The 102083-nt window shown below is 48.8% G+C and carries 95 protein-coding genes and 1 tRNA gene; 62 read left to right on the top strand and 34 right to left on the bottom strand.

The features are described from left to right. Positions 1-33: 33 nt before the first annotated feature. From GX659_02295 to GX659_02285, 3 genes are all read left to right on the top strand, one after another. Positions 34-2439, top strand: a complete 2406-nt coding sequence (locus GX659_02295) for an MMPL family transporter (GenBank protein NLD27622.1) — start codon at positions 34-36, stop codon at positions 2437-2439. An 80-nt stretch (positions 2440-2519) separates the two neighbouring features. After that, positions 2520-4058: a glycosyltransferase family 39 protein gene (locus tag GX659_02290; GenBank protein NLD27621.1), complete on the top strand. Its 1539-nt coding sequence runs from the start codon at positions 2520-2522 to the stop codon at positions 4056-4058. Between the two features lie 30 nt (positions 4059-4088). Next, positions 4089-5060, top strand: coding sequence for a glycosyltransferase family 2 protein (locus GX659_02285; protein ID NLD27620.1), 972 nt, complete (start codon positions 4089-4091; stop codon positions 5058-5060). 2 nt (positions 5061-5062) lie between these two features. Here the strand turns inward: GX659_02285 and GX659_02280 are convergent, their stop codons facing one another. Continuing rightward, the gene (locus GX659_02280) at positions 5063-5911 is read right to left on the bottom strand and encodes a ChbG/HpnK family deacetylase (protein ID NLD27619.1); all 849 of its coding nucleotides are present in this window, start codon (positions 5909-5911) and stop codon (positions 5063-5065) included. Positions 5912-6144: 233 nt separating this feature from the next. Here GX659_02280 and GX659_02275 point away from each other — a divergent pair, with 233 nt between their 5' ends. From GX659_02275 to GX659_02255, 5 genes are all read left to right on the top strand, one after another. Continuing rightward, a complete protein-coding gene (locus tag GX659_02275; protein NLD27618.1) occupies positions 6145-6384 on the top strand; it encodes a hypothetical protein in 240 nt (79 codons plus the stop codon). Continuing rightward, positions 6362-6763 carry a hypothetical protein gene (locus tag GX659_02270; GenBank protein ID NLD27617.1) on the top strand — a complete coding sequence of 134 codons (402 nt, stop codon included), beginning with the start codon at positions 6362-6364 and terminating at the stop codon, positions 6761-6763. The genes GX659_02275 and GX659_02270 overlap by 23 nt, the downstream gene beginning before the upstream one ends. Before the next feature lie 416 nt (positions 6764-7179). Next, a complete protein-coding gene (locus tag GX659_02265; protein ID NLD27616.1) occupies positions 7180-8448 on the top strand; it encodes a TolC family protein in 1269 nt (422 codons plus the stop codon). Next, positions 8438-9391: an HlyD family efflux transporter periplasmic adaptor subunit gene (locus GX659_02260; GenBank protein NLD27615.1), complete on the top strand. Its 954-nt coding sequence runs from the start codon at positions 8438-8440 to the stop codon at positions 9389-9391. Before GX659_02265 ends, GX659_02260 begins: the two co-directional genes overlap by 11 nt. A gap of 11 nt (positions 9392-9402) precedes the next feature. Next, on the top strand, positions 9403-11361 hold the full coding sequence (locus GX659_02255) for an ATP-binding cassette domain-containing protein (GenBank protein NLD27614.1): 1959 nt from the start codon (positions 9403-9405) through the stop codon (positions 11359-11361). Between the two features lie 29 nt (positions 11362-11390). On the opposite strand, the gene GX659_02250 is transcribed toward GX659_02255, so the two are convergent. From GX659_02250 to GX659_02215, 8 genes are all read right to left on the bottom strand, one after another. Next, positions 11391-12743, bottom strand: a complete 1353-nt coding sequence (locus GX659_02250; protein ID NLD27613.1) for a purine permease — start codon at positions 12741-12743, stop codon at positions 11391-11393. Positions 12744-12757: 14 nt separating this feature from the next. Continuing rightward, positions 12758-13702, bottom strand: a complete 945-nt coding sequence (locus GX659_02245; protein NLD27612.1) for a HipA domain-containing protein — start codon at positions 13700-13702, stop codon at positions 12758-12760. Next, positions 13695-14018 (bottom strand): phosphatidylinositol kinase, encoded by a 324-nt coding sequence (locus GX659_02240; GenBank protein ID NLD27611.1) that lies wholly within the window; start codon positions 14016-14018, stop codon positions 13695-13697. Before GX659_02240 ends, GX659_02245 begins: the two co-directional genes overlap by 8 nt. Continuing rightward, the gene (locus GX659_02235) at positions 14015-14230 is read right to left on the bottom strand and encodes a helix-turn-helix transcriptional regulator (GenBank protein NLD27610.1); all 216 of its coding nucleotides are present in this window, start codon (positions 14228-14230) and stop codon (positions 14015-14017) included. Before GX659_02235 ends, GX659_02240 begins: the two co-directional genes overlap by 4 nt. Before the next feature lie 120 nt (positions 14231-14350). Beyond that, entirely contained in the window at positions 14351-15247 is an 897-nt protein-coding gene (locus GX659_02230) for a radical SAM protein (GenBank protein ID NLD27609.1), read from the bottom strand. After that, positions 15231-16064 carry an NAD(P)/FAD-dependent oxidoreductase gene (locus GX659_02225; GenBank protein ID NLD27608.1) on the bottom strand — a complete coding sequence of 278 codons (834 nt, stop codon included), beginning with the start codon at positions 16062-16064 and terminating at the stop codon, positions 15231-15233. The genes GX659_02230 and GX659_02225 overlap by 17 nt, the downstream gene beginning before the upstream one ends. Then, entirely contained in the window at positions 16055-16624 is a 570-nt protein-coding gene (locus GX659_02220; GenBank protein NLD27607.1) for a cysteine hydrolase, read from the bottom strand. Before GX659_02220 ends, GX659_02225 begins: the two co-directional genes overlap by 10 nt. Before the next feature lie 228 nt (positions 16625-16852). Beyond that, the gene (locus tag GX659_02215) at positions 16853-17188 is read right to left on the bottom strand and encodes a four helix bundle protein (protein ID NLD27606.1); all 336 of its coding nucleotides are present in this window, start codon (positions 17186-17188) and stop codon (positions 16853-16855) included. 86 nt (positions 17189-17274) lie between these two features. Here GX659_02215 and GX659_02210 point away from each other — a divergent pair, with 86 nt between their 5' ends. The 10 genes from GX659_02210 (at position 17275) to GX659_02165 (ending at position 32565) form a co-directional block, all read left to right on the top strand. Further along, a complete protein-coding gene (locus GX659_02210) occupies positions 17275-17625 on the top strand; it encodes a four helix bundle protein (protein ID NLD27605.1) in 351 nt (116 codons plus the stop codon). 106 nt (positions 17626-17731) lie between these two features. After that, entirely contained in the window at positions 17732-19273 is a 1542-nt protein-coding gene (locus GX659_02205; GenBank protein NLD27604.1) for an AAA family ATPase, read from the top strand. 161 nt (positions 19274-19434) lie between these two features. Beyond that, complete coding sequence (locus GX659_02200; protein ID NLD27603.1) at positions 19435-22230, top strand: DEAD/DEAH box helicase family protein; 2796 nt, start codon at positions 19435-19437, stop codon at positions 22228-22230. An 89-nt stretch (positions 22231-22319) separates the two neighbouring features. Continuing rightward, a complete protein-coding gene (locus GX659_02195; GenBank protein ID NLD27602.1) occupies positions 22320-23372 on the top strand; it encodes a Fic family protein in 1053 nt (350 codons plus the stop codon). 1 nt (position 23373) lies between these two features. Continuing rightward, entirely contained in the window at positions 23374-24930 is a 1557-nt protein-coding gene (locus GX659_02190; GenBank protein ID NLD27601.1) for an N-6 DNA methylase, read from the top strand. Beyond that, entirely contained in the window at positions 24927-26093 is a 1167-nt protein-coding gene (locus tag GX659_02185) for a restriction endonuclease subunit S (protein ID NLD27600.1), read from the top strand. The genes GX659_02190 and GX659_02185 overlap by 4 nt, the downstream gene beginning before the upstream one ends. 7 nt (positions 26094-26100) lie before the next feature. Continuing rightward, entirely contained in the window at positions 26101-27138 is a 1038-nt protein-coding gene (locus tag GX659_02180; protein NLD27599.1) for a hypothetical protein, read from the top strand. Positions 27139-27501: 363 nt separating this feature from the next. Next, positions 27502-29433, top strand: a complete 1932-nt coding sequence (locus tag GX659_02175) for an aconitate hydratase (protein NLD27598.1) — start codon at positions 27502-27504, stop codon at positions 29431-29433. A gap of 28 nt (positions 29434-29461) precedes the next feature. Further along, positions 29462-30733: an ATPase gene (locus GX659_02170; protein ID NLD27597.1), complete on the top strand. Its 1272-nt coding sequence runs from the start codon at positions 29462-29464 to the stop codon at positions 30731-30733. Next, positions 30730-32565 carry an ATP citrate synthase gene (locus GX659_02165; GenBank protein ID NLD27596.1) on the top strand — a complete coding sequence of 612 codons (1836 nt, stop codon included), beginning with the start codon at positions 30730-30732 and terminating at the stop codon, positions 32563-32565. The genes GX659_02170 and GX659_02165 overlap by 4 nt, the downstream gene beginning before the upstream one ends. A gap of 10 nt (positions 32566-32575) precedes the next feature. Here GX659_02165 and GX659_02160 read toward each other — a convergent pair whose 3' ends face one another. Further along, positions 32576-32950 carry a hypothetical protein gene (locus tag GX659_02160; protein NLD27595.1) on the bottom strand — a complete coding sequence of 125 codons (375 nt, stop codon included), beginning with the start codon at positions 32948-32950 and terminating at the stop codon, positions 32576-32578. Positions 32951-33053: 103 nt separating this feature from the next. Further along, a complete protein-coding gene (locus GX659_02155) occupies positions 33054-33737 on the bottom strand; it encodes a YggS family pyridoxal phosphate-dependent enzyme (protein ID NLD27594.1) in 684 nt (227 codons plus the stop codon). A gap of 65 nt (positions 33738-33802) precedes the next feature. Between GX659_02155 and GX659_02150 the strand changes: the two genes are divergently transcribed. The 7 genes from GX659_02150 to GX659_02120 all read left to right on the top strand — a co-directional run bounded on the left by GX659_02150 (position 33803) and on the right by GX659_02120 (position 41703). Continuing rightward, on the top strand, positions 33803-34339 hold the full coding sequence (locus GX659_02150) for a hypothetical protein (GenBank protein ID NLD27593.1): 537 nt from the start codon (positions 33803-33805) through the stop codon (positions 34337-34339). Between the two features lie 74 nt (positions 34340-34413). Continuing rightward, positions 34414-35181 carry an ABC transporter permease gene (locus tag GX659_02145; GenBank protein NLD27592.1) on the top strand — a complete coding sequence of 256 codons (768 nt, stop codon included), beginning with the start codon at positions 34414-34416 and terminating at the stop codon, positions 35179-35181. A gap of 1 nt (position 35182) precedes the next feature. Continuing rightward, complete coding sequence (locus GX659_02140) at positions 35183-35932, top strand: ABC transporter ATP-binding protein (GenBank protein ID NLD27591.1); 750 nt, start codon at positions 35183-35185, stop codon at positions 35930-35932. 24 nt (positions 35933-35956) lie between these two features. After that, positions 35957-36880, top strand: a complete 924-nt coding sequence (locus GX659_02135) for an MCE family protein (protein NLD27590.1) — start codon at positions 35957-35959, stop codon at positions 36878-36880. Positions 36881-36965: 85 nt separating this feature from the next. Then, positions 36966-39059 (top strand): serine protein kinase, encoded by a 2094-nt coding sequence (locus tag GX659_02130; protein NLD27589.1) that lies wholly within the window; start codon positions 36966-36968, stop codon positions 39057-39059. A gap of 9 nt (positions 39060-39068) precedes the next feature. Further along, the gene (locus GX659_02125) at positions 39069-40172 is read left to right on the top strand and encodes a DUF444 family protein (protein NLD27588.1); all 1104 of its coding nucleotides are present in this window, start codon (positions 39069-39071) and stop codon (positions 40170-40172) included. A gap of 13 nt (positions 40173-40185) precedes the next feature. Continuing rightward, positions 40186-41703, top strand: coding sequence for a SpoVR family protein (locus tag GX659_02120; protein NLD27587.1), 1518 nt, complete (start codon positions 40186-40188; stop codon positions 41701-41703). Here GX659_02120 and GX659_02115 read toward each other — a convergent pair. Genes GX659_02115 through GX659_02105 form a run of 3 tightly spaced genes read right to left on the bottom strand, consistent with a single transcriptional unit; the run spans position 41684 to position 44373 of the window. Next, the gene (locus GX659_02115; protein NLD27586.1) at positions 41684-42418 is read right to left on the bottom strand and encodes a carotenoid biosynthesis protein; all 735 of its coding nucleotides are present in this window, start codon (positions 42416-42418) and stop codon (positions 41684-41686) included. The two genes, GX659_02120 and GX659_02115, sit on opposite strands and share 20 nt — an antisense overlap. Next, positions 42415-43413 (bottom strand): NAD-dependent epimerase/dehydratase family protein, encoded by a 999-nt coding sequence (locus tag GX659_02110; protein ID NLD27585.1) that lies wholly within the window; start codon positions 43411-43413, stop codon positions 42415-42417. Before GX659_02110 ends, GX659_02115 begins: the two co-directional genes overlap by 4 nt. Positions 43414-43419: 6 nt before the next feature. Continuing rightward, entirely contained in the window at positions 43420-44373 is a 954-nt protein-coding gene (locus tag GX659_02105) for a response regulator (GenBank protein ID NLD27584.1), read from the bottom strand. A gap of 177 nt (positions 44374-44550) precedes the next feature. Between GX659_02105 and GX659_02100 the strand changes: the two genes are divergently transcribed. The 3 genes from GX659_02100 (at position 44551) to GX659_02090 (ending at position 45918) form a co-directional block, all read left to right on the top strand. Next, positions 44551-44892: a hypothetical protein gene (locus tag GX659_02100; GenBank protein ID NLD27583.1), complete on the top strand. Its 342-nt coding sequence runs from the start codon at positions 44551-44553 to the stop codon at positions 44890-44892. A gap of 15 nt (positions 44893-44907) precedes the next feature. Next, positions 44908-45186 (top strand): hypothetical protein, encoded by a 279-nt coding sequence (locus tag GX659_02095; protein NLD27582.1) that lies wholly within the window; start codon positions 44908-44910, stop codon positions 45184-45186. 84 nt (positions 45187-45270) lie between these two features. After that, positions 45271-45918 carry an endonuclease III domain-containing protein gene (locus GX659_02090; protein NLD27581.1) on the top strand — a complete coding sequence of 216 codons (648 nt, stop codon included), beginning with the start codon at positions 45271-45273 and terminating at the stop codon, positions 45916-45918. A gap of 198 nt (positions 45919-46116) precedes the next feature. Here GX659_02090 and GX659_02085 read toward each other — a convergent pair whose 3' ends face one another. Then, the gene (locus tag GX659_02085; protein ID NLD27580.1) at positions 46117-48663 is read right to left on the bottom strand and encodes an insulinase family protein; all 2547 of its coding nucleotides are present in this window, start codon (positions 48661-48663) and stop codon (positions 46117-46119) included. A gap of 95 nt (positions 48664-48758) precedes the next feature. Here GX659_02085 and GX659_02080 point away from each other — a divergent pair, with 95 nt between their 5' ends. The 4 genes from GX659_02080 to GX659_02065 all read left to right on the top strand — a co-directional run bounded on the left by GX659_02080 (position 48759) and on the right by GX659_02065 (position 53581). Further along, a complete protein-coding gene (locus GX659_02080) occupies positions 48759-49397 on the top strand; it encodes a histidine phosphatase family protein (protein ID NLD27579.1) in 639 nt (212 codons plus the stop codon). A gap of 1 nt (position 49398) precedes the next feature. Beyond that, positions 49399-51306: an NAD-dependent DNA ligase LigA gene (ligA, locus tag GX659_02075; GenBank protein ID NLD27578.1), complete on the top strand. Its 1908-nt coding sequence runs from the start codon at positions 49399-49401 to the stop codon at positions 51304-51306. 136 nt (positions 51307-51442) lie between these two features. Then, a complete protein-coding gene (nadA, locus tag GX659_02070; GenBank protein NLD27577.1) occupies positions 51443-52495 on the top strand; it encodes a quinolinate synthase NadA in 1053 nt (350 codons plus the stop codon). 105 nt (positions 52496-52600) lie between these two features. Continuing rightward, positions 52601-53581: a hypothetical protein gene (locus GX659_02065; protein ID NLD27576.1), complete on the top strand. Its 981-nt coding sequence runs from the start codon at positions 52601-52603 to the stop codon at positions 53579-53581. Positions 53582-53669: 88 nt separating this feature from the next. Here GX659_02065 and GX659_02060 read toward each other — a convergent pair whose 3' ends face one another. From GX659_02060 to GX659_02050, 3 genes are read right to left on the bottom strand one after another with little or no spacing between them, the layout of a single operon-like run. Next, positions 53670-54266 (bottom strand): hypothetical protein, encoded by a 597-nt coding sequence (locus GX659_02060; GenBank protein ID NLD27575.1) that lies wholly within the window; start codon positions 54264-54266, stop codon positions 53670-53672. 9 nt (positions 54267-54275) lie between these two features. Then, a complete protein-coding gene (amrS, locus tag GX659_02055; protein NLD27574.1) occupies positions 54276-55304 on the bottom strand; it encodes an AmmeMemoRadiSam system radical SAM enzyme in 1029 nt (342 codons plus the stop codon). A 57-nt stretch (positions 55305-55361) separates the two neighbouring features. Further along, positions 55362-56915 (bottom strand): sigma 54-interacting transcriptional regulator, encoded by a 1554-nt coding sequence (locus tag GX659_02050; protein NLD27573.1) that lies wholly within the window; start codon positions 56913-56915, stop codon positions 55362-55364. Between the two features lie 206 nt (positions 56916-57121). On the opposite strand from GX659_02050, the gene GX659_02045 reads away from it, so the two are divergent. Together GX659_02045 and GX659_02040 are read left to right on the top strand one after the other, a co-directional pair. Beyond that, complete coding sequence (locus GX659_02045; protein ID NLD27572.1) at positions 57122-57676, top strand: M23 family metallopeptidase; 555 nt, start codon at positions 57122-57124, stop codon at positions 57674-57676. Positions 57677-57741: 65 nt separating this feature from the next. After that, a complete protein-coding gene (locus GX659_02040) occupies positions 57742-59064 on the top strand; it encodes a malate dehydrogenase (protein ID NLD27571.1) in 1323 nt (440 codons plus the stop codon). A gap of 16 nt (positions 59065-59080) precedes the next feature. Here the strand turns inward: GX659_02040 and nadC are convergent, their stop codons facing one another. The 7 genes from nadC to GX659_02005 all read right to left on the bottom strand — a co-directional run bounded on the left by nadC (position 59081) and on the right by GX659_02005 (position 67493). After that, positions 59081-59911: a carboxylating nicotinate-nucleotide diphosphorylase gene (gene nadC, locus GX659_02035; GenBank protein ID NLD27570.1), complete on the bottom strand. Its 831-nt coding sequence runs from the start codon at positions 59909-59911 to the stop codon at positions 59081-59083. Between the two features lie 15 nt (positions 59912-59926). Then, a complete protein-coding gene (locus GX659_02030; protein NLD27569.1) occupies positions 59927-62575 on the bottom strand; it encodes a valine--tRNA ligase in 2649 nt (882 codons plus the stop codon). Positions 62576-62697: 122 nt separating this feature from the next. Continuing rightward, positions 62698-63204 (bottom strand): NUDIX hydrolase, encoded by a 507-nt coding sequence (locus GX659_02025; protein NLD27568.1) that lies wholly within the window; start codon positions 63202-63204, stop codon positions 62698-62700. Then, complete coding sequence (gene rocD, locus GX659_02020) at positions 63201-64406, bottom strand: ornithine--oxo-acid transaminase (GenBank protein NLD27567.1); 1206 nt, start codon at positions 64404-64406, stop codon at positions 63201-63203. The genes GX659_02025 and rocD overlap by 4 nt, the downstream gene beginning before the upstream one ends. 21 nt (positions 64407-64427) lie before the next feature. Beyond that, positions 64428-65315 (bottom strand): proline dehydrogenase, encoded by an 888-nt coding sequence (locus GX659_02015; GenBank protein NLD27566.1) that lies wholly within the window; start codon positions 65313-65315, stop codon positions 64428-64430. After that, positions 65312-66862 carry an L-glutamate gamma-semialdehyde dehydrogenase gene (pruA, locus tag GX659_02010; protein ID NLD27565.1) on the bottom strand — a complete coding sequence of 517 codons (1551 nt, stop codon included), beginning with the start codon at positions 66860-66862 and terminating at the stop codon, positions 65312-65314. Before pruA ends, GX659_02015 begins: the two co-directional genes overlap by 4 nt. A gap of 130 nt (positions 66863-66992) precedes the next feature. Continuing rightward, positions 66993-67493 carry a septal ring lytic transglycosylase RlpA family protein gene (locus GX659_02005; GenBank protein NLD27564.1) on the bottom strand — a complete coding sequence of 167 codons (501 nt, stop codon included), beginning with the start codon at positions 67491-67493 and terminating at the stop codon, positions 66993-66995. Positions 67494-67605: 112 nt separating this feature from the next. Between GX659_02005 and GX659_02000 the strand changes: the two genes are divergently transcribed. Beyond that, positions 67606-68730, top strand: a complete 1125-nt coding sequence (locus GX659_02000; protein ID NLD27563.1) for an aminopeptidase P family protein — start codon at positions 67606-67608, stop codon at positions 68728-68730. Positions 68731-68812: 82 nt separating this feature from the next. On the opposite strand, the gene GX659_01995 is transcribed toward GX659_02000, so the two are convergent. Together GX659_01995 and GX659_01990 are read right to left on the bottom strand one after the other, a co-directional pair. After that, positions 68813-70747: an adenylate/guanylate cyclase domain-containing protein gene (locus GX659_01995; GenBank protein ID NLD27562.1), complete on the bottom strand. Its 1935-nt coding sequence runs from the start codon at positions 70745-70747 to the stop codon at positions 68813-68815. A gap of 192 nt (positions 70748-70939) precedes the next feature. Next, positions 70940-71464, bottom strand: a complete 525-nt coding sequence (locus tag GX659_01990; GenBank protein ID NLD27561.1) for a lytic transglycosylase domain-containing protein — start codon at positions 71462-71464, stop codon at positions 70940-70942. 344 nt (positions 71465-71808) lie between these two features. On the opposite strand from GX659_01990, the gene GX659_01985 reads away from it, so the two are divergent. Further along, positions 71809-71952 (top strand): hypothetical protein, encoded by a 144-nt coding sequence (locus tag GX659_01985; GenBank protein NLD27560.1) that lies wholly within the window; start codon positions 71809-71811, stop codon positions 71950-71952. A gap of 17 nt (positions 71953-71969) precedes the next feature. Here the strand turns inward: GX659_01985 and udk are convergent, their stop codons facing one another. Then, positions 71970-72653, bottom strand: a complete 684-nt coding sequence (gene udk / locus GX659_01980) for a uridine kinase (GenBank protein ID NLD27559.1) — start codon at positions 72651-72653, stop codon at positions 71970-71972. A gap of 480 nt (positions 72654-73133) precedes the next feature. On the opposite strand from udk, the gene GX659_01975 reads away from it, so the two are divergent. From GX659_01975 to GX659_01965, 3 genes are all read left to right on the top strand, one after another. Further along, positions 73134-74486, top strand: coding sequence for a trypsin-like serine protease (locus GX659_01975; GenBank protein NLD27558.1), 1353 nt, complete (start codon positions 73134-73136; stop codon positions 74484-74486). Between the two features lie 289 nt (positions 74487-74775). Beyond that, on the top strand, positions 74776-76197 hold the full coding sequence (gene pyk, locus GX659_01970) for a pyruvate kinase (GenBank protein NLD27557.1): 1422 nt from the start codon (positions 74776-74778) through the stop codon (positions 76195-76197). A 157-nt stretch (positions 76198-76354) separates the two neighbouring features. Then, entirely contained in the window at positions 76355-77428 is a 1074-nt protein-coding gene (locus GX659_01965) for an ATP-dependent 6-phosphofructokinase (GenBank protein ID NLD27556.1), read from the top strand. A gap of 11 nt (positions 77429-77439) precedes the next feature. Here the strand turns inward: GX659_01965 and GX659_01960 are convergent, their stop codons facing one another. Then, a complete protein-coding gene (locus GX659_01960) occupies positions 77440-78180 on the bottom strand; it encodes a DUF364 domain-containing protein (protein NLD27555.1) in 741 nt (246 codons plus the stop codon). Between the two features lie 120 nt (positions 78181-78300). Here GX659_01960 and GX659_01955 point away from each other — a divergent pair, with 120 nt between their 5' ends. From GX659_01955 to tkt, 12 genes are all read left to right on the top strand, one after another. Further along, positions 78301-79509, top strand: coding sequence for an FprA family A-type flavoprotein (locus GX659_01955; GenBank protein ID NLD27554.1), 1209 nt, complete (start codon positions 78301-78303; stop codon positions 79507-79509). Between the two features lie 74 nt (positions 79510-79583). Beyond that, positions 79584-80012 carry a transcriptional repressor gene (locus tag GX659_01950; protein NLD27553.1) on the top strand — a complete coding sequence of 143 codons (429 nt, stop codon included), beginning with the start codon at positions 79584-79586 and terminating at the stop codon, positions 80010-80012. A gap of 1 nt (position 80013) precedes the next feature. Beyond that, the gene (locus GX659_01945; GenBank protein ID NLD27552.1) at positions 80014-80586 is read left to right on the top strand and encodes a rubrerythrin family protein; all 573 of its coding nucleotides are present in this window, start codon (positions 80014-80016) and stop codon (positions 80584-80586) included. 9 nt (positions 80587-80595) lie between these two features. Further along, entirely contained in the window at positions 80596-81111 is a 516-nt protein-coding gene (tpx, locus tag GX659_01940; GenBank protein NLD27551.1) for a thiol peroxidase, read from the top strand. 18 nt (positions 81112-81129) lie between these two features. After that, positions 81130-81510, top strand: coding sequence for a desulfoferrodoxin (locus GX659_01935; GenBank protein NLD27550.1), 381 nt, complete (start codon positions 81130-81132; stop codon positions 81508-81510). 2 nt (positions 81511-81512) lie between these two features. Beyond that, complete coding sequence (locus GX659_01930; GenBank protein ID NLD27549.1) at positions 81513-82031, top strand: ferritin; 519 nt, start codon at positions 81513-81515, stop codon at positions 82029-82031. 81 nt (positions 82032-82112) lie between these two features. Next, a complete protein-coding gene (locus tag GX659_01925) occupies positions 82113-82604 on the top strand; it encodes a ferritin family protein (protein NLD27548.1) in 492 nt (163 codons plus the stop codon). Between the two features lie 10 nt (positions 82605-82614). Further along, positions 82615-83139 (top strand): flavin reductase, encoded by a 525-nt coding sequence (locus GX659_01920; GenBank protein NLD27547.1) that lies wholly within the window; start codon positions 82615-82617, stop codon positions 83137-83139. Then, entirely contained in the window at positions 83132-83290 is a 159-nt protein-coding gene (locus GX659_01915; GenBank protein NLD27546.1) for a rubredoxin, read from the top strand. Before GX659_01920 ends, GX659_01915 begins: the two co-directional genes overlap by 8 nt. Positions 83291-83518: 228 nt before the next feature. Beyond that, positions 83519-84178, top strand: coding sequence for a fumarylacetoacetate hydrolase family protein (locus GX659_01910; GenBank protein NLD27545.1), 660 nt, complete (start codon positions 83519-83521; stop codon positions 84176-84178). A gap of 9 nt (positions 84179-84187) precedes the next feature. Then, positions 84188-85267, top strand: coding sequence for an SO_0444 family Cu/Zn efflux transporter (locus GX659_01905; GenBank protein ID NLD27544.1), 1080 nt, complete (start codon positions 84188-84190; stop codon positions 85265-85267). A gap of 387 nt (positions 85268-85654) precedes the next feature. Continuing rightward, positions 85655-87652: a transketolase gene (gene tkt / locus GX659_01900; GenBank protein ID NLD27543.1), complete on the top strand. Its 1998-nt coding sequence runs from the start codon at positions 85655-85657 to the stop codon at positions 87650-87652. Positions 87653-87654: 2 nt separating this feature from the next. On the opposite strand, the gene GX659_01895 is transcribed toward tkt, so the two are convergent. Together GX659_01895 and GX659_01890 are read right to left on the bottom strand one after the other, a co-directional pair. Continuing rightward, entirely contained in the window at positions 87655-88581 is a 927-nt protein-coding gene (locus GX659_01895; GenBank protein ID NLD27542.1) for a DUF2156 domain-containing protein, read from the bottom strand. Next, positions 88578-89015 (bottom strand): GNAT family N-acetyltransferase, encoded by a 438-nt coding sequence (locus GX659_01890; GenBank protein NLD27541.1) that lies wholly within the window; start codon positions 89013-89015, stop codon positions 88578-88580. Before GX659_01890 ends, GX659_01895 begins: the two co-directional genes overlap by 4 nt. Before the next feature lie 118 nt (positions 89016-89133). Between GX659_01890 and GX659_01885 the strand changes: the two genes are divergently transcribed. From GX659_01885 to hcp, 4 genes are all read left to right on the top strand, one after another. Next, positions 89134-89922, top strand: coding sequence for a TSUP family transporter (locus GX659_01885; protein NLD27540.1), 789 nt, complete (start codon positions 89134-89136; stop codon positions 89920-89922). Continuing rightward, complete coding sequence (locus GX659_01880) at positions 89919-90611, top strand: Crp/Fnr family transcriptional regulator (GenBank protein ID NLD27539.1); 693 nt, start codon at positions 89919-89921, stop codon at positions 90609-90611. The genes GX659_01885 and GX659_01880 overlap by 4 nt, the downstream gene beginning before the upstream one ends. A 65-nt stretch (positions 90612-90676) precedes the next feature. Further along, on the top strand, positions 90677-91483 hold the full coding sequence (locus tag GX659_01875) for a 4Fe-4S binding protein (protein ID NLD27538.1): 807 nt from the start codon (positions 90677-90679) through the stop codon (positions 91481-91483). 103 nt (positions 91484-91586) lie between these two features. Then, positions 91587-93197, top strand: a complete 1611-nt coding sequence (gene hcp / locus GX659_01870) for a hydroxylamine reductase (GenBank protein NLD27537.1) — start codon at positions 91587-91589, stop codon at positions 93195-93197. Between the two features lie 51 nt (positions 93198-93248). Here hcp and GX659_01865 read toward each other — a convergent pair whose 3' ends face one another. Beyond that, entirely contained in the window at positions 93249-93458 is a 210-nt protein-coding gene (locus GX659_01865; GenBank protein NLD27536.1) for a hypothetical protein, read from the bottom strand. 136 nt (positions 93459-93594) lie between these two features. On the opposite strand from GX659_01865, the gene GX659_01860 reads away from it, so the two are divergent. Further along, complete coding sequence (locus GX659_01860) at positions 93595-94479, top strand: DUF89 family protein (GenBank protein ID NLD27535.1); 885 nt, start codon at positions 93595-93597, stop codon at positions 94477-94479. A 43-nt stretch (positions 94480-94522) separates the two neighbouring features. Here the strand turns inward: GX659_01860 and GX659_01855 are convergent. Together GX659_01855 and GX659_01850 are read right to left on the bottom strand one after the other, a co-directional pair. Then, positions 94523-94595: transfer RNA gene (locus GX659_01855), tRNA-Lys, on the bottom strand. A gap of 153 nt (positions 94596-94748) precedes the next feature. Continuing rightward, a complete protein-coding gene (locus GX659_01850) occupies positions 94749-95651 on the bottom strand; it encodes a DMT family transporter (protein NLD27534.1) in 903 nt (300 codons plus the stop codon). A gap of 752 nt (positions 95652-96403) precedes the next feature. On the opposite strand from GX659_01850, the gene GX659_01845 reads away from it, so the two are divergent. The 6 genes from GX659_01845 to GX659_01820 all read left to right on the top strand — a co-directional run. Then, positions 96404-96901: a hypothetical protein gene (locus GX659_01845; protein ID NLD27533.1), complete on the top strand. Its 498-nt coding sequence runs from the start codon at positions 96404-96406 to the stop codon at positions 96899-96901. Between the two features lie 954 nt (positions 96902-97855). Continuing rightward, entirely contained in the window at positions 97856-98233 is a 378-nt protein-coding gene (locus GX659_01840; protein NLD27532.1) for a four helix bundle protein, read from the top strand. A gap of 44 nt (positions 98234-98277) precedes the next feature. Continuing rightward, the gene (locus GX659_01835) at positions 98278-98841 is read left to right on the top strand and encodes a winged helix-turn-helix transcriptional regulator (GenBank protein NLD27531.1); all 564 of its coding nucleotides are present in this window, start codon (positions 98278-98280) and stop codon (positions 98839-98841) included. Then, positions 98838-99959, top strand: coding sequence for an NAD-dependent epimerase (locus GX659_01830; protein NLD27530.1), 1122 nt, complete (start codon positions 98838-98840; stop codon positions 99957-99959). The genes GX659_01835 and GX659_01830 overlap by 4 nt, the downstream gene beginning before the upstream one ends. Before the next feature lie 287 nt (positions 99960-100246). Next, positions 100247-101536: an ATP-binding protein gene (locus GX659_01825; GenBank protein NLD27529.1), complete on the top strand. Its 1290-nt coding sequence runs from the start codon at positions 100247-100249 to the stop codon at positions 101534-101536. Between the two features lie 86 nt (positions 101537-101622). Continuing rightward, the coding region (locus GX659_01820; GenBank protein ID NLD27528.1) for an AAA family ATPase at positions 101623-102083 on the top strand (461 nt) is incomplete at its 3' end.

Below are 102083 nucleotides of genomic sequence, written 5' to 3'. Positions count from 1 at the left end.
TTATTTTTGAACGTAGTTTCTTCGAGGTAGATAATGTTTAAATCCTTTGAATCCGTCGTTGGTTTGTATGTCGCGTTTTTAAAAAAAATATATCATGTTTTTCTTTTGCTAGTAGTTTTTTTGTCAGTATGGTCAGCGGTTCCAACGATCCACTTATTTCGAAATATAGACACAGATCTCAAAGCTTTACTCCCTGAAGATTATCCGTCAGTTTTAGCTGCTGAGAAAGTGGAGAAAAAAGTAGATCAGCATGTATGGGCTGTCAGTGTAGTGTTTGAATTTAATGAACCTAAGGTTGGAGCTGAATATCTTTCAGGTATTGCTGATTATATATCACAGAGTCCTTATGTTACTGACGTGGACTTTGAAAGGGAAGGTTATGATTTTTTCGAAAAGAACGGGATGATGTTTCTTTCTTTAGAAAAAATTGAGGACCTAGATAATCGCATCGATAGAGAAATTCAAAAAAGGAAACTCGGTGGGCTGTATATAGATTTCGATGACGATGCAAATGATAAAGAGACTTTTGATTTTAGTAGCTTTCGTGACAAGTATGCGAGCGAGACTTCAAGTTTTCCCACTAGATATTATGTAAATGAAAAGGGTACTGTATATTCAGTTCTCTTGTATGCCAGTGACCCTTATCCTACATTTGCCTACATGCAAGATATGCTAGATGATGTGAAGACAAGGGTAAATGTAATGGAGATAGTAAAAAACGGAGTTGCCAGTGTTTACTATGCAGGTGGATTTGTTACGCGTATTAACGAGTACAATATTCTTACACAAGATCTGCGTATTGCCGGTATTGTAGCATTGCTAGGAATAAGCTTTTTTTTGATATGGCGATTTCGTAGGTTTCAGGCGCTGGTATTTATATTCGTGCCGTTTGGATTTGCCCTTTTGTGGAATTTTGCAATAGCGGCGAAAGTCGTTGGCAAACTAAATGTTGTTACCGCCTTTCTTTTTTCCATACTATTCGGAATGGGGGTCGATTTCGGCATACATATGCTCGCCCGCTACTGGGAGGAGAGACATAAAGGGCTTGATCTTCCTCCTGCTATTGCCAGAACAATATCGACCACAGGCCGGTCTTGTGTCACGGCCGGCCTTACGACCGCCCCTGCGTTTTATTTATTGATGATAAATACATTTAAGGGATTTTCAGAATTTGGTTTTATTGCTGGTACTGGACTTATTCTTTCTGTTGCAAGCTTTCTAACAATATTCCCCTGTTTATTAATACTTGCAGATAGGCTTGGTTTTTCTCCTCCCCTTACTGTTGCTGAACCTGTTATAAGCGTATTCAATGTTGGTTGGCGTCATCCGAGAGCGACTATCATTGTCGTTGTTATCTTGTTTGTGACTACTGCTGCCGCGATTGTGCCTAGACTTCATTTTGAGTATGACTTCAAGAAGTTGAAAGCTAGAATTGAGGGCGCCGATGTCGCTAAAGACAAGATGCGCGAAAGCGTGCGTGGCGGTGGAGCTGCGGCTGTTGTATTGGTTGATGAGGAAAATGATATTTTTGAAATTCGAAGGCAAGTTGAGAAAATAGCAGCATCAGAGGGGTCAATAGCAGATAAATTCTATTCTTTTGATCGTTTCGTTCCTGATAAACAAGAGGAAAAAAAGAAAGTTTTGGCAAGAATAGACAAGAGATTTGATGGTGAAGCTTTAAAACTGCTCAAGGATGATGAAAAAGAAAAAATAGACGATTTCAGAAGTATGTTGAAGCCCGATGAGGTCACTGCTGAAAGCCTGCCCCCTTCCGTTCGTAAATCATTTTTTGGGAAGGAAGATGTCCCTGGTCAGCTTGTTATTATTTCTCCTAGAAAAGGTGTTGAGTTGGACGATGGCCGCAATGCTATGAAATTTGCCGACGAAGTGAGGGAAATCAGGGTCGGTGATAGAGTGTATCATGCCACATCGGCGAATCTTATCTTTGCGGATGTCTTGGATACCATGCTTCGCGATTCGAAACGGGCGATACCCCTTGTCCTTTTAGCGGTTGTAGTTGTTTTGTGGATAGATTTTAGATCGTGGAAACGCGTTGCTATAGTTTCTTTTCCGCTGGCTGTCGGCGTGATGATGATGTTCGGCATTATGTGCATCTTCGGTTTGAAGCTCAATTTCTACAATATGATAGTGCTTCCAACCCTTCTAGGTCTTGGCGTAGATTATGGAGTGTACTTCTATCATCGTTATCTAGAGGATGGCCCAGGCAGCGTGCCGGAGGCTATGCGTCATACAGGCAGTGCGATTTTTATAACGGCAACTACTACGATGCTTGGTTTTGCCGGGCTGATTCTTGCCAATCACATGGGGCTTTCATCCCTTGGAACTCTTGCGGTTATCGGTATAGCAACCTGTCTTTTTGCCGCCGTCATCTCGTTTCCTGCGTTGCTTAGATTAATGGAAAATATAAAAAGTAAGTAGCTCAGCTTTTGTGTGGAGAGGAATTTTTAGATGTTAACCTATTGACATTTAAGCGTAAAACCAGACATATACCCCGTCTTATGTGTTCAAAGAGAACTACATTTGGAGTGCTTGTTATCATTGCGATTCTGTTCCTTCTCCGTCTGCCGGCCTTTTGGACGCCTATACTTGACGTGGATGAGGCCCAGTTTGCCGGATTTGCCGATTGGCTGCTTCATGGCGGTCTTCCGTATGTCAGTTCGCTAGATACCAAGCCGCTTGGCATATATTGGTTTTTTGCCGCTATATTCGCTGTTTTTGGGCGCAACAATATGATAGCTGTGCACCTTGTTACCGCACTTTGGGTCGGGGTCACGGCTCTTTTCTGTTATTTTTCAGCTCGTAATGTCTATTCGAAAAGGGCCGGGTTTTTAGCCGCATTATTTTATGTCGTTTTCAGCACCGTCTATATACCCAAATTTATATCGACCTCAATTGTCGTTATTATGATGCTACCACTTACAGCCAGCATATATGCTGCCATTGTGTGGGATCGTTCTGAGAAAATGCGATGGATCTGTCTTTCCGGTGTTTTTTGGGGAATTGCATCCCTGTTTAAGTATCAGGCCGGAATAAATCTCGTTGTGATGGCCGTGTATTTGTTGGTGCTCAGACCTTTTTTTTACGATCGAAAAATCAGATGGATAGAGTTTTCGTTTTTCTGTTTGGGTGGATCTTTGGTTGGGGCTGCCTTTGCCGGTTATCTCTTTTACGCTGGAGTCTGGGGTGAGTTTGTTAGATGGAGTCTGTCTGGTAGTGGCGCTTACATAGGTGCTGCATCCATGCTCACAGATTTTTGGCACAATCTTATTTTGCGTGGCGGAACATTTATCGCTTCCAGCCTTCTTATATGGGTTTTGACCTCCATCGCAGCAGTTCGAATAGTTCGAGGGCTTCTGAAGCTTTCCCCTAGGGGCGAATCATCGGAAGTGCTTTTGCTTCTATGGTTCTTACTTTCCATGGTTGCCGTCTCTGCGGGGGGTAAATTTTATGGACATTATTTTATACAGCTCCTTCCGGGCATGTGCATCCTTGCCGGAGGCGTAGGCAGCAGGTTTTCAAAAAAGTTTTTGCCCTTGCTCGTGGCCTGCATCTTGATACCAGCGACAGGTTTTTTCATAGCCAGGCTATATGCGGGTAAAATATATGCTGCAGTTGGTGAAGAGGACCCCTCCGTGTACGAATCGATAGCGGAGTATATTAGTTCAAATACAAAAGAGGATGACAAAATATTTGTCTGGGGGTTTGCCACTCCGATATACACGCTTTCAAACAGGCTTGGGGCCTCGCGGTTTCTATGGTGTGACTGGCTCACTGGCCGGGTTTCTGGGACTCAGTCTGCAAAAGATCCCGATTTCAGAACTGACTCTTTCATAGCGGCAGACAGTTGGGGCCTCTTCTTTGAGGATATGCGTGTAAATAAACCCGTTTATTTCATAGATACATCTCCAGGAAACCATCACGACTATGGGAAGTATCCGATTAATAAATTTCCCAATCTTTTGAATTATGTTAACGAAAACTATCTTTTCGAAATAACGATCGCAGGAGCTGACATATACAGGCGCAGGATGCCTTAGTGATAATTGGAGGTAGGTATGCGGGGAAATATGAATGACTGTGAGATCTCTATAGTTGTTCCGCTGTATAATGAGGAAGAAAATGTTAGCGAGCTTCACTCGCGCCTTGGAAAGGTCCTCAAGGGAATAGGTAGAAGCTATGAAATTATTTTTGTCGATGACGGCAGCAAAGACCGAACCTTCGCCATTGCAAGGGAGCTTCAGTTGTCGGATTCGCATCTGTCGCTTCTAAGGCTTCGCAGGAATTTCGGTCAGACTGCGGGGCTGGCAGCTGGCATAGATCACGCTTCGGGGAAGATAGTTATAACCATGGATGGTGACCTTCAGCATTTCCCGGAAGATATTCCCCTTTTGCTGGCAAAAATAGACGAGGGCTTTGATGTAGCGAGCAGCTGGCGCAAACACAGGGTTGACAATTTTTTTCTGCGGAGGCTGCCTTCGCTAATTGCAAACAAACTCATGGCCTGCCTTTCCGGTGTTCGCTTACACGACTTCGGCAGTGTTTTTAAGGCCTATCGCAGGGAAGTTATCGAAGATCTTAATTTGTACGGTGAGTTGCATAGATTCATTCCAGCCCTTGCGAGCTGGAAGGGGATATCCATAGCCGAGGTGCCAGTCCAAAATATTGTGAGGCAGAAGGGTAAATCGAACTATGGCCTTTCGAGAAGTTTTCGAGTTTTGATGGACCTGTTGACGGTTAAATTCCTGATTAGTTACATAACCCGTCCTCTTCATTTTTTTGGTGCTGGAGGTTTGTTGTTGTTTTCAGCCGGCTTTGGTGTGGCCTCAATTATAACTCTTATGTATTATTTCAGCGACCTTGCGATAAATGACCATCTTGGGAATCTTATTTTTTCTCTTCTTTGTATGGTTTTGGGCATTCAGCTTATAGCGTTGGGTCTGTCCCTTGAGGTTTCTGTAAGAACGTATCATGCAACCCATGAGCGCACCATATATGCCATCAAAGAGGCCTTTTTAAGGGGCGATGGCCCTGCAGTATAGAATTATTTATTCTGCTTTTTCTGGATCAGTTCTCTAAAAGATGAGATTTCAACTTGGTGTTCTTCCATTATCTTTTTTAGCCATGTGTCTGAAAGAATTGGGACTTCATCTTCTCTCATAGCTCCATAGCCGTCTAATTTTTCGGGACAATATCCTGGATGAACCATGATTTCAGTTGTTCCCTCCTGAATTCTTTTAGCTGCTTTCAGCCACCTCTCTTTTATTTTTGGTCCTGATCCAAGGTTAAAACCTCCGAAATTATCGGAGGTGACAAAACTCCTGTTTCTCCAGTATTTGGGTCTGGATGCCGGCATCAGTAGAATTGCAAAACGCCTCAGGGCTGCCTTGTGAAGGGAATACCATTTTCCTTCAAATGAAGACCTGACATATGAAATGCCAAACTCACGCGAGACTCTTTCCGCCGCTTCGGTTATCTTGGGAAATGCCTGTATATGATGATGGCCATCGAGATGGGTTATGTTGATCCCCTGCGAAGCAAGTTTTTCTGCCTGTGCGTACAGTTCCTTATAGGCATGATCACTGTTTATGAGACCCATGAAACATTTCACAAGCAGTTTGGATCTGGATAAAAAACGGCCTTGGTCATCGACTAGTGATGGTATCTCCGAGGGATTCGTCAATGGTCTTCCCCATGTGAGGTTTATATGCAATCCGATATCGAGATTGGGTTCTGATTTATTTAATAGTGCGATCGATTCCTGAAATTCGGTACAGTTCGTCATTACGCTCGTTGCCCTTACGGAGCCCCCTTCAGCAGCCTTTAAAATGCCTTTACTGACATCTGTCGTTATTCCAAAATCATCTGCGTTTATAATTACAGTCTTGTTCATAAGGCCTTTCAAAGTTTTGTTTGAGTGTAATTTGAACTATACAATCTACGTCTTGAAATCAATCCAAACTCCTCGCATTTTTACACCGAGTTTCCACTTTGTCGCCATATATCCGGATAATCAACAATATAATTGCTAATTATTCGCATTAAGGGCTCCAAAAAATCAATATTCCCCTTGAAAAGTGGACTGGCGCTAGCGTAGGATTTGTTTCAGATGGAAGGAGGTTTGTCATGGCGCAAAAAATGACGTGGGAAGAAATGAAGAAGGCTTATCCGAATGAGTGGCTGTTGGTTACAGATTATGAGCGAGACCGGTACGGTAACCTCTCAGTAGGTGTTGTGGAAAGACATTCGACGGACAAGGACGAGGTTTATCGTTTGCCATCCCTGAATAAGGACTGTGCGTTCGAGTACACCGGTGAGTCGACGTTCAGGGGGTTCCGTGACCATGCCGAACATCACTGTTTTTGACCCTAGTGAATACCATGTCAGGTTAGTTGGGCGCATGAGAACTGCCGCAGGTCTTGATTACGAGTATCGCGCCATTCTTGATACAGGCGCTCCATTTACTGAGTTTTCCGATCAATTTCTTCATGCAGCAGGAGTCCTTCCCGGAATTGCTTCATCTGTTTCAACCAAACATGGATTGCAGACGCAGAAATACAGGAGGCTCAAACTGCTTAGAATAGATATATGTGGCCACGTCATCGAAGATATGCAAGTCTATGTATCGCACTTCGAAAAGCACTGGGGCGTCGATGCCCTGATCGGTCTCGATTTTTTCAGGCAGTTTTGCGTTACCATTAATTACAACGCCGGGCAGATCATCACTGAGCCTTATGAGGTCTAGATTTTCAAACTATCCTTACTTAAAAATTTTTCCGGTGCGGCATTGTATGCGCGGTTTTTAGGTGGTGTTCTTCTTATTTGAATTGAGCCGACTTTTATTCCCTTTCCCAAATTTTCGTGTAAAAAACTCCGCCGTTTTTATCGATCATTTTGAAGAGGAAAGAATCTTGTTTTGCCTGGAACCAGCCGAAGCCGCTAAATGCCCCGCTTTTTATCGCTATTATAAATAAAACAAAACTCCATTCTGGAGAGTAGATAGATGATGAGTTATATTCAGAACATTATCTCTATCTCTATCTCTATCTCTATCTCTATCTCTATCTTATTAGATCCTTATTTTAAAGCGATTTGCCGCTGCCTTCGTCTTTTCTGGACTCGCGGTCTTCTAGTTGATACATATCCCCAATGTTTTCAAAGATGATAGGAATTTTCCTTACCTTTCTATGCATTCTCCTTATTTCGCAAGGTGCATCGGCAGCAGCCCCTGTTGAGATGAAATGGAGCGACTGCGTTGCCGAGGCGGCAAAAAATAATCCCGATCTCGCCGGATCTTCTCAGGCTGTCAGTCAGTCGAAGGCTGAACAGTGGATTTCCGCGAGCCCTACCTTGCCGCAGATAAGTGCGACTGCAAGCCTTGGGCGCTCCGATGATTTCTCAGGAAATGCCTCTCGCGATGAAAATCAGTACAAGGTTCGTGGTGAACAGCTCGTATTCGACGGATTTAAGACCTTCAGCAAAATAAAGTCTTCGAAACAGGGGGTAAAGGCTTCACAGTACGGTTATACCGTCACTTCCGCCTCCGTTCGCTACGAGTTAAGGAGCGCCTTTGTGGGACTCCTTCGTGCGCAGAGCCTAGTGCCGATAATGAAAGGGATAATAGAACGCAGAAAACAGAACCTTTCAATGATCAGGCTCAAATACGAATCCGGCCGTGAGCACGAGGGGTCGCTGCTTTTGGCAGAGGCCGATCTCGCGCAGGCCCAGTACGATCTGAAAAGGGCGGAGCGCGATATCTCGATCGCACAGTATGCGTTGAACAAGGCTCTAGGTCGGGACGAGGGGATTCCCGTTCGCGTAACAGGAGATTTTAAAGTCGGCTCCGATGCTAAGGGTGCCCCCGATTTAGCATCCATCGCCGAGGTTCATCCTGCAGTGGATAAGGTTCGCTCTGAATCTAGGGCGGCACAGTACGATCTCGATTCCGCAAAGGCGGAGTTTTCTCCTGTGGTAAAGTTAAGTGCTGAGGCTGGAAAAATAAAACCGATAAGCTTGAGCAGTCAGGAACATGGCTGGTCCGCTGGAATCGATTTCACGCTGCCTATATTCAATGGGGGCGAGAACATAGCGAATCTCAAAAAGAGCAGGGCAGCCTACATGCAGTCCCAGTTCGAATCGCAGAGCAAGTATGAAGGCGTCCTTTCGGATCTGCAAAAAAGCTGGCAGGAATTTCAGGATTCGATTGAAAACGTGAGCGTTCAGGAAAAGTACCTAAAGGCCTCAGAGGTGCGTGCCAAGATTTCGCGCGCGGAGTATGCCAACGGGCTTCAAATATTCGATAACTGGATCATCATCGAGGATAACTATATCAAGGCTCAGAAAAGCTACGTCAATGCGCAGGCGGAGATGCTGATCGCGGAGGCGGCGTGGGTGATGGCCCGCGGAGGGGATCTCGGATATGAACAATAGAAAGAAGATTGTAATTTTGGTTGCTATGGCTGCAGCCTTACTCGCATCACTGTGGCTTTTTTTCGGCCTTGGCGGTTCGCCGGAGAAATTTGAAGAGGTGAAAGCTGAAGTGGGGCGAATAGGGCATGTCATTTCAACTGTGGGAACGGTCAACCCGCAGAATCGGTTGGAGATCAAACCCCCGATACAGGGGCGGATCGAAAGGATCCTCGTGAGGGAAGGGGATGAGGTGAAGTCGGGGGATATCCTCGCCTTCATGAGTTCCACCGACAGGGCGACTCTGGTCGATGCGGCGAGGATCAAGGGTGGAGAAGAGCTAAGATACTGGCAGAACGCATACAAGGAGACCCCTTTGGTGGCGCCAATCGACGGCACGATAATAGTCAGAAATGTCGAGCCGGGGCAGACGGTTTCCCCCAGCGATGCGGTGCTCGTCATATCGGACCGGCTGATCGTTCAGGCAGATGTCGATGAGACCGATATCGGCGATGTCTCGGTAGGGCAGAATGCGGTGGTAGGCCTCGATGCCTATCCCGATGTGAAGGTTAAGGCCATAGTCGATCACATCTCCTACGAGTCTCAGATCTTGAATAACGTTACTATATACAAGGTCGATATCCTTCCCGAGGAGGTTCCGGAAATTTTCCGTTCCGGCATGAGCGCGAATGTTGAAATCATAGTGAGCAACAAAGAAGGCGCGCTAACCGTTCCATCGAGGGCGATCTCACAGGACGATGAAGGCGCGACCGTCCTTCTCAAAGATTCCTCCGGAAAGGGGGAAAAGACCTCCATAGAGATCGGCCTTCAGAGCAACGGCCTTACGGAGATAGTTTCGGGTTTGGAAAAGGGTGCGGTCCTTCTGATACCGATAGATACCGGCATCCATTCAAAAAAGAGCCCAAGTGGTAGCCCTTTTATGCCGACTCGCAGAGGGGCCCGATGACGGGCAAGGCCATCATAGAACTTCGCGATGTCTCGAAGACCTACCGAATGGGGGATGTCGAGGTCAGAGCTCTTGACCGCGTCTCCCTCTCCGTCATGCCCGGTGAATTCGTTGCGATCATGGGGCCCTCCGGTTCCGGGAAATCAACATTGCTTCACGTACTCGGATGTCTCGACCGCCCGGATGGCGGAGAATATTCCATATGTTCTAGAAAGGTAGGCTCGCTATCCGATAATGAGCTCGCAAGCTTGAGAAATCTTTCATTCGGATTTGTCTTTCAGCAGTTTCATCTCCTGCGAAGGATGAACGCTCTCGAAAATGTTCATCTTCCCCTTATCTATAGCAGTTCGGCTCCGGCTTCCCATGAACGCGCGATGGAAAAACTAGCTGGCGTCGCGCTGGAGGATAGGGCTTTACATCGCCCCGGAGAGCTTTCCGGCGGACAGCAGCAGCGCGTGGCAATTGCCAGGGCCCTCATCAACGATCCGATGATCATCTTTGCCGATGAGCCGACAGGCAACCTCGATTCCAAGAGCGAACAGGATATCATGCGCATTTTGCAGCAGCTAAATGCCGAGGGTAAAACCATAATCATGGTGACCCATGAGCCTGAGATAGCCTCGTACGCCAGCAGGATAATAAAGATGAGGGACGGGGCGATAGTTTCCGACGAGCAAAATCATATCCCCGGCCGCGAAAGCGCGAACGATAAAATCCCATGTGAAGTTTTCACCGCGAAGAGGTCTTCTCTAAATCGCGATGAGCTTTTTGGATATTTCAAACAGGCGATTCAGACCATCGTATCCAATCGCGTTCGTTCCTTTCTTTCTATGCTCGGAATCCTGGTAGGTGTCGCCGCAGTGATAGCTATGCTCGCGATAGGTTCCGGCGCGAAGATGTCTATAGAGGAAAACTTAAAGTCATTGGGTTCGAACCTGTTGGTTGTGCGGGGTGGCTCATCAAGGCATAGAGGGGTATCCATCGGCAGCGGAGCGGTGACTCGTTTCACCTTTCAGGACGTGGATGCTATAAGAGAGCTCGGCGAGATGGTAAATCGCGTTTCGGGAACGGTAAGCGGCAGCGCGCAGGTCGTTTACCGAAACGAAAACTGGAATACTTACGTAGAAGGGGTCGGCATCGATTTTGCCGATATGAGAGCGGCGCGCCCCGATGTCGGCAGATGGTTCGATGATGACGATATGAAAAAGCGTCGCAGGGTTGCGATAATAGGCAGAACGGTCATCGCTAAACTCTTTGGTGATGTAAGTCCGATTGGCAGGACTATCAAGATAAACAGAATCAATTACGACATTATCGGTATCGCACCGGAGAAGGGTTCGATGGGTCCTCGCGATCAGGACGATGTCATCTATCTACCATTGACGACTGCGATGTACAGGCTGCTCGGCAAGAATTATCTCGATGCGATGTATGTGGAAGTCGCTGATGGGCATTCCACGCGATACGTGCAAGGTCTCATCGAGGATATAATAAGGAAACGCCACAGACTTTATAACACTGAGGATACCTTCGATATAAGGGACATGAGCGAGATTCAGCAGATGCTCACCACGACGATGAATACGATGAGCATGCTCCTCGGCTCCATCGCCGCTATATCCCTTGTAGTCGGTGGAATCGGCATCATGAATATCATGCTGGTTTCGGTTACGGAGCGCACGCGCGAGATTGGACTTCGGCTCGCGATCGGCGCTAGACGCATAGATATCATGGCGCAGTTTTTGATAGAGTCTGTCGTCATGACCCTTTCCGGAGGATGTCTTGGCGTTGCGATAGGATGGCTCGCTGCTTTTACACTTTCTTATTTTGCTGGTTGGACAACTAATGTGACTATCTTCGCAATTTTTCTCGGGACCACATTCTCCGGAGCCGTTGGACTATTCTTCGGGATGTGGCCTGCAAAACGCGCCTCGCAGCTAGATCCTGTCGAGGCCCTGAGGTACGAATAACTTCGAATATAATTGGCTTGGGGACGTTTTCACGCGGAGTGAGTACGCGTCCCCCGACGAGGCAGAACTAAATTCGCTACGATCGCGGCGATTCCCCCCGATGCTATTCCAGATGAAAACATTTCTGCTATGAATGGAGGCAGTGCGGAAAGCCCCTCTGGGTGCATGACAACCCCGATCCCGCATCCGAAGGATATCGCCATGATCATCGTCGATCGCGCATCGATTTTGGTGAGCGAGATGATTCTTATTCCCACGGCTGCCACCGTTCCGAACATGAGAAGCGTCGCTCCACCAAGAACCGGGGCCGGCATTGCCGAAAATATCGCCGAGGTAAATGGGCAGAGGCCGAGAAGTGCCAGCATCCCCGCTATGAAATAGCCCACCTTTCTGCTCGCGATTCCGGTTAGCTGTATGATTCCGTTATTCTGCGAAAATGTCGTATTGGGCATCGATCCGAAAAGGCCTGCGATGAGGGAATTTATTCCATCGCCGAGAACTCCGCCGGATATGCGCTTGTAGTAGAGGTCTCCCTCCACCGGCTCGCCAGATACGACGGAGGTGGCGGTCAGGTCTCCGATCGTTTCCATGACCGTGATAACGTATATGAGAGCCACCGGGACAAATAGCGAGATGTCAAAAGAAAGGCCGAATTTCAGCGGCAATGGAGCTATTATTGAGCCCGCGTCGGTGCCTGAAGAGAAGTCGACCGTTCCAAACGCGAATGAAACGATGTATCCAACGACGAGCCCAAATGTTATCGCCCCCATCCTCAGGTAGATATTTTTGAAATTGTTGAAGATGATTATCGTCAGAATCACAGATGCGGCAACTGTGAGATTTGTCGGGCTGCCGAATTCCCCTAGGGCCTTTGCTTGCGCTCCTCCCGCGCACTGCTCGACGGCGACGCCGATGAGGGTGAGGCCTATTAGCGTTACCACTATCCCGCTTACGAGTGGCGAAATCGCCCTGCGTATCGCGCCGTGAAATCTGCTTATAAAAATTTCTATGAATGATCCGGCTATCGTGAGGCCGAATACCATCGGTAGTCCGCCGGCCTTTCCCGCTGCGATAAGCGGCGGTACGAAGGAGAAACTCGTTCCCTGTATGCTTAGGATTCCAGAACCTATCGGTCCGACTTTTCTGACCTGTATGAATGTGGCTACCCCCGAAACGAGGAGTGAGGCCCCGATGAGATATTGAGTCGTTTTGGGGTCGAGCCCCATGGCCAGCGCAAGCAGAAGGGGCGGCGTTATTATCGGAAGATATATTGCGAGCAGATGCTGCAGCGCCGCAAATAGCGACTGGCGAAGGTTTGGCCGGTCGTTAAGCCCGAATATCAACCCTTCATTGTTGCCTGAATTTGAGCTGTCCGTTGACATTGTGTCCTCTGTTATTAAGAGTGTCGCAACCTTAGAGCTCTGGATTTAATAAGCCCCTTAAATTCATTTTTCATATCGTCGGTGAGAAATGATTTATCTATGATTTCGTAGAATATCTCCAGTCTGTCCAAAAAAAGATTAATCGCATTTTTGATCTGGATTTTGTTGAGATTTATGTTTTCGCCGAAAATATAAAAATCATTACCGCTGAGTTTTTTCTTTTTTCCGCATATGGGAAGCGCCATTTCCTCCGAATCTACTGACTCGGGGATCAAGAGCCTAGTTGATAGCAGATCGTATGCGGGGGAGAGGAAGAATTTCTCGGGATCTTTCATGATAAGTGAAAAATTTTTAAGATGCATGTCGGCGTTGCCTATCAAGAAAGAATGGATGGCTAGTTCAAAAAATCTAACAATGTCCAGCATCGGCGCGGAAGAATATTGTCTAATTGCCTTTGCAATATTTTCCATAGAGCCCTTGTACTTGTCTTCCGTCAATCGTTCGGTCAATTGACACATATCTTCCATGTGAAGCTTTCCGCCGTCTTTGGGTCTGTCTATTCGTCTTGAAATATACGCGAGTTCTCCTGAAGCCAGCCTTATGAGTGCGTAGGGGACAACTTGTATGTTTGCAGCCTCGGCAAGCATCATCGAGAGGTGCTCAACTTGGGGCATTTCGGGATATCTGTCGGCAGGAGGTTTTAAAATGAAACGTCCCCAGACGTTCGTAAAGGTCAAACGTCTCTCTTTTTTACTTTTCCTCACGCCCAACGAAATCTTTTTCTGAACTCCGGTGATATTTGCACAGCTTTCCCTTATTTCATTTTTTGCAATTTCTTTCAGCTCTTCAATTTTATAGGGGAGCAGTGGAACGGAATGCGTTTGAAAAAAACGCTTTGCGCATTTTTCATGGTAATCGGCGTTCTTCACGTCTTCGTAGCATATAAGGCACTTACTCATTTGCCGCCTCCAGCGATACAGCTCCGATGCAGTCTTTGCAACAAGCAAGGAGAAGTCCCATTCTGTCCCTCGGGTCGAGTTTCCAGAGATCGACCGATATTTCTAGCAGCCACCCCTCCGGAATCAGACCGTCGAAAAAGGGGAAGAGAGTTTTCGAATTGTAGATCCCTTCCGATATAGGAAGAGTGAGGCTGACCGCCTTTGCGTCGATTTCCGAGATATATTTTTTGTCATAGAAAAATTTATATCCCTCTGAATCCTCTACGAGGTATCCTGCTAGAATATCTGAATAGAATACATTTGCTTTTCTGGTCATTCCGCCTCCACAGATTTGCTGTCGATCGGCGCCATTTCACAACCGAAAAGGGAAAGTACTTGATTGACCTTATCCATGCGGAGGGATTTTTTCCCTTGCTCCATGCTGCGGACAAAACAGAGACCTACTCCGGCCTTTAGGGCCAGCTCCTCCTGTGTGAGATTCATTACCTTCCTTTGTTTTTTTAGAAAACTTTTTAAGTTGAGCTGCATAGCTTCTCCACGGCAGTTTATATTAGATAGTATATAAAAAATACACCATAGATTCTTTTATATTATATCGAATATAAAAATCCAGTCAATAATATTTTTTATATATTATCGTATATAATTTTATATGGATTTATGAAGCCTGCGCACCGATTGGCCGCAGTTCGAGCCGATCTCGTTTTCCTTGAGATCTCCGATGCTAAGTATGACATCGAATCCGTGCCCTGTGAGCTTCTCCGCGAAAGGCTCGGCTATCTCTTCGAAAGAAGATCTAAGCCCTGCCTCATCGGCCGATTCGGTAGGGTTTAGCGGCGTCATCTTTACGCAGAAGTGTTCAGGGGAGAAATGTCTGGCTATGACATCGGCGTCATAATCGAGTCCCTTTACCGTGGTGAAGTTGAGCGCTGCCTTTCTTTCTCCCCTTCTTACGAACCGCTTACCGAATTTCGATATTTCGTCGAAAGACATCTTGGCTATCGGCATCATATGGTCCCTTTGCGCGGGATCGGTTGAATTTATCGAGAACTGTATTTGGAAGAGATGTTCTGAATAAAGCTCATTTTTTATTTCCAGCAATTCTTCGAACCACCTCTTCGACGCGGCGGGGGCGGTCGTGGCGACGCACGGGATCATCAACTTCGGCGCAACAAGGGAGGGGAGTGCTCGCAGCGCTTCTAGCACGGAGTTGTTTAGCGCCGGTTCCCCCATTCTAGCGAACTGTATTTTGAGCTTTTCGCAAGAATTTGCGAACTCATCCGGGTATCTCGACAGGATGTGGCGAACCTGGGAGAGAATTTCATCGGCGGAGAGATCCCCATGATAATTTCCGCCGGAATCGCACATAGGGCATTTCACCGGACAGCCGAACTGTGTCGATAATATCATGACCCATTTTTTGTTGCGCGGCATCGTCGGGTCCTTGGCGTCCACGAACTCCGCGAGAAATTTTTCATCCCCCCTAAATTTGGCTACGAACACCTCGGCGAGATTCTTGTCGCCGCTTTCACTTATTATTTTCATCTTTTTTAAGCCTTTCATATGCGGACTGTGCCGCAGCTATCCCATCCCCTGCTGCGATTGCGATGTGCCTCAGCCTGCCCCGGCAGATATCCCCGGCGAAGAAAAGCCCTTTTGGGGCCTTTGCCTCTCCGGGCGATATTGTAAGGCCTGCGAAATTTTTGATGATATTTTGAACGAAGGGGACCTCAGAGTTTTTACCTATGCAGCTTATGAGGATGTCGTACGGTATTTTCGTTGGATCGGAATTCTTTATTATCCGCACGCCGCGCTTTTTTGCTCGTTCTGCCACCCTGTGGATCGCCGATATTTTTTCGCCGCGCATGGAGATAGTGACGCTTTTCGCGTTGAGTGCGAACTCTGCAGCGAGGTCGAAGGCGCAGTCTCCACCTCCCGCGATGAGAACATCTTTGCCGTCGTGAGGGGTCTTCGCCGGATCGGCATAGGGGATTTCATTTTTTATCCCGATCGTTTTCGGGGACATGCCGGTGGCTACTATGATATTTAGAGCTAGAATATTCCCGGCGCTCGTTTTTAATACGAAGACATTTTCGTCCAAGTTAAGTGATACCGCCTCGGCTGAAATTACTTTCACCTTCCATCTTGCGAGTTGATCCTTGAAGTTGGAAATTAGATCTCTACCCCGTATCCCATCCGGGAATCCCGGATAATTCTCTATCCAGGGGGCGATGTTTGCCTGACCGCCGAGTTCGTTTTTTTCGACTAGTGCAGTTGTAAGCCCCAGTCTTGAAGCGTGTATCGCTGCGGCAATCCCAGCTGGCCCCCCTCCGACTATTGCAAGTCCGTAATTTAGAACCATTTCAGGAGCTCTCCGGTAGTAGGGGTCGGTGAGAATCCATAACTCAAGTTCAAAAGGGCCGCTTCATGGTGCTGCATATTCTTCGCGGCGCATGCATCGGAAACCACGATCGGCTGATAGCCAAGCATGAAGGCGTGTCTCGCTGTAGTCTCAACGCAAAGGTTTGTCATGACGCCGCAGATGACGAGGGCCTCGGTGTCGTTTTTCTTGAGAATTGTATCTAGCTCAGTACCGTGAAAGGCGCTGTAGCTCTTCTTTATGATGATGAGGTCGGCAGGGGCGGGATTCATTTCTTCAATTAGATGCGATTCATCGTCTTCCAACATGGGGAGCTTTTCCTCCCACCATTTTCCCATCATTCCTGTATCCTCATTCATCTCATAACCATGTCTGGTGAAGATGATGGGTTTTGATCGGATATGAAACTCATTCATAAGAGACGCGATATTGGGAATGATTTTTTTTGCCCCCTCTATGCATGCTCGTTCCCCCGGTTCGAGAAAATAGCGCTGCATGTCTATTGCGATTAGGGCGGCCTTTTTAAGACTTACATTTTTCATCTCTCCTCCAAAAAAAAACACCCGGGCCCTTCGGCCTGGGTGGTTTCGTGGAACCTGTCATAACCGTCGAAGCGGGAGTATAGGTAAAAGAGACGACAAGGCAAGTAAAACATATGAATGTCTCGTGAACAAAAATCTTATTCTTTGAGATAGCTCAATTTTGTAGAATATTAATAAGGTTAGACAAAATCGGATTAAAGATCAGAGATTAGCGACCACGACCGACGATCACTTCAGTTTGTAGAGCATCCTCACCGCCTGAAGCAGCGCCGATTGAAGCTCCTCGTAGATAGGCTTGCTGATATATCCATAAGCGATAGCGACATCGAAGATAGAGGATACTTCGGTAGCAGATCCTATCGCGATATCGAAAAACCTCCTTCTCTCCTTGATCGACCTCCTGCCGTTCCCCTCCGCGATATTTAGTATAACGCTCGAAAGTGCCCTTTTAAGCTGATCCACTAGATAGCCCGATCCCGAGGGCCAAGAGTCGATTAGCTCTGGCATCCTTTTTGCCACCCCAAGGCAAAGATTGTAGCAGTAAAGCCGCTGATGTCCGAACATAACGCCTCCCTTTGTGATTTTAATTTCAAAACCTCCCGACCGAAGTGAGAGGTTTTGAAATTAAAATCACAAGGAGGGGGTTTTAAATGAATCATCAGCGGCTTCACTGCTACGGACTTTTGCTTTCGGTCGCAAAAAAGATGCCAGAGCTAATCGGATCCCTTCCAAGGGGGAATTACTATCTGGAGGATCAGCTTAAACGGGCGCTTTCTAGCACGCTACTTAACTTGGCGGAGGGAAACGGCAGGAGGTTGCAGAGAGACAGAAATCGGTTTTTCGATATTTCGCTAGGGTCAATAGCCGAGGTCGCCTCGATTATCGATATCTTGTCGGTTTATGGATATATATCGGCAGGCTATCAGGAGGAGCTGAAAACGCTGCTTCGCAGGGCGTACGCGATGATCATCAATCTGAAGAAGTTTAATCCGGCATCTTAAGTCTTCAGCTTCATCGTCATTTTAAAGCGATCTTTTTTACAACTTATTAATCTGGATTTTATGTAGTCTTGACATGTGAACGATTGACGTGGTTTTACCTCAGCCGATGAAGATAGAGATAAACGAACAATTTGCGAAGGCATTGCAGCTGATGGAGGAGGGGAAACGTAATGCCTTTATCACTGGCAAGGCTGGAACCGGCAAGTCCACCCTGCTGTCGCATTTTCGCCAGTCGACCAGCCGCGAGGTAGTCGTTGTCGCCCCCACCGGCGTTGCCGCTGTCAACGTCGGCGCACAGACGATGCATTCATTTTTCGGCTTTAGGCCGGATGTCACAGTCGAAAAGGCCAGGTATTTGGCCAAAAAAGCATCCGAGGATGGGAAAGCAAAACTCTATCGCAGGATGGAGACCCTGATCATCGACGAGATATCGATGGTGCGCGCCGATCTCTTCGACTGTGCGGACCAGTTCCTGCGTACCGTCCGCGAGGTGAAATCCGAACCGTTCGGCGGTGTTCAGGTGATCATGATAGGCGATCTCTACCAGCTTCCGCCTGTGGTAACGTCGAGAGAGCGGGAGATATTCTCTAAGCATTACAAGAGCCCGTTTTTCTTCGATTCGAACGTATATCCGGAGATGGATGTGTCTGTTCTCGAACTTGAGAAGATATATCGGCAGCACGACGACCTCTTTATCGATCTTCTCGGCGCGGTCAGAAATAACACCATCGATCATTCGGGCCTTTCAATTTTAAACGCGAGGGTCGCTGTCGATGCCGTCGATATCGATGATGGAGCTATCTATCTCACCGCCCTTAACCGCGAGGCCGATGCGGTTAACGAGGCGAAGCTCGCCAAACTTAAAGGCAAGAGCCGCAGGTATAAAGCGGAGCTTCAAGGTGATTTTGATGAAAAAGCCTTTCCTGCCGACCCGCATATTTCTCTGAAAGTTGGCGCGCAGGTGATGATGCTAAACAACGATCAGTTCGGTAGGTGGGTCAACGGCACGATAGGGCGCGTCGTCGCGATGAGGTCCGATTCGATAGATGTCGAACTCCAAGATGGCAGCGTCGAAGAGGTCGAACCGCACAGCTGGCAGATGTTTAGCTACGAATTCAACGAGCACGCGCGTCATATCGTTTCCGAACCGGTCGGGAATTTCACCCAGCTTCCTGTGATGCTCGCATGGGCGGTTACAATTCACAAGTCGCAGGGAAAGACTTTCGATAACGCCGTTATAGATGCAGGAAGGGCCTTTGCCCCGGGGCAGGTCTACGTCGCGCTGAGCAGGCTCAGAACTCTGGAAGGGATCCGCCTCGCGCACCCGTTGAAAAAATCTCATGTCCGCGTCGACTGGAGGGTCGTTCGCTTTCTCACCTCTCATCGTTACGCTATTTCAGAAGACAAACTCCCACTCGACAAGAAGATTGCGATTATAGAGAAGGCTATAAATGAGAGACAGAAGCTTGAAATCCTCTATCTAAAGGCTAATGACACGAGGTCGAAACGCGTTATTCGTCCTCTCGAAGTTGGCGAAATGTACTATGACGAGTGGAGCTTTATTGGCCTGCGCGGCATCTGCGAGCTTCGCCGCGAAGAGCGCAGCTTCCGCGTCGACAGGATCCTAGAGATGAGGGTTGTGGAATAATAGCACAAAGGTTCAAATGAAAAGTTGTTTCATTTCAATTTTCTGACGTTAGTTGCTCCCGATATCCCCTAGACTTCATAAAACATTTGATTTATGCGGTGCAGAAGTGTAACTGGTTAATATCTAACGACCTTTGTAGGGTCGTTTAAAAAAGGCCGGTTATGGATAGAACAGAAGCGCAAACACGCAGAGAGATTATCGATAAAAAGCTTATTTCAGCTGGTTGGTATGTCGATAATCCCCTTAGAGTTACGCAGGAACTTGATATCTGGGCAGGTCTTCCGGAAGAAGCGATAGATCCAACATCACCCTATCAGGGCCATTTATTTGCTGATTATGCGTTGCTTGGTGATGACGGCAAGCCCATTGCCGTTGTCGAAGCGAAAAGAACTTCTGTCAATGCGGAGGTCGGCAAAGAGCAGGCCAGAAACTATGCTGAAAAGATCAAAAACAAATGGGAATGCCCCATGCCGTTTGTCTTTTATACAAACGGCTACGATATTTTCTTCTGGGATACGGAGCGCTATCCTCCACGCAGGGTTTACGGCTTTCCCTCTCCTGAAGATCTCGAAAGAATGCAGTTTTTACGAAATAACAGCAGGCAGCTTTCAAGCGAACTTATCAACACAGGTATTGCTGGCAGGCCGTATCAGATCGAGTCGATTCGGGCCGTTCTGGAACAGGTTGCTAAGAAACACCGAAGATTTTTAATGGTCATGGCGACTGGTACGGGCAAGACACGAACAGCCATGGCTTTTATCGATGTTTTGATGCGCACCAATTGGGCGCAGAGGATTCTCTTCCTCGTAGATAGAATTGCCCTTCGCGAGCAAGCTATGGAGGCCTTTAAAGAATTCCTTCCCAATGCACCTGTCTGGCCTAAACAAGGTGAAACGTCATTCGTCAAAGATAGGCGTGTATACGTGGCAACCTATCCGACAATGCTCAACATCATCGAGCAGGATGAATGCCCCTTAACACCTCATTTTTTTGATCTTGTCATAGCTGATGAAAGCCATCGCTCGATCTACAATGTTTATGGAAACATATTTAAATATTTTGATTCCATCCAGCTCGGCCTTACCGCAACACCGAAGGATCATGTAGATCATAACACATTCAAGCTCTTTGAGTGTGAAGACGGTTATCCTACCTATGCATACTCCTATGAAGAAGCCGTCAACAATGAGCCCCCATACCTATGTGATTATGAGGTTTTAAAAATACGAACGAAATTCCAGCAAGAAGGCATCAACAGCCAGACCATAGCGGATATAGACAGGAAACGATTGCTGGCTGAAGGCAAAGACCCAGATCAATACGACTTCGAGGGCACGGAGCTTGAAAAAAGGGTTTCAAACAAGGGCACGAATACGCTGATCGTTCGAAAGTTTATGGAGGAGTGTATTAAAGATCCAAACGGTGTCTTGCCCGGAAAGAGCGTGTTCTTCGCAATCTCAAAGAAACACGCCTATAGACTGTGCGAAGTGTTTAATTCGTTATATCCTGAATATAAGGGCCAGCTTGCGGAAGTTATTATCTCCGACGTTAAGGGTGTTCATGGCAAGGGTGGCATATTAGACCGTTTCAAAACCGAAGACATGCCCCGCATAGCAATAAGCGTCGATATGCTCGATACAGGCATCGATGTTCTTGAAATCGTCAACCTCGTTTTTGCAAAGCCCGTCTTCTCTTACACGAAATTCTGGCAGATGATCGGTAGGGGCACGAGAATACTGAGTCCAGAAAAGATTAAACCGTGGTGTCCCCACAAAGATAAGTTTCTGATAATGGATTGCTGGGAGAATTTTGAATATTTCAAGATGAAACCCAAGGGCAAGGAACCGAGCCCGACAAGGCCTCTTCCCGTAAGATTATTTGAAGCAAGAATCGAAAAACTCATTGCCGCAAACGAGGCTTCGAAGACAGAAATTGTCGATAAGGTAAAGATTGAGCTCAGGAAAGATATCAAATCACTGCCTGTAAATAGCGTAACGGTCATCGACAACAAAAAGTATCTCGACAGGGTTTCAGATGAGGCGTTCTGGAAAAACGTTAAAGATGAATCAGTCGATTATTTGAGGCAATACATTGCTCCAGTCATGCGAGCTAAGTCGGATGCTGATTTCAAGGCAATGCACTTTGAGCTCGATGTCGTAGAGCTTGCAACGGCTCGCCTCAATAATGACCTCGAAAAATTTGATACTCTCAAAGAAGGCGTTATCGAAACCATCGAAGAACTTCCACTCACGGTCAATGTCGTTGCAAAAGAAAAGGATTATATCGAAAAGGTAACGAGCAATCATTTCTGGGCTTCCTTTACAGACGACGACCTCGACGAAATGATTGAGAGGCTTGCTCCACTTATGAAATACAGGGATCGTGGAGGCTTAGAACAGGTCAAAACGGATCTGATAGATCTCTTGACGGTTACGGAATATATCGAATTCGGCCCGGAGCATGAAAGGTTATCTGTCGACAACTATCGAAAGAAGATCGAGGAAGCCATCCACAGCCTTGTACAATCGAACAAGGTTCTTCAAAAACTCATCGCAGGAGATGATTTGACGAGCGATGAAATTGAGGAAATCGCCCTCATCCTGAAAGAAAAATGCCCGAATGCCACAGAAGAAAACCTTCAAAAGATATATGACAATCGCAGTGCGAAATTTGCTCAGATCATCAAACACATATTGGGTTTGGAACCACTGGCTACATTCACGGAAGAGGTCTCCTTCCTCTTTGATGGTTTTATCAGGGCTCACAACAACTACAGCCAGCGGCAGATTCAGTTTTTGCTCGTGCTCAAATCCTTCATCCTGCAGCGGGGTAGAGTTGATAAACGCGACCTCGTGAGCGCGCCATTCACCCAGATTCATCCTGAGGGGATCAGGGGGATCTTCACAAAGACCGAAATCGATGAAATCCTTGGTTTGGTGGGAAAAATAGCCGCCTAAACAAGGTAATACCCACAATAAACAGGGTAATATGCGCTTGACATTACCCTATTTATGCAATATTTTATCCAATAAATAAGGGATAAGATATGCCTTCGTTATCAGATAAATACTTAGAATCTTTAAGTTTTACAGAATCAAATACCTCTACCCTCCAAAAAATAGGGGAATATAAGGGCAAACAGGCCCTTTTTTTTCAGCAAACCCCGGAAATACTTGAATCTCTCAAACAGGTGGCCATCATTGAATCCAGCGAGTCTTCTAACAGGCTCGAGGGAATAACAGCTCCGCATGAAAGAATCGAAAATATCGTCCTTAAAAAGACAGATCTCAAGAACAGATCGGAACAGGAAATCGCAGGCTATCGTGATGCGCTGAACCTCATCCACGAGTCAGCAATGCATATGGATTTGAGCAATAACATTATTTTGCAGCTCCACGCTCTTATTCACAGATATATGCCCGCTACTGCAGGCCAATGGAAAATGACCGAGAATGACATCGTCGAAAAGAATCCTGATGGTACTATCATAAGGGTGCGTTTCAAACCCGTATCCGCAGTTGCCACGCCCGGATTCATGGATGAGCTTATACATAACTATAAGCAGGCCATCCATCAGGATGGCAGGGAGCCCCTCGTCATCCTGCCTTTGGTGATTCTTGATTTCCTCTGTGTACATCCATTTTCAGATGGAAATGGTCGCGTGGCAAGGCTTCTTACCCTGATGCTTCTCTATCAATTCGGTTACGAGGTCGGTCGTTTTATCAGCCTCGAGCGCATCTTCGAAGAATCGAAGGAAACCTATTACGAAAGTTTGGAAAAAAGCTCGCAGGGTTGGCATGAATCGAAACATGACCCGCTTTCATGGATGACCTATTTCTGGGGAGCATTGCTTCGGGCTTATCGCGAATTTGAGCAGCGGGTTGGCAATGTCAAAATTGGCAAGGGCTCCAAAACCGATCAGATACGACAAACCGTAGGCAGAAAAATAGGGCCATTTTCAATCTCAGATATTGAAAGAGAGTGTTTCAATACCAGCAGGGATATGGTGCGAAACGTATTGAGACAATTAAAAAGCGAAGGAAAGATCGTCCTGCAAGGCAAAGGCAGAAATGCCAAATGGATCAACAAAGGGGAATGAAATGCTATCAGCAATATTTAAAGCTAAAATAAATAAGCTCTGGGATAAGTTTTGGAGCGGGGGAATATCCAACCCACTGACAGCGATGGAACAGATATCCTATCTTCTCTTCATGCGCCGACTGGATGAAATCGACACAAAGAAAGTCAAGGATGCGGAGTTTACCGGCGAGAAATACGAATCCGTTTTCAAGGGCACCTTTCAAATTCCCAACACAAACGACAAGGTCGACAAGGCGACGCTTAAATGGAGCCATTTCAAACAGATGGAAGGCGGCGAGATGCTCAAACACGTGCAGCTTCGCGTCTTTCCCTTCATAAAGAATCTAAACGGCCTTGGTTCCAGATTTGCAAAGTTTATGGAAGATGCCGTCTTTATCATTCCAAAGCCTTCGCTCCTTGTTGAGGCCGTGGGTATCATCGATGAGCTTTACAACGATATCGACAAGGAAATCCAGTCGGGTCAGACCTTCAACGACACACAGGGCGACATGTATGAATATCTTCTTTCGGAGATTTCACAGTCGGGAAAGAACGGCCAGTTCAGAACGCCAAGGCATATCATCCAGCTCATGTGCGAGCTATTGGATCCCAAGCTTCCTGAAAGCATCTGCGATCCAGCCTGTGGAACAGGTGGTTTTCTTCTAGGGGCCTATCAGCATATTTTGACGACCCATACGAGTAAGGAGCATCAGTTTAAAGATGAAAATGGTTTTACCAAGGGCCTCCTTGCCGACAAAATATCAGATGATCGTCTCTGGAAGCAGCTCAAGGAAAACACCCTATTCGGATATGACTTTGATTCAACCATGGTAAGAATCGGTCTCATGAATCTGCTTTTGCATGGAATTCCAAACCCATCGGTGGATCGAAAGGATACGCTTTCGAAAAAATACAATGAAGATAATAAATATGATGTCATTCTGGCAAATCCGCCATTCAAGGGAAGTATCGACAAGGGCGATATCAATGAAACATTGAAGGTTTCAACAACAAAGACTGAGCTTCTCTTCGTCAATCGAATCATCAATTCATTGAGAATAGGCGGACGTGCCGCCGTGATCGTTCCAGACGGTGTTCTCTTCGGGTCGAGCAATGCGCATAAACAGCTTCGAGAAATGCTCATCAAGTCCTGCGAGCTGCAAGGCGTGGTTTCTATGCCCTCCGGTGTTTTTAAGCCCTATGCCGGAGTGAGCACGGCAATCATCATCTTCGTCAAGGGCGGCCAAACGGAAAAGGTCTGGTTCTACGACATGCAGGCAGACGGATATTCACTCGATGATAAGCGCGAAAAGATCGATCAAAGCGACCTTCTCGATATCGTCGCCAAGTGGAAGACGCGCACAAAAGAAAAGATGCAGGATCGAAAGGCAAAGTGCTTCTTCGTCCCAGTGCGCGATATCGTAGAGAACAATTACGATTTAAGCATAAATAGATACAAGGAAGTTACGTATGAAAGAGTGGAATATAAAAGGCCGGAAGTGATTTTATCACGACTTAACGACATGGAAGAAGATATCCAAAAGAAATTGAATACACTCGAGGGAATGATTAAGTGACTAATAATTCAATAATACTTACAGAAATTGCAGATGTCTTTAATGGCAAAACACCTTCCAAAATGGAGCAAAGGGAGTCTGGCCATCCTGTGCTAAAAATCAAGGATATATCCGCTGATGGAGTGTTTTCTGGTAATTTTACATCATTTGTAGACAAAGAATTTTTTGATAAATATTCACTAAAGACAATAGAAGCGAATGACACCTTAATTTTAAATGCTGCTCACAATGCTAATTATGTAGGATCAAAACAATACAAAGCTACAGAGGAAGTAACTGGATCTATTGCAACAGGTGAGTGGCTCATAGTTAGAGCAAAAAAAGGAAAGGTAAGCCCTGATTATTTGCACTTTTTTTTCAGGGCAAACAAAACAATTCATGCCATCAAGGGACTTGTAAAAGGAATTCACCTATACCCAAAAGATGTCTGCAGACTAAAAATACCTTTTCATTCCCTTCCCGAACAAGCTCGAATTGCTTCTGTCCTCGAAGAGACGGACATGGTGCGGCACACACGCAAACAATCCATAAAACTCCTCGACGATTTTCTTCGCTCCACCTTCCTCGAAATGTTCGGTGATCCGGAATTAAATGACAGATTATGGGATGCAAAAATGTTTTCAGAACTAGGAAACCTAGACAGAGGAAAATCCAAACACAGACCAAGAAATGCCCCCGAATTACTTGGTGGCCCATATCCTCTGGTTCAAACAGGCGATGTTGCAAATTCGAATGGCTATATAAAATCATACAACCAAACCTATTCGGAGATAGGTTTAAAACAAAGCAAATTGTGGCCTGTCGGAACATTATGCATAACCATCGCGGCAAATATTGCAAAAACTGGCATTCTTACGTTCGAAGCTTGTTTTCCGGACAGTGTGGTGGGATTTTCACCTAGCTCCAGCGTTCGCACCGAGTATATTCAAATGTGGTTATCATTTCTTCAGAAATCTATTGAAGATAAAGCTCCAGAGTCGGCACAGAAAAACATAAACTTAAAAATATTGCGCGAACTCCGTGTTCCGACACCCCCCATCGACCTCCAAAACAAATTCGCAGCAATTGTCGGACAAGTCGAATCAACAAAACAAAAAATGAAGGAAAGCCTTGAGCAAATGAACAACTGCTTCAACGCCCTCATGCAGAGGTATTTTGGATGACCCGCCTATGAAAAGAGAGTGCCCCACTTTGCCCTTCGTGAAATCCACATACACAGCCGCTCTGTTTCTTTTTCTTGCCCTGCTTTTTCTGCCGACAGAATCAGTTGCGCAGGAGGCCCTTGCCGCTTTTGCCAGCCCCGTCGTTGGAAAGGCAAAGCCGGCATTTAGATATCAGCTATTCGCATTCCCATCGGAGCCGGTGCGCGGGCAGGCCGCCACATTTTCATCTTTGGAACAGTCGCTCTTTTTGTCGGTCCCGGTTTGGCAGAGCGATTCGGATGAAATAACCTTTCAGGGTAGCGTCAGGGGAAACGTAATACAGACCGAAGCGATTATGCCGACAACCGGCAGCCCCTTTCCGAAAAATCTGACCGATGTCCGCTTCGGGCCGACTTATAGGCACAGCTTCGGAAACGGCTGGGTTACCGGGATAAATATCCAGGCCGGTTCCGCCAGCGACAAGCCCTTTGCCAAGTACGACGACAGCGAGTTTATGGCATCGTGGTTTTTGAGAATGCCGTCGGGGGGCAGCAATGCGTGGCTCTTTTTTCTCAACTATTCCAACAACAGGGACTTTGCGAATCACATTCCAATCCCGGGTTTCGGTTATTCCTTCGGCGACAATAAATGGTGCCGTGGGCTTTTGGGTGTTCCCATCGTGGCTCTGACGCTTTTGCCGAAATCGAAGCTCAATCTTTCACTGACCTACCTTCCGCTTTTGAATATCACTTCGGAACTCGGTTACGATTTCATCCCGCCCCTCAGGCTTTTTACGGAATTTAAATGGTCGAGCGAGATTTACTTTCGCAACGATCAGCCGGACAAGAAGCGAAGGCTCTTTCTTGTAGATAAGAGAATATCCGCTGGGCTGAGAATTCGGCCATCTCGCTGGGCCGAGATAAGGCTTTCGGGGGGATGGATATTCGACCGAATGTCATTCGAGAGCAGGTCCGTCTATAAAGATCGCGATTACAACCGCCTCGATTTTGGAGCGGGCCCGTTTGGGTTATTTGAACTCAAAGTCAGAATGCTCGGGAAATCATAAAATAAAGAAACTCTGAATGCTGCCGCCCGCCTGGAGAGAATATTTTTAGGTAAATAGTCGTTACTTTTCAATTAGTTGAAGTGAACAGGCGCTTTGGGCAATTACCATCTTTGAGACCGAAAGATGCGACTATCCAAATTTCAAAAATCTGGTGTACAAAAAATTTTAATCCGATATAGCTCGCCCTCGTATCCAAAAACTTTTCGCCGTATTGTTAGGGGGTGTTTTCCCAAGTGGTTTTTTCGAAGATCTTGAGGCACGAAGAGACTTTTTGCCGGGCATGCGCTGTGGTTTTTACAGTTTGTGTTTCAAAAAAAATGATGGGGAATCTCCGTTGAGATTCCCTTTTTTATGGAGGAAAAAATGGGGAGAAGCATAGTCGGTAAAATTTTAGAAGCGCATCTGAAGGAGGGGGCACTCGTAGTCGGAAACGAAATAGGCATACGGATCGATCAGACGCTGACGCAGGATGCAACCGGGACGATGGCATATTTGCAATTCGAGGCGATGGGGATGAAAGAGGTAAAGACCGACATCTCCGTTTCGTATGTGGATCACAATACAGTCCAGGTCGGTTTTGAAAATGCCGACGACCACGCCTATCTGCAGAGCGTTGCGGCGAGATACGGCATAGTCTTTTCGCGCCCTGGCAACGGCATCTGTCATCAGGTTCATCTGGAGAGGTTTGGGAAACCGGGCACGACCCTTTTGGGAAGCGATTCCCATACGCCAACCGGCGGAGGGATAGGGCAGATAGCCATCGGTGCCGGCGGTCTTGATGTAGCTGTAGCGATGGGGGGCGGGCTTTTCTATCTGACCGCTCCGAAGGTCTATAAGGTAAATCTAACGGGGGAGTTGAAACCGTGGGTTACCGCGAAGGATCTAATCCTCAAGATGTTGGAGATCCTTACGACCAAGGGTAACGTTGGTGTAATGCTCGAATACGGCGGGCCGGGAGTTGCGACTTTAACGGTCCCTGAAAGGGCGACCATCACGAACATGGGCGCGGAGATGGGGGTAACCTGTTCCATCTTTCCATCCGACGCGGAGACCAGAAAATTTCTCAAGGCTCAAGGGCGTGAAAAGGACTGGGTAGAACTTTGCGCCGACGCCGATGCCTCATACGACAGGGTGATAGATATCGATCTCTCTGCGCTCGAGCCGCTCGCGGCCGCGCCGCATAGTCCCGGAAATATCAAAAAAGTTTCCGAGATCGCAGGGCTTGCGGTGAGCCAGGTTTGCATAGGTTCATGCACGAATTCCTCTTACAAAGACCTCGTGACCGTGGCAAAAATTTTGAAGGGGAAAAAGGTCAGCCCGTCGGTTAGTCTTGGCATCGCGCCGGGTTCGCGGCAGGTCCTGGCGATGCTAGCCAAGGAAGGATATCTCGCCGATCTAATAGATTCCGGTGCGAGAATCCTCGAGTCGGCGTGCGGTTTTTGCATCGGCAACTCGATGTCTCCAGGTTCCGGCAGCATTTCTGTCCGCACAGTCAACAGGAACTTCGAAGGGCGCTCCGGCACAAAGGATGCCCAGGTTTATCTCACCAGCTGCGAGGTTGCCGCTGTCGCTGCGCTTGAGGGGAGACTCAACGACCCCAGAAAGCTCGGTATAGACTATCCGAGTGTGAATATGCCTGAGAAATATCTTATTGACGATGGGATGTTTATTTTTCCGACCGCCGTGCCTTGTGATTGCGAGGTGAAGAGAGGCCCCAATATCGGAGAACCGCCGAGAAACGACCGCATGCCGGAAAATCTCTCCGGAGTGGCGATGATAAAAGTCGGGGACAAGATAACCACCGATCACATAATGCCCGCCGGTGCGAGGCTAAAATACAGGTCGAACGTTCCGAAGTACTCGACTTTCGTTTTCGAAAATGTCGATCCTGATTTTCCTTCGCGCTGCATGAAAGCCAAGGAGTCCGGAGTTGGCAGTATCATCATCGCCGGCGAGTCTTACGGACAAGGCTCCAGCCGTGAGCACGCGGCCCTTTGTCCGATGTATCTCGGAGTGAAGGCTGTGGTCGCCAAATCCTTCGAGAGGATACACGCGGCAAACCTTGTGAACTTCGGTATTTTGCCGCTTACCTTTGCCGATCCTGCGGATTACGATAAAATTTCTCAGGGAGATGAGCTGGCGATAGATTCGGTGGCATCGGCATTGAGCGGAGGAAAAGTGGCGCTGCGCAACAAGAAGACGGGGGATGTTATAAATTGCAAAGCGGATCTTTCTGAACGCCAGAGGATGATAGTTCTTGCGGGTGGACTTCTAAATTATACCAAAGGAAACTGAATCCGTTTTTTGTTTATCGGGAGGTTTTATGGCAAGGCGTGGAATCAGGGAATTCGACGGAAAGAGGATGCTGGCCGCTTTCATGAAACGGCGTTTGGGCGATTCATGGAAATACGACGGGAATGTTGCGCTGATTTCTCCAGATACAGATATGGAATCGCTGAGGAAGAATTGTCCTTGGATTTCGAAGGGAAAACTTGTTGCCAAGCCGGATCAGCTATTCGGAAAGCGCGGTAAACACGGGCTCCTTCTTGTAAATTCAGACTTCGACGGCGTGAAGAAATGGATAGGGGAGCGCATGGGCAAGCCCGCTACGATCGGAAAGGTCTCCGGCGAGCTGACGCACTTTTTGGTCGAACCGTTCACTCCACATTCAGAAGATGAGGAGTACTATGTAGCGATCAAGGATGAGCGCGAATGCGACGTGATATATTTTTCGGTCAAGGGCGGGATCTTCGTCGAGGAAAACTGGGACAAAGTTATCAAAATAGAGGTCCCCGTTCTGCAGGAGGCGAGCAAGGCGGATATCCTCGCAAAAATTTCCGATCTGAAAAAAGATAAGGAGCTTGTAGCGGAGTTTATCGCCGCGCTGCATGCGTTTTACGCAGAAAGCGGTTTTTCGTATCTTGAAATAAATCCGTTCACGGTTTCAGGTGGTGCTATAGTTCCTCTCGATCTCGTGGCCAAGGTCGATGATGCCGCCGCCTTCGACTGTAGAAAGATTTGGGGCGAGCTCGAATTTCCGCCCTCTTTTGGAACGTCGATGACCGCCGAGGAACGCTTCGTGAAGCATCTCGACGATCAGAGCGGGGCATCGCTCAAGTTGACGATACTAAACCCAGAGGGGCGCGTCTGGACAATGGTTGCCGGAGGCGGGGCCTCCGTGATTTATGCCGATACCGTTTGCGATATCGGTTTTTCAAAGGAGTTGGCCAACTACGGCGAATATTCCGGAGATCCGTCTAAGGAATTGACGTATCAGTATGCAAAGACGATCTTAGATCTCATGACTAGAAAAAAGGATCCCCGTGGCAAGGTTCTTCTTATAGGCGGCGGAATAGCGAATTTTACCGACGTGGCTGCTACCTTCACCGGAATCATTCAGGCACTAAAGGAATTCAAAGATAAGTTGATAGAAAATGATGTCCGCGTATTCGTCCGTCGCGGCGGCCCAAATTACAAAGAGGGGCTTTCGCGCATGAGGGAACTCGGACAAACTCTCGGGATTCCGATCGAGGTTTACGGCCCTGAGACGCACATGACGAGGATCGTATCCCTAGCTCTGTCGGAGGCCATATGAATTCTCCAGAACTTTTTTCAAAGGATACCGAGGCGATAGTCTACGGCTATCAGCAAAATGCCATTCAGCGCATGCTCGATTTCGATTTTGCATGCGGGAGGGAGAAACCTTCGGTCGCCGCCATCGTAAACCCCTCCAGGGATGGGATCCATAAAGTATTTTTTGGCAAGAGAGAGATCCTGATTCCGATGTACAGGAGTTTTTCAAGGGCCGCAGAAAAACACCCATCCTCTGATGTAGTAATAAATTTCTCATCACAGCGAAGCGCGTATGACACCACGATGGAGTCCTTGGCAAATGATAATATAAGGACGGTCGTCGTGATCGCTGAAGGAGTTCCCGAGAGAAAGGCGCGGATGATGGCCTCAGCCGCCAAGAATATGGGGAAGTGCATTATAGGTCCGGCAACGGTAGGCGGAATAAAGGCCGGCTGTTTCAAAATAGGCAATACCGCCGGAACGATAGATAATATAATCGATTCGAAGTTGCATAGAGCGGGGAGCGTGGGTTTCGTTTCCAAATCCGGCGGGCTTTCCAACGAGTGCTACAATATAATCGCGCGCAACAGCGACGGGCTCTACGAAGGTGTGGCTATCGGCGGAGATGCATATCCGGGTTCGACCCTGCTCGATCATATCATGCGCTATGAAAAGATTCCGGCCGTCAAGATGATCGCTGCTCTCGGCGAGATTGGCGGAACCGAGGAACTCAAGATCGTCGAGGCTCTCAAGGCGGGAAATATTAAAAAGCCTCTCGTGATATGGGTGACAGGGACATGCTCGAAGATGTTTCCAGCAGGTGTTCAATTCGGACATGCCGGTGCTAAGGCCGATAGCGTACTTGAAACAGCTGATGCAAAAAATGAGGCGCTTAGAAACGCAGGGGCTGTAGTTCCAAAATCTTTCGATGACTATGGGGAGGCCATAAAGATTACCTACAAAAAAATCCTGAATGACGGAAATATCAAGCCAGCACCTGACAAGGAGGTTCCAAAGTTTCCTGCGGATTATTCGCGGGCGCTCAAGGAGGGGTCGATAAGGAAGCCGACCGAATTTATATGCACGATATCCAATGATAAAGGTGAAGAATTATACTATCTGGATACCCCGATTTCCAAGATCATTGGCGAGGGTTATGGAATAGGTGGCGTTATTGGTCTGCTCTGGTTTAAAAAGCATTTGCCGAAGTTTGCGTCCAACTATCTTGAGACCGCTCTGGTTTTGACCGCAGATCATGGCCCTGCGGTTTCCGGCGCGCACAATTCGATAGTCGCTGCAAGAGCCGGAAAGGATATTATATCCAGCCTCGTTTCAGGGCTTCTCACCATAGGCCCTCGTTTTGGTGGTGCGATCGACGGCGCTGCGCAGTCTTTCAAGAAGGCATTTGAAGCGGGACTCTCTGCCGAGGATTTTGTGAAACATATGAAGGAACAGGGGATAAATATTCCGGGCATAGGCCATCGCGTCAAAAGCGTTACCAATCCCGACATGCGCGTTACTCAGCTGAAGGAGCTTGTGAAAAAGAATTTTCCTCAATCTAAACTTCTGGATTATGCTCTAGAGGTTGAAAAAATAACGACACAGAAAAAAGGCAGCTTGATACTTAATGTCGATGGATGTATCGGCGTCACATTCGTAGATCTTTTGTGGTCGTGCGCCGATCTCTTTAGCAAGGAAGAGACGGATGATATAATCGAGATGGGATGTCTGAACGCGCTATTTGTCGTAGGCCGTTCGATTGGCCTGTTCGGGCACATATTCGACCAGAAACGTCTGAAACAGCCTCTGTACAGAGTTCCCTACGAAGATATCGCGTATATGAATGAGTGGTAATTGGGTGAAGTTACTTTTTCCAGTTCTTGCTTATCATTTCCCTAAGCCTTTTGTGTCTATAATTGGCCCCGCAGCCGTAGACCTTTTTGCATTCGAAAGGTTTTACTTCGTGTATTGAGCATTCCTTATCACGATTCAGGAATATGCAGGAACTGCCTCCATTTTTCATGGCCGGTGATAGAGTCCTAGTCCCATCATAGATGTGTTCGGTACAATATTTTTCTATGAACTCATTTTCATTCAGCCCGAGATATCGGGCGGCTATCGCTACTTCGTCTGGCATAAACCAGCCAGGGTCGCGTTCGCAACACTCAACGCATTCGGGGCACTTGCACCCATGACGAATCGATTGCAGCCTTCTCTGTTCACGCCTATTTTTTTTCATATATCTTTTTCAATGATATCGCCAAAAGTCGTTTCCGCACGCCTTGAGCCTCCGCTTTCAGCGGGCTAGGTCGCCGACGATGGCATGGCAGGTGGAAATTCCGTTATGACCTTTCCCCGAATATGGCGGTCCCGACCCTTACTATCGTGGCTCCCTCCTGAATCGCCACCTCCATGTCGTGGCTCATTCCGATCGATAGCTCCCTATACGGTTCAGCAGGAAAGAGTTCATCGTTGAGCTTGTCGAGAAGCGTTTTTAATTTTTTGAAATAGGGTCTGCTCTTTTCAGGATTATCGGAATATGGGGGCATCGTCATCAGACCACGCATATTGAGGTTAGGAAGTTTTTCTATATGTGCCGCGATCTTTGCAACTTCGGTTTCGGAGCATCCGGACTTGCTTGCTTCGCCGGATATGTTCACTTCGATGAGGCAGTCGATTGTGCCAACCGCTCTTGCCGATATCACATCTGCGAGATCCGTGGAATCTACCGTTTCCACGAGCGCAGCTACAGGGCTTACGTATTTGACCTTGTTTTTCTGGAGATGGCCTATGAAATGCCATTCGATCGGAAGGTCGGAGAGCTCTTTATACTTGTCGCGAAGTTCCTGCGCATAATTTTCGCCGAAGACCAGCTGACCGAATTTGAACGCCTCAGCTATTTGATCCGTAGTCACGTTTTTTGTAACGGCTACTAGCTTTACGCCTGAGGGATCCCTTGAAGATCCGGCGCAAGCCGCTTCTATCCGTTTTCTGACGACACTCAGATTTTTCTCAATTTCGCTCATGGTTTTAATCATTTCAAACAGCCTAACTCCTTGTCAACAGTGGACATATTGGGTATAGTCCCGCCATGTTTCTCACTAGGGGGGCTCTTGTCATAACTTTGGCGCTGTTATCCGTCCTTTTTGTGGCGTGTATCTTCGGTCCGCCCAAATTCATTGGCGTTATGTCATATCGCGATGGTTGCGTCTACCTCATGAACAAGAATTTTTATAAGGTGGGTATCCTTCCTGACGATTGGAAGAGGGTCGATACCAAGGTCAGGTCGGTGACATTTTACAGTCCGGAGGCGGGGGCCTCTATCTCCACCAGCGCATTCTGTGGGAGGGGTGTAGAGGGTTTGCGTCCTGATGCCCTGAGTGGGGAGATTCTCGGTACGCTTGAAAACAGGAGTGTTTTGAGCGAAGAAAAACTGATGCTGAACGGCAGGGGAGCGGTTAGAATTCTTACCAGCGGAAGCATGGATGGTGTTGTCTCGATGGTCGATCTGGTGACGATCAGGAAAGACGGATGCGTTTTTGATTTCTACGCTGTTTCTCCGGGCGGACAGAATCAGGCGACCCGTTCGGCCTTTGAAGGTTTTTTTCAGCAGTTTCACTTTGAATGATTTTCCGAAAACGGTTTTGACAGATGACCATTTCAGCACCTACAGATAATATAAGGCGATCTTGCCTTCGTCCGATGGTATCCAAAGTCGGCGCTGGTGTGGTTTCTTTCGTCAAGCTCGTCGGGGGTATCACCTCCTTGGCATTTAGCACAATAAGGGTTCTTTTTACACACCGCCTTTCGACCGATGAGCTTCTAAAGCAGTTTGTCCAGGTGGGTAATAAATCCTTCTCGATAGTGGCTCTGATAGCTTTTTTTACTGGCCTGGTCATAGCGCTGCAGCTCTCCGTAGGTCTCGGCAGATTCGGACTGAAGCTCTACGTCGGTCAGATAGTCGCTCTCTCCATCTTCAGGGAGCTCGGCCCCGTCCTTACTGCGATAATGGTAGCGGCGAGGGTTGGAAGCGGGATGGCAGCCGAGCTCGGTTCCATGGTCGTCACCGAGCAGGTTCTTGCTATAGAGGCGATGGGGGCCAATCCGGTGCAGAAGCTGGTGGTTCCGAGGGTTCTCGCCACTACGATAACTAATCCACTTCTCACAATAATGGCAAACGTCATAGGGGTTGTAGGTGGAATGGTGATAACTGTCATAGAGGCCGGTGTCACTCCGCGTTTCTACTTCGACCAGGTTTCCAGGACGCTGATCATCGATGATTTTGCAAGCGGCATCATAAAGGCTGTCTTCTTCGGGTTTTTTATATCGATAATTTCCTGCTATCAGGGGCTTGCTACTTACGGAGGTACCGAGGGGGTAGGACGGCAGACGACGCGAGCTGTGGTCTTCTCGTCCATTACTATTTTCGTCTCGGATTTTTTCCTGACGAAGCTGGCTTTGTATTTTTAAGATGAAACCTATAATCGAATTCAAGGATGTCCATAAGTCATTTGGCGATCACGGCGTGCTCGTCGGTGCGGAGCTTTCTATTTCCCCTGGTGAAACCCTCACTATCATAGGTGGATCCGGGACGGGGAAGAGCGTTTTTCTGAAACTGCTTCTCGGGGTGATGCGTCCCGATTCCGGCGAGATCTTTTTCGACGGTGAACCCCTTTCGGAGATGAATGAAAGAAAGCTTTCACGGATGCGAAGGCGGATAGGGATGCTCTTTCAGGGGGCGGCTCTCTTTGATTCCCTTACGGTGAAGGAGAATGTTGCCTATCCTCTAAGGGAGCATTTTGAGTATGGCGAAAATAAAATTTCACAAATAGTCGATGATAAACTCGCCATGGTAGGCCTTCCAGGGATAGGAGGAATGATGCCGTCCGACCTTTCCGGCGGCATGAAGAAGCGCGTAGGATTGGCGAGGGCCATTGCGACCGATCCGGATGTCATTCTATACGACGAGCCTACCACCGGACTAGATCCGGCGAATACGAAGAGGATCTGCCGTCTTATCAGGGAGCTGCAAGAGAAGATGAAGGTCACCTCAGTGGTTGTCACTCACGACATGGAGGCGGCGTTCTCGATAACAGACAGGCTCGCCATGATATATGACAGGCGTATAGGTTTTGTCGGAAGCGTGGAGGAGGCGAGGGCCTCTTCCGATCCGGCAGTTCAAAGTTTTATCAGGGGCGAGATGGCCACCGGGGATGGTTGAGCAATGTGAATTGGAGGGGGTTTTATGCCGCGCAACAGATTAGACGAGTTCAGGGTAGGTGTTTTTATCAGCGTAGGCCTTGTTCTGGCTATGGTGGTGATATTCATGATAGGGAGCGACAGTGAACTCTTTCAGAGGAAGTATGTCCTTTTTTCCAACTTTAAAACCGTATCGGGGCTGAGAGTCGGCGCCCCTGTTCAGCTTGCGGGTTTCAAAGTAGGGCATGTGGACAAAATTAGTTTTCCAGATGATCCAGCTTCGCAGGAGATAACAGTGAGGCTAAGCCTTAACAAGGAATATCAATCTAGGATAAGGACCGACAGCGTCGCTACTATCGAAACACAAGGGCTTTTGGGGGATAAGTTTGTATATGTGTCTGTAGGGAGCGAGGCGCAGTCGGTGATTCCTGACAGAGGAATTCTGCCATCGAAAGACGTAACCTCCATATTCTCGCTGGCTGAAAAAGCAGGGACGATTCTCGATGATATTAGCGGTGCTTCGAAATCCATCAATGATATGATTTCTTCGTTAACTCCCCAAGGCGGCGGAGACATAAAGGCTATTATATCATCCGTGCGCAAGACCGTCGAACAGGTCGAAAAGGGAAATAGCCTTGTTCATGCGCTCGTGTACGATCCCAAAGGCGAGGATGTGATCTCCAACCTCTCCGCTGCTATGAAGTCCGTTAAGGGAATTCTCGCTGGTGCCGAGGAAGAGTCCAAAGGCAACATAGGGGGTCTTATAGCCAATATGAGGGCTGCCTCTGCAGATCTGAAGATCGTACTGGACGCTGTCAGGCGTGGCGAGGGGACTGTCGGCAGATTGGTGATGGATCCGTCTCTATACGACGAGATGAGGTCGCTCTTTGGCAAGGCGAATCGGAACAGGCTTCTTCGCGCAGTGGTAAGGACCACGATGACAGAAAATGATAAGCGTGAGTTGAAATGATAACGCCGCTCTGCTATCATCCGTGCGTTGCTGGCGGGGCGAAATTTCGAGATGTATATCTGAAAAACAATGACTGGAGGTAGTCATGTCGGAACAGGGGAAGCCCGTAAATGGTTTAATGCAGATGATCGCGTCGTTAAATGATGTCAAATCGTATCAGGAGTTGCATTGGGAGGGGTCATATCAGGATTATCTCAACATCGTCAGCAAAAATCCGAAAGTTGCCGACACCGCGTTCAAGCGGATTTACGACATGATCCTTTCATACGGTTTCGAGGAATACACCGAGTATAAAAAGAAAATTGTGCACTACAAGTTTTTTGAAGACCCGATAGAAAATGGTAAGGATGCGCTTTACGGTCTCGATCTTCCTCTGATGAAGCTGGTAAATGCATTTCGTTCGGCTGCCATGCGCTACGGGACGGAAAAAAGAATCCTTCTGCTTCATGGGCCTGTCGGCGGTGCAAAGTCAACGATAGCCAGGCTTTTGAAAAAGGGCCTCGAAGCATATTCGAAAAGACCGGATGGTGCTCTTTATACATACTCTTGGGTGAAGGGCAACTTTGACGATCGCAACATGATATTTGGGTCTTCAGCTGAGATACCCTGTCCGATGCATGAAGAGCCTCTCCATCTGATACCGATCGAACTCAGGGATAAAATCCTAGCTGAACTGAATAAGGGGCTTCAGCCCGAGCAGAGGATAATTCTCCAAGGCGACCTCTGCCCGAGCTGCCGCTATATCTATCGTGAGCTTTCAAAGCTCTATGATGGAGACTGGTCCAAGGTCATAGAGCACATAAAGGTCAGAAGGATGATTCTCTCCGAAAAAGATCGCGTGGGCATCGGAACATTCCAGCCGAAGGATGAAAAGAATCAGGATTCTACAGAGCTGACGGGCGATATTAACTACAGGAAGATCGCTGAATACGGGTCCGACTCCGATCCGAGGGCATTTAATTTTGACGGTGAATTCAATATAGCCAACAGAGGTCTCATCGAGTTCATAGAGGTCTTGAAGCTGGACGTCGCATTCCTTTACGACCTGCTGGGCGCTTCGCAGGAGCATAAAGTTAAGCCAAAGAAGTTTGCTCAGACCGATATCGATGAAGTTATCATAGGCCATACCAACGAGGCGGAATACAATAAGCTGCTGAGCAATGAGTACATGGAGGCTCTGCGCGATAGAACCGTAAAAATAGATATCCCGTATATTACCAAACTTTCAGAGGAGGTTAAGGTTTATCAGAAGGACTACGGTCCGAATCGCGTCAGCGGAAAGCATATAGCTCCGCATACGATCGAGATGGCGGCGATGTGGGCGATTCTCACTAGGCTTGAAGAGCCGAAGAAAGCCAACCTTACCCTGATGCAGAAGCTAAAGCTCTACGACGGCAAGTCTCTCCCAGGTTTTACCGAGGACAACGTCAAGGAGTTGCGCAAGGAAGGCAAGCGCGAGGGGCTCGAGGGGATATCGCCGCGTTACATTCAGGATAAAATTTCCAACGCCCTGGTTTCTGATGTCGGCGGCGGGTGTGTAAATCCCTTCATGGTAATCAATGAACTTGAGTCCGGCCTGCGCCATCACTCCATGATTAAAAGCGATGAGCAGAGAAAAAAATTCCTTGAGATGCTCACCGTCGTCAAAGAGGAATATGAAGATATCGTGAAGAACGAAGTGCAGAGGGCGATATCCGCCGATGAAGAGGCGATATCCAGACTGTGCTCGAACTATATCGATAACCTCAAGGCCTATACGCAGAGGGAGAAGGTCAAGAATCCATACACCGGTCAGAATGAGGAGCCCGACGAGAGACTAATGCGCTCGATCGAGGAAAAAATAGATATTCCTGAGAGCCGCAAGGATGATTTCAGGCGCGAGATAATGAACTACATCGGCGCGCTATCTCTGGAAGGAAAGAAGTTCAGCTACCGGACCAACGAGCGCCTTCATAAAGCGCTTGAGCTGAAACTCTTCGAGGATCAGAAGGATTCGATAAAACTTACGAGCCTCGTTTCCAGCGTAATCGACAAGGATACGCAGGAGAAGATAGATGTGGTAAAGAGCAGGCTCATCAAGAATTACGGATACTGCGAGACCTGCTCTACCGATGTCCTCAACTTCGTCGCCTCGATATTCGCTCGCGGCGATATACGCGAGAAGAGATCGCAGAACTGAAAGGCGTAAATGGCCCAGAAAATCGACCAGGATCTCTCGCGCTTCAAGCAGATAGTGAGAGGGCGCGTCAAAAAGGAGCTGAGGAAATTCATCAGCCAGGGTGAACTCATAGGCAAGCAGGGGAAGGATCTGGTCAGCATTCCAATTCCAAGGATCGATATCCCGCATTTCGTTTACGGTGATAAGGAAAAAGGTGGCGTTGGCCGCGGCGATGGCGAGCAGGGCGAAGCTGTTCAACCGGGCGACGGCGAGGGGGCTGCTCAGGCGGGCAATACACCTGGAGAACACCTCCTCGAGGTCGATGTGACGATGGAGGAGCTCGCCGAACTCCTTGGCGAGGAACTCGAGCTTCCGCGCATTAAGCCAAAAGGCCAGCGTGAGATCGATACCAAGAACATAAAATACACCGGCATATCCACCGCCGGTCCTGAAAGCCTCAGGCATTTCAAAAGAACATACAGAAAGGCTCTGAAGCGTCAGATCATGAGCGGCACCTACGACCCGAAGAGGCCGCTCATCATCCCTGTGAGGGAAGATAAAGTCTATCGCGTATGGAAAGAGGTCCACAATCCCAGGAGCCGTGCGCTCATCGTGTACATGATGGACGTCTCGGGCTCGATGGGGGATGAACAAAAGGAGATGGTGCGCATCGAATGCTTCTGGATAGACACATGGATACGCTCCCAGTATGAAGGGGTCGATGTTAGATATATCATCCATGACGCTGTAGCCAGGGAAGTGGACCGGGAGACCTTTTTTCATACGCGCGAGAGCGGTGGAACGATAATATCCTCGGCGTACAAGATGTTCCTAAAAATTATTGAGGAAAATTACAACGTGGATGAGTGGAATATATATCCATTTCAATTTTCCGATGGTGATAACTGGTCGGGCAATGACACTGACGACTGCATGAAACTTTTGGAGAAAGATATTCTCCCCATCTCGAATGTTTTTTGCTACGGACAGGTCGAGAGCGAATACGGAAGCGGCCAGTTTTTAAAGGATCTGCATGCGAAGTTCGGTGGCAACGACCAGGTCATAACCTCGCGCATCCCGAATAAGGACGCGATTCCGGAATCTATAAAGACATTTCTGGGTAAAGGAAAATAGGTTTATATAATATATGCGAAGAAGTTTCAGAAAAAGCAGGCCTACGAAGTACGACACCCATCTTCCTGCCGATCTTGAGGCGGAGAGGGTTAAAATAGAGGGGTACGCCCGCGAATTCGGACTCGATTTCTACGATGTCATATTCGAGGTTCTAGATTGGAACCAGATCAATGAAGTGGCAGCCTATGGGGGGTTTCCGAACAGGTATCCTCATTGGCGCTTTGGGATGGAATACGAACAGCTCTCAAAAAGCTATGCCTACGGCCTTTCCAAGATATACGAGATGGTCATAAATACCGATCCTTGTTATGCATATCTTCTCTATTCAAACGGCATGGTGGATCAGAAGCTGGTGATGGCGCACGTCTACGCGCACTGTGATTTTTTCAAGAACAACCTGTTTTTTGCACATACCAATCGCAAGATGATGGACGAGATGGCAAATCACAAGACCCGCGTTCTGAGATACATAGATGAATATGGCATGGACCGCGTAGAGAGCTTTATAGATAGTTGCTTGGCGATAGAGGATCTTATAGATCACCATGCCCATGCAATAAGGCGGCGCGCTCCAGCAGGCAGAGAACTCGAAGGTCCGAGGCGTCCGATAAGAAAACTGAAGATAAATCATCAGTACATGGATAAGTATATCAACCCTCAGGAATTCATGGAGGAACAGAGAAAAGCAATAGAGGATGAGATGCAGCTGGAAAAGAAATTTCCGGAGCATCCAGAAAAGGATGTTTTACTATTCCTGCTCGACTATGCTCCGTTGGAGAAATGGGAACGGGATATCCTCTCGATAATACGCGAAGAGGCGTATTATTTTGCCCCTCAGGGCTTGACCAAAATAATGAACGAAGGGTGGGCCAGTTATTGGCATTCCAAGATAATGACCGAGCGCGCCCTTACCGATTCCGAGGTTATCGACTATGCCGACCATCATTCCGGCACGGTTGCGATGAGCGCCAGAAATTTCAATCCCTACAAGGTGGGTATAGAGTTGTTCCGCGATGTCGAAGAGAGATGGAACACCGGCCGCTTTGGCAAGGCCTATGAGGAGTGTACCGATATGGTTGCCAAGGCCAACTGGGATTTGAAGCTGGGTCTGGGCCGTCAGAAAATTTTTGAGGTAAGGAAGCTGTATAATGACGTCATGTTCATAGATGAATTTCTCACGCCGGAGTTCTGCGAGAAACATAAACTTTTCATATATTCCTACAATATCTCATCGGACCAGTATGAGATAGCCAGCCGAGAGTTCAGCAAAATAAAACAGCAGCTTCTCTTTCAGCTCACTAACTTCGGCCATCCTATAATCAACGTGGTTGATGGCAACTTCCGAAACCGCGGCGAACTGCTGCTCAAGCATTCGCACGAGGGAAGGGAGCTCAAGCACGATTATGCATGCGAAACTCTGAAGAGGCTTTTTAACATCTGGAAAAGGCCGGTTGCGGTAGAGACCTTGAGCGATGGAGTTCCCACGCTGATCAGCTACGACGGAACAGAGGTTAAGGAAGAGCGCGTATAGAACTTCTAAGAGATTTCATTGTCGCAATCATCATGACTATCACGATTATGAAGTTCGCCGCGAATATCCGGTAGGCGGATATGTAGGCCGCTACCGCTACTCCGAAAAGCCCTATGCTTATGTAGAACGCCGGATATAAAATCTCCCTCTTGCTCATGCTCAAGGGTTTTCCCTTCTCCCCGACAAGTTGCCATATCCCCTGATTGAACAAAATAACCGCGAGGGATACTAGGAACCATCCGGCGAAGTTTGAAAAGGGTATTCCGAAATAGAATCCATTCTCCACGTAGTAGTAGATCTTTCCTAAAAACCACTGGGACCCCAGCTTGGATATTGGGTCTATGATCACATCGAGCAGGGTCGTGAAAATAGCCCCGAGGAATGCGACCTTCAACCCTCGCTCTGTTTTCATCAGCAGGGCTGCCGTCGTGAAGCCTGCGAATATCATGAACGGGTAGGAGAGGGAGTCGAAGAATGGAACCCCCGCTATCATCAGTTCCCCGGGCATGCTGGCGTATATGTAGTGGTATTCTCCGTAAGGAAAGCCGGTGTTGATAGAGGAGTATTCGCTGAGCCAGGCTATGATATACCCTGAAACAAGCCAGATCAGGGTTTTCGTCGTGCCCCAACGAATTTTTGCAAGCACAAGATATGAGGCCAGGAAAATGAATACGTAGGGCCTGTGTATTACCGATGTTAAAAATTCATTTATCATAATGTCATCCTCCTTTTATGCCATTCCATCGCATCGCTGAGCGTTTGTTCTATCGGTCTCGGACGGTGGTCTAGCATTTTTTCAGCCTTTGTTGAATCAAAAAACCACGGATGTTTTACCGTCTTTACGCCGTTTACGGTTATACCAGGGTCGGACCTGGACACATCACCCTTGACCTCTAGTACAAATGCCGTAGCTAGCGCAAGTGGATAAGGAATTTTTACAGGTAGCGAATCTATGCCGGAAATTTTTTTCAACATTGTGAAAAGTTTATGCAAAAAGATATTGTGTCCGCCCAGGATGAAGGTTCCTTCGATGCCGGGGGTGGTGATTGCCTTGACGTGAGCCGCTGCTACGTCCCGCGAATCTACGAAATTGATTCCGGCGTTGTAATAGGCTGGTAGCTTTCCGCTTAAAAAATTTCTTATCAGCTTTCCTGGTGGAGTGAGGTGTATATCGCCGGGGCCTATTACCGCCGCCGGCCTGATTATCGCATGGCTTATCTTTTCTCCGGACAGCGATGCTATTATCTCTTCAGATTCCAACTTGCTGCGTTCGTATCCGCCTTTTACCGAGGCGCGATTTATTGGGGAGTCTTCGTTTCTGGGTTTGCCATCCGTGGATGGGCCCATTGCATCGCAGCTGCTCGTGAATACGATTTTTTTTATGCCGGAAGAGAGGGATTCATCGCAGATATTTCTGGTGCCATCTATATTGATCTCCAAGAATTCGCGAGGATCTTCATTCCAGAGGCGGTTTAGTGCGGCGCAGTGGACGCAGCCCGTACATCCCGAGAGCGCCTTTTTTATGGATTGGCGGTCTCTGACATCGCCGCGAATTTTCTCTATTCCATCCAGATGGGAGATATTTTCTTCCGATTCATCATTCCACAACATGGCCCTGAACTCGATATTCATCGAATACAGCCTTGAACAGACTGCGGATCCTATGAGCCCTCCGGCCCCGGTGACCAGTATTTTTTCTGAGGCTGCCATGTTATATCAGGAAGCGCTTTTTTGCATGGTGAGGAAGGCTTTTACACAATCGGGATCCCACTGCCCGCTGTTGATTTCATTTTTGAAAATGGCCATGGCCTTGTTCTCCCCCATCCCGCTTCGATAGGGTCTGTCGGTCGTCATGGCGTCGTATGCGTCGGCAACGGCGACTATGCGCGAAAGCAGTGGAATTTCGCTTCCCTGCAGGCCGTCCGGATATCCGTTGCCATCCATGCGTTCATGGTGGGATCTTATTATGCAGAGGCATTTCTCGAGACTTTTCAGAGGATAGCAGATGTCGAATCCGAGCCTCGGATGGCTTTTGACGTGGGACATTTCTTCGTCGGTGAGTCGACCGGGCTTGAGAAGCACCGACTCTTTTACCCCTATTTTACCGATGTCGTGTATCAGGCTTCCCTTTTTGAGGGCGTCGATCTGCGCTTCTGGGAGAGACATCGTTTTGCCGATGCCAACTGCGATATCGGCAACTCTTTCCGAGTGTCCTTTGGTGTAGAAATCCTTTGCCTCGAGTGCAACGACCAGAGAGAAAAGTATGCTTTCGCTGGTATCCACATCGTCATGTAAAAGTTTCATTCGAAGCAGCGACTTGATCCTGGTGATCAACTCTATCTTGTTTATGGGTTTAATAAGGAAATCGTCGGCGCCGAGCTCTATCGCGCGCAGTTTGTCATGCTGTTCATGAAGCGCCGTTATGACAATTATCGGGATGAACTGAGTGTTTTTGTTTTCCTTGATCCTCTTGCATATTTCGAATCCCGAAATTTTGGGCATCATGAGGTCCAGAAGCACGAGGTCTGGGGCCCTATTGCGGATCTTTTCGAGAGCCTCTTCTCCATCATAGGCGACCTGCAGGTCGAAATCGTAGGCCTTGAGCTGGGACTTCAGGAGCTCGATTATCGTGGGGTTGTCATCGACGATGAGTATCAGTGGTTTTCGCATGCGAATTGTATAACAAAGTCGGTCGGTTATGTCTATAATCTCCGCGGATAGTTTTCTTGGTCGAGCGCTTTTACAGTTGCATGGAGTTGCGGATTGGTGATCGTCCCGCCAATACTGTATTGACAGGGGCTATTTGTCCCTCTATCTTCTGCCGAAATTTGCCAGGGGGAGGGTTTTATGTTCAGACTTATCAAGTGGTTGCTTTTTATAGCTATTGTGGCCGGGATACTCCTCTGGATAACAGGCTATAAAGTGGGTGGAAAAACGATTCAGGAACATCTGAAACCCTTGACCGAGACTCCCATGGTCAAAGATGCCGTGCACGATATCAGGTCGCTCGTAGGAGAGGGGTTGAAAGCGGCAGGTGAGGCAATTTCCGAGGATATCACTGATTCAGAGCGCAAGCAGCTCGAGGATGTTTTAAAAGAGGAACTGAACAAGGGCACCAAGATCGATGGAGCTCCGGGACAGGAGGCTTTACCTCCTCAAAAGGTCGAGGCAGCTCAGCCCGTGAAATAAAAAGGAGATTTTACGATGGAAGTCAGCAAAGAGAGAACGTGTAAAGTCGAAGGGTGCAAGAGGCCATATAGGGCGAAAGGGTATTGCAACATCCACTTCCGCAAGTGGCGTCGCGGCGAGATGCCGAAAAAGCCCCACTATAGGATCTGCAGCGCGGAGAATTGCCGCACAGAGACTTTCAAGGGAGGCATGTGCAAACAGCACTACGAGGCTTGGATAGCATCCAAACGTCCGCAGGCTGCTGCCGCCGAGGCTCCTGCTGTCGCACCGGAAGCGGCTCCCACGGGGGCTTAAGTGCTGATGTGGTTTCTGGTTTTTGTGTGATAATTTCGCCCATTCGCAGAGGATGGGCGATTTTTCTTTCCATGCGAGGTCCTGATGGCATCGAGGAAAACTCTTAAAGAGGCGTATGATGCGATGCTGTCGCATTTCGGCCATCTGGGCTGGTGGCCGGCGCAGAGCCCCTTTGAGGTTATGGTTGGCGCGATGCTCACACAGAATACCAACTGGAAAAACGTCGAGCGTGCGATAGAAAACCTTAAAAATGCCGGAATGCTCGACGTGTATGCGATTCATGGGTGCGAGCATGCGGCGCTTGCAGAACTCATAAGACCTGCCGGATATTTCAGGTTGAAGGCTGGGCGGCTGAAAAACTTCATAGAATATTTTATTTTAAATTACGGCGGCGATGTCGAGAGGATGAAAGAGATTTCAACTTCGACCTTGCGCGAAGAGCTTCTCTCCGTGAAGGGAATAGGTCCCGAGACGGCCGACTCGATTCTTCTCTATGCGCTTAATAGGCCCATGTTTGTCGTCGACGCGTACACGAAGAGAATTCTTCTAAGACACTCGCTTTGCTGCGAGGAAGATGGGTACGTTGAAATTCAGCAAATTTTTATGGATAACCTTGAATGGGATGTGCCGCTTTTTAACGAATACCATGCGCTCATCGTAGAGACGGGCAAAAATTTCTGCCGCAAGATTCCGCACTGTGACGCCTGCCCGCTTGGAAATTGGAATAGGTAGTTACTGTTTCGATATCGGTTATGAAGCCGCCTGCCTCGGGGAATTCACGTATCTTCGCAGGTGAAGCTTGCTCCAGATTCAAAAATTGCCCTGGGCAGGCGACGACAGCAGATAGTTTTTTAGGATGTAGAAAATTTAAAAATATTTGGCTGCGTAGAGATAAGAAATTTTCTGATTTTTGAGATCTCTCCATAACGATTACGGTTTCACTATCGCCATGGTGTAGTTATCTATGTCGATATAGCGCTTGGCGGCTGCCAGGACTTCTTCAGCCGTTACCGACATTATCCTTTCGGGGTATTTGTCGATCTCCTTCAGCCCTAGATGGTAGAGTTCGTAGAAGCAGTACATATTGGCAATGGCACCGTAGCGCTGCAGTTCGAGATCGTAGGTGCCAACCAGGTACTGCTTTGCGCGTGAAAGCTCTTCCTTTGTAATCTTTTTTTCACAGACCTTTATGAGTTCGGTTTTCATCGCATCGACGGAGATGTCTATTTTGGACGGATCGGTGCCGATGTATACAGCGAAGTATCCAGGTTCGACTCCCTCCTGATTTACCGAACTTACGGCATAAGCGAGGCTCATCTGATCGCGGAGTACGCGGAAGAGACGCCCCCCTTGTCCTGAGAGGATGTTGTTTAGGACTGTCATGGCGTATTTATCACGATTGGAGAAGCGCGTTCCCTGGAAACCCATGACGATATGCGCCTGCTGTTTGTCATCTTTTTTGATTGTGCATAGCCTTGGGGACTTGGGCCTTGGGTCGCTTTTAAGTGCAAGATTTTTCGGTTTACCAAGGCTCATGTCGCAGAGATATTCGTTGGCCAGCGCCTCTATCTCATCGGTGCATACATCTCCCACTACCGCTATCACCGTCCCCGATGCCTTCGTCATTTCACGGTGGTGCGCGATGAGGTCGTTTCTAGTCAGCGATTTTACGCTCTTTTCCATTCCGATGGAACGCAGTCCGTACGGATGCCTCGGATAGAGGGTTTGCAGAAATTTTGCGAATGCCAGCGAGGAAAGGTTGTCTTCCTGATCTTTTATCGCCTTGAGCAATATCTGCTTTTCGTTGGCTACCTCTTCCGGTTCGAATGATGGATGCGTTAAAACATCGGCAAAAAGTTCAAATCCGTCGTAGACGTATTCGCTCAAAAATTCACATCTGACTCCGAATGTGTTTTTTCCGCAGAATCCGTCAATGCTGCCGGCGATCTTTTCGATGTCGCGTGCGATGCGAAGGGCCTTTCTTTCGCGCGTCCCTTTTGTAAGCGTGCGCGCGAGCATGGCGGAGACGCCGTTTTTAGCCCTGGTTTCGCTTCTTATTCCTCCCAAAGCCGCTGAACAGATGGATACCACCGGTATGTTTTTTATCTCCCTTACGATCAGCTTTGCGCCGTTTTTCAGCATGATCTGTCTTGGCTCACTCTTGTCGCAAGATTTCTTCAGGGGGATTGTTTTTTTGGAGCTGAGAGCAGATTTTATCTGCGATTTGTTCTTCGTCCATTTCGATTTCTTCGGAACGATCAGGACGGTTGTTGCCGAAGAAAAGTTTAAGTATTTTTTAGCCGCTTCGGAGATGTCTTCTGGCGTGACTTCCGCCATCCTCTGATAGTAGGTTCGTTCGAACGAGGCCTCTCCAGACGATGCTATGAACGATGCTATTTTGGCGCCCTGACCGCCGACCGTTTCCTTTTCGTAGATCTCATTTGATCTCATGTTGATCTTGGCACGTGCGAGTTCATCGGAAGCGACGAAATTCGTCTTAAGTTTTCCAACTTCCTGACTAATAGCGTTGATGGTTTTTGCGGCGTTGGAGTCGGAAACCATGGCTCCGACATAGAATAGGCCGGGGTGTTTTGGTGTATATGCGCTGCAATGTATCGCATGTGCCAATCTCTTTTTTTCCTTAACCACCTGTTCAAGGCGCGACGAATCCGTCCCGCCCAGTATGTGCGAAAGCAGGTCAAGAACCGGAGTATCTGCGGAAACGAAATTGGGGATGTGAAATCCCATCGATAGATATGTGCTCTGAACGTTCATCTCTTTGACTATTATGCGGGGGCTGGATTGGCGCGGCTCCGGCTTCGATATCCTTGACGGTATCTCGTCTCCTTCAAAACCTTCGAATGCCTTTTCGATATCGGATAACATTTTCTTTGTGTTGAAATCGCCGACTACGATGAAGGATATGTTTTTTGGTGTGTACCATCTGCGGTGAAAGGATGTGAGATCCTGATGTGTGAAGGATTTTACCGTTTTCGGATATCCGATGATAGGCCTTCTGTAGTTGTGAACTTTATATGCATGCTGGAAGAGGTATTCCGCCGCCATCCTTGAGGGGTTGTCCTGTTCACGCCTTATCTCTTCGAGGATAACCTCAGATTCCCTTTTCAGTTCTTCTGAATCGAACAGGGGGTTCATTACGGCATCGGCGAGTATCTCAAGCCCCTTTGCTGCAAAGCGCGTCGCCATGTTTATGTAGTAAACGGTCTGGTCGAGGGAGGTGTAGGCGTTCATGTCGCCGCCTGCGGCCTCCACTTCCATTGCGATGGTCCCTTCAGGGCGCTTCGGCGTTCCCTTGAAAAGCATATGCTCGATGACGTGGCAGATTCCGGCCTCATCATCGGTCTCGTCGACGCTGCCGACGTTGACGAGCGCGGTGAAGGAGACTACCTTGGCGTTGTGGTTTTCTTCGAGAAGGACGTGCATTCCGTTTTTGAGTTTGAACTCTTTCCTAGCCATTTTACCCCCGATCGACCCGTTTCGGTCATGAAGCAAATCTTGTTGATATTTCAAAGGAATTTGCTAGTTTCATGCGGAATTTTTATCATTCGAAAATGGGAAAGGAAAGTGAAATGTTGGAGATTCTTCTTGTCAGGCACGGACAGACCGATTGGAATGTAGAGAAGCGGGTGATGGGGCGGCTCGACGTGCCGCTCAATGATATCGGAAAAAAACAGGCGGAGGGAATCGCGCAGTATCTTGCCAGCGCTAAGATAGATGCGATACATGCTAGCCCCGTCCTTCGTGCCGCACAGACGGCTCAGGCGATTGCATCGAAGCATCCCAAAATAAAAATCATCATGGATGAGCGCCTTTCCGAGATAAACTACGGTGACTGGGTGAAAAAGAGTTTTGCCGATGTCGAAAGGGAGTACCCCGAGGTATGGAAAAACTATCATCTGAAACCCGCAAAGGTGGAGATCCCGGGCGGGGAGTCCATCGCTGATGTGGCAAAACGAACGAAGGAGCTGATAGATGACGTGATCTCATCCTATTCGAAGGGAAGGGTGGTTTTTGTCAGCCATGCCGATGTAATCAAGGTGGCGTTGCTCAACCTCCTTTCCATGGACATGGACAGAATCTATCAATTTGGAGTGGATAACTGTTCGATGACTCTTGTGAGAATAGATCCGGATATTGGCCCGCGCATCATACTCTACAACCATAGAAACGGATTTGGAAACGACCTCTGATATGACGGATGTAGACTATAAAAAAATTCCCATCGCTGAGCTTGAGGCTGAAATCGAGCGCCATAACCGCCTCTACTTTGTTGAGAATTCTCCGCAGATTTCAGACTACGAATTCGACAGGATGGTTGAGGCGCTGCGCCGTCGTAAGCCGGATTCAAAGGTGTTGCATGACATAATTTCGGATATTTCTTCTTCGGCAAAAAAGGTGCGCCACGACCGACCTATGCTCTCACTGGACAAATGTTACGATGATAAGGGTGCGCTGGATTGGGCTGCCAAATTCGAAGGCGGGATAGTGGCGAGTCCGAAGATAGACGGATGTGCGGTCAGTCTGAAATACGATGCAAATGGAAAGCTCTTTCAGGGAGCGACGCGCGGCGATGGAGTTGAAGGGGAAGAAATTACAAATAATGTTAAATTTATTTCCTCGATTCCACAGAAAATCAGCTTCGGCAAGGTCGAGGTGCGTGGCGAAATATATATGCCGCTCTCCGTCTTTGCCGGTTTTAAAGATACATTCTCAAATCCCAGGAATCTGGCGGCGGGTGCGATAAAGCAGAAGGATCCCAAAAGAACCGGTGCGTACAATCTGTCATTTTTTGCCTACGACATGATCGGCTCCGACGATGAGTTCGAAAATGAAAAATACAAACGGCTCAAGACTTTGGGTTTCGATGTCGTCGAATGGAAGAAGATCGGCAGAAACGAAATTTCAGATGTCTATAAATATTTTCTTTCAAGGCGCGACAGCTACGATTTCGAATTGGATGGAGTTGTCTTTAGGGTTGACGATCTTTCCGAGCAGGAGAGGCTTGGGATCACGGCGCATCATCCTAGATATGTCATAGCATATAAATTTCAGGGGGACTCCGGTACGACCCGGCTCATCGATGTCGAATGGAGCGTGTCGCGAACGGGCGTGATCACCCCTGTGGCCATTGTAGAGCCGGTCGAGCTTTCCGGGGCGAAGGTGCGGCGGGCCTCGCTTCATAATGTGGGAATCATGAAAGAACTCGGCCTGTCAAAAGGGGCGAAGGTAGTCATGATGAGAAGGGGAGGGGTGATTCCAAATCTGGAATCGGTTGCTGAACCCGGATCGGATCGGATTGAAATTCCGGACAGATGCCCATCCTGCGACTCGCCGGTGGAGATGCATGATGATTTCCTGTATTGCACCGATCCCGATAATTGCGTTAGCAGGAAAGTCGGTGAGTTATACCATTTTGTAAAGGCTGCAGGGATAGACGGCTTTGGCGAAAAACTGCTGGAAAGACTTTATCATGAAGGGCTTGTCACCGACCCTTCGGAACTTTATGAGCTTTCAAAGGAAGATCTTTTAGGGCTCGAGCGCATGGGCGATACACTTGCCGATAAGCTGATCAGAAATATCGATGCTTCCAGAAACATCTTGCTGGCCGATTTTTTGAAGAGCCTTGGGATAAGGGAGCTCGGAAAACACGCAGCGAAGATTTTGGCACAATTTGGCAGCGTTGAAAAAATACGCAAACTTTCCGAGGCCGAACTCTCTGATATACATACCATCGGTCCAGTCATAGCCCGCGAAGTTGTTTCCGGTCTAAGAGAGAAGTCCGCGCTAATCGATAGATTGCTTTCGCATTTGAAGGTAGAGAAAGCTTCCGATTCTGGACCGGCGTATGGCTGGGGCTATGCATCAAAGAACTTTCTCTTCACCGGAAAGATGCTTTCGATGGGCCGCGATGAAGCGGCAAAACGCGTCGAGGAGCTAGGCGGCAATATCGCCAGCGGCGTCAGTAAAAATCTGGATTATCTGGTCGTAGGGGATGGTGGCGGGGCGGGCTCTAAGCTCGCCAAAGCTCAGAAGATAGCGGCGGATGGAGAAGGTCTTAAGATAATCTCAGAAAAAGAATTTCTGGAGATGATCAGTTAGGATTAGGGATTAAGGATTAAGGATTAAGAAGGTTGTCATCCTCGAGCGATGTTGTCGGGGATCCGGAAACTCCGTGACTCGTAACTTGTGACTGGCTACAAACTTCGGGGGACACGCATCCCGATTAGGAGAATTCATGCAGGAAAAATATATGTCGCTTCAAGAGGATGAGCTTATTGCGCGAATACTCAAACATAAAAAACGTCTGGGTGGAGATCTCAAAATCCTCGGTCACTTCTATCAGCGTGAAGGGATAGTTCGCCTCGCCGACTATGAAGGAGATAGCTTGCAGCTAGCAAAAGCAGGATCCGATACCGATGCCAAGTTTATAGTCTTTTGTGGCGTTTATTTTATGGCGGAGGCGAGCTCCATTCTAGCGAAAGAGTGGCAGCGCGTCTTTATCCCTGATCCGACGGCGGGCTGCCCTCTGGCTGATTTTGCATCTGTAGATCAGGTCGAGGCTGCATGGCAGGTGCTTAGCGATCTAAATATTTCATCGAATTTTATCCCAATCGTCTATATGAATTCTTCGGCGGAGCTAAAGGCGTTCTGCGGCAGGAACGGGGGGCTTGTCTGTACCTCGTCATCGGCAGGAAAGGCATTTAGGTGGGCCTTGGAACAGAATAAAAAAATATTTTTTTTCCCCGACGAAAATCTTGGCAGAAACGCTGCGCGTGATTTCGGCATTCACGAATCCGCAACCTTCCTCTGGGATCCTCATCTAAAGATGAGTTCTTTCGATGTAAATTCTCTTTTGGAGAAAAAACTCATCCTCTGGAAGGGGCATTGCCACATCCATACATTTTTCACAGTCGAACATGTCGAAGCAGTAAGGCGCGCTCATAAAGGTTGCGAGGTGATCGTTCATCCGGAGTGCTCACCCTCGGTCGTTATGGCGGCCGATGGCGCAGGTTCGACCGGATATCTAAAGGAGTTTGTGGAGAACGCCCGTTCAGGATCTACGATCGCGATCGGGACTGAGATCAACATGGTGTCGAGGCTTGCCAATCTGCATCCCGATAAGAATATCATCCCTCTGGCAAGATCCCTTTGTCCGAATATGATGAAAATAGGGCTAGGCGACCTGCTGATGACTCTGGACAGGCTGGGGGATATCAATGAGGTCATCGTCCCCGAAGATATCTTAAAATATGCTAAACTCGCCCTGGAGCGCATGCTTTATCTATAACTTATTGATATTATTGAATAATTATTTGATATCCACACGCAACTCTGCCATCTCCGCTGTCGATAATATTGCTGGAGGGAAGTCTATATGCGAGCTGGTGGTCAAATGCCCGTAAGGGGTTCTGATGCTGCACGCCAGATTGAAGAGAACAGGCGTGCGCGCCGTGAGAACTATCAGGACAGGATATCGAGCCTTGAAAATGCCATCAAAGATATCGAAAATGAAATTGCTGCTATAGAATCCCAGCAGAGCACCTCATTCAGAGAACATGATACTCAGGTTGCTGAACTAAATAATCAGCGAGAAGAGTTGGGGCGCCAGCTCTCCCAGGTGCGCGAACAAAATCGCATCAAAAACCAGGAACTCGACAGCCAGTCAAAACAGATTGACGCGCAGTCTCGAGAGATAGACGCTCAGGAGCAGCAGGTCGTGCACGAAAAAGCCCGTCAGGCGGAGCGTCAGAACTCAGCCATGCGCGCCAGGGAATACGCAGTTACCATGCGCAATCTATTTTCGGAGGCCGTGCGCGACTACGCCTTTCTCCTGAAGCGCGATGCCGTGGAAAGGCTTGCGGAGATGAACGACTGGATCTTTCTCAAACTAACATACATAAATCAACTTATGGCGGCGGCGCAGGTGGGTTCAGATAGCAATTTCAGACCTACCATGCCCTCTACCCGCGAAGTCCGAACCATGGCCGGGGAGAAGCCCAGCGATCAAAGCGCTATTATGGCTGAGAAATCCGCGGAAGATGCGGAGGGCGATGTTAGGCAGGGAAGTATTGCTGTGCAATCTCAATCCGATCAGGTGCAGGCTAGCAGAAATAAAGTCGCAAGCAGCAGAAATGCGCTGAACGACAGCTTCGTAGGGGAGAGGGATAACCTTGCGCTTTCGGAGAGAAAACTTGCGGATGCTTCGACTAGAGTCGATGAACAGAAATCGCTGCTGTCCGACCGAATGGATACGAACAGGGCCAAGTTTGAGGAACAGCTTGCCCTCGCCGCGTCGCGCGAGTCCGATCTTGAGGAGAGAATAGAGGAAACCAGGACCAGGATGGAAGATGGGGCCATGGACGTAGTGTTGTGATGTCTCGGTCTATAATCTTACAAAAAGCCGCTGAGTTGTAGCGGCTTTTTTTATTTTTCTGTAATGAGTCAGCGAATCGAGCGCTTGTTTACATCTTCTTTAAATCATCGCTTTCCGCTATAGCTTCGATGAGCTCCATGAGAAGAAGGTCGGCGGATTTCTGAAGCTGTTTGAGTTTTCTGGAGCGCACTCCCTTTGAATCTATTTCAGTGCCGAGGGTGATCGACTGTGCTATGCCGGATCTGTCCATCGAGAATGTAATAGAGGCCTTTGAGGCGCTTATCCCCGACATCAATTTTTTATCCACATCGACGAAAAATTCGTGCAGCGTAGCCGAGAGAGAGTTACCTTCCTCTTCGGGTTTTTTCATAAGTTCCATGCCGCATGTTCTGAAAAGACCTGCAAGCGAGTCGCTAAGGACAGCCGATATCTCCGGGTCGGCATAGACTTTGATTGATTCTTTCCCTTTTTGATCCTGAACTCCCACTGATTTCTCCGTGCGTCCGTCTATGACCCCCTTCCAGTATAGCTTTTTACCTTTGAACTGCTGAGATTCGCAAAGCGACGCGATCTTTGCGGCGTCAGGGCTTGTAAGCGTTATCGAGGCTGCGGTCGTATCCTGCGCCGACGCGGAGGCTGACAAGAAAAGTAAAATTAAGACCAAAAATGAAGCCTGTTTAAGCATATCTATCTCCTATGATTTCGTTTTTAGCATGATCCCATCGACTTTGGCGCCGCATTTTGGACAGTTCCCGTCGTGGGGTACGTTGTTAAGCGTAATTTCGTATCTGCACCTTTCAATGAGTTGAAATCCGCACGCTGCGCAGAATGTCGTTTCAGAAGAATCGCCGGGAAGGTTCCCGATATAGATGTATTTTAATCCCGCTTTTTTGCCTATCTCATGCGCGCGTTGCAGTGTTTTAATCGGAGTTGGCTGGCGGTCACTCATTTTATATCGAGGCGTAAACCTGCTTATATGCCATGGTATATCGCGTCCGGTTTCAACTATGAAATTAGCCACGTCCGAGAGTTCAGCTTCGCTGTCATTCATTCCTGGGATGACGAGTGTCGTTATCTCTATCCATATGCCTGTAGACTTCATATATTTTATGGAATCGAGAACTCCGTCAAGCCTTGCGCCTATAACCGAGCGGTAGGTGTCATTTCGGAATGACTTAAGGTCGATGTTGGCGGCGTCCAAAAAGGGTGAGATCGCATCTATCGCATCGCGTGTCATGTAGCCATTGGTGACGAAGATGTTTCCGAGCCCGGATTCTTTTGCTAGCCTTGCGGTGTCGTAGGCGTATTCGAAAAATACGGTCGGTTCGGTGTATGTGTATGATATGCTTTTGGCGCGCCCGGAGTTTGCGGCAGCGACGATTTTAGTTGGCGTGAACTCGCTGCCCGAAAGCTCGTCGTTCGACCCTCCCTTGAACTGTGATATGTCCGAGTTTTGGCAGAAGTCGCAGTGAAAGTTACAGCCTCTCGTGGCTATAGAAAGGGTTTTTGTGCCGGGCATGAAATGAAAGAGTGGTTTTTTCTCAACGGGATCTACGGCGACGGCTATCGGTTTTCCGTAGAAGATGGAGTACAGCCGTCCCTCCCGATTTATCCTCACGTCGCAGATACCTTTTTCACCATCGCGGATGAGACAGGTGTGGCGACACATTCCGCAACGTGCCGCTCCATTTTCTTCCTTAGTATATAACATCGCCTCTTTCATGCTCTTCCCCGTGTGGGTGCAGAGGCTATCCGAGGGCGAGAATATGTCCAGAGAAAATTATGTTTCGATTCCAAGTCGTTTTATCTTCTGTTGAAGGGTGCTTCGGGCCATCCCGAGGCGTTTTGCGGTTTTTGAAATGTTGTTTTTGTTTTCCTTCAGGGAGGATACGATCAGCCCCTTTTCTACGGCACCTATGTTTTCGTAAGAGCTGAAATGGCGTTCAATTGGGATTATATGGATGTCCTTTTCTCCTATGACGCAGCCATTGCATGAGATGACTCCTCTGGTGATGGTATTTTTCAACTCTCTCACGTTGCCTGGCCAGTCGTGGTCGTTTAATTTTTTCAGCGCCTCCTTGCTCAGCTTTATTTCCTCTCCGGATATAGATTTTAGAATACGCGATGCGAGGATAGGTATATCGGATTTTCTTTCCCTGAGTGGCGGAATCGTGATGGGGAAGACGTACAGCCTGAAAAAGAGATCCTCACGAAACGATCCGGTGCATACCAGTTTTTTAAGATCGCGGTTGGTGGCGCAGATTATTCTGCAGTTTATCGCTATATCCTCTTTTCCTCCGATTCTACGCAGCGTGCCGCTTTCGAGAACCCTGAGCATGCGCGTCTGAAGATTTAGGGGCATCTCGCCTATTTCGTCGAGAAAGAGAGTGCCGCCGTTTGCCTGTTCGAAAAAACCTATCATGCGTTCGATAGCGCCTGTAAAGGACCCGCGTTCATGGCCGAACAACTGGCTTTCTATTATCTCCTTGGGGATTGCTCCGCAGTTGACAGGAATAAATGGCGCCCTCGGCCTCTGTCCGATGCGGTGGATTTCATGCGCTGCGAGTTCTTTTCCAGTTCCGCTTTCCCCGGTTATGCAGATGGTGCATTTTGCATCGGCGACCTTTTTTAAAATTGTGAAAAGTTTTCGCATCTCCCTTGATGCCCCCACCATTTCCCCAAGGCGGCTTTCAATCTGCGGTCTGATTTTTTCAGCGGTGTTGATCAACCTGTAGTCTATCTGAGAATTGCCGATTCTGAAGCTGTCACTTCCGGAGGTAGAAAAAACAGGCAGCCTTTCTTCATTATAAAAAGTTCCGTTGGTGGATGACAGATCGATGACCTTTATCGCATTCCCATGTATGAAAAGACGGCAGTGTTTTCTTGAGACGTAGGGATCTGCAAGCGTTACGTCGCAGGCCGGATCTGACCCGAATGTGAAATTGGACCCTTGCAGAACTTTTTTTAATTTCTTCCCCGATAGCTTTGCAGATATTTCAATTTTTTGCGATGATATCACTGAGCGCATGGGGTCGTAGCTCATCACCGATGTTTTTTCTAGTGGCGATGATATGGTGATATCTTCTGCACCAGAGGGTTCTTCCAGTATTTCTATGGACCAGCGTCCTATATCTATTGTTTCGCCTGCGGAGATGCTGAATTCCTTCGGGCCCTCTGCCTGATTCATTGATGCGGTTGCGGACAGATTCTCTACCTTATATTTTCCTTTTTGAAAACTGATTGAACAATGTTTTCTTGAGATCGACTTGTCTGGCAGCGATATCGTGTTGTTAGGCGATCTTCCTATCGTGATTGGAAAGCTTTCGATCGTCATTTGAAATGACAATTCACCTTCGCATTTGACCCTCAGCAAAACCATGCGTGATCTATATTTTCTACGTGCAGCTTATGTCAATATATAACATGGGTTAGTGTGCAAAAATAATGCAGATGATCGAATTCGATACACCTCTCACAACCTAACTAGGCGTTTTAATATGATCGCGATGTGGCACTGAGTGTGCATGTGTTGAATCGCAGATGTTAAAAATATTTAAAATATCTATCCTCCTGTTCCTGATTTCAAACTCTGCGAATGCCGCTGTTCAAATAAGCGAACATTTTTTATCACTCCCCTCTTCGCCAGATGTAGATATGCTGATCGAGGATCTCACCGTGTTCCTGGCTAATTCAGAACCCGACTATAAAAAATATTTTCTATTCCCGGTCGATGGAAGAATATCCTCCTTCTTCGGATGGCGTGTAGATCCCGTGCGGAATATATCAGCGCATCATGCAGGTATAGATATCGCTGCGGCGCGTGGCCAGGTCGTGAGGGCGGCGGATTCCGGAAGAGTATCCGATGCCGGATGGCGCAGGGGGTGTGGGCTTGCCGTGCTGATAAAACATGAGGATGGCTTTGCCACTAAATATTGCCATCTATCCAAGTTTTTCGTTCGCGTCGGAGAGAGGGTCGTAGCAGAAAGTCCGCTCGGACTCGTTGGCGACAGCGGCAGGGCGACTGGAAATCATCTGCATTTTGAAATTTCCAAATCTGGGATCAACCTGGATCCTTTGGAACATCTTCTCTTCTAAGGTTTTCTTGCCTTTTTCGGCCATAAGATGTAGGCAGTACAGCTTCAATTCGAGAGGTGCTTCCTATGTCAAATTGTCTGGATAAGAAGGAGTCTATAAAAGCTGCAGCGCTCAAGTATCATTCCGAGGGGCGTCCCGGGAAAATCGAGCTGGGGATCACAAAGCCATGCAAAAGCCAGTGGGATCTTTCACTCGCATATACCCCCGGAGTGGCGGAGCCATGCCGTGAGATCAAAAAGAATCCGGCCCTCGTCCACGAATACACGGCCAGAGGAAATCTCGTTGGCGTAATCACTAACGGGACTGCGGTTTTGGGATTGGGCGATATCGGCCCGCTAGCCGGAAAACCTGTAATGGAAGGGAAGGGGGTCCTCTTCAAGAGGTTTGCGGATATCGACGTCTTCGATATCGAGATCGATGAAAAGGATCCTGAAAAGTTCATCGAGATAGTTCGTTCGCTAGAGCCTACATTCGGCGGTATCAATCTGGAGGATGTGAAGTCGCCGGAGTGCTTTGATATAGAAAACGCGCTGAAAGATTCGATGAAGATTCCGGTCTTTCATGATGATCAACATGGGACGGCTATCATAGTCGCGGCCGGTTTCATAAATGCGATGGAGCTCGTTGGGAAGAAGGCGTCGGAGGTCAAAGTTGTCTTTTCCGGAGCCGGCGCTGCTGCCGTGGCCTGTGCTCATATGTTGGAATCTTTCGGCGTTAATAAAGATAATATCTTCATGTACGATATCCATGGCCTCGTCACCTGCGATAGGATAGGGGCCGAGTCGCACCGAGGTCGGTTTGCCAAGTGCATTCCCCATACGGAAATGGCTGAAATCATGTACGGCGCGGACGTTTTCATTGGACTTTCCGCAGGCGGTGTTGTTTCAAAGGAGATGATAAAGAGCATGGCGAAATGCCCGGTGGTCTTTGCGATGGCAAACCCTGATCCGGAAATAATGCCTGAGGATGTCATGGCTGTGCGTCCCGATGCAATAGTTGCTACAGGAAGATCCGACTATCCGAATCAGATTAATAATGTGCTTGGTTTCCCCTTCATATTTCGCGGGGCGCTTGATGTTGTTGCGAGCAAGATAAATGAAGAGATGAAAAGGGCAGCAGCTCTTTCCCTTGCTTCACTGGCGAAGGAGCCGGTTCCGCCGGAGGTTTTGAAGGCGTACGGTCTGGATCACCTCGAGTTCGGTAAGGACTATCTAATTCCTAAGGCGCTTGATCCGAGGGTGCTTCTTTGGGAGGCCCCTGCGGTGGCTGAGGCGGCAATGCGTTCGGGGGTGGCCACGCGAAAGATTAATGATATGGATCTGTACAGAAAGCAGCTTGAAAAACGAATCTCCTTGGAGGACACAAACTGCTTATCTCCCCCGATATGACATAGTTCACGAGAGGTCAGTTCATTTTTATCAGCATGTGAATGTCCGCGGCCTTCGCCGAATGTGTTAGGGCGCCCACAGATATGAAATCTACTCCGCTATCGAGATAGCGTACGATCTTCTCTTCGGTCATGTTTCCAGATATCTCGGTATTTGCTGCTCCGCCAATTACAGTCACCGCGGTCTTCACCTGCTCCGGTTCCATGTTATCCAGCATTATGATGTCGGCTCCTGAGGCGATCGCCTCTTTTACTTCATCCATATCTCTTGCTTCGACTTCAATTTTCTGCCCCTTGATCATGTTCCTTTTGGCAGCGGCGACGGCCTTTGAAAGGGAGCCTGCAGCCGTGATGTGGTTGTTCTTGATCAGGAAGTGGTCATAGAGACCCATCCTGTGGTTGGTTCCTCCGCCGTGCCTTACTGCGTCCTTTTCAAGAATACGAAGCCCAGGTGTCGTTTTTCTGGTATCCAAGATCTTTATGCCGTACTGTGATGTCATCTCTACGAGATGTTTTGTGGCAGTAGCTATTCCAGAAAGGTGTTGAAGGAAGTTCAGCGCTGTTCTTTCCCCAGTGAGCAGGATCTGGATTCGTCCGGAAAGGGATGCCAACGTTTCTCCGGCGCGACATGGCTCTCCGTCAGATTTTTGCGGTGTAAAAACAGTTTCAGGGTCGAGAATTTCAAAGACGCGACCGGCGACCAGAATTCCAGAGAGGATTAGATCGCTCTTCGCTATGATTTTAGCAAATCCCATTGAATCTCTGGAAATTGTGGCTTCTGTTGTGATGTCGCCATTTCCGATATCTTCCTTCAGGGCGATATTGATGATCTCATCGGTATTGTTCATTTGAGGCACCTTGATTCAATCCAGTTTTGCGAGAGCCTCACGAAGCTTGGAGAGTTTTTCTTCCCCTTCGGCGAGCCTCGCGCGTTCCTTGTCGACTATCCCCTTCGGAGCCCTGGCGGTAAAACCTTCGTTGGAGAGTTTTTTTCTGACCGATTCCGTTTCGGCTTCCGCTTTGGAAATCTCCTTGTTCAGCCTGGCTTTTTCCGCCTCGATATCGATCAATCCTGCATAGGGTATGCTGATTTCGCATCCGGATACCATTGCTGTCGCAGCCTCTTTTGGGGGCGCGATATTTTCCCCTATATGCAGGTCAGCTATCCTGGAGAGGTGTTCGATGTAGCCCCTGCAGGCTTCCAGCATTTTCGATGTGAGCTTGTTCGGAGTTTTTATGAAACAATCTATCCTGTTCGAAGGTTTTACATTGTGTTCACCGCGTATGTTTCTGAGCGAGCTTATTATTTCGCGTGCGATGTCGAATTCCTCAGCCTCCTCCTTGAATGGGATTTCCTTAGCCGCTTCAGGATAGGCTTCGGCCATTATGCTGCCTGCCTCTGGGTTTATCTGGTGCCATAGCTCTTCCGTTATGAAAGGGAGGAATGGATGGAGCAGTTTCAGCGTCGTGCCGAGGGCGTGAAATAGCGTGGCCTGTGCTGCATGTTTTGCCTTGGCGTCATTACCTGTCATGGTGAGCTTGCTGGCTTCCAGATACCAGTCGCAGAGGTCGTTCCAGACGAAATGATACAGCGTTTGAGCTGCTACGCTGAATCTAAAATCGTTCATCGCTGATGTTACGTCCGCTATAGTTTGTTCCAACCTGGAGATGATCCACTTGTCTGCGAGAGTTCTTTCCGAGTCATTTTGTGCGTTGCCGTCGAAACCTTTGAGATTCATGAGCGCAAAGCGGGTTGCGTTCCAAAGCTTGTTGCAGAAGTTTCTCCCCATCTCGAATTTAGACTCGGATAGTTTGAGGTCCTGCCCTTCGGTGGAGAGGACAACGAGCGAAAATCTCATCGCGTCCGAACCGTACTTTTCGATTATCTCAAGCGGGTCTATCCCGTTGCCGAGGGACTTGCTCATCTTGCGCCCCTGTTCGTCCAGGATCGTGCCGTGGATATAGACATCTGAGAAGGGGACCTCTCCCATCATCTCCAATCCCATCATCACCATACGTGCTACCCAGAAATATATGATGCCGCGGTCGGTGACCAGCGTCGATGTAGGGTAGTAGTTTTTTAAAAGCTCCGTATCGCCGGGCCAGCCCAACGTTGAAAACGGCCACAGCGAAGATGAAAACCATGTGTCGAGCACGTCCTCATCCTGGCGGATCTCCGTCCCGCTGCAGTGCGGGCATTTCGCGGGAGTTTCTTTCGCCACGATAGGAGGACACCTCTCCTCGCTGCAATACCATACCGGTATGCGGTGTCCCCACCATATCTGGCGAGAGATGCACCAGTCGCGCGCGTTTTCAAGCCACTGCATGTAGAACTGCGTCCAGCGCTTTGGATGAAAACTGACCTTGCCTTCTTCGGTAGCGCGAATAGCCTTTTCAGCGAGAGGGCGCATGCGTACGAACCACTGGTCGGATAGCCAAGGTTCTATCGTTGTCTTGCACCTATAGCAGTGACCTACAGCGTGGGCGTGATCCTCGATTTTTTCCAACAGCCCCCGTATTTCCAACTCCCTGACGATCTTTTTTCGGCAGTCGTCGCGCGAAAGTCCTTTGTATTTTTCACCCGCCTCATCATTCATGACAGCCTCTTCATTCATCACGTTGATGCGAGGGAGATTGTGGCGTTCACCTATTTGGAAGTCGTTTGGATCGTGGGCCGGAGTGACCTTTACAGCGCCAGTTCCGAATGATGCGTCCACGAAGTCGTCGGCCAGAAGCGGTATCTTGCGGTCGGTTTCCGGCAGAAGGAGCATCTCGCCGATGAGATTCGCGTAGCGTTCATCCTTTGGGTTGACGGCGACCGCGGTGTCTCCGAGAAGCGTTTCAGGTCGAGTCGTGGCGATCACCACGTACCCTTCTCTTTCCGCGAATGGATAACGTATGTGCCACAGTTTTCCATTTTCATCCTCGTGATCGACTTCGTCATCGGCAAGCGCTGTGTGGCAGCGCGGGCACCAGTTGACTATGTATTTCCCTCGGTAGATAAGCCCCTCTTCGTACATCTTGACGAAGGCTTCGCGCACCGCCCGAGAAAGCCCCTCGTCGAGCGTGAAGCGGGTGCGCTCCCAGTCGCAGCTTGCTCCCAAACTGCGAAGCTGTTTTAGAATTCTGTCGCCATATTCATCCCTCCACTTCCAAATCCTCTCTATGAGTGCTTCGCGGCCGATATCGTGGCGTTTCTTACCCTCCTTTTCCATCAGCTGTCGCTCGACGACGTTTTGGGTGGCGATACCGGCGTGATCGGTCCCTGGCTGCCAAAGCGCCGAGTAACCCTGCATCCTCTTCATCCTTATCAGGATGTCCTGAAGGGTGTTATTTAGAGCATGTCCCATGTGAAGTGCGCCGGTCACGTTCGGCGGGGGTATTACGATCGTGTATGAAGTTTTTTCAGGGATATCCTGGACGTGAAAGAGGCCGTTATCCTCCCAATATTTATACCACTTGGATTCAGTCTCTTTGGCCTCGTAGGCCTTAGGCATCTCTTTTTCGCTCATGCGATCTCCTTTTTACCCTGGGAATTTCAGTGCATAAGTATCATAGGCGTTTAGGTCTAAACCCCTGAATTGTCAATGGAATCCGACTGTCCGCATCCACTTCTGATCGATCGTGCGGCGGATTAATATCCACACAGCTTGAGGGTTATTAAGGTTTTTGCGTCCAGAATTTCTTTCGACGCCAGCATTTTGGAAATTTCAGCACGGGCGAATCTGTGCACCTCGATTACCTCGTTTTCTTCCACATCCTGCTTTTCAGGGGTCAGTCCGCTTCCCTTGAACAGGTGAAGTCTTTCATCGCAAAATCCCGGCGCGGTGAGGATGGTGATGAGGTGCTCGATATTGGATGCCCTGTATCCTGCCTCTTCAATCAGCTCGCGCGAGGCGCACTGCGCTGGATTTTCTCCGGCTACGTCAAGCTTTCCTGCCGGGGCCTCCCAGATATATCCGCCAGCGGCATATCTGTACTGGCGAAGCAATAGCACGTCACCATTGTCGAATATGGGAAGCACGCATGCTCCGCCGGGATGGTGGATTATTTCCTGTGTGTAACGCACGCCGCTAGGGAGGATTGTCTCCTCCCTGGCGAGCGTAACTGTCTTTCCGGAGTAAATCGTTTCTTTTTTCATCTTCCGCCTTCGATTACCTTGCGTATGATCTTTATGGCCTCGGAAATTTCATCTTTTCCTATGATCAGCGGAGGCGCAAATCGTATAGTAGTTCCGTGCGTGTCTTTTGCCAGGATGCCGTGCTTCATCAATTCGACGGAATAGTCATGCGCGCATTCGGTGTGAAATTCAAGGCCGGTGAGGAGGCCGCGGCCCCTAACTTCTTTTATGTTGGAATTTTGAATTTTGCGAAGCTCTCCCCTGAAAAACTCTCCCATCTCGTGGGATCTCTCCGGGAGATGTTCGTCGATTATAACGTCTATCGATGCCGATGCCACCGCGCATGCCATGGGGTTTCCGCCAAATGTGGATCCGTGATTACCCGGGGAAAATGCTGCTGACATGATTTCGTTATCAGCGACGATTCCGGAGACCGGATACACTCCGCCGCCCATAGCCTTGCCCATGCAGATTATGTCTGGACGCACGCCGTCCCATTCGGAGCAGAAGAGCTTGCCTGTTCTTCCGAACCCAGTCTGGATTTCATCACAGATTAGCAGTACGCCATGCTTTTTAGTTATATCGCGGCATTTTTTCAGATAGCCGTCCGATGGCACCTTGACTCCCGCCTCCCCCTGTATCGGTTCGACGAGGAACGCCACCGTGTTGGAGTCGATCGCGTTTTCAAGGGCTGCCGGATCGTCGTAGGGTATCACCTCGAAACCGGGTGTGAACGGGCCGAAGCCTTCGCGGCAGGTGGAGTCTGTGGAAAAACTTACTATCGTCGTCGTCCTTCCATGGAAATTACCCGAGCATACGATTATCTTCGCTTTATTTTCTGGGATATTTTTCCTGGTGTATCCCCATCTGCGTGCGGCTTTGATCGCGGTTTCCACAGCTTCCGCGCCTGTGTTCATCATGAGCCCTTTGTCGTATCCGGTGAGCTTGGTGAGCTTTTCGAGAAACGGCCCCATCCTGTCGTTGTGGAATGCGCGCGATGTGAGAGTTAGTTTTTCCGCCTGTTCAATCATCGCATTTATTATTTTAGGATGCCTGTGTCCCTGGTTCACCGCCGAGTATGCCGACAGCATGTCGATGTAGCGTTTGCCATCTACGTCGGTGACCCATATACCATCGGCTTTAGCTATCACGACGGGAAGGGGGTGGTAGTTGTGGGCTGATACGACCTCTACCTGATCGATGAACTGCTGTGTGCGTGACATTTTGTTCTCCTTTTTGAATTTTTAAGCGAACTTGTTTCGTTTGTCGCGTCGGAACAAATCCGAAATGGCTATTCGGTTTTTTATCTCCCGGATCCTTCTTATGGTATACGGGAGCCATGCTTTTCCGAACGGGATGTAGATTCTGACCTTCCATCCCTCCGCTAAAAGTTTTTTTGCCAAACCGATGCGTATGCCCAGAAGCATCTGAAACTCGAAGGAGCTTTTTTCGATTCCATTCGAGAGGATGAATTTTTTGACCTCATCTATTATGAACTCATCATGAGTCGCTATGCCATGAGTCATGTCGGATGTGAGAAGCCTTTTTGCTAGGGCCAGAAATTCCCGTCTTATATCCGAACGACTTTGGAATGCTATTTCCGTGGGTTCGTCGTACACTCCTTTACAGAGCCTGACGGATATCCCGCTTTCGAGCATCGAAAGTAGATCGTCGGGGGTTCTTTTTAACTTTGCTTGAAGCACGGCTCCGACAGGAGTCAGGCGATTTTTGTGAGCGCTTTTTATCATCCGGAGCGTCACGTCGGTCGATGCGGAATTTTCCATATCGACCCGGACGAAACCCTTCAGCTCTTCCGTGGCATTAACGATGCGTTCCAGATTTTTTAAACACAACTCACTATCGACGCCCATCCCAAGCTGAGAGAGCTTTAGCGAGATATTTCTTGGAAGAGAGTATTCCTTCAGCGCCTTGAGTAAAACCACATACAGCTCGGTTGCGGCATCGGCCTCACGTTTGCCCGAAACGTGCTCGCCCAAATGGTCGAGCGTGAATAGAAAACCTTCGCGAGAGAGTTTCGATGCACAGTCAAGCGCTTCCTTGAGAGTCGTTCCCGCTCTGAAACGGCGTGTGAGCGGAGCCGCTATCTTGGACAGCGCCGAACCAAGTCTCATAAAATCTTCTCGCAGATCGATTTACCCTGCAGGAAGAGGCCGAGATAATCTCTGCCTCCCGCCTTGGAGCAGGTGCCGGACATATTGTATCCGCCGAAGGGCTGGACGCCGACCAGTGCGCCGGTGATCTTCCGGTTGATGTAGAAGTTGCCGCAATAGCACTCTTCTTTGGCGCGGAAGAGCTTGTCTTTGTTTTTACTGAAGATTCCACCGGTCAGGCCGTAGTCGGTGTTGTTGAAGATTTCAATGGCGTGGTTGAAATCCCTGGCTTTTATAACTGCGAGCACTGGCCCGAATATTTCTTCCTGGGCCAATCGCGCTTTGGGATCTATGTTCGTGAATACGGTCGGCTGAATGAAATAGCCATTTTCAGAGGATGCCTCGCCGCCCGTAAGGAGCTTCCCCTCCTTTTTGCCGATTTCTATGTATTCGCAGATCTTTTCAAAGGCGTTCTTGCTCGACACCGCACCCATGTAATTTCCGTACTTGCTAGGATCTCCGACGACAATCTTTTTGACTCTCTCCGCGAGTTTTTCGACGAACTGGTCGTAGATTTTTGCGTCGACTATGGCGCGGGAGCAGGCTGAGCATTTTTGCCCCTGGAAACCGAATGCGGAGATGGCGACGCCTTCCACCGCTGCATCTATATCCGCTTCGCTGTCAACGATCGTGGCGTCCTTACCACCCATTTCAGATACGAGTCTCTTTATCCATTTCTGTCCGGGATACGTCTTTCCGCATTCCTCCGCGATGTGAAGGCCGACCTCCTTGGAACCGGTGAATGATATGAACCGGACATTGGGATTGGTTATCAGTGTCTCGCCAACTTCAGAGCCGCTGCCGGATACGAAGTTTATGACTCCAACAGGTATTCCTACCTCCTCTACGAGTTCGATGAAGCGCGCGGCTATTATAGGAGCATCGCTGGCAGGCTTTAGTACGACGGTATTGCCCGTCACCGCTGCCGCAGTCGTCATGCCTACGAGTATGGCCAACGGAAAGTTCCATGGCGGAATTACGGCGCCTACACCTATCGGGATATAGCGAAGCTCATTCGTCTCTCCAGGGTACTGGACGCATGGGGAGCCCTTTGAATATCTTATGGCCTCGTCAGCGTAGAACTCGCAGAAATCTATCGCTTCGGCGACGTCGGCATCGGCTTCAGCCCAGCTCTTGCTCACCTCATATACCATAGTCGCGGCGAGCTCGTATTTTTTCGCGCGCATCTTTTCTGCGAGTTTGTAGAGATATCCGGCACGTTCCTCGGCGTTGACGCGCTTCCAGCTTTCGAAGCTCTTCCACGCCGCATCGAGGGCTGCGAGGGCGTCGGCCTTGGAGGCCTTTTGTGCTATCCCTACTACTTCGCTTTTCCTTGCGGGATTGTAAGATTTGATCTTCTTCTCGGTGGTGATTCTTTTCCCGCCTATGAGAAGGGGGTATTCCTTTCCAAATTCGTTCGCGACCTTTGAAAGCGCCGCCTCCATCTTCTCTCTGTTTTCGGGCTTGGTAAAATCTGTCAGTGCTTCGTTTCTGAATTCGCGCGACATCTTATCCTCCCGGGAAAAGGTTAATGATTTGAGATGTATACGAGGTCTAGTTGATGGGAATTTGAAAGTCAACGCCAGCGAGGTTCGCTTTCAGGCGTGGATGCTGCCGATGTTGAATTTTGCAGGGTCTTTAAAAGTGTGGTTTTTCCATAATTTCAGCTATTTTTTCAGGATGTTGGGAGGATGTTGATCTTTTCTTGCCGTTTACTGCGGACTTTTGCTCTTTCTTCTCATCTCTTTCTAATTTGTCAGGAGGGGCGGTTATTGCCACAACCACAACTCTGCCGGTTCCCTTTCCTATTATATCGATTTCATGAGCTGCGGCCTTTGAAAGATCTATGATCCGCCCTCTGACAAAAGGTCCCCTGTCATTGATTCTCACGATAACGGATTTGTCGTTATCCAAATTGGTCACCCTGACGGTCGTTCCCATCGGAAGCGTCTTGTGGGCTGCGGTCATCGCATTCGGGTTAAAACGTTCTCCGCTGGCAGTCTTTTTGCCAGAGAATCCGGGTCCGTACCAAGATGCCTTTCCCTCCGCCTTGTAATGAACAGGCCTGCTGGTAGCATGATAGGGGGCGCAACCAGGGAGCAGGGATGTTGCCAGCACCAAAAATATAAGAGCCGGCATAAGCCGGCATGTGACCTTTCCTTTTTTCATTATGGCGAGAGTCTACAACTTTTTTTGACAATTGATCAATTTCAAAATAACTCTGACGGAAAATTTTTTGTCGGGGGAAAATATGGCTAAAGCGAGGCTGATTTTCGATTCATCCAGTAAAAACGCCGACTTGTACTACGCGACCGGATTTTTGGTAGGGGATCCCTTCGTTTATTTGGAGGCCTCTGGTAAAAAATATATGGTGATGAGCGATCTGGAGATCGATCGCGCTAAGAAAGAATCGCGTGGATGCGAGGTTCTTAAATCATCAATGTATTTTGAAAAGGCGAAGGGGCGCGTCTCCTCTCCCGGCATAGCGGAGATGATAGATGCGCTTTTGAGGAGTTTCAGAATCAGGAAGCTCGAGCTTCATCCGGATACGTCGTTCGTTCTGGTCGACGCGCTGAGGGGGTTTGGTTATTCCATAACTGCGGGCAAGAGACCATTTTTTCAGGAAAGGCATATTAAAAGTCTTGAGGAGAAAAAACTCATAGCGATGTCTCAGAAGATGACCTTCAGGGCGATCGAGATGGTGCGGAGTATCATAGCCGCCTCGAAAGTCTCCGCCGGTAAACTGGTGTGCGGCGGAAAGGTGCTGACTTCGGAAATTTTGCGCGCCAAGGTCGATCTCTTTTTGGCGGAACGGGGTTTCATTGCCGAGGATACAATCATAGCTTCGGGGGTCGATGCCTGTGATCCGCATTGTGTCGGTCATGGTCCGATCAAAGCCGGCACATCTATAGTAGTCGATATATTCCCAAAATCTCGGGAGACGCGATACTTCGGCGATGCTACGCGGACGTTTTGTAAAGGGCGCGCACCAGAGGCGCTTAAGAAGCTATATGCCACAGTGAAAAAGGGGCAGGAGCTTGCACTTAGCATGGTGAAGGCCGGCGTCGTCGGAGATGTTATACACAGCGCGGTTAGCGATTTTTTCACTGAGCGTGGGTATCCTACTAGGGAAGAAAAAGGGCGCATGGTTGGCTTTTTCCATGGGACGGGGCATGCCGTCGGGCTGGAGGTCCATGAGGAGCCTGCAAGAATCAACAAGAGTAAGTACGTGCTCGCCGCGGGGAATGTTACAAGCGTTGAACCTGGTCTCTACTACCCATCGATAGGGGGGGTGAGAATAGAGGATCTCGTCTATGTGACAGAGGAGGGTTTCGATCTTCTCGGCAGGTATCCCAAGCAGCTTGAGATATTGTGACCCTTTCGCTGAATCGACATATGAACATCCGGCGAGAATTCAAAAAAATCTCTCGTATGGGGATCGGTCAGAGAGCCGCCGACTATTGCTTCCATACGCCGCCCCATTTTTCGGGCGGGTTGCTGGCCATGGCTATTGATCTCCTGCAAAAGAGTTTGGACGGGCCGTCATTTGGATGGAATTCAAGTATCCTGCTGAACAGCTCGGCGGCCTTTGTGAAGTTTCCTTGCAGATAGGCGTCGCGCGCTTCCTCATAACCACGGATAGATGGGAGTAGCGTCCCTGATTCACCCACGATTTCAAATATGACCGACGGGTTTTGTATACCCCATATCTTGACCGGGTCGAGCGTCCTGTATTCGAGTTCCTTTTCGGTTTCGGAGACGACGGTGCCGGATGCAAGCCCCCAGGTTTTATAAAGTCTGTTGAGCCGATTCAGCTGTTTGGCGCCTTCTATTGCGCTTCCCGCGAAACCGAAGCCGAGTCCGAAATCGCTGGAAATAATTTTACCGCGGCTTATTCCTATCCCGACTCGTACCTTTTCGATGCCAAACTTATGCCTCCATGCCTCAGTATGAGACTCGGCAGCCTTCTTGATTTCAACAGCCGATAGCGCTGCCTGCAGCGCATCGTTTTTGAGCGGCACAGGAGCGCCGAAGATGGCGGTACATTCGTCAGCGCTCCAGCTTTCGATGAATCCTCCGCGCCTCGTTATGATGCCGGTTGTGATCGTCCTGTAATCTATCAGAAAATTTCTGAAGTCATCTTCGGAGCCAAGCTCAGATATTTTTCCGAATGCCTTGATATCAAGCACTAGCGCGGAGCCTTCGCGCGCTCGGGTCGAGGTCGAGACGAGTTCGGGTTTTTTTGACAGGCGTTCTATCGCCTCACGGCCGAGTCTCCACCCAAAGGCTTGGGAGAGTTTTTTTTGAGAGTTGTCCGCGAATAGATATCTCCACGCGGTCGATGCGATGGCTGCCAGCATGATGAAAGACGCGATTTCCATTCCGGGGAGCATCAGGTTGAAGACGATTAGGGCTGCTATGGAGATGCACGCGATCAGCGCTGAAGCTGCTGCAGAGACATATATTTTTCTCGTGCCTTTGAGCTTAGAGATCGAAATCAGAAAAATGATTCCGGCAAGGGCCATTGCGGGGATAGTGATTTTCCATTCTCTGAAAGATTTGATGAATTCGTCATGGATCAGGTTTTCGACTACGCTCGACTGCAACTCTGCGGGTGTCATTTCTCCAACCGGGGTCATGATCACGGAACTGGTTGAAGAGATGATGAGGATTTTATCCCGAAGAAGATTTGGAGGAGCTTTTTCATCCACAATGTCATTGAGCGATATCGATGGAAAAGAGCCTGCGAATCTCTTGAAGTTGATGCGCACGGATGCGTCAGAGGAAGTTCTTACGAGGGTATTTCCAACTCGAACTCCGGCGATTAGACCGGCCGTGTCTTCCGATATGATTGGCGTGAAGCCTTTCCACGCTGCAAAGCTAGAGAGGGCGAGAGAGGGAAATGCTCTATCGGCAAATCTCACCGCCAGCAGGGCCGTGCTGATGACCCCTCTTTCATCGGGGAAGATGTTTTCGAACCCTTGTCTGATGTATCCTGACGGGGAAGGGAGAATCTGCGTACTCTCTACTCCAAGCATCCCTTTTAGAAGTGAGCCTTTGCCGGGTACCGAAGGAAATGACAGCCTTTCGAGCGAGTCCCCGCTTTTTAGCGCAGATCTGTCTGAGTCATTCCCCATTTCAGAGAGGGTTGGAATGAAGTTGAAGGGGACGACCATGGCTACGGGTTCCCCGGACTGCCTTGCTCCATCGTATATTCCGAGCATTTTAGCCGAGCCGGAATCCATCACCAGTAGTTTTGCCCCGGTTTTTTTGACCGCATCCATCGTGGAGGCAAAGCCTCTTTTGGCGCCGTTTTTGTGCCTTGCATCGATGATGACTACTTCTCCGGATGACGATGCAGTTCTACCCCCGGCGATGATCGCAATTTTCATGAGGAGATCGCCGAAACATTCCGATAGCCGTGCGGATAGGGATAAGGGGAACGAGCAGATGAGCAGCAGAAAAAAGATCAGGACCCACTCATTTCGAAACAGTCTCCTGAAGGTTGCAAAGATGAAATTCATGGCATGAATTTATACATGCCGTTTGTAAAATTGTCATGTAGATTCAGGATCTTTGAGCCTTTATGAGAGTATGCTGCCGGATGCGAATGCCTGCCTGTATTGATGGTAATAGACCATGACCTTTTTTACGTAGTTTTTCGTTTCTCTATAAGGCGGGATTCCTTTGAAGCGCTTAACCGCTCCCGGACCGGCGTTATAGGCGGCAAGTGCCAGCGTGAGGTCTCCATCGAACTGCACGAGGAGTTCTTTTATGTAGCGGGCCCCGGCCTCGACATTCTGAGATGGATCGAAAACATTGCTTACCTTCAGATAACGTTGGGTCGGCGTGTTTATCTGCATCAGCCCCTTGGCGCCGGCGTTAGACCGGGCGTTTGGGTTGAAGTTGGATTCAGCATGAATTATGGCAGTTATAAGCGCCGGACTCACATTATGAAGGCGCGCTGCTGCGGTGATTTCGTCGGCAAAAAGGATCGACCTGCTTTGGAAGGCCCGCTGCATGTAGTGGCCGTAGCAAAACGAAACGAGATAGAGCAGCCCTACGCCAAAGAGGCTTAGGAACATCCCCTTGTATCTTTTTGAATTCATCTCCTCTCCCCTTTTCTTTTTTTGAAGATTTCTTAGGTTCAAGTACTTATCGACCGCAGAGATCTAAGAGTTTCGTGTTTTTTATTGGGATTATTACGCTCATATTTTGAGGTGTTATCTGGATTATTTAGAAAATTTATTAGCGATGAGAGGGTATCTATTTGGATTACACACTATAGGGAGTGAAAAATATTCAACAGATATTATCTAATTAAATCAATGGGTTGAGGGCTTGCTTCGGAGTTTTGCGGTACCGTATGAAAGGTGAATGGTTAAGAGAGGTTAGGCAACTTCCCCCTCGCTTACTGCCGATAATAGATATGAGGTTGCAGGGAGGATCCTTTATGAGGAGAATTTTTGCGGTTATAGCAGGGGCTATTATTCTGGCGATATTTCTCTCTTGTTGGAGTTTTATGCCAGACAGCTCTGACCTTGAAAGATACTGCGAAGATGGCTCCGATAGCTATGAACCCACTGAGTTTGCCTAATTTATCACTTTCAGGTTCTATTGCTTCAGAATTGCCTCTTTTATATCTTCATCTGGCGGGACGATAAAGCTCTCTTCTTCCTCGCGCTTTGCGAGGCTCTGTTCGATTCTGCTGGTTACCATTTCTATGGCTACCTCGTTGTATCCCTGCCACGGGACTATTATGTCGGCGTATTCGCGGGAGGGTTCCACGAAGGCTTGGTGCATGGGGCGCACCGTCTTATAGTACTGTTTTACGACGGAATCGGTCGTTCTGCCGCGCTCGCTGAGATCGCGGGTGAGCCTCCTTATAAACCTCAGATCGGATGGGGTTTCCACGTATATCTTGATGTCTATATGTTCGCGAACATATTGATTTTCAAAAAGAAGTATCCCTTCGAGGAAGACCACCGGGCGCGCTTTCACCCTTACCGTGCTCCTTTTTCGCGAGTGGATTGTGAAATCGTATTCCGGCTTTTCGACATCCATCCCGCTTCTGAGCATGTCTATATGCTGGACGAAGAGTTCAGTATCGAAGGCAGCGGGGTGGTCAAAGTTTGTGAGAGCTCGTTCATCCAGCGGAAGGTGGGATAAGTCCCTGTAATAAGCATCCATTTCCAGATAGCTTATCCTCTTTTCTCCGACGCCTTTGATGATTTTCTGAGCGATTGTGGTCTTCCCTGAGCCCGATCCCCCAGCAATTCCAATTGTCAGAGCCTTCATATATATATCCCCTTTCCAAGCACCTTTATCGCCGATAACTAGAAAAAGTTGCCCGTTTTGAAAAGCTATTTCTGCCCAAAAAAGGTTTGTGGATGGCGAGGTGCGGTGCTATACTTCGTGCAACTTCGATTCGTATCTCGAGCAGCTTGTAAGGTTAAGTGAGAAAATCGAATATGCGAACATCGTTTAGGACCACAAAGTTTCACCGATCTGTTTCCATACAATCCTGTCTGAATGATCGCTGTGTTTCGCTCGATATATTTTCAGCGTCATGTCAGTACTTGCCTGGCTTTAAGATAGTCCCTCCAAAACCTCCCGTCGAATGGAAGTGGCAGGGGAATTGGTACACTATCGATTTTGGGTGATTTCACATATCAGTCTTCGGGCATTCGGAGGCGGCTCTCTTTTCGTGCCGCTGAGGTTTTCTATTCCGAAAAACCTCCTCCGTGATCGTGGTCGAATTTTTTGAAAGGAGCTCTTATGTTGTGCGAAGTCGAAGGTGGGACATCCGCTTCTGCAACTTCCAAAGATTTTGGAATGAAGGAGTCGGCAGGCGAGGCTTTTACGTGCACATCTTCTTCAGTTCAATTCCCACGCGACGCTTATCTGGTGGGATCCGACGGCGGTGCGAATGCGCGCCCGTCCCTGGTGGCAAGATGGCCACAGATCTTCAACGATGGAGCTCCGGTGAAGAGAGTGTTCGTTCCCATGATGGATGCATCAGGTGAAGTCGATAGCGCACAGGTGGTGGAGGTTGAGCTGGTAAATTTCGGGCGACTGGAAAGGCTCTCCTCGGCAAGTGGCGACTTGAGCGAGGTGGTTAAGATTGCACGTTCGACCACTGTCTTTATAAGCGGTAGGCACGGCCAGCAACGCTGGTCCGGTTCAGGTGTGATCGTCGATTCGGCGGATCTTCCGGTGCAGAGTGAGATGTATAAGGCTGGGGCTCACTTCATCCTGACCTGCCAGCATGTTGAGAATGACGGTGGAAGGCTTACGGTTGCGATGCCGGATGGAAAGGAATATTTTGCAGAAGTTGCCACCGCTGGAAATGGCGCTCCGCTTATGGATAAGGTGGACGACGTCGCTCTTTTGGTGGTCTATCCGAAGAGGGAGTATCGTAAGGCGAGGCTCGGTTTTTCAAGAGAGGTGGAACAGGGGGATCCTGTTGTGGTCTCTGGTCATCCCCTGGGGCTTCCGCGACACACCGTAACCTTCGGCAGAATCAGCCAGAACGAGGCTGAGACAGGAATGGTCGCCCCTGGCTTGCAGACTGATGCGGCGATAAATCCCGGCAACTCGGGCGGGCCGATGTTTAACATGAAGGGTGAAGTCATTGGAATTTCCACCTATGGTTATCCGGGCGCGGAGAATACCGCGTGTGCGCAGCCTATAGATGTGCTTCGCGACGACCTTGTTGAAGTCGCGGTTCATGGTAGAAAGAGACGCGGTTACACTGGGGTGAACCTGGCTCCGTTTCCGCTCTCCGATCGTTACGACGTTGGATTTCTGGAGGTCAACGGTTTCGATGACGATACCGGTGCCGTAGTGGAAAGGGTTGATCCGGGATCACCCGCCGATTCGTACGGCATACTGCCCGGCGATATTGTGGTTAGCATCGATACATATTCCGATGGGATTATGACAGAAAGCTTCGACATCGATTATCAGAATTCTTTCGAGTCCGGCAAGATGCAACGCATAATAATGGGCGTACTGCCTGGAAACGATGTCGTCTATCGTATCTATCGGCCCGATGGGACCGGCTTTGGAAGGGAAATGGAAGTGCGTGTTCCTGTCGAGGAGTTGAATGTCGAGGAATACGTGCAGTGATAGTGGAAATTTTCACGTTGCCACCAATTTAAACCGCACTAGCTGCAGCCCGACCTGACAACCCGCATTTCCAGTCGCAATCCAATCTCGCAACTGCTGATCAAGGGATTATCGATCGGGTGATTATGGCCTTTCTGCCATTTGATTGTGCAGGTGGAGATGCCGCGCTCCTGATTTGCGTTTCGATATGAGATGCCGTGTGAGGATACCAAATTTCCATTTCAATTTTGGCTGTTAATCTATATAAAGTCTTCGGCGTTGTCGGTTTGCCTGACATAACGGGGGGATCATGCCGTTTTCAAACAGAACCAAAATAGTAGCGACGATAGGACCGGCGAGCAATTCGAGGCGGGTCATGCGGGCCATGATAAGTGCAGGGGCCGACATATTCAGGATAAACGGTGCTCATGGGGACAGTAAAGAGCATAAGGAGGTAATAGATCTTATTCGCTCGGTCGCTAAATCGATGAAAGCTCCGATAGGAATTCTTTTTGACCTCCCCGGTCCCAAGATAAGGCTGGGGGAACTCCTTCAGGAGTCGGTGCAGCTCAAAAAGGGGCGCAGCGTCGTGCTTGTGTGTGGGAAAAAGCGTGCTCCGGCAGGGCAAATTCCGGTTCAAGATAAATTTGTGGCGCGGGCGGTTAAAAGCGGAAGCAGGATTTTTATAAACGATGGAATAGTCGAACTGAAGGTGATGAAGGTCTACGGTAGTTATATTGAATGCAAAGTGATCGTCGGCGGGGAGATAAGGTCGCGCAAAGGGATCAATCTTCCCAATATAAAACTTCCGATTCCGACTCTTACTCCCAAGGACAGAAAGCTTCTGGACTTTGCGATAAAGAATGAAGTTGACTACGTTGGACTCTCCTTTGTGCGCAACGCCGCCAATGTGAAATATATGAAAAACCTTCTGGCGCGTCGTGCCCCTGAGATTGGCATTATTTCAAAGATCGAAAAGCCTGAGGCACTCCTCGAACTTAAAGAGATCATCAAGCTCTCGGATGCGGTGATGATAGCACGCGGCGATCTCGGCGTTGAAATGCCATTCGACAAAATTCCTACGATACAAAAGATGATAATCGAGAGTTGCCGGGCACTGTGTAAACCCGCCATCACCGCCACTCAGATGATGGAATCGATGGTCAGCTCCCTTCGTCCAACCAGGGCGGAAGCCACTGACGTCGCTATGGCGGTATGGGAGGGGACTGATGCTGTGATGCTATCGGAGGAAACGAGCATAGGTTGGAACCCGGCTAAAGCCGTTAGTGCAATGGCCAGGATAGCGCTCGAAGCGGAGCGCAACATCCCCCAAAGTTCCTATCCCGAACCCAAGCAGGAGAAAAAGGAGTTGCAGGGGCAGGTCATAAGCTATGCTTCAGCGGTAGTGGCGGATGAGATATCAGCGAAGGCGATAGTGACTCCGACCAGGAGCGGCAGGACGGCGCTGTTTATAAGTTCGGCGAGGCCACGTTCGCCGATACTGGCTCCGACCCAACATGAATCGGTTGCCAGGAGGATGAATCTTTATTGGGGCGTCGTTCCGCTTATAATGCCACCCTTCAATACGGTGGATGAGATGCTCTCACACGCGGAGAAGGTTGCTATTATGAGGTCGCGATTTATCAAGAAGGGTGATTCGATAGTGATCGTCAGCGGAGCTCACGGCAAAAAAGATGATATCACAAGGCTGCTCGAAATCAGAACGGTCTAAAGGTTTGCTCGATCATCTGAACGTATTCTTAATCGTGGAGACCTTTCCCTCGGCGGGATGGAAAATAACAGGACGCAAGTTCTTCTAGATCAAAGCTCGTGTCTTTGCATTGCAAAGATGAAATCTTCCGTATAAATTGCGTTTCCGGAGGCTGGGTATGGGGATAAAAAACATTGCGATACTGACAGGCGGCGGTGACTGCCCTGGGTTGAATGCGGCAATAAGGGCGATAGCCAAGACGGCGATGTATGACTATGGCTGGAACGTCATCGGAATCCTTGACGGATATCAGGGGCTAATTTCCGGCAAAAAGAGAAATTTAAAACCGGCCGATGTTTCCAATATACTCACGCTTGGCGGCACGATCCTTGGGACTTCAAACAAGGCGGATCCATTCGAGAAGAGCGTGAGCGGCGCGGAAATTCTTTCCAAAAGCGTCCTTGAGAACCTCGACAAGTGGGAGGTTGACGCGCTCTTCTGCATCGGTGGGGATGGTACGAACACGGTTGCCAACAAGATATCAAAGGTTTGGCCTAATATCATAGGCGTTCCAAAGACGATAGACAACGATCTGCTCTGCACCGACCAGACATTCGGATTCGATACTGCGTGTGCGTTTGTTACCGAGTCGCTCGACAGAATACATTCCACTGCGCAGTCTCACCACAGAGCGATGGTCATAGAGGTGATGGGGCGCTATGCTGGATGGATCGCCCTGGCTGGCGGCCTTGCCGGTGGTGGAGATGTCATTCTGATACCGGAAATACCGTTTAAGTGGGAAGCGATTTGCGAGGCCATTAATAGACGTTCCAGAATTGGCAAACGATTCAGCATAGTAGTTGTTTCTGAAGGGGCACATCCTGCCGGGGAAAAGATGGTCGTCCGCAAGCTGATAAAGGACAGCCCCGATCCGATTAGGCTCGGCGGAATAGGGCAGGTAGTCGCAGACAGGATCGAACTGGAAACAGGGATTGAATCGCGCGTCACCGTGCTCGGACATCTGCAGCGAGGCGGGTCGCCGAGTTTCTTCGACCGGATACTTGCCACAAAATACGGAGTCGCTGCCGTGAGAATGGCGTATGCGGGGAAGTTTGGAACGATGGCCGCTATGCGAGAGGGCAGAATGGTTCCGGTGAGCCTCGATGAGGTCACAGCCGGGCTCAAGCTCGTAAAGGAAAACGATGAGCTAGTTGTCGCCGCAAAATCCCTCGGCACGTCGTTTGGAGTCTGAACTTGACCTGATTAATTATTGTCCTCTCTGGAAAGCACTATCTGTTCGACACCCGACAGATCCCCGAAACTTCCTCCTTCACTCACGAATCGAATGACCATTTCGTCATCGATGACCCTGGATCCGCATATTTCATCTATTCCGTATTCGAACAGAACGGGAGATATTACCGATGATGGGCCGAGCATGCTTACAAATGCGTTCTTGGTGAGATCGGCGATGTGGGTGAAGGTGCCGTTTATTAGGGTTGTTCCGGTGATGATCACGACTTCAGCGAGGGGTATCACATCGTCGGCGGCGCCGGCGGGCAGGTCGCCGGGAGAGGGGTGAAGTTCGAGGATGTCGAGATGCGCGCAGAGTTTTTTCAACTCTTCGGCGAATTTGAAACGCCCAACCATCGCCACCCGCTTTCCAGCGCACCTTTCATACAATGATTTTTTACCATTCCTAACTTGGACCTTCTTTTCTTCAATATCTATGAGAGAGTTGATTGCCGCCACTCCTACTGATGCCTCGGTCAGGTCGTCTGAAAGGGCGTAAGCGGAGAGTTCTTTGGCACCGAGTTTTGTTAGCGAACCGCAGCCGCGGATTTGGTTTCTTTTCTCATTCGAAGAGGCATCTCTCGGAAAGAGATATGCGAGCCCAAGCCTTTTGCTTTTTACCATTACCGATCTTTGGCAGATCCTCACATCGGTGACAGGATGGTCACCGCGCAGCGTATCTATTATTTTTTCGACCGGGTTGGTCCTCACAAATTCCCCCTTCGACTATGCGGGTTATAGTGCGATCCAGTTTATTTTCAAGTGAACTCCTTCCTTCTTGTACTTATCCGCGCGCTGCCGTATAAGGGGGCACTTTAATCTGGAGGAAAAATGGAGAGTGCGGTTAAGATTCGCGACGGAATTTATTGGATAGGGGTTAATGACAGGACTACGGACATATTCGAGGGGATTTGGCCGCTGCCTCGTGGAGTTTCCTACAATTCCTACATTATAGATGATGATAAAGTAGCTGTAATTGACACCGTGAAACAGAATTCCTTTGAAAAATTTCTGGATAAAATCAACAGCGTGATAGGTTTAGGGCGCAAGATCGACTACCTCATCGTAAATCACATGGAGCCCGATCATTCCGGTGCCATAGGGCTATTGCTAAACCTTCATCCGGAGATGAAGATAGTCGGCAACAAGAAGACCGCGGAATTTTTGAAGAGTTTTTTCGGAATCAGCGAAAATGTCGTGACGGTAGCCGATGGTGGCTCACTCGATCTCGGAAAACACAGACTTTCTTTTCATCTCACGCCGATGGTGCACTGGCCGGAGACGATGGTCACCTATGAGTCCGAGGAGAAGATCCTCTTTTCTGCGGATGCCTTCGGTGGCTTCGGCGCGCTGACCGGCGGCATCTTCGATGACGAGGTCGACATCGCCTATTTCGAGGATGAGATACTTCGCTATTTTTCCAACATCGTCGGCAAATACTGCGCTATGGTGCAAAAGGCGATCGAAAAGCTAAAACACATAAACATATCCGTCATCGCTCCGACACACGGCCCCGTGTGGCGCTCGAATCCCGGTTGGATAGTGGATCGCTACGACAGGTGGAGCCGCCATCAGGCTGAGGCCGGAGTCGTAATTGCCTACGCATCGATGTACGGCAACACCGAAAAGATGATGGAGGCGGTAGCTAGCGGCCTGGCTGAGCAGGATGTCTCGAGAATCAGGATTCATGACGTCTCTCGAACTCATATTTCATTTCTTATAAGGGATGCCTGGCGTTTCAAGGCCCTGATACTCGGCAGCCCGACCTACGATACCAAACTCTTCCCCACTATGGATAACTTCGTGAAAATGCTGAGTCATAAGCAGCTTAAGAATAGAATCTTAGGGCTTTTTGGGACCTACGGCTGGAGCGGAGGTGGGGTATCTTCTTTAAGGGATTTTGCATCATCTATAGGTTGGGATTTGATAGAACCTATCATCGAATCAAGGTGTTCTCCCACTGAAGGTGATTTGAAGCACTGCTTTACTCTTGGTCAGAAAGTAGTTGAAAAACTTAAACAATGTCCATCGTGCATGTGAGCCAATTTAATTAGCTTGACTCATCTCCTCTAATATGTTCTTAACGATAATGATTCTTAATAAATGATATTTATATGAGAGCTTCCTCAAGAAATACTGTTCAGAAGAAGGTGATTTTGGAGGCCATTCGCAGCGTCAAGAGCCATCCTACTGCGGATGAACTCTTCTCGATGGTCAGGAGGAGCCTGCCTAACATAAGCCTTGCCACGGTCTATAGGAATTTGGAACAGATGTCCGAGGCTGGAATAATCAAAAAGATAGAGGTGGCCGGAAAACAGAAGAGATTCGATGCCGACCTGAGCGATCACTGTCATTTCAGGTGCAGGGATTGCGGTGCGGTCCATGACTTTGAGATCCCCTCTATTAGCACCATCATCGACCGCCTGGAGGGGGTCGCAGATCACGATCTGAGCGTCGAGGGGTATAATATTGAGTTCTTCGGACGTTGTAGCAAGTGCAGAAACAATTCGCAGCTGCCAAAACAGGCGGAAAGGAGAGATTAAAATGGCTTTAAAAGGAACCAGGACAGAAAAGAATTTGCTGACGGCTTTCTCCGGAGAGTCGCAGGCCAGAAACAGGTACACCTATTATGCGTCAAAGGCGAAAAACGAAGGCTTCATGCAGATATCGGACATATTCGAAGAGACTGCCAACCATGAAAAGGAACACGCCAAGAGGTTGTTCAAATTTCTGGAGGGGGGTGAGGTTGAGATTACGGGTTTTTTCCCGGCCGGAGTCATCGGCACGACCTCCGAGAATCTCAAGGAGGCCGCTGGCGGAGAAAATCACGAGTGGACAGAGATGTACCCCTCATTCGCAAAAATTGCGCGTGAGGAGGGCTTCAAAGAGATTGCCGATGTATTCGAGGCGATCGCAGTCGCGGAAAAGCAGCATGAGAAGCGCTATCTCGATCTCAAGAGGAATATCGATCAGGGACGCGTCTTCAAGCGCGATAGCAAGACCATGTGGCGCTGTCGCAATTGCGGATACCTGCATGAAGGAAACGAAGCCCCTGAGAAGTGCGCAGCATGTGCGCATCCAAGGGCCCACTTCGAGATTCTGGGCGAAAACTGGTAAGGAGGAAAAATGTCGGAACACAAGGGTGCTGTTACATTTCAGGGCGTGCCGCTGACTTTGGTTGGAAATACCGTGAAGATCGGCGATCTTGCGCCCGACGTCTCGCTCACCGGCACGGATATGAACGAGGTAAAGCTCTCCTCTTTCCGCGGCAAGGTTTGCGTTATCCTGTCCGTTCCTTCGCTCGATACTGCCGTGTGTGATATCGAAACCCGGCGTTTCAACTTGGAGGCCGAGAAACTGGGTTCTAACGTTCACATCATAGCCGTAAGCATGGATCTTCCGTTTGCCCAGAAACGCTGGTGCGGCGCGGCCTCGGTCGAGAGGGTTCACCTCATGTCTGACCATAAAGAGGCCCTCTTCGGAAATGAGTACGGCCTTCTCATAAAGGAGTTGCGGCTGCTCGCCAGATCCGTCATCATCTTGGATCGTGAAGGGTATGTCAGATACAACGAACTGGTTGGAGAAATTACCAAGGAACCAAATTATGAAGAGGTTCTGGCGGCTTTAAAAGAGCTGCTTTAAAGAAGAAAGGAGAAAACGATGACGAAGAAATTGGAAATTTATAAGTGCGAGATATGCGGCAATATGGTCGAGATGATCCATGCCGGCGCGGGTTCTCTTGTCTGCTGCAATCAGCCGATGAGGCTCTTCGCTGAAAACACGACCGATGGCGCCAAGGAAAAACATGTCCCGGTGGTCGAAACTCAGGACGGTCGCATCCTGGTCAAGGTTGGCAGCGCGGTGCATCCTATGGAAGAAAAGCACTATATCGAATGGATAGAGCTGATAGCTGGTGACAAGGCCTTCAGAAAATTTTTGAAGCCCGGCGACAAGCCAGAAGCCGCTTTTTGCAAACCGGATGGGGCTTTTACCGTCCGCGAATACTGCAACCTGCATGGACTTTGGAAAGGGGAAAGCTAATTATGATGAATAAAAGGGTAAGGGACGCGATGAACGTCCAAATCCAAAAAGAAATTTTTTCGTCGTACCTCTACCTGTCGATGGCCGCTTATTTCGATTCAGTCGGGCTTGACGGGATGGCCTCTTGGATGAGGGTTCAGTCGCAGGAGGAGCTTTTTCATGCGATGAAATTTTTCGATCACTTGAAGGATCGTGAAGGCAGGGTAGAGCTGTTGGCGCTCGAAAAACCGGCTACCGAATGGGCTTCTCCGCTGGAGGCGTTCAAGGCAGCGTACGAGCATGAGAAGATGATATCGGCATCGATAAATAACATCATGACGATCGCGCACGAGGAAAAGGATTACGCAGCCTTTCCGATGCTCAGCTGGTTTGTCGAGGAGCAGATAGAGGAAGAGGCGTCCGTTTCCAAGATTGTTGGCGAGCTGGAACGTCTTGGATCTTCAGGACATGGCATGATGATGATCGATCGTGAACTCGGCGTCAGGACATTCACCTATCCCGCTGCAACGACGGCTGAGTAGATCGAGGGTCAGCTTTTTCATATCTCAATGGGAGGGCCGGATGTGCTTGGCGTCCGGCCTTTCGAATACAGAGGGGGGTTGATGAAAAACGATCTTACCGCAGTTGAGGTGATAGGAATGGGAATAAGGAGCGAACAGGATGCCGCTGCCTTCTATGGAAAAGTTTCCAAGAAAGTTAAGAACCCCCTTGTGAGAGCTAAATTTGAACAGCTCGCGCGGGAGGAGGTAGGGCATAAGGCGATGCTCGTAGCCATGTACCAGAAAATTACCGGTGAAAAAAATCCTCCGCAGATACCGGGCGAGCCCGATACGGCTGAAAAGGGCGGAGTCCTCATCGATGTCGAGGATATGGAGGAGCTGCTGAATTTCGCTATCTTCCGGGAGCAGGAGTCCTCGCGTTTTTATTCAGAAGCGGCCTCGTTTTCAAAGGATCCCAGCGGGAAGCGCACTCTCGAGTATCTCGCGGGTATAGAGCGAGCGCACGAGGCTATGCTTGCTGAGGAGAAGGCAGCCTTTCTGCGCGATCGCGATTGGTATTTAAACAATGACGACATTCAGCTTGTTGGACCGTAACAGGTGAAACATGGAATTTAAAATAGTTTCAGAAAATTCAGCTATAAACCAGGCGCTTTTTCAGGTTACGCACGGCCTTTATATTTTAACCTCCACCTCGGGCGGGAGGTTAAACGGACAATGCCTTGATGCACTTATGCAGGTGACGAGCATACCACCGCGAATAGCGATCGGCGTGGGCAAGAGGACGCTCACATGCGAGATGATATCGGAGAGCGGGCTTTTCGTGGCGAACGTGATCGATCGATTGGAGCCGGGCTGTTATGACAAGGTTAAATGGTTCGGATTCCAAAGCGGAAGACATGTCGATAAGTTTCATGACTATCTCTATGAGCTTGGAGAGCTCGGCGTCCCGATACTTCCGGAGGCAAAGGCATTTTACGAATGCAGGGTGGAAAGGGAGCTCTCTTCAGATCTCGGCACGCACATGCTCTTCGTAGGGAGCGTCGTGCGCGCCGGGGTGCGCGAGGATGGCGAACCTCTGACCTATAATGAGTACAGGAAGGTAATCAAAAAAGGAGCGAAGAATGGATAAGTGGATATGCGATGTGTGTGGTTATGTGTATGACCCGGAGGCGGGTGATCCCACAAATGGCGTTGCTCCAGGCACCAAATTCGAGGACATCCCGGAAGATTGGGCGTGCCCCGAATGTGGGGTCGGGAAAGACCAGTTTTCCAAGATGTGATATAACAGAGACTTTCGTCAGACGAACAGAGACTTTCGTCAGACGGAGCAAGTTAACTTTGTCAGACGGAGCAATTTAACTTCCTGTTATCATTATTATTATTTCCTCAGTCCGGCGAAAAACCTCGCTCCGTCTGATAAAATGCGTCTGACAAAATGCCGATGTCGCAAGAAGGGGGCGCGTCAGAAAAGTGATGAATAGAGTGCGCCGATGTGACATCTTGCGGCCATGAAAAAGATAATATTTGGCGAGGTGGAAATATCTCCCTCTAAAATCGTATGCGTCGGTAAAAATTATCGCGCGCATATCGCCGAGATGGGGGGCGCCGGCGCGGGCTCGGAGCCGGCAATATTCATAAAGCCCAATTCTGCCATTTCTTTCGGGGAGGATGAGATTGTGATTCCTGAAAGCTTTGGGCTCATTCATTACGAGGTAGAACTTTGCATGCTTATAGGCGATGAGTGCAGCTTTGTGAAAGAGGCTGATGCGATGACATTTGTATCAGCGTATTGCGTTGGGCTGGACCTAACCTTGCGCGACATGCAGTCAGCGGCAAAGAAATTTGGATGGCCGTGGACTCTTTCCAAAGGTTTTAACGGCTCCGCTCCGATTGGCGGTTTCATTCCAGCCTCCAAAATTCCTGATCCTATGGCCCTTGAGATTTTGCTCAAGGTAAACGGTGATTTCAGACAGCGCTCGAATACATCCCAGATGATTTTCTCGCCGGCGAAAATAATAAGTTATATTTCCAGCTATATAACCCTCGAGGCCGGTGATATCGTGATGACGGGGACCCCTGAAGGGGTGGGCCCTCTGTACAATGGCGACTCGGTAATTGCGGAGATAGAGCCTTGCCCCTCTCTTCAGCTCAGGATCTTGCGAACCTAGGAGCATGAGATGCTTCAGATCCTTTATGGAATTTCAGACGCAATCTTTGATCTTCTGAATGAAATGAGTCCGTATCTTCTCTTCGGCTTTATCTTCGCGGGAATTCTTCACGTGCTTTTTCCGATCGATGCCTTTGCGAGGCATTTGGGAAAGAGAGGTTTCTGGTCCGTCATAAAGGCTGTGATTTTTGGGATCCCCCTTCCCCTTTGTTCGTGCAGCGTAATTCCATCCGCAATACTCTTGCGTAGGAGAGGCGCGAGCCGTGGAGCTATTCTGAGTTTCTTGGTCGCTACTCCCATCACAGGTATAGATTCGATAATGGCCACCTATTCGTTGATGGGGCTTTTTTTTACCGTATTTCGCGTGATCGCCTCTTCGGTGACTGCCATTGTGACCGGCATCATGGGAAATCTGCTTCTTCCCAAGGAAGAATTGGTAATGCATGTCCATCATTATCCTCCCATGTCGGATGATCCTCAGTGCTGCCACGATGAGGCTGCAAAGAGATCGATGAAAATACACCACAGAATCAGAACGCTCTTCAGGTACGCTTTCATTGAGCTTTTGGGGGATATTTGGAAGTGGCTGGTGATCGGCCTGATAGTCGGAGGTGTGATATCCTACTTCGTTCCAGAGAATATCATACAGAGGTATCTGGGCGGAGGCTTGCAGCCGATGCTGATAATGATGTTGGTGGGAATTCCCATGTACATCTGCGCCACCGGCTCGATTCCAATCGTTGCGGCGCTGATCTTCAAAGGGATGAGTCCGGGGGTCGGTCTCGTTTTCCTTCTTGCCGGACCGGCGACAAATGCCGTTACTTTTACGGTCGTGGCCAGGGAGCTCGGCAAGGGTGCTGCTGTAATATACGTGACCTGCATAGCTGTTATGAGCTTGCTGATGGGGCTTGTCCTCGATCTACTCTGGGAAAAGGGTTCTTCACCGCCATTGCACGCGATGACGCACGGGCCTATGCTTCCATCATGGGTTTCAGATTCTTCAACTATCATCTTTTTAGCGTTGATACTGCTCGTATCTATCAGGAATGCGGGAAAGGGCGGAGGGGATAAGAGCTGCTGTGGTCATTGATCGCTATAGAGTTTGCTGTAAGCCTCTCCACATTTACCGTGATTGTTTTTCGACGGATTTATTAAAGGAGCCTCTGAGAAACCACCGGTAAGCGCCTCTAAAAACTATCTATGAAAGCCGTCAATGACTTCGACCATGGACGATTGACCATCGACCAACATCTCTAGCTTCTGTTTTTCCGCCAGTCACCAGTCACGGCAGTTACGGGATCCCCGATTACACCACTCGGGGATGACAAGCGCATAGCTTTTAGAGTCGCCCTGAATTTGCTGATTTTTCAGAGGTTACTAAAGCCATCTGGATGGAGTTTGAAAAACTGCAAGTTACATCTTGATTTTTTGTTACATCTTGATCTTCTTCAGGGGATGCTGACCCCGGAAAGAGCTTATGAAAAATTCGATGATAGACATTAGATGCGTGAATACGCTGAGGATGTTGGCTATCGATCAGGTGGAGCGCGCTAAGTCGGGTCACCCCGGAATGCCGCTGGGGGCCGCACCTATGGCTTATCTGCTATGGGCCGAGTTTTTGAGACACAATCCAAAAAATCCCTCATGGCCCAACAGGGATAGATTCATCTTGTCAGCAGGGCATGGATCAGCCCTCCTGTATGCGCTTCTTCATCTGTTCGGCTATGATCTACCGATTTCCGAACTCGAAAATTTCAGGCAGTGGGGAAGCCGCACCCCCGGCCACCCGGAGTACAATATAAATCTGGGGATAGAGGCTACCACGGGGCCTCTGGGTCAGGGGATTGCCATGGCTGTCGGGATGGCTGTTGCTGAAAGGTCGATGGCTGCCCGGTATAACAGGGAGGGATTTCCCATCGTCGACCATAGGACATTCGTCTTGTGCTCTGACGGGGATCTCATGGAAGGGGTCGCCTATGAGGCCGCATCATTTGCGGGGCACCAGCGTCTTGGTAAACTAATCTGCCTTCACGATGATAATCATATATCCATCGAAGGGGAGACGGAGCTGGCCTTTACCGAGGACATCGGAAAGCGCTTCAGGGCCTATGGATGGCATGTCGATAGAGTCAGGGACGGCAACGACATGGGTTCGATCTCTGCCGCGATAAAAGAGGCTATGAAGGAAGACCGTCCCTCCTTTATATCGGTCAGAACGCATATAGGTTTTGGTTCTCCGAAGCAGGACAGCGCATCTGCGCACGGCGCACCTCTGGGGGCTGGCGCTTCTCGCATCACTAAGGAATTTTACGGATGGCCAGCCGACAGGAGTTTTTTCATTCCCGACGATGTGCGCCTGCGCGTCGAAGAACTTTCGAAGCGGGGAGGGGGGCTTGCGGCGAGCTGGCAGGAACTTTTTGAAAGCTATTCGAAGCTCTATCCCGACGAGGCCAAGTGTTTCGAGAGGGATATTGCATCGGTTCTGTGCGATGGTTTGGATTTGAAGATTCCGGAATTTTCCTCCGGCGAGAATATCGCTACGAGAAGTGCTTCTGGAAAGGTCATCAATTCAATTGCCCCATTTGTGCCGAACTTGGTCGGCGGTTCGGCTGACCTAGCGCCATCTAACAATACCGAGATATCCGGCGCAAGCTATGCATCACATGAGTTTCCAGAAGGAAGAAATATCCACTATGGGGTGAGGGAACATGCCATGGCTGCGATTACCAATGGCATTGCCCTTCATTCCGGCTTTATTCCGTACTGTGGGACCTTTCTGGTTTTTTCCGATTACATGAGGCCAGCGATACGCCTTGCAGCGCTAATGGATCTGCACAGCATCTTCATATTCACCCATGACTCGATAGGTGTCGGTGAGGACGGCCCGACGCATCAGCCGATTGAGCATCTGATGTCGCTTCGAACGATTCCGGGACTTTTTGTCATTCGCCCGGCGGATGCGAATGAGACTGCCGCGGCGTGGAAATTCGCGCTCGAGTGCAAGAGCCCTGTAGCGATTATTCTCTCGAGGCAGAATCTTCCCGTTCTACCGGTCGATGAATATCCGGTGCACGCCGGTGTCGCAAGAGGGGCATACATACTGAAGGGAAGGGCGTGGCCGGACCTTATACTCATAGCCACCGGTTCGGAGGTCCATCTTGCCATGGCGGCTGCGGAAATTTTGGAGAAAAAGGATCTCAATGTAAGAGTGGTCTCCATGCCGTCCTGGAAGATATTCGAGATGCAGGATGTCGGATACAAAGAGAAGGTCCTTCCAGCCGATGCGAAAAAAAGGATTTCAATAGAGGCTGGTATCACGCTGGGATGGGAGAGGTATATTGGAAGTGAAGGGCGTGCGATAGGGATCGACAGGTTTGGCGCTTCGGCGCCGGGGCCAGTGGTTATGGAAAAGATGGGTTTTACGATTGATCACGTAGTGTCGGTAGCTATGGAGTTGGTCGGGAAGGGGCAATAAGATCAAGCCCCGACATCCCCGCAGCGCTTTTCTACCTGCGCTTTTAGCCTTGCATGCGCATCTTTGGAAAAAAAGACATTCGATTTTTCCACCATGTGATGGGGGTTATAACTTTCCTTTGCCTTGCGCAGTCCCTCTATTCCCAGATCCTGCTCGCGATTTACGAATTTAAATTCAGCGAGGTGATTTTTCGCAAACCAGTTGTTGACCAGCTGGTACAGCCCCTTGAAATTTCCCGAGGCCTTTTCGAAGTGGATGACGGCGGTCTCGGAGTTCAGTTTTTCCCCGATTGTGAACGCCTCGACTTTTCCATAGATCCTTATCGCGGCCCCTGTTACCGGGAAACTGTCGTAGTTTTCAAGGATCGTCCTTATTGCGCGATATTCGTGACAGAGGCCGGGCTCGGTTCCGCATTTTCTCGATTCGCACCATCTCTTCATGAATTCCGTCACCTCGCTCAGGTTTTCAGAGCCGATCTCCTCGTAGGAACATTCGTAGTTTTCCAGGCACTGGTTGAGAAGGTTCTTCTTGGCGTGAAATCTGTTTCCTGAGAGTGATGCGAGTTCTTCTCTCATATAAACATAATCATGATTTGCTCTGTCATCCGACCTTTCGAAGCCGCGAATAGCTATGTTATGCGGAATTCTTTCGGCGGCGATCACTGGCTTTCCCGATATCTTTTGAATTACCGTAGCCGCATCGCCAAGTTCGATATTCCCCAGCGGTGCGCCGTATATCGACATGAATTCCCCGTGGTCGGCGTAGAATATCAGTCCGTTTTTTGAGTCGGAGATTATGCCGACAGGATGCGATTCCTTCCAGGCATAGAGGTTGGTAAAGGTCTGTTCGGACGCAATTGGTGGAAATGCCGCGAGCGCTTCGAGTGCGATATCCCTGTGCTCCATCGATATCAGGCCAAGGTCTTTCATGATATCTTCCTGAAATTTTTTTTCATCATCCTGTGTTCGATTCCTATCTCTATGAACGGTTCACCCTCTATTTTATATCCGAGCTTTTCGAAAAATGGCGCAGAGGTGTGACGTGCATGCAGATAGACCTCCTCGATTCCTTCGGATATCAGCCTTTTTTCCATCTTCCTCACCAGCATGGCCCCCAAACCTTGGCCGCGATATTTTTCGTGTACCGCCATCTGATAGAGCCTCCCAGTTTTTCCCTGAGGGCGAAAGAGAACGCAGCCGACCGGAATTTTTCCGTCGAGCGCTATCAGATGAAGGCTCTCCCTTTCGAAGGGGAATTCCTCGGTTCCGGCATCGAGGCCCAAAGGTTTTCTCAGGACCTCGACCCGCAAAGCGCGTTCCATGGGGTATAGCGGGTCTTGCGTATTTATGAATCGTATCTCCATGTGTGAGTCGGACTATCCATCTCTTCGACAAAAAAGACAATAGCAAGCTTTTTAGTTTTCTATTGAGTCGGCCACAGATCTATGTTCATTTCGGGGCCTAACTGCGAAGGAGGATTAAATGGCCTACATCCTAGTTGCCTTGGCATCGCTGGTGGTTTCGGCCCTGACTCTTTTTTCGGGATTTGGCCTCGGCACGCTGCTTATGCCGGTCTTTGCGCTCTTTTTCCCGGTGGAACTCGCCATCGCCGCGACTGCGATCGTCCACCTTGCCAACAATATTTTCAAGGTCTTTCTCGTGGGCAGAAAGGCGAGGCTCAAGGTCGTTGCCGCCTTCGCAATTCCTGCCACGATCGCCGCCGTGATCGGAGCGCTTTGCCTTGGATATTTCGTCGATATCGCACCGATTTACTCATACGAGCTTTTCGGAAGAAGCCTCGATCTTACCGCGGTAAAACTTACGATAGGCATTCTGATCGTTATCTTCGGTCTCTTGGAGATAATTCCGTTTTTTGAAACTATCGCCCTCGATTCCAAATATATCCCTCTCGGAGGATTTCTTTCCGGATTCTTCGGCGGGCTTTCCGGCCATCAGGGGGCTTTAAGGACCACATTTCTCATGCGCCTGGGGATGCCGAAGGAGGAATTCGTCGGTACCGTTGTTCTCTCCGCGGTGATTGTGGATGTTTTCAGGATAGCCGTCTATGGCTTCACATTTATGCGGCTGGAACTTTTTTCCTCCGGAGATTCGGCGATAAGGGGACTGGTCGCCGCGGGAATAATATTCGCATTCATAGGTTCATTTACAGGTGCGAGGATCTTGAAAAAAGTTACGATGAAATTTATCAATAGATTGGTTGGTGCGATGCTTATAGCATTGGGGTTTGGAATCGCAGCTGGGGTGTTATGACAAAACCTAAAATAGATTCCGTTCTAAAGAAATGCCATCTCTTTGCCGAGCTCGACCCTCGGTCGATATCGGGTATCGCCGCCCTCGCATCGGAAAAATCTCTTGCAGATGGTGAAATTCTATTTTCGGAAGGGGATGAGGCCGCCTTTCTTTTTATCCTCGAATCCGGAGCGATCGATTTGGTGAAATATTCTTCGGAAGGGAGGGAGAGGCTTGTTCGCAGCGTCTCTCCGGTGGAAATATTTGCCGAGGCCGCCGTTTTTTCAGGCGAGGAATATCCGGCCACCGCGGTAGCTAGAAAAGATTCCAGGGTGGTTGCGATAAGAAAAGACCGACTCTCATCATTCATAAGGAAACATCCCGATGTTTCGATGAAGATGATGGGCGTGATGTCATCCCTTCTCAGACATTTGAATTCCCTTTTATCGGAGCTCTCCCTCGACAGCGTCGAGGCGCGTCTTGCCGCCTACTTTGTAAAGCGCGCCCGAAAACAGGGGGCGGAGTTTTTTTTGGGGATGCAAAAACGTGAGCTCGCCTCCAGATTGGGGACGGTTCCGGAAACTTTTTCAAGAAATTTAAAGAAATTTTTGAAAGCGGGGTTTTTGCAGATCTCGGGCGGCAAGGTAAAGATATTGAATATCAAGGAGTTGTCTCGCATCGCCTCCGGGTGTAAAAAATCTGAAAATTGATCTCAGTCAATTACATCGCTTTTTTTTGGCTGTAGGTTCCAGCCCGGATAACAGAGGAGACAGGGATGCCAAAGGTCATCAGGAAGATCATCAAGATAGACGAAGAAAAATGCGACGGCTGCGGGCTGTGCATTCCCTCATGCAAGGAGGGGGCGCTTCAGATCGTGGACGGCAAGGCGAGGCTGGTAAGCGATGTCTATTGCGACGGCCTTGGCGCATGCCTAGGCGAGTGCCCGCGCGGCGCCATCACTATAGAGGAACGTGAGGCCGAGGCCTTCGATGAAACAGCTGTAGAGAAACAGGCGATGCGCGAAGGCAGTAGTACTATCCCTGATGAAACTAAGGGGTGCAGTTCTTCCAACCAGTCACGAGTTACGAGTAACGAGTCACCGCTTCCATGCGGCTGCCCCGGCACGATGGCGAAGGAACTCAAGGTTGCGGGAAAGGCTAAGGCTGAGGCTAAGGTTGAGGCGCAGCGCAACAAGTGCTGTGGAATTGCGAGCGAACTTACGCATTGGCCCGTTCAGCTGGCCCTGATCCCGGTCAATGCCCCCTATCTGAAAAACGCCGATCTGCTTCTTCTGGCCGACTGCACCGCTGTCGCGTATGCAAATCTACATCACGATTTTATCAGGGGGAGAGTCGTTGCGATGGCCTGCCCCAAGCTAGACAACACCGATCCCTACGTGCAAAAACTCGCCGCGATGATACAGACAAATGATTTTCGTTCAATCGAGGTCGTCATGATGGAGGTGCCTTGCTGCGCCGGACTTTTTTCGCTTGTGCAGAGGGCTGCGGAATCGTCAGGAGTGAGGGTGCGCATCAAAAAGACGATCATAAGCCTGGAAGGAGGAGTCAGGGAAGATGATTAGCTCTGTTACTATGGACTATTGACCATAGACAATTGACCAAAACCTAAATAGGTTCGTGAATTGTCGCTTAACTTTCAAAAGGAGAATATGTATGGACACGAAAATGTTTTGCTATCAGTGCGAACAGACGGTCGGAGGCAAGGGATGTACGATGAAGGGGGTATGCGGCAAGGAGCCCGAGGTATCCTCGATGATAGATCTGTTGGTGCAGAGCGCAAAGGACGTTTCTGTGCTGGCACACGAAGCTAGAAAACGAGGCATCAAGACGAGAGATGCCGACCTTTTCGTCGTAGAGGCGCTTTTTACGACAGTCACGAACGTGAATTTCGACGAGAATAGATATCTTCCATTTATAGAGAAATACAAGTCGATCAGAAAAAATCTGGCAGATGCCCTCGGCAAGGATGCGCCAGCCCCTTCATTCGAACCGGCAAAGGACCTGGCCTCGCTCGAGAAACAGGCTGGACACTTTTCAATTCCAGATCGCAAGACCAAGCTCGGCGAAGATATCGTCGGATTGCATGAGACTCTGGTGTACGGTCTTAAAGGGATGGCGGCCTATGCTGACCATGCTCACGTGCTCGGCCAGGAGGACGATTCGGTATTCGCGTTTTTCCACGAGGCGCTTTCATTCCTCGCCTCCAACCCTTCCGACGTCAACGAACTTCTCGGAAAGATTCTCAAGTGCGGCGAGGTCAATCTCCGCGTCATGGAACTTCTAGACGCCGCCAACACTGGCACCTATGGCCACCCAGTTCCAACCAAGGTTCGCGTCACGCCGGTGAAGGGGAAGGCGGTGCTCGTTTCAGGGCACGACCTAAAAGATCTCGAGATGATACTCAAGCAGACGGAAGGGAAGGGGATAAACGTCTACACGCACGGAGAGATGCTGCCGTGCCACGGATATCCGCAGCTCAAGAAATACAAACACCTCGTCGGAAATTACGGTGGCGCATGGCAGGACCAACAGAAGGAGTTCGACGCATTTCCGGGTTCGATAATAATGACCACCAATTGCATCCAGAAGCCGCGCGACAGCTACAAGGCCAGGATATTCACGACAGGCCTTGTCGCATGGCCCGGCGTCCATCACATAGCGGATAAGAACTTCGCTCCAGCGATAGAGATGGCGCTTTCATCCGATGGCTTTGCCGCCGATGGCGAAGAGAAATATATCACTGTAGGATTCGGCAGAAATGCGGTGCTAGGCGTTGCCGACAAGGTGATCGATGCGGTTAAATCCGGCGCGGTCAAGCACTTCTTCCTCATAGGGGGCTGCGACGGCGCGAAGCCGGGGCGCAATTATTATACCGAGTTTGCCGAAAGCGTTCCTTCAGATTCGGTGATACTGACGCTGGCTTGCGGCAAGTATCGTTTTAACAAGATGGAGTTTGGCGATATCGGCGGAATTCCGAGGCTTCTCGATATCGGGCAGTGCAACGATGCCTACTCGGCGATAAAGATTGCGGTGGCGCTTGCCGACGCATTCAAGTGCGGCGTAAACGATCTTCCTCTGTCGCTGATTCTTTCATGGTATGAACAGAAGGCCGTATGCATACTTCTCACGCTTCTTCATCTTGGAATAAAGAATATAAGGCTTGGGCCGAGTCTTCCGGCCTTTGTAACCCCTGCGGTGCTTAACGTCCTCGTGGAAAAATTCAACATAATGCCCACGACTACGGCTCAGCAGGACCTCAAGGCGATACTCGGCTAGTTTTTGAAATCGTATGCAAATGAGAAGAGCCGCCTTCGGGCGGCTCTTTTTTTACAACCCCTCTGCAGGGTGGCGTTTTTTTATCCTGACGATGGATTCGTAAAATTCCTCTTCCCAGAAGTCCTCGTCCTCTTCGTTTGCATCTATTATAAATTCTAGAATCGTGCGCTTATGTTTATGTTCCTTTTCGGAGGTGTCGGAATCGTCTTTTTCCTCCTCGACCTTGGCGCGATCGGTGATCTCGTCCTCAAACGCAGGCATCTCCGCCTCTCGAGTGCCCCTCTCCCAATCTAGTTATCGGTTGCTGCGGGATTCCAAGTTGCTAGAAATAATGCGGCCCAACTATCTATTCTTTTACCATGGACTGATCTATCCATTTCGTATACTACCGCCCACCATGAGAACCGAACCGGAATGCATACTTTGCCTTTTCAACCAGCTAAACCGCATATGCAAATACAGCGCTATGCCAAGGAGCGAGTCGATAGAACTCTTTCGCATCCTCGCGGCTATGGTAAAGGATCTGGATTTGGAGAGTACCCCTCCAGAGCTCTCCGTGCAGGTCCTCGACATGGTTAAGAAGAAATTTGCCGGCATTCACGATCCGTTTAAGCTGGTAAAAAAGATGGAGAATGAGCGCGCGGCGGAGATGCTGCCGAAATGCAGGGCCGCAATAAAAAAATCGAAATCCCCACTTGAGATGGCGGTGCGCTTTGCCACCGTCTCAAACGTTATCGATTACGGCCTGCCGGTCATGCTTGAGCTGAAAAATGCCATAACAAAACTTGCGATGAAAAAATTCGGGCGCCTCGATATCGATCTTCTGAAAAAGAGGCTCTCCCACGCCAAAAAGGTTTTAATCGTCGGTGATAATACGGGCGAGATATATTTTGATCGTCTGATGCTGGAATTTCTCCCGAAAAAGATCGACTACATCTACGCCGTGCGCTCTGCCCCTATTTTAAACGATTCCCTTTTGGAGGACGCAGTCGAGGCCGGAATCGGCGAGTTTGCCGAGATCATGGAGTCCGGTTCTACGATTCCGGGGACGCTTATAAAGAGCTGTTCCAAGGAATTTCGCGCTGCGTGCAAGAACGCCGACGTTATAATAAGCAAGGGGCAGGGGAATTTTGAGACGATGATAGATGAGAAGCTGCCGATCTTCTTCCTTTTTGCGGTGAAATGCGACGTGGTCGCGCACAATCTCAAGGTCGACAAGGGGACTATGCTCGCGATGGCGAGCCCGAATTATGCGTGGAAAAAGGCAGCGAAGAAGAAATGAAAAAGGAACTCCGCTTGTCGCAGGGCTTTTCCTCAGGAGTCAGTGGGTGGTGCAGGATTCGAACCTGCGACCCGCTGATTAAGAGTCAGCTGCTCTACCAACTGAGCTAATCACCCGCCGGCCCCTGACCTAACAGCCCTTCAAATCAAACAGAGTTCCTTTTTGTCTACCGTTTCAGCAATCGTCATATTTACAGGGTTATTAACCAGATGACGATTTGAGTGCCGCTTCCTAACGAATCCTTAGCAAAATGGCAAGTTTTTTTGAACTCATGCGCCATTTAGCAGAATTGCGACCCCAGCACATGATATTGCGGCGCCAACTAGCGCCCGCCAGCTTATCCTCTCTTTATGCACTAATGCGCTCATCGGCAATATTAGGATAGGCATCAGCGACATCAGCGTCGATGCTATTCCGACCGGAGCCAGTTTTAAAGCCGTCATCGAGAGCCAGACGCCGATAAATGGTCCGATAACAGCTCCCGCGAGAATTAGAAGGATAGGGCGCCTCTGCTTAAATTTCGACAGCACGCTTCCGAGCCTGCCCCGGAACATGCTGACGAGCCAAAACGAGCTGCCGCCGAAAAGAGCCCTTATAAATGTAGCCGTGAGCGGGTCCGCCCCTCCGGTTGCCATCGCCGGCTTTGCAAGCGTGAAGCTGACCCCCTGGATCAGGGCCGCCGCAAGTGCGAGTGATATTCCCCGTACGAGATGCGCTCTCTTGATTTTTAGGTGTTCTCCGCCGCCGTCTATCAAAACGAAACAGACCCCGAACAGCGTCACCGTCATCCCGATCCAGGCCGAAAAGGATAGCACTTCGTCTAAAAAGATGCGGGCCATCAGTGCACTTCCGAAGGGGTAGAGGTTGAATAACAAGATCCCGAGTTTAGGACCGATATCGACATAGCTTTGAAATAGGCATGTGTCGCATATGAAATATCCGACGATTCCGCTGGCAGCCAGAAGGAGAAAATCGGAGTTGGAAATTTCGATGGGAATCAAGGTTCCCTTCGAAATGAGTTGTGCCGTAGAGATCATGATGAAGCCGAACAGCATTCTGTAGTGGCTCATGGAGAAGGAGCCGATCTTGCGGCTCGCCGCCGTAAAAAACAGCGCGCAGGCCGACCATGAGAAGGCCGTAAGCAGCGCTGCGATTTCTCCCAAGTATGGCATGGCGCGGATTAAGAACAGAAAGCCGCCCGCTTGTCGAGCGGGATATCCTTTTAAAAACGACCATTGACCATCGACTATTGACCATTGGTTGACCGATGGAAAAGCGGGTTAATGCTGAGAAAATCTTAACCGCAATATGTATAAATCAATATTTGATCGAGCAATTCTGAAAACTAGTTACAATGGGCTCTTACATTCGCTTCTGTTTTGACAGGGTTCCCCCTTCGTCGACTGGGCGCACTTCGCCTCCCTATCCGTCGTCACAAATCATTCGCTTTCATCTGATTTGGATGTCCTCCGCTGTCGGCCTCCAAATCAGGAAAGCGATCTGATTTTTGACTTCCGGATACGGTCGGTCTCGTAAACGCGCCAATGTCTCCTACAGGGGAACCCCATCAAAACCATCGAAATCAAACACTGCCCATCTGAATAACGGAAAAGAAGAGGCGCTAGGGGCCCATCTTTCAAGGGCCTCTCGCAGATCGATGCGTCAATGGCTATAAGATGCATCGATCGAGAGCGGAGGTGCATTTGCGGGCCGTAACCCGCAAATGACACCGTACCTTGAAAGATGTGCCCCGGGAGCCTCTTTTCCGTTATTCACTGAATGGTATTATCCTTACTTGTAGATTTGATTATGAGTGAAAATAAAATATGTCGTAAAATATTTTGATAGTTACACTCAACCTCAACCTTCGTAATCTCTTCATTTGTACATTGCTTTGACCGTTCTCATATAATAGATGATCCCTATGGAATGGTACGTGATCCAGACAAAGCCTATGTCGGAAGACGGTGTTTGCGCCCTTCTTAAAAATGCGGGCATAGAGGCCTGCTCCCCGAAGATCCGCAGTGCGGTTCGGGGAAAGAGCTGCTCCACCTGCCGCGTGAAGTCTCTCTTTCCATCTTATATATTCGTGGCTGCCGATCTTAGTGACACCAACCTCCATAGGATGATTCGCTATACACGCGGGGTCAGAAAAATACTGGGTGACGGCGAGAAGCCGGTTCCGCTTCCAGACGGCATGCTGGATCTGATACTTGATCGCATGAGTGGGGAGGGAGTTATCGAACAGGGGCTCACGATGAAGAAGGGGGACTCCGTTCGCATCAGGCGCGGGGCCTTCAAGGACCTCATCGGGATACTCGAAAAACCCGCCACCGCAGCAGGCCGCGTCCGTGTCCTTTTGGAGATCATGCATCATCAGATCAAATGCGATATCTCCGCCGCGGATATAGAGAAGGAATAACCAATCATCGATAAGTTCTATTTCTGAAAGCAATTCTAAGAAGTCAGCGCTTGACATATTATCCGTATATATGGATAATTGTCCATATATATGGATAATAATCTACTGACGAAAACCCTCATTTCAAATCCGGTCTGGATGGTCCTTAACTTTCTTCTTCAAAATCCTGATCTTGAATTAAAATAGTCGAATGTGCGAAACAGTTTCTTGCCGCTTCTAAGGCGATTGTCTGTACAAATCAAGATTTGATCAAACAGTTCTGAAAACCAATTATAATGAGGTCCCGCATTCACTTCTCTTTTGACGGGGTTCCCCCTTCGTCGACCGGGCGCACTTCGCCTCCCTATCCGTCGTCATAAATCAGTCGCTTTAAGCTGATTTGGATGTCCTCCGCTGTCGGCCTCCAAATCAGGAAAGCGATCTGATTTTTGACTTCCGAATACGGTCGGTCTCGTAGACGCGCCAATGTCTCCTACAGGGGAACCCCATCAAAACCATCGAAATCAAACACTGCCCATCTTAAATAACGGAAAAGAAGAGGCGCTAGGGGCCCATCTTTCAAGGGCCTCTCGGAGATCGGCGTATCCATGGTTGTTATGCTACGCCGATCGAGAGCGGAGGTGCATTTGCGGGCCGTAACCCGCAAATGACACCGTACCTTGAAAGATGGGCCCCGGGAGCCTCTTTTCCGTTATTCAGATGATTTCTAATTGATGGTTATCTCCTGGGCCATCGAACCTCTATTTTATCATTGACCTTTTATTCCCATCACAATACAAGCGTTCAACTCCTGAGCGTTCATGAAATGAACATTCTTGTCGGATAAGGATTTTATTCTAAAAAATGTAGTAAAATCAATTAGTTCCTTGCAAGTGCGCATCTACCCAGATGCTCATATGGGCGGTAGCGTGTTTTAAATCAGAAGCTAGAATCTAGAAGTTAGAAGCTAGAAAGATGCCACGCGAAAAGATTAAAACTTACAGAGATTTGATAGTTTATACAAAATCATTTGATCTTGCGATGGAGCTTTTTCGGCTTACAAGCACTTTTCCAAGAGAGGAAAAGTACGGGCTGACCGATCAGATCAGAAGGGCCTCAAGGTCGATACCTGCAAACATAGCTGAAGGATGGGCTAAGAGAACTTTTGAAAATATCTTTAAACGCCATTTGATTGATTCCTCCGGATCATGTGAAGAAACCATGGTTTGGCTGGAGTTTTCCTTCCGGTGCAATTATATCGATTCTGAAAAATACAATTACTATTCTCAACAATATGACGAAGTCGGGAAGATGCTTTTTGCTCTTCACGATAAATGGTGTACTTATAAATGACTATCTCACTTCTCGCTTCTAGCATCTAGCTTCTAGTTTCTCCCATGCCCTTCCTATCTCACAATGAACTTACTGTGCTCGAATCCCTGCACGATTCCGATTCGGGGATATCGCAGCGCGAGATCGCGCGCCGCACGGGGCTTTCGGTGGGGCTTATCAACGCGGTCATAAAGAAGCTCGTAAAGACCGGCTACGTAAAGACCAGCCACTTGAACCGCCGTTCGCTCGATTATCTTCTCACACCGGAAGGTTTCGCACAGACGGCGATGCGTTCTTATCGCTACGTCGTGCGCACGGTGAAGTCGTACCGAGGAATTCAGATTCAGATGGAAGGGATCTTCGACAAGCTTTCAGGTGAAGGGATCTCAACCTATTATCTGAACGGCGATGGAGAGGTCGCGGAACTCATCGAGTATTTCTTTGCGAGGGGAAAGTGGGGGGCTCTCAGGCGCGGGATGCCGCTTAAGAGCGAGAGCAATTGCGTGATACTCAACGCATCACCCGAGCCCATGGAGAGCGACTCGCACAAGGTTGTAAATCTGATTCAGATCTTAAGCGATCCGAGTGTTCGCAAGAAGATCATCAAAATGGAGGAAAATCTGGAATGAAGATACTGGTCACGGGCGCTGCCGGCTTTATCGGCTTTCATATAACGAAGAGGCTTCTTTCCGAGGGGCATGATGTAGTCGGCATCGACAACCTGAACGACTATTATGATGTCACGCTCAAAGAGTCCCGCCTTGCAATTCTTTCGAAGGATGAGAAATTCGAATTTTTGAAAATGGATCTCGCCGATCGCGGCGCCATGGAAAAACTTTTTAACGAGCACGAATTTTCGAAGGTCTATCATATGGCGGCGCAGGCGGGCGTCAGGTATTCGATAGACAATCCCCATGTCTATGTGCAGTCCAATCTAGTCGGATTTCTGCACATTCTTGAAGGTTGCCGGAAACAGTGGACGAAAGATCAGAAGCTAGATGCTGGAAGCGAGAAGCGAGAAAAAAGCGGTTCTCTAGTTTCTAGCCTCTCGCCTCTAGCCTCTGTTGGTCGGCATTTAATATACGCCAGCTCCAGCTCCGTCTACGGCTCCAACACGAAGCTGCCATTTTCCACCAGCGACAACGTCGATCATCCGATATCGCTCTACGCGGCGACGAAAAAGGCAAACGAGCTGATGGCCCACACCTACAGCCATCTCTACGGGATTCCGACGACAGGCTTGCGCTTCTTCACCGTCTACGGGCCGTGGGGAAGGCCGGATATGGCACTTTTTAAATTCACCAAGCGCATACTCGCGGGCGAGCCGATCAAGGTCTTCAACGAGGGGCACATGAAGAGGGACTTCACCTACATAGACGACATCGTCGAAGGGGTGTTGCGCGTAGGGAATAGATTTCAGGTGGAGCAGAGACTAGATTCTAGAAGCGAGAAGCGAGAAAAAAGCGGTTCTCTAGTTTCTAGCCTCTCGCCTCTAACTTCTGATCTTTATAAAGTCTACAACATCGGCAACAACAACCCCGTAGAGCTGCTCGATTTTATAAAGGCGATCGAGGATAAACTCGGCAAAAAGGCGAAGATGGAGCTCCTTCCTATGCAGCGCGGCGATGTCCCTGCCACCTATGCCGATGTCGATGATCTGATGCGGGATGTGGGGTTTAAACCCTCGACGAGTATCAGGGATGGAATAGACAGATTCATCGATTGGTATCTTTCGTATTATGTATAAGGCTCTTAAGATTCGATAAGAGGTCTTCAACGGGGATTTTTATGATCAGTGCCATTTTGAATCAGCGAAATATGTTAATAAAAACAGTATGTTATAAAAAGACGCTCGCTGCTATGACAGGTAATTGCGACATACTGCAATATTATGTGCGTTTAGTTGCATCACTATTGATAGAAATAAGGTAAGGAACAATTTGTTATTGTCGTAACTCCTTGTTAATGTGTCATATTATCGTACTGTCAAATGTACTCGACAAAAATAGCGTTAAAGTGTAGTATATAAACGACATGAACCCCAGAATCGAAGAATATCTAGAGCAGGCAAATCCTTGGTGGCATGGTAAGCGATTCGATAACTTTATCGGCAAGCCGCGCCCGAGATATGTCGAAAACATTTATAAATCTTTTTCGTTAAATGAGATAAAGGTTCTCTATGGAGTGAGGAGATCCGGGAAGAGCACCATTCTTTATCAGCTCGTTCAAAAACTTCTCGAGGATGAAGTCCCGACCGAAAATATAATATTTGTGAATTTTGAGAATAACATCTTCCTGCCGCATCTGGAAGATGTGAATTTTTTGGACAGCATCCTCGAATTTGCAAAATCCCTGACCAATCCCAAGGGGAGAATTTATCTCTTTTTCGACGAGATTCAGGAAGTCGCAGGCTGGGAAAGCTGGGCGAATAAGATTTATGAGCAAAAAAAATCCATTCATCTGCTGCTTACGGGTTCCTCTTCAACGCTTCAGTCGGCCGAGCTTGCGACGCTTCTGACGGGTCGCAACCTCTCTTTTGAAATCAAGCCCCTCGATTTTCAGGAATACATATTTTTCAAAAAGGGGACTTCGGTCGAGAAAAAAACTTTTTCTCAGTACGGCGACGAAAAAAGTGAGCTGGCATATTATTTTCGGAATTATCTTCATGAGGGAGGTTTCCCGGGGGTCGTTTTGACCGAAGATCGGTCTTTGCAGGAAAGCCTCCTCAGGCAGTATTTTCAGGATATAATATATCGCGACCTTGTCAGAAAATATAATGTTCGCCAGCCCGTAAAGCTTGAGAATCTGGCGCTTTATCTGATGTCGAACGTGGGGCGGGCCCTAAGTTACAGGAATATTGCCGGCTCCATGGGAATAGCCGTCGATACTCTCAAGGAATATATCACCTATTTCGAACGCGCGTGCATATTTTCTTTTTTGTCCCCGTTTGCTTTTTCTTTGAAGCACAAGCTTCGCGAGACGCACAACAGGAAGATTTACACGGTGGATCTGGGATTGCGCAATGTCATGGCGACGAGCTTTGACAGTGACGAGGGGTTTTCGGTGGAGAACTTGGTTTATAACAAACTCAAAGGGGAAAAGCTGCTCGGATACAATGAAGCCCCCGAGATAGATTTTGTATTCAATCGGGATGGTAAAAACCACCTCGTTCAGGTTTCCGTCGGCGAAACTCTGCCTGAGAGGGAATTTTCAAACCTCGAGAAGTCCGATTTTAAAAATTCAACCAAGTGCATCGTTTCTGACAACCTTTATTCAGCTGAAGGTGATGTCGACATAATTCCGGCCTGGCAATATCTGCTATGATTTTTGGGGTCGGAGGAATCGATGTTAAAAACAAGATCGGTTAATATTTGCATTTACATCGATAATAATATATAAATATAATCGTTATGAATAATAATATTATTAAAAAAGTCATTTTTGATCAGGAAGCTTTGATTAAGGAGAAGCTGGAAAACAATAATATTATCAATAGATTAGGATTTGATAAGTGTAAAAAGACTCTGGCAAGCCCAAACGTTTTGCTTTTAAGCGGTCTAAGACGTGCCGGAAAGTCAATATTTGGGCATCTTCTGCTGAAAGGTAGCAAATATGCCTCGATTAATTTTGATGATGAACGATTGATATCTTTTAAAACGGAAGATTTTAATTCTCTTCTCGAAACGTTTTATTCAATCTACGGGGACTTTGAATATTTACTGTTTGATGAAATACAAAACATCAAAGGTTGGGAACTTTTTATCAATAGGTTAAGAGAAAAATACAAGATTGTTATCACGGGTTCAAACGCAAATCTTTTAAGTGGTGATTTGGCAACACATCTTACTGGAAGATATAGCGACTATGTTTT

This window comes from Myxococcales bacterium, assembly GCA_012513515.1.
Lineage (GTDB): Bacteria > UBA10199 > UBA10199 > 2-02-FULL-44-16 > JAAZCA01 > JAAZCA01.
Note: the sequence above shows the minus strand (reverse complement) of the source record. Positions and strands in the feature narration are given on the sequence as shown.

Excerpts from the sequence above, each read along its gene's own strand:
- GX659_02115 (NLD27586.1), bottom strand. The coding sequence starts at position 42,418 with ATGATAAATGAATTTTTAACATCGGTAATACACAGGCCCTACGTATTC.
- GX659_02190 (NLD27601.1), top strand. The coding sequence starts at position 23,374 with ATGCTATCAGCAATATTTAAAGCTAAAATAAATAAGCTCTGGGATAAG.
- GX659_02005 (NLD27564.1), bottom strand. The coding sequence starts at position 67,493 with ATGCCGGCTCTTATATTTTTGGTGCTGGCAACATCCCTGCTCCCTGGT.
- pyk (NLD27557.1), top strand. The coding sequence starts at position 74,776 with ATGCCGTTTTCAAACAGAACCAAAATAGTAGCGACGATAGGACCGGCG.
- GX659_02195 (NLD27602.1), top strand. The coding sequence starts at position 22,320 with ATGCCTTCGTTATCAGATAAATACTTAGAATCTTTAAGTTTTACAGAA.
- rocD (NLD27567.1), bottom strand. The coding sequence starts at position 64,406 with ATGTCACGCACACAGCAGTTCATCGATCAGGTAGAGGTCGTATCAGCC.
- GX659_02050 (NLD27573.1), bottom strand. The coding sequence starts at position 56,915 with ATGACGATCGAAAGCTTTCCAATCACGATAGGAAGATCGCCTAACAAC.
- hcp (NLD27537.1), top strand. The coding sequence starts at position 91,587 with ATGTTTTGCTATCAGTGCGAACAGACGGTCGGAGGCAAGGGATGTACG.
- GX659_01945 (NLD27552.1), top strand. The coding sequence starts at position 80,014 with ATGGCTTTAAAAGGAACCAGGACAGAAAAGAATTTGCTGACGGCTTTC.
- GX659_02125 (NLD27588.1), top strand. The coding sequence starts at position 39,069 with ATGGCCCAGAAAATCGACCAGGATCTCTCGCGCTTCAAGCAGATAGTG.
- GX659_02160 (NLD27595.1), bottom strand. The coding sequence starts at position 32,950 with ATGAAAAAAAATAGGCGTGAACAGAGAAGGCTGCAATCGATTCGTCAT.
- GX659_01935 (NLD27550.1), top strand. The coding sequence starts at position 81,130 with ATGACGAAGAAATTGGAAATTTATAAGTGCGAGATATGCGGCAATATG.
- GX659_02235 (NLD27610.1), bottom strand. The coding sequence starts at position 14,230 with ATGCAGCTCAACTTAAAAAGTTTTCTAAAAAAACAAAGGAAGGTAATG.
- GX659_02230 (NLD27609.1), bottom strand. The coding sequence starts at position 15,247 with ATGAAAATAATAAGTGAAAGCGGCGACAAGAATCTCGCCGAGGTGTTC.
- GX659_02015 (NLD27566.1), bottom strand. The coding sequence starts at position 65,315 with ATGAGACTTGGTTCGGCGCTGTCCAAGATAGCGGCTCCGCTCACACGC.
- nadC (NLD27570.1), bottom strand. The coding sequence starts at position 59,911 with ATGAACAATACCGATGAGATCATCAATATCGCCCTGAAGGAAGATATC.
- GX659_02120 (NLD27587.1), top strand. The coding sequence starts at position 40,186 with ATGCGAAGAAGTTTCAGAAAAAGCAGGCCTACGAAGTACGACACCCAT.
- GX659_01910 (NLD27545.1), top strand. The coding sequence starts at position 83,519 with ATGAAAAAGATAATATTTGGCGAGGTGGAAATATCTCCCTCTAAAATC.
- nadA (NLD27577.1), top strand. The coding sequence starts at position 51,443 with ATGCAGGAAAAATATATGTCGCTTCAAGAGGATGAGCTTATTGCGCGA.
- GX659_01950 (NLD27553.1), top strand. The coding sequence starts at position 79,584 with ATGAGAGCTTCCTCAAGAAATACTGTTCAGAAGAAGGTGATTTTGGAG.
- GX659_01915 (NLD27546.1), top strand. The coding sequence starts at position 83,132 with ATGGATAAGTGGATATGCGATGTGTGTGGTTATGTGTATGACCCGGAG.
- GX659_01875 (NLD27538.1), top strand. The coding sequence starts at position 90,677 with ATGCCAAAGGTCATCAGGAAGATCATCAAGATAGACGAAGAAAAATGC.
- GX659_01885 (NLD27540.1), top strand. The coding sequence starts at position 89,134 with ATGGCCTACATCCTAGTTGCCTTGGCATCGCTGGTGGTTTCGGCCCTG.
- GX659_02270 (NLD27617.1), top strand. The coding sequence starts at position 6,362 with ATGCCGAACATCACTGTTTTTGACCCTAGTGAATACCATGTCAGGTTA.
- GX659_01955 (NLD27554.1), top strand. The coding sequence starts at position 78,301 with ATGGAGAGTGCGGTTAAGATTCGCGACGGAATTTATTGGATAGGGGTT.
- GX659_02275 (NLD27618.1), top strand. The coding sequence starts at position 6,145 with ATGGCGCAAAAAATGACGTGGGAAGAAATGAAGAAGGCTTATCCGAAT.
- tpx (NLD27551.1), top strand. The coding sequence starts at position 80,596 with ATGTCGGAACACAAGGGTGCTGTTACATTTCAGGGCGTGCCGCTGACT.
- GX659_02165 (NLD27596.1), top strand. The coding sequence starts at position 30,730 with ATGAATTCTCCAGAACTTTTTTCAAAGGATACCGAGGCGATAGTCTAC.
- GX659_02095 (NLD27582.1), top strand. The coding sequence starts at position 44,908 with ATGGAAGTCAGCAAAGAGAGAACGTGTAAAGTCGAAGGGTGCAAGAGG.
- GX659_02090 (NLD27581.1), top strand. The coding sequence starts at position 45,271 with ATGGCATCGAGGAAAACTCTTAAAGAGGCGTATGATGCGATGCTGTCG.
- GX659_01930 (NLD27549.1), top strand. The coding sequence starts at position 81,513 with ATGATGAATAAAAGGGTAAGGGACGCGATGAACGTCCAAATCCAAAAA.
- GX659_01835 (NLD27531.1), top strand. The coding sequence starts at position 98,278 with ATGCCCTTCCTATCTCACAATGAACTTACTGTGCTCGAATCCCTGCAC.
- GX659_02060 (NLD27575.1), bottom strand. The coding sequence starts at position 54,266 with ATGCTTAAACAGGCTTCATTTTTGGTCTTAATTTTACTTTTCTTGTCA.
- GX659_01840 (NLD27532.1), top strand. The coding sequence starts at position 97,856 with ATGCCACGCGAAAAGATTAAAACTTACAGAGATTTGATAGTTTATACA.
- GX659_02000 (NLD27563.1), top strand. The coding sequence starts at position 67,606 with ATGGCTAAAGCGAGGCTGATTTTCGATTCATCCAGTAAAAACGCCGAC.
- GX659_01895 (NLD27542.1), bottom strand. The coding sequence starts at position 88,581 with ATGAAAGACCTTGGCCTGATATCGATGGAGCACAGGGATATCGCACTC.
- amrS (NLD27574.1), bottom strand. The coding sequence starts at position 55,304 with ATGAAAGAGGCGATGTTATATACTAAGGAAGAAAATGGAGCGGCACGT.
- GX659_02080 (NLD27579.1), top strand. The coding sequence starts at position 48,759 with ATGGGAAAGGAAAGTGAAATGTTGGAGATTCTTCTTGTCAGGCACGGA.
- GX659_01865 (NLD27536.1), bottom strand. The coding sequence starts at position 93,458 with ATGCCTGCGTTTGAGGACGAGATCACCGATCGCGCCAAGGTCGAGGAG.
- GX659_02180 (NLD27599.1), top strand. The coding sequence starts at position 26,101 with ATGAAAAGAGAGTGCCCCACTTTGCCCTTCGTGAAATCCACATACACA.
- GX659_01825 (NLD27529.1), top strand. The coding sequence starts at position 100,247 with ATGAACCCCAGAATCGAAGAATATCTAGAGCAGGCAAATCCTTGGTGG.
- GX659_02205 (NLD27604.1), top strand. The coding sequence starts at position 17,732 with ATGAAGATAGAGATAAACGAACAATTTGCGAAGGCATTGCAGCTGATG.
- tkt (NLD27543.1), top strand. The coding sequence starts at position 85,655 with ATGAAAAATTCGATGATAGACATTAGATGCGTGAATACGCTGAGGATG.
- GX659_01925 (NLD27548.1), top strand. The coding sequence starts at position 82,113 with ATGAAAAACGATCTTACCGCAGTTGAGGTGATAGGAATGGGAATAAGG.
- GX659_01920 (NLD27547.1), top strand. The coding sequence starts at position 82,615 with ATGGAATTTAAAATAGTTTCAGAAAATTCAGCTATAAACCAGGCGCTT.
- GX659_02220 (NLD27607.1), bottom strand. The coding sequence starts at position 16,624 with ATGAAAAATGTAAGTCTTAAAAAGGCCGCCCTAATCGCAATAGACATG.
- GX659_02145 (NLD27592.1), top strand. The coding sequence starts at position 34,414 with ATGGTATCCAAAGTCGGCGCTGGTGTGGTTTCTTTCGTCAAGCTCGTC.
- GX659_02155 (NLD27594.1), bottom strand. The coding sequence starts at position 33,737 with ATGAGCGAAATTGAGAAAAATCTGAGTGTCGTCAGAAAACGGATAGAA.
- pruA (NLD27565.1), bottom strand. The coding sequence starts at position 66,862 with ATGTCGCGCGAATTCAGAAACGAAGCACTGACAGATTTTACCAAGCCC.
- GX659_02240 (NLD27611.1), bottom strand. The coding sequence starts at position 14,018 with ATGACCAGAAAAGCAAATGTATTCTATTCAGATATTCTAGCAGGATAC.
- GX659_02295 (NLD27622.1), top strand. The coding sequence starts at position 34 with ATGTTTAAATCCTTTGAATCCGTCGTTGGTTTGTATGTCGCGTTTTTA.
- udk (NLD27559.1), bottom strand. The coding sequence starts at position 72,653 with ATGAAGGCTCTGACAATTGGAATTGCTGGGGGATCGGGCTCAGGGAAG.
- GX659_02215 (NLD27606.1), bottom strand. The coding sequence starts at position 17,188 with ATGTTCGGACATCAGCGGCTTTACTGCTACAATCTTTGCCTTGGGGTG.
- GX659_02150 (NLD27593.1), top strand. The coding sequence starts at position 33,803 with ATGTTTCTCACTAGGGGGGCTCTTGTCATAACTTTGGCGCTGTTATCC.
- GX659_01890 (NLD27541.1), bottom strand. The coding sequence starts at position 89,015 with ATGGAGATACGATTCATAAATACGCAAGACCCGCTATACCCCATGGAA.
- GX659_02030 (NLD27569.1), bottom strand. The coding sequence starts at position 62,575 with ATGAGCGAAAAAGAGATGCCTAAGGCCTACGAGGCCAAAGAGACTGAA.
- ligA (NLD27578.1), top strand. The coding sequence starts at position 49,399 with ATGACGGATGTAGACTATAAAAAAATTCCCATCGCTGAGCTTGAGGCT.
- GX659_01850 (NLD27534.1), bottom strand. The coding sequence starts at position 95,651 with ATGCCATACTTGGGAGAAATCGCAGCGCTGCTTACGGCCTTCTCATGG.
- GX659_01975 (NLD27558.1), top strand. The coding sequence starts at position 73,134 with ATGTTGTGCGAAGTCGAAGGTGGGACATCCGCTTCTGCAACTTCCAAA.
- GX659_02065 (NLD27576.1), top strand. The coding sequence starts at position 52,601 with ATGCCCGTAAGGGGTTCTGATGCTGCACGCCAGATTGAAGAGAACAGG.
- GX659_02250 (NLD27613.1), bottom strand. The coding sequence starts at position 12,743 with ATGTCAACGGACAGCTCAAATTCAGGCAACAATGAAGGGTTGATATTC.
- GX659_02260 (NLD27615.1), top strand. The coding sequence starts at position 8,438 with ATGAACAATAGAAAGAAGATTGTAATTTTGGTTGCTATGGCTGCAGCC.
- GX659_02130 (NLD27589.1), top strand. The coding sequence starts at position 36,966 with ATGTCGGAACAGGGGAAGCCCGTAAATGGTTTAATGCAGATGATCGCG.
- GX659_01965 (NLD27556.1), top strand. The coding sequence starts at position 76,355 with ATGGGGATAAAAAACATTGCGATACTGACAGGCGGCGGTGACTGCCCT.
- GX659_02285 (NLD27620.1), top strand. The coding sequence starts at position 4,089 with ATGAATGACTGTGAGATCTCTATAGTTGTTCCGCTGTATAATGAGGAA.
- GX659_02045 (NLD27572.1), top strand. The coding sequence starts at position 57,122 with ATGTTAAAAATATTTAAAATATCTATCCTCCTGTTCCTGATTTCAAAC.
- GX659_01990 (NLD27561.1), bottom strand. The coding sequence starts at position 71,464 with ATGAATTCAAAAAGATACAAGGGGATGTTCCTAAGCCTCTTTGGCGTA.
- GX659_01880 (NLD27539.1), top strand. The coding sequence starts at position 89,919 with ATGACAAAACCTAAAATAGATTCCGTTCTAAAGAAATGCCATCTCTTT.
- GX659_02040 (NLD27571.1), top strand. The coding sequence starts at position 57,742 with ATGTCAAATTGTCTGGATAAGAAGGAGTCTATAAAAGCTGCAGCGCTC.
- GX659_02140 (NLD27591.1), top strand. The coding sequence starts at position 35,183 with ATGAAACCTATAATCGAATTCAAGGATGTCCATAAGTCATTTGGCGAT.
- GX659_02280 (NLD27619.1), bottom strand. The coding sequence starts at position 5,911 with ATGAACAAGACTGTAATTATAAACGCAGATGATTTTGGAATAACGACA.
- GX659_02025 (NLD27568.1), bottom strand. The coding sequence starts at position 63,204 with ATGAAAAAAGAAACGATTTACTCCGGAAAGACAGTTACGCTCGCCAGG.
- GX659_01845 (NLD27533.1), top strand. The coding sequence starts at position 96,404 with ATGGAATGGTACGTGATCCAGACAAAGCCTATGTCGGAAGACGGTGTT.
- GX659_01905 (NLD27544.1), top strand. The coding sequence starts at position 84,188 with ATGCTTCAGATCCTTTATGGAATTTCAGACGCAATCTTTGATCTTCTG.
- GX659_02170 (NLD27597.1), top strand. The coding sequence starts at position 29,462 with ATGGCAAGGCGTGGAATCAGGGAATTCGACGGAAAGAGGATGCTGGCC.
- GX659_02085 (NLD27580.1), bottom strand. The coding sequence starts at position 48,663 with ATGGCTAGGAAAGAGTTCAAACTCAAAAACGGAATGCACGTCCTTCTC.
- GX659_02225 (NLD27608.1), bottom strand. The coding sequence starts at position 16,064 with ATGGTTCTAAATTACGGACTTGCAATAGTCGGAGGGGGGCCAGCTGGG.
- GX659_02175 (NLD27598.1), top strand. The coding sequence starts at position 27,502 with ATGGGGAGAAGCATAGTCGGTAAAATTTTAGAAGCGCATCTGAAGGAG.
- GX659_02265 (NLD27616.1), top strand. The coding sequence starts at position 7,180 with ATGATAGGAATTTTCCTTACCTTTCTATGCATTCTCCTTATTTCGCAA.
- GX659_02245 (NLD27612.1), bottom strand. The coding sequence starts at position 13,702 with ATGAGTAAGTGCCTTATATGCTACGAAGACGTGAAGAACGCCGATTAC.
- GX659_02210 (NLD27605.1), top strand. The coding sequence starts at position 17,275 with ATGAATCATCAGCGGCTTCACTGCTACGGACTTTTGCTTTCGGTCGCA.
- GX659_02100 (NLD27583.1), top strand. The coding sequence starts at position 44,551 with ATGTTCAGACTTATCAAGTGGTTGCTTTTTATAGCTATTGTGGCCGGG.
- GX659_02105 (NLD27584.1), bottom strand. The coding sequence starts at position 44,373 with ATGCGAAAACCACTGATACTCATCGTCGATGACAACCCCACGATAATC.
- GX659_01860 (NLD27535.1), top strand. The coding sequence starts at position 93,595 with ATGAGAACCGAACCGGAATGCATACTTTGCCTTTTCAACCAGCTAAAC.
- GX659_01995 (NLD27562.1), bottom strand. The coding sequence starts at position 70,747 with ATGAAAATTGCGATCATCGCCGGGGGTAGAACTGCATCGTCATCCGGA.
- GX659_02135 (NLD27590.1), top strand. The coding sequence starts at position 35,957 with ATGCCGCGCAACAGATTAGACGAGTTCAGGGTAGGTGTTTTTATCAGC.
- GX659_01830 (NLD27530.1), top strand. The coding sequence starts at position 98,838 with ATGAAGATACTGGTCACGGGCGCTGCCGGCTTTATCGGCTTTCATATA.
- GX659_02110 (NLD27585.1), bottom strand. The coding sequence starts at position 43,413 with ATGGCAGCCTCAGAAAAAATACTGGTCACCGGGGCCGGAGGGCTCATA.
- GX659_02290 (NLD27621.1), top strand. The coding sequence starts at position 2,520 with ATGTGTTCAAAGAGAACTACATTTGGAGTGCTTGTTATCATTGCGATT.
- GX659_01985 (NLD27560.1), top strand. The coding sequence starts at position 71,809 with ATGAGGAGAATTTTTGCGGTTATAGCAGGGGCTATTATTCTGGCGATA.
- GX659_02200 (NLD27603.1), top strand. The coding sequence starts at position 19,435 with ATGGATAGAACAGAAGCGCAAACACGCAGAGAGATTATCGATAAAAAG.